The 112,907-nt window shown below is 71.5% G+C and carries 108 protein-coding genes and 5 pseudogenes (2 of these 113 cut by a window edge); 58 read left to right on the forward strand and 55 right to left on the reverse strand.

Going from position 1 to position 112,907, the window contains the following annotated elements:
* The 3 genes in view from OG711_RS37275 to OG711_RS37285 are tightly spaced (each overlapping or abutting the next) and all read left to right on the forward strand, a layout consistent with a single transcriptional unit that may run on beyond the window.
* A protein-coding gene (locus OG711_RS37275; protein WP_329563300.1) for a non-ribosomal peptide synthetase crosses the window boundary here: on the forward strand, positions 1-7,884 show its 3' portion. Its footprint begins 2,169 nt before the window's first position; 7,884 of the gene's 10,053 nt are visible here — the last part of the coding sequence; its start codon lies off the left edge, out of view; its stop codon occupies positions 7,882-7,884.
* The gene (locus OG711_RS37280) at positions 7,881-9,281 is read left to right on the forward strand and encodes an MDR family MFS transporter (RefSeq protein WP_073788156.1); all 1,401 of its coding nucleotides are present in this window, start codon (positions 7,881-7,883) and stop codon (positions 9,279-9,281) included. Before OG711_RS37275 ends, OG711_RS37280 begins: the two co-directional genes overlap by 4 nt.
* Positions 9,281-10,381, forward strand: a complete 1,101-nt coding sequence (locus OG711_RS37285) for a 3-deoxy-7-phosphoheptulonate synthase (RefSeq protein WP_329563302.1) — start codon at positions 9,281-9,283, stop codon at positions 10,379-10,381. The genes OG711_RS37280 and OG711_RS37285 overlap by 1 nt, the downstream gene beginning before the upstream one ends.
* Before the next feature lie 274 nt (positions 10,382-10,655).
* Here OG711_RS37285 and OG711_RS37290 read toward each other — a convergent pair whose 3' ends face one another.
* A complete protein-coding gene (locus OG711_RS37290; RefSeq protein ID WP_399503325.1) occupies positions 10,656-11,531 on the reverse strand; it encodes an alpha/beta hydrolase in 876 nt (291 codons plus the stop codon).
* Positions 11,532-12,032: 501 nt separating this feature from the next.
* Between OG711_RS37290 and OG711_RS37295 the strand changes: the two genes are divergently transcribed.
* From OG711_RS37295 to OG711_RS37315, 5 genes are all read left to right on the forward strand, one after another.
* The gene (locus tag OG711_RS37295; RefSeq protein ID WP_329563304.1) at positions 12,033-14,297 is read left to right on the forward strand and encodes an MMPL family transporter; all 2,265 of its coding nucleotides are present in this window, start codon (positions 12,033-12,035) and stop codon (positions 14,295-14,297) included.
* Positions 14,298-14,302: 5 nt separating this feature from the next.
* A complete protein-coding gene (locus tag OG711_RS37300) occupies positions 14,303-15,508 on the forward strand; it encodes a sensor histidine kinase (RefSeq protein WP_073788152.1) in 1,206 nt (401 codons plus the stop codon).
* 1 nt (position 15,509) lies between these two features.
* Positions 15,510-16,172 carry a response regulator gene (locus tag OG711_RS37305; protein WP_073788151.1) on the forward strand — a complete coding sequence of 221 codons (663 nt, stop codon included), beginning with the start codon at positions 15,510-15,512 and terminating at the stop codon, positions 16,170-16,172.
* Positions 16,173-16,278: 106 nt separating this feature from the next.
* Positions 16,279-16,539: a hypothetical protein gene (locus OG711_RS37310; RefSeq protein ID WP_073788150.1), complete on the forward strand. Its 261-nt coding sequence runs from the start codon at positions 16,279-16,281 to the stop codon at positions 16,537-16,539.
* Between the two features lie 13 nt (positions 16,540-16,552).
* Entirely contained in the window at positions 16,553-17,140 is a 588-nt protein-coding gene (locus OG711_RS37315) for a hypothetical protein (protein WP_266511019.1), read from the forward strand.
* 291 nt (positions 17,141-17,431) lie between these two features.
* Here the strand turns inward: OG711_RS37315 and OG711_RS37320 are convergent, their stop codons facing one another.
* A complete protein-coding gene (locus tag OG711_RS37320; protein WP_266511016.1) occupies positions 17,432-18,199 on the reverse strand; it encodes a hypothetical protein in 768 nt (255 codons plus the stop codon).
* Positions 18,200-18,579: 380 nt separating this feature from the next.
* Between OG711_RS37320 and OG711_RS37325 the strand changes: the two genes are divergently transcribed.
* Both OG711_RS37325 and OG711_RS37330 read left to right on the forward strand, forming a co-directional pair.
* Positions 18,580-19,221, forward strand: coding sequence for a DUF1326 domain-containing protein (locus OG711_RS37325; RefSeq protein ID WP_266511013.1), 642 nt, complete (start codon positions 18,580-18,582; stop codon positions 19,219-19,221).
* Positions 19,222-19,447: 226 nt separating this feature from the next.
* Positions 19,448-19,996 carry a tellurite resistance TerB family protein gene (locus tag OG711_RS37330; protein ID WP_266511011.1) on the forward strand — a complete coding sequence of 183 codons (549 nt, stop codon included), beginning with the start codon at positions 19,448-19,450 and terminating at the stop codon, positions 19,994-19,996.
* Between the two features lie 358 nt (positions 19,997-20,354).
* Here the strand turns inward: OG711_RS37330 and OG711_RS37335 are convergent, their stop codons facing one another.
* A complete protein-coding gene (locus tag OG711_RS37335) occupies positions 20,355-21,938 on the reverse strand; it encodes an MFS transporter (RefSeq protein WP_329563310.1) in 1,584 nt (527 codons plus the stop codon).
* A gap of 97 nt (positions 21,939-22,035) precedes the next feature.
* Here OG711_RS37335 and OG711_RS37340 point away from each other — a divergent pair, with 97 nt between their 5' ends.
* Complete coding sequence (locus tag OG711_RS37340) at positions 22,036-25,002, forward strand: BTAD domain-containing putative transcriptional regulator (RefSeq protein WP_329563312.1); 2,967 nt, start codon at positions 22,036-22,038, stop codon at positions 25,000-25,002.
* Between the two features lie 339 nt (positions 25,003-25,341).
* Here OG711_RS37340 and OG711_RS37345 read toward each other — a convergent pair whose 3' ends face one another.
* Positions 25,342-25,524, reverse strand: a complete 183-nt coding sequence (locus OG711_RS37345; RefSeq protein WP_073788146.1) for a hypothetical protein — start codon at positions 25,522-25,524, stop codon at positions 25,342-25,344.
* Positions 25,521-26,186 carry a class I SAM-dependent methyltransferase gene (locus OG711_RS37350; protein WP_073788145.1) on the reverse strand — a complete coding sequence of 222 codons (666 nt, stop codon included), beginning with the start codon at positions 26,184-26,186 and terminating at the stop codon, positions 25,521-25,523. Before OG711_RS37350 ends, OG711_RS37345 begins: the two co-directional genes overlap by 4 nt.
* A gap of 85 nt (positions 26,187-26,271) precedes the next feature.
* On the opposite strand from OG711_RS37350, the gene OG711_RS37355 reads away from it, so the two are divergent.
* Positions 26,272-26,904 (forward strand): TetR/AcrR family transcriptional regulator, encoded by a 633-nt coding sequence (locus tag OG711_RS37355; RefSeq protein WP_178391021.1) that lies wholly within the window; start codon positions 26,272-26,274, stop codon positions 26,902-26,904.
* Between the two features lie 276 nt (positions 26,905-27,180).
* On the opposite strand, the gene OG711_RS37360 is transcribed toward OG711_RS37355, so the two are convergent.
* The 4 genes from OG711_RS37360 to OG711_RS37375 form a co-directional block, all read right to left on the reverse strand.
* Positions 27,181-27,969, reverse strand: coding sequence for a phosphotransferase (locus tag OG711_RS37360; protein ID WP_073788143.1), 789 nt, complete (start codon positions 27,967-27,969; stop codon positions 27,181-27,183).
* Between the two features lie 198 nt (positions 27,970-28,167).
* Positions 28,168-29,502: an NAD-dependent succinate-semialdehyde dehydrogenase gene (locus tag OG711_RS37365; protein WP_266517843.1), complete on the reverse strand. Its 1,335-nt coding sequence runs from the start codon at positions 29,500-29,502 to the stop codon at positions 28,168-28,170.
* Between the two features lie 99 nt (positions 29,503-29,601).
* Positions 29,602-30,702: an alcohol dehydrogenase catalytic domain-containing protein gene (locus OG711_RS37370; protein ID WP_073788142.1), complete on the reverse strand. Its 1,101-nt coding sequence runs from the start codon at positions 30,700-30,702 to the stop codon at positions 29,602-29,604.
* Positions 30,699-32,198, reverse strand: a complete 1,500-nt coding sequence (locus tag OG711_RS37375; RefSeq protein ID WP_329563320.1) for an APC family permease — start codon at positions 32,196-32,198, stop codon at positions 30,699-30,701. The genes OG711_RS37370 and OG711_RS37375 overlap by 4 nt, the downstream gene beginning before the upstream one ends.
* Positions 32,199-32,428: 230 nt before the next feature.
* On the opposite strand from OG711_RS37375, the gene OG711_RS37380 reads away from it, so the two are divergent.
* The 6 genes from OG711_RS37380 (at position 32,429) to OG711_RS37405 (ending at position 37,926) form a co-directional block, all read left to right on the forward strand.
* Positions 32,429-33,214, forward strand: coding sequence for a TetR/AcrR family transcriptional regulator (locus OG711_RS37380; protein ID WP_329563322.1), 786 nt, complete (start codon positions 32,429-32,431; stop codon positions 33,212-33,214).
* 236 nt (positions 33,215-33,450) lie between these two features.
* Positions 33,451-33,993, forward strand: coding sequence for a metal transporter (locus tag OG711_RS37385; RefSeq protein WP_329563324.1), 543 nt, complete (start codon positions 33,451-33,453; stop codon positions 33,991-33,993).
* 26 nt (positions 33,994-34,019) lie between these two features.
* The gene (locus tag OG711_RS37390; protein ID WP_329563326.1) at positions 34,020-35,225 is read left to right on the forward strand and encodes a sensor histidine kinase; all 1,206 of its coding nucleotides are present in this window, start codon (positions 34,020-34,022) and stop codon (positions 35,223-35,225) included.
* Positions 35,222-35,884 (forward strand): response regulator, encoded by a 663-nt coding sequence (locus tag OG711_RS37395; protein WP_073788139.1) that lies wholly within the window; start codon positions 35,222-35,224, stop codon positions 35,882-35,884. The genes OG711_RS37390 and OG711_RS37395 overlap by 4 nt, the downstream gene beginning before the upstream one ends.
* 99 nt (positions 35,885-35,983) lie before the next feature.
* Entirely contained in the window at positions 35,984-36,904 is a 921-nt protein-coding gene (locus OG711_RS37400; RefSeq protein WP_329563328.1) for an ABC transporter ATP-binding protein, read from the forward strand.
* On the forward strand, positions 36,901-37,926 hold the full coding sequence (locus tag OG711_RS37405; RefSeq protein ID WP_329563330.1) for an ABC transporter permease subunit: 1,026 nt from the start codon (positions 36,901-36,903) through the stop codon (positions 37,924-37,926). The genes OG711_RS37400 and OG711_RS37405 overlap by 4 nt, the downstream gene beginning before the upstream one ends.
* A gap of 64 nt (positions 37,927-37,990) precedes the next feature.
* Here OG711_RS37405 and OG711_RS37410 read toward each other — a convergent pair whose 3' ends face one another.
* The gene (locus OG711_RS37410; protein ID WP_329563332.1) at positions 37,991-38,644 is read right to left on the reverse strand and encodes a TetR/AcrR family transcriptional regulator; all 654 of its coding nucleotides are present in this window, start codon (positions 38,642-38,644) and stop codon (positions 37,991-37,993) included.
* Between the two features lie 114 nt (positions 38,645-38,758).
* On the opposite strand from OG711_RS37410, the gene OG711_RS37415 reads away from it, so the two are divergent.
* Both OG711_RS37415 and OG711_RS37420 read left to right on the forward strand, forming a co-directional pair.
* Positions 38,759-39,193 (forward strand): hypothetical protein, encoded by a 435-nt coding sequence (locus OG711_RS37415; protein ID WP_329563334.1) that lies wholly within the window; start codon positions 38,759-38,761, stop codon positions 39,191-39,193.
* A 131-nt stretch (positions 39,194-39,324) separates the two neighbouring features.
* On the forward strand, positions 39,325-39,966 hold the full coding sequence (locus OG711_RS37420; protein ID WP_266510967.1) for an SRPBCC family protein: 642 nt from the start codon (positions 39,325-39,327) through the stop codon (positions 39,964-39,966).
* 178 nt (positions 39,967-40,144) lie between these two features.
* Here the strand turns inward: OG711_RS37420 and OG711_RS37425 are convergent, their stop codons facing one another.
* On the reverse strand, positions 40,145-40,951 hold the full coding sequence (locus OG711_RS37425) for a VOC family protein (protein WP_329563336.1): 807 nt from the start codon (positions 40,949-40,951) through the stop codon (positions 40,145-40,147).
* Positions 40,952-41,044: 93 nt separating this feature from the next.
* Positions 41,045-41,455: a VOC family protein gene (locus tag OG711_RS37430; RefSeq protein ID WP_073788133.1), complete on the reverse strand. Its 411-nt coding sequence runs from the start codon at positions 41,453-41,455 to the stop codon at positions 41,045-41,047.
* Between the two features lie 365 nt (positions 41,456-41,820).
* Here OG711_RS37430 and OG711_RS37435 point away from each other — a divergent pair, with 365 nt between their 5' ends.
* Together OG711_RS37435 and OG711_RS37440 are read left to right on the forward strand one after the other, a co-directional pair.
* Positions 41,821-42,285 carry a DUF1801 domain-containing protein gene (locus OG711_RS37435; RefSeq protein ID WP_073788132.1) on the forward strand — a complete coding sequence of 155 codons (465 nt, stop codon included), beginning with the start codon at positions 41,821-41,823 and terminating at the stop codon, positions 42,283-42,285.
* 244 nt (positions 42,286-42,529) lie between these two features.
* Positions 42,530-42,724, forward strand: a complete 195-nt coding sequence (locus OG711_RS37440; RefSeq protein ID WP_266510959.1) for a hypothetical protein — start codon at positions 42,530-42,532, stop codon at positions 42,722-42,724.
* A gap of 127 nt (positions 42,725-42,851) precedes the next feature.
* Here the strand turns inward: OG711_RS37440 and OG711_RS37445 are convergent, their stop codons facing one another.
* Positions 42,852-44,072 carry an erythromycin esterase family protein gene (locus tag OG711_RS37445; RefSeq protein ID WP_329563344.1) on the reverse strand — a complete coding sequence of 407 codons (1,221 nt, stop codon included), beginning with the start codon at positions 44,070-44,072 and terminating at the stop codon, positions 42,852-42,854.
* A gap of 58 nt (positions 44,073-44,130) precedes the next feature.
* Between OG711_RS37445 and OG711_RS37450 the strand changes: the two genes are divergently transcribed.
* Positions 44,131-44,934 (forward strand): MerR family transcriptional regulator, encoded by an 804-nt coding sequence (locus OG711_RS37450; RefSeq protein WP_329563346.1) that lies wholly within the window; start codon positions 44,131-44,133, stop codon positions 44,932-44,934.
* A gap of 473 nt (positions 44,935-45,407) precedes the next feature.
* Positions 45,408-46,385, forward strand: a complete 978-nt coding sequence (locus OG711_RS37455) for a hypothetical protein (RefSeq protein ID WP_073788129.1) — start codon at positions 45,408-45,410, stop codon at positions 46,383-46,385.
* Positions 46,386-46,669: 284 nt separating this feature from the next.
* Here the strand turns inward: OG711_RS37455 and OG711_RS37460 are convergent, their stop codons facing one another.
* Entirely contained in the window at positions 46,670-47,044 is a 375-nt protein-coding gene (locus tag OG711_RS37460; protein WP_329563348.1) for a VOC family protein, read from the reverse strand.
* Between the two features lie 273 nt (positions 47,045-47,317).
* Here OG711_RS37460 and OG711_RS37465 point away from each other — a divergent pair, with 273 nt between their 5' ends.
* On the forward strand, positions 47,318-47,737 hold the full coding sequence (locus OG711_RS37465; protein WP_329563350.1) for a nuclear transport factor 2 family protein: 420 nt from the start codon (positions 47,318-47,320) through the stop codon (positions 47,735-47,737).
* A 142-nt stretch (positions 47,738-47,879) separates the two neighbouring features.
* Here OG711_RS37465 and OG711_RS37470 read toward each other — a convergent pair whose 3' ends face one another.
* Entirely contained in the window at positions 47,880-48,662 is a 783-nt protein-coding gene (locus OG711_RS37470; protein ID WP_329563352.1) for a sulfite exporter TauE/SafE family protein, read from the reverse strand.
* Positions 48,663-48,902: 240 nt separating this feature from the next.
* Complete coding sequence (locus OG711_RS37475) at positions 48,903-49,199, reverse strand: barstar family protein (protein WP_266510920.1); 297 nt, start codon at positions 49,197-49,199, stop codon at positions 48,903-48,905.
* Between the two features lie 245 nt (positions 49,200-49,444).
* Here OG711_RS37475 and OG711_RS37480 point away from each other — a divergent pair, with 245 nt between their 5' ends.
* From OG711_RS37480 to OG711_RS37490, 3 genes are all read left to right on the forward strand, one after another.
* Complete coding sequence (locus OG711_RS37480; protein ID WP_266510917.1) at positions 49,445-49,873, forward strand: ribonuclease domain-containing protein; 429 nt, start codon at positions 49,445-49,447, stop codon at positions 49,871-49,873.
* A 402-nt stretch (positions 49,874-50,275) separates the two neighbouring features.
* On the forward strand, positions 50,276-50,644 hold the full coding sequence (locus OG711_RS37485) for a hypothetical protein (RefSeq protein ID WP_329563356.1): 369 nt from the start codon (positions 50,276-50,278) through the stop codon (positions 50,642-50,644).
* Positions 50,645-50,823: 179 nt separating this feature from the next.
* Positions 50,824-51,306: a GNAT family N-acetyltransferase gene (locus OG711_RS37490; RefSeq protein WP_329563358.1), complete on the forward strand. Its 483-nt coding sequence runs from the start codon at positions 50,824-50,826 to the stop codon at positions 51,304-51,306.
* Between the two features lie 279 nt (positions 51,307-51,585).
* Here OG711_RS37490 and OG711_RS37495 read toward each other — a convergent pair whose 3' ends face one another.
* Positions 51,586-52,296, reverse strand: a complete 711-nt coding sequence (locus OG711_RS37495) for a tectonin domain-containing protein (RefSeq protein ID WP_329563360.1) — start codon at positions 52,294-52,296, stop codon at positions 51,586-51,588.
* A gap of 441 nt (positions 52,297-52,737) precedes the next feature.
* On the reverse strand, positions 52,738-54,171 hold the full coding sequence (locus OG711_RS37500) for an FAD/NAD(P)-binding protein (protein ID WP_329563362.1): 1,434 nt from the start codon (positions 54,169-54,171) through the stop codon (positions 52,738-52,740).
* A 196-nt stretch (positions 54,172-54,367) separates the two neighbouring features.
* Between OG711_RS37500 and OG711_RS37505 the strand changes: the two genes are divergently transcribed.
* The gene (locus tag OG711_RS37505) at positions 54,368-55,474 is read left to right on the forward strand and encodes a helix-turn-helix transcriptional regulator (protein WP_329563364.1); all 1,107 of its coding nucleotides are present in this window, start codon (positions 54,368-54,370) and stop codon (positions 55,472-55,474) included.
* A gap of 280 nt (positions 55,475-55,754) precedes the next feature.
* Positions 55,755-56,387 (forward strand): SMI1/KNR4 family protein, encoded by a 633-nt coding sequence (locus OG711_RS37510; protein ID WP_266510905.1) that lies wholly within the window; start codon positions 55,755-55,757, stop codon positions 56,385-56,387.
* A gap of 121 nt (positions 56,388-56,508) precedes the next feature.
* Here OG711_RS37510 and OG711_RS37515 read toward each other — a convergent pair.
* The 3 genes and pseudogenes from OG711_RS37515 to OG711_RS37525 form a co-directional block, all read right to left on the reverse strand.
* Positions 56,509-57,332 (reverse strand): annotated as a pseudogene (locus OG711_RS37515) (carboxylesterase family protein); the annotation flags it as partial.
* A gap of 111 nt (positions 57,333-57,443) precedes the next feature.
* Positions 57,444-58,538 (reverse strand): endonuclease/exonuclease/phosphatase family protein, encoded by a 1,095-nt coding sequence (locus OG711_RS37520; RefSeq protein WP_266510902.1) that lies wholly within the window; start codon positions 58,536-58,538, stop codon positions 57,444-57,446.
* A 493-nt stretch (positions 58,539-59,031) separates the two neighbouring features.
* Positions 59,032-59,181, reverse strand: coding sequence for a hypothetical protein (locus OG711_RS37525; protein ID WP_178391019.1), 150 nt, complete (start codon positions 59,179-59,181; stop codon positions 59,032-59,034).
* Positions 59,182-59,590: 409 nt separating this feature from the next.
* Between OG711_RS37525 and OG711_RS37530 the strand changes: the two genes are divergently transcribed.
* Positions 59,591-60,001: a hypothetical protein gene (locus OG711_RS37530; protein ID WP_073788111.1), complete on the forward strand. Its 411-nt coding sequence runs from the start codon at positions 59,591-59,593 to the stop codon at positions 59,999-60,001.
* Here OG711_RS37530 and OG711_RS37535 read toward each other — a convergent pair.
* The gene (locus OG711_RS37535) at positions 59,976-60,398 is read right to left on the reverse strand and encodes a hypothetical protein (RefSeq protein WP_329563369.1); all 423 of its coding nucleotides are present in this window, start codon (positions 60,396-60,398) and stop codon (positions 59,976-59,978) included. The genes OG711_RS37530 and OG711_RS37535 overlap by 26 nt on opposite strands.
* A gap of 270 nt (positions 60,399-60,668) precedes the next feature.
* Here OG711_RS37535 and OG711_RS37540 point away from each other — a divergent pair, with 270 nt between their 5' ends.
* The 4 genes from OG711_RS37540 (at position 60,669) to OG711_RS37555 (ending at position 63,164) form a co-directional block, all read left to right on the forward strand.
* Complete coding sequence (locus tag OG711_RS37540; protein WP_218623259.1) at positions 60,669-60,857, forward strand: hypothetical protein; 189 nt, start codon at positions 60,669-60,671, stop codon at positions 60,855-60,857.
* Positions 60,858-60,859: 2 nt separating this feature from the next.
* The gene (locus OG711_RS37545) at positions 60,860-61,150 is read left to right on the forward strand and encodes a hypothetical protein (RefSeq protein ID WP_329563371.1); all 291 of its coding nucleotides are present in this window, start codon (positions 60,860-60,862) and stop codon (positions 61,148-61,150) included.
* Between the two features lie 91 nt (positions 61,151-61,241).
* Positions 61,242-61,556 (forward strand): hypothetical protein, encoded by a 315-nt coding sequence (locus OG711_RS37550; RefSeq protein WP_329563373.1) that lies wholly within the window; start codon positions 61,242-61,244, stop codon positions 61,554-61,556.
* Between the two features lie 252 nt (positions 61,557-61,808).
* Entirely contained in the window at positions 61,809-63,164 is a 1,356-nt protein-coding gene (locus tag OG711_RS37555) for a glycosyltransferase family protein (protein ID WP_329563375.1), read from the forward strand.
* A gap of 467 nt (positions 63,165-63,631) precedes the next feature.
* On the opposite strand, the gene OG711_RS37560 is transcribed toward OG711_RS37555, so the two are convergent.
* The 3 genes from OG711_RS37560 to OG711_RS37570 all read right to left on the reverse strand — a co-directional run bounded on the left by OG711_RS37560 (position 63,632) and on the right by OG711_RS37570 (position 66,689).
* The gene (locus OG711_RS37560) at positions 63,632-64,495 is read right to left on the reverse strand and encodes a DUF3592 domain-containing protein (protein WP_329563377.1); all 864 of its coding nucleotides are present in this window, start codon (positions 64,493-64,495) and stop codon (positions 63,632-63,634) included.
* A 24-nt stretch (positions 64,496-64,519) separates the two neighbouring features.
* Entirely contained in the window at positions 64,520-65,623 is a 1,104-nt protein-coding gene (locus tag OG711_RS37565; protein ID WP_329563379.1) for a hypothetical protein, read from the reverse strand.
* Positions 65,624-66,104: 481 nt separating this feature from the next.
* The gene (locus tag OG711_RS37570; RefSeq protein WP_073788103.1) at positions 66,105-66,689 is read right to left on the reverse strand and encodes a TetR/AcrR family transcriptional regulator; all 585 of its coding nucleotides are present in this window, start codon (positions 66,687-66,689) and stop codon (positions 66,105-66,107) included.
* Positions 66,690-66,827: 138 nt separating this feature from the next.
* On the opposite strand from OG711_RS37570, the gene OG711_RS37575 reads away from it, so the two are divergent.
* Positions 66,828-67,694 (forward strand): class I SAM-dependent methyltransferase, encoded by an 867-nt coding sequence (locus OG711_RS37575; protein WP_329563381.1) that lies wholly within the window; start codon positions 66,828-66,830, stop codon positions 67,692-67,694.
* A 238-nt stretch (positions 67,695-67,932) separates the two neighbouring features.
* A complete protein-coding gene (locus OG711_RS37580) occupies positions 67,933-68,148 on the forward strand; it encodes a hypothetical protein (RefSeq protein WP_329563383.1) in 216 nt (71 codons plus the stop codon).
* A 412-nt stretch (positions 68,149-68,560) separates the two neighbouring features.
* Here the strand turns inward: OG711_RS37580 and OG711_RS37585 are convergent, their stop codons facing one another.
* Together OG711_RS37585 and OG711_RS39220 are read right to left on the reverse strand one after the other, a co-directional pair.
* Positions 68,561-69,352 (reverse strand): class I SAM-dependent methyltransferase, encoded by a 792-nt coding sequence (locus OG711_RS37585; protein WP_329563385.1) that lies wholly within the window; start codon positions 69,350-69,352, stop codon positions 68,561-68,563.
* 241 nt (positions 69,353-69,593) lie between these two features.
* Entirely contained in the window at positions 69,594-69,845 is a 252-nt protein-coding gene (locus OG711_RS39220; protein WP_405675102.1) for a recombinase family protein, read from the reverse strand.
* Here OG711_RS39220 and OG711_RS37590 point away from each other — a divergent pair.
* The gene (locus OG711_RS37590) at positions 69,736-69,984 is read left to right on the forward strand and encodes a hypothetical protein (RefSeq protein WP_329563387.1); all 249 of its coding nucleotides are present in this window, start codon (positions 69,736-69,738) and stop codon (positions 69,982-69,984) included. The genes OG711_RS39220 and OG711_RS37590 overlap by 110 nt on opposite strands.
* A 222-nt stretch (positions 69,985-70,206) precedes the next feature.
* Here the strand turns inward: OG711_RS37590 and OG711_RS37595 are convergent, their stop codons facing one another.
* Together OG711_RS37595 and OG711_RS37600 are read right to left on the reverse strand one after the other, a co-directional pair.
* On the reverse strand, positions 70,207-70,884 hold the full coding sequence (locus OG711_RS37595) for a PhzF family phenazine biosynthesis protein (protein ID WP_329563389.1): 678 nt from the start codon (positions 70,882-70,884) through the stop codon (positions 70,207-70,209).
* A 35-nt stretch (positions 70,885-70,919) separates the two neighbouring features.
* Positions 70,920-71,213, reverse strand: a complete 294-nt coding sequence (locus tag OG711_RS37600; protein WP_073788092.1) for a DUF1330 domain-containing protein — start codon at positions 71,211-71,213, stop codon at positions 70,920-70,922.
* 334 nt (positions 71,214-71,547) lie between these two features.
* On the opposite strand from OG711_RS37600, the gene OG711_RS37605 reads away from it, so the two are divergent.
* Positions 71,548-71,844, forward strand: a complete 297-nt coding sequence (locus OG711_RS37605; protein ID WP_329563391.1) for a winged helix-turn-helix transcriptional regulator — start codon at positions 71,548-71,550, stop codon at positions 71,842-71,844.
* On the opposite strand, the gene OG711_RS37610 is transcribed toward OG711_RS37605, so the two are convergent.
* Positions 71,823-72,056, reverse strand: coding sequence for a hypothetical protein (locus OG711_RS37610; RefSeq protein WP_329563393.1), 234 nt, complete (start codon positions 72,054-72,056; stop codon positions 71,823-71,825). The two genes, OG711_RS37605 and OG711_RS37610, sit on opposite strands and share 22 nt — an antisense overlap.
* A gap of 81 nt (positions 72,057-72,137) precedes the next feature.
* A complete protein-coding gene (locus OG711_RS37615; protein WP_329563396.1) occupies positions 72,138-72,803 on the reverse strand; it encodes a DNA-binding response regulator in 666 nt (221 codons plus the stop codon).
* Between the two features lie 67 nt (positions 72,804-72,870).
* On the opposite strand from OG711_RS37615, the gene OG711_RS37620 reads away from it, so the two are divergent.
* Positions 72,871-73,719, forward strand: coding sequence for an oxidoreductase (locus tag OG711_RS37620; protein ID WP_329563398.1), 849 nt, complete (start codon positions 72,871-72,873; stop codon positions 73,717-73,719).
* A gap of 780 nt (positions 73,720-74,499) precedes the next feature.
* Complete coding sequence (locus OG711_RS37625; protein ID WP_329563399.1) at positions 74,500-75,654, forward strand: oxygenase MpaB family protein; 1,155 nt, start codon at positions 74,500-74,502, stop codon at positions 75,652-75,654.
* 467 nt (positions 75,655-76,121) lie between these two features.
* Here OG711_RS37625 and OG711_RS37630 read toward each other — a convergent pair.
* Both OG711_RS37630 and OG711_RS37635 read right to left on the reverse strand, forming a co-directional pair.
* Positions 76,122-76,310, reverse strand: a pseudogene (locus OG711_RS37630) (serine hydrolase); the annotation flags it as partial.
* A 236-nt stretch (positions 76,311-76,546) separates the two neighbouring features.
* Positions 76,547-77,602 carry a protein kinase family protein gene (locus OG711_RS37635; protein WP_329563400.1) on the reverse strand — a complete coding sequence of 352 codons (1,056 nt, stop codon included), beginning with the start codon at positions 77,600-77,602 and terminating at the stop codon, positions 76,547-76,549.
* 1,238 nt (positions 77,603-78,840) lie between these two features.
* On the opposite strand from OG711_RS37635, the gene OG711_RS37640 reads away from it, so the two are divergent.
* Entirely contained in the window at positions 78,841-79,455 is a 615-nt protein-coding gene (locus tag OG711_RS37640) for a YdeI/OmpD-associated family protein (RefSeq protein WP_329563401.1), read from the forward strand.
* Between the two features lie 178 nt (positions 79,456-79,633).
* Here the strand turns inward: OG711_RS37640 and OG711_RS37645 are convergent, their stop codons facing one another.
* The 3 genes from OG711_RS37645 to OG711_RS37655 form a co-directional block, all read right to left on the reverse strand.
* Positions 79,634-79,900, reverse strand: coding sequence for a sigma factor (locus OG711_RS37645; RefSeq protein ID WP_329563403.1), 267 nt, complete (start codon positions 79,898-79,900; stop codon positions 79,634-79,636).
* Positions 79,901-81,043: 1,143 nt separating this feature from the next.
* A complete protein-coding gene (locus tag OG711_RS37650; protein WP_073788060.1) occupies positions 81,044-81,499 on the reverse strand; it encodes a hypothetical protein in 456 nt (151 codons plus the stop codon).
* A gap of 492 nt (positions 81,500-81,991) precedes the next feature.
* The gene (locus tag OG711_RS37655; protein ID WP_329563405.1) at positions 81,992-85,381 is read right to left on the reverse strand and encodes a BTAD domain-containing putative transcriptional regulator; all 3,390 of its coding nucleotides are present in this window, start codon (positions 85,379-85,381) and stop codon (positions 81,992-81,994) included.
* 75 nt (positions 85,382-85,456) lie between these two features.
* Between OG711_RS37655 and OG711_RS37660 the strand changes: the two genes are divergently transcribed.
* From OG711_RS37660 to OG711_RS37670, 3 genes are all read left to right on the forward strand, one after another.
* A complete protein-coding gene (locus OG711_RS37660) occupies positions 85,457-86,374 on the forward strand; it encodes an NAD(P)-dependent oxidoreductase (RefSeq protein WP_329563407.1) in 918 nt (305 codons plus the stop codon).
* Positions 86,375-87,096: 722 nt separating this feature from the next.
* The gene (locus OG711_RS37665; RefSeq protein ID WP_329563409.1) at positions 87,097-88,125 is read left to right on the forward strand and encodes a S66 family peptidase; all 1,029 of its coding nucleotides are present in this window, start codon (positions 87,097-87,099) and stop codon (positions 88,123-88,125) included.
* A 296-nt stretch (positions 88,126-88,421) separates the two neighbouring features.
* On the forward strand, positions 88,422-88,847 hold the full coding sequence (locus OG711_RS37670) for a hypothetical protein (RefSeq protein ID WP_073788036.1): 426 nt from the start codon (positions 88,422-88,424) through the stop codon (positions 88,845-88,847).
* 385 nt (positions 88,848-89,232) lie between these two features.
* Here OG711_RS37670 and OG711_RS37675 read toward each other — a convergent pair whose 3' ends face one another.
* On the reverse strand, positions 89,233-89,526 hold the full coding sequence (locus OG711_RS37675; RefSeq protein WP_329563411.1) for a hypothetical protein: 294 nt from the start codon (positions 89,524-89,526) through the stop codon (positions 89,233-89,235).
* 296 nt (positions 89,527-89,822) lie between these two features.
* On the opposite strand from OG711_RS37675, the gene OG711_RS37680 reads away from it, so the two are divergent.
* Both OG711_RS37680 and OG711_RS37685 read left to right on the forward strand, forming a co-directional pair.
* Positions 89,823-90,053, forward strand: a complete 231-nt coding sequence (locus OG711_RS37680; RefSeq protein ID WP_329563413.1) for an XRE family transcriptional regulator — start codon at positions 89,823-89,825, stop codon at positions 90,051-90,053.
* A 99-nt stretch (positions 90,054-90,152) separates the two neighbouring features.
* Positions 90,153-90,323, forward strand: coding sequence for an nSTAND1 domain-containing NTPase (locus OG711_RS37685; protein ID WP_329564246.1), 171 nt, complete (start codon positions 90,153-90,155; stop codon positions 90,321-90,323).
* Between the two features lie 25 nt (positions 90,324-90,348).
* Here the strand turns inward: OG711_RS37685 and OG711_RS37690 are convergent, their stop codons facing one another.
* The 6 genes and pseudogenes from OG711_RS37690 to OG711_RS37715 all read right to left on the reverse strand — a co-directional run.
* Complete coding sequence (locus tag OG711_RS37690; RefSeq protein ID WP_329563415.1) at positions 90,349-90,804, reverse strand: SRPBCC family protein; 456 nt, start codon at positions 90,802-90,804, stop codon at positions 90,349-90,351.
* A 661-nt stretch (positions 90,805-91,465) separates the two neighbouring features.
* Positions 91,466-92,024, reverse strand: a pseudogene (locus tag OG711_RS37695) (helix-turn-helix domain-containing protein); the annotation flags it as partial.
* Between the two features lie 102 nt (positions 92,025-92,126).
* Positions 92,127-92,657, reverse strand: a complete 531-nt coding sequence (locus tag OG711_RS37700; RefSeq protein WP_329563417.1) for a DUF6584 family protein — start codon at positions 92,655-92,657, stop codon at positions 92,127-92,129.
* 266 nt (positions 92,658-92,923) lie between these two features.
* On the reverse strand, positions 92,924-93,229 hold the full coding sequence (locus OG711_RS37705; protein ID WP_329563418.1) for a YcxB family protein: 306 nt from the start codon (positions 93,227-93,229) through the stop codon (positions 92,924-92,926).
* 699 nt (positions 93,230-93,928) lie between these two features.
* Complete coding sequence (locus OG711_RS37710) at positions 93,929-94,516, reverse strand: SMI1/KNR4 family protein (RefSeq protein WP_329563420.1); 588 nt, start codon at positions 94,514-94,516, stop codon at positions 93,929-93,931.
* A gap of 43 nt (positions 94,517-94,559) precedes the next feature.
* A pseudogene (locus OG711_RS37715) lies at positions 94,560-95,087 on the reverse strand (hypothetical protein); the annotation flags it as partial.
* A gap of 138 nt (positions 95,088-95,225) precedes the next feature.
* Between OG711_RS37715 and OG711_RS37720 the strand changes: the two are divergent.
* Genes OG711_RS37720 through OG711_RS37730 form a run of 3 tightly spaced genes read left to right on the forward strand, consistent with a single transcriptional unit; the run spans position 95,226 to position 96,946 of the window.
* Positions 95,226-96,224: an RNA polymerase subunit sigma-70 gene (locus OG711_RS37720; protein ID WP_329563422.1), complete on the forward strand. Its 999-nt coding sequence runs from the start codon at positions 95,226-95,228 to the stop codon at positions 96,222-96,224.
* Between the two features lie 4 nt (positions 96,225-96,228).
* Positions 96,229-96,480 (forward strand): hypothetical protein, encoded by a 252-nt coding sequence (locus tag OG711_RS37725; protein WP_329563424.1) that lies wholly within the window; start codon positions 96,229-96,231, stop codon positions 96,478-96,480.
* 13 nt (positions 96,481-96,493) lie between these two features.
* A complete protein-coding gene (locus OG711_RS37730) occupies positions 96,494-96,946 on the forward strand; it encodes a DUF6069 family protein (RefSeq protein WP_329563427.1) in 453 nt (150 codons plus the stop codon).
* 189 nt (positions 96,947-97,135) lie between these two features.
* Here the strand turns inward: OG711_RS37730 and OG711_RS37735 are convergent, their stop codons facing one another.
* The 5 genes from OG711_RS37735 to OG711_RS37755 form a co-directional block, all read right to left on the reverse strand.
* Complete coding sequence (locus tag OG711_RS37735; protein WP_329563429.1) at positions 97,136-97,261, reverse strand: hypothetical protein; 126 nt, start codon at positions 97,259-97,261, stop codon at positions 97,136-97,138.
* A 260-nt stretch (positions 97,262-97,521) separates the two neighbouring features.
* Positions 97,522-97,971, reverse strand: coding sequence for a response regulator (locus OG711_RS37740; protein ID WP_073788017.1), 450 nt, complete (start codon positions 97,969-97,971; stop codon positions 97,522-97,524).
* The gene (locus tag OG711_RS37745) at positions 97,968-99,533 is read right to left on the reverse strand and encodes a sensor histidine kinase (protein WP_405675106.1); all 1,566 of its coding nucleotides are present in this window, start codon (positions 99,531-99,533) and stop codon (positions 97,968-97,970) included. The genes OG711_RS37740 and OG711_RS37745 overlap by 4 nt, the downstream gene beginning before the upstream one ends.
* 68 nt (positions 99,534-99,601) lie before the next feature.
* Positions 99,602-100,882, reverse strand: coding sequence for a PP2C family protein-serine/threonine phosphatase (locus OG711_RS37750; protein ID WP_329563433.1), 1,281 nt, complete (start codon positions 100,880-100,882; stop codon positions 99,602-99,604).
* A 284-nt stretch (positions 100,883-101,166) separates the two neighbouring features.
* The gene (locus OG711_RS37755; protein WP_073788012.1) at positions 101,167-101,640 is read right to left on the reverse strand and encodes a MarR family winged helix-turn-helix transcriptional regulator; all 474 of its coding nucleotides are present in this window, start codon (positions 101,638-101,640) and stop codon (positions 101,167-101,169) included.
* Positions 101,641-101,759: 119 nt separating this feature from the next.
* Between OG711_RS37755 and OG711_RS37760 the strand changes: the two genes are divergently transcribed.
* The 4 genes from OG711_RS37760 to OG711_RS37775 all read left to right on the forward strand — a co-directional run bounded on the left by OG711_RS37760 (position 101,760) and on the right by OG711_RS37775 (position 104,855).
* Positions 101,760-102,959 carry a PP2C family protein-serine/threonine phosphatase gene (locus OG711_RS37760; protein WP_329563436.1) on the forward strand — a complete coding sequence of 400 codons (1,200 nt, stop codon included), beginning with the start codon at positions 101,760-101,762 and terminating at the stop codon, positions 102,957-102,959.
* Between the two features lie 268 nt (positions 102,960-103,227).
* A complete protein-coding gene (locus OG711_RS37765; RefSeq protein ID WP_073788008.1) occupies positions 103,228-104,010 on the forward strand; it encodes an oxidoreductase in 783 nt (260 codons plus the stop codon).
* A 225-nt stretch (positions 104,011-104,235) separates the two neighbouring features.
* Positions 104,236-104,598: a hypothetical protein gene (locus OG711_RS37770; protein ID WP_329563437.1), complete on the forward strand. Its 363-nt coding sequence runs from the start codon at positions 104,236-104,238 to the stop codon at positions 104,596-104,598.
* Between the two features lie 119 nt (positions 104,599-104,717).
* A complete protein-coding gene (locus OG711_RS37775) occupies positions 104,718-104,855 on the forward strand; it encodes a hypothetical protein (protein WP_329563439.1) in 138 nt (45 codons plus the stop codon).
* Positions 104,856-104,912: 57 nt separating this feature from the next.
* Here OG711_RS37775 and OG711_RS37780 read toward each other — a convergent pair whose 3' ends face one another.
* The 3 genes from OG711_RS37780 to OG711_RS37790 form a co-directional block, all read right to left on the reverse strand.
* Entirely contained in the window at positions 104,913-105,287 is a 375-nt protein-coding gene (locus tag OG711_RS37780) for a hypothetical protein (RefSeq protein WP_073788006.1), read from the reverse strand.
* Positions 105,288-105,565: 278 nt separating this feature from the next.
* Positions 105,566-106,042 (reverse strand): NUDIX hydrolase, encoded by a 477-nt coding sequence (locus OG711_RS37785; protein WP_329563441.1) that lies wholly within the window; start codon positions 106,040-106,042, stop codon positions 105,566-105,568.
* A 349-nt stretch (positions 106,043-106,391) separates the two neighbouring features.
* On the reverse strand, positions 106,392-107,006 hold the full coding sequence (locus OG711_RS37790) for a class I SAM-dependent methyltransferase (protein WP_329563443.1): 615 nt from the start codon (positions 107,004-107,006) through the stop codon (positions 106,392-106,394).
* A 173-nt stretch (positions 107,007-107,179) separates the two neighbouring features.
* Here OG711_RS37790 and OG711_RS37795 point away from each other — a divergent pair.
* Positions 107,180-107,757 (forward strand): annotated as a pseudogene (locus OG711_RS37795) (GNAT family N-acetyltransferase).
* Between the two features lie 114 nt (positions 107,758-107,871).
* Here OG711_RS37795 and OG711_RS37800 read toward each other — a convergent pair.
* Positions 107,872-108,186: a hypothetical protein gene (locus OG711_RS37800; RefSeq protein WP_329564249.1), complete on the reverse strand. Its 315-nt coding sequence runs from the start codon at positions 108,184-108,186 to the stop codon at positions 107,872-107,874.
* A gap of 343 nt (positions 108,187-108,529) precedes the next feature.
* Here OG711_RS37800 and OG711_RS37805 point away from each other — a divergent pair, with 343 nt between their 5' ends.
* Positions 108,530-108,991 (forward strand): DUF721 domain-containing protein, encoded by a 462-nt coding sequence (locus tag OG711_RS37805; RefSeq protein WP_329563445.1) that lies wholly within the window; start codon positions 108,530-108,532, stop codon positions 108,989-108,991.
* Positions 108,900-109,391, forward strand: a complete 492-nt coding sequence (locus OG711_RS37810; protein WP_329563447.1) for an SMI1/KNR4 family protein — start codon at positions 108,900-108,902, stop codon at positions 109,389-109,391. The genes OG711_RS37805 and OG711_RS37810 overlap by 92 nt, the downstream gene beginning before the upstream one ends.
* A gap of 436 nt (positions 109,392-109,827) precedes the next feature.
* On the opposite strand, the gene OG711_RS37815 is transcribed toward OG711_RS37810, so the two are convergent.
* The 3 genes from OG711_RS37815 to OG711_RS37825 form a co-directional block, all read right to left on the reverse strand.
* Positions 109,828-110,133 (reverse strand): hypothetical protein, encoded by a 306-nt coding sequence (locus OG711_RS37815; protein ID WP_329563449.1) that lies wholly within the window; start codon positions 110,131-110,133, stop codon positions 109,828-109,830.
* A 353-nt stretch (positions 110,134-110,486) separates the two neighbouring features.
* Positions 110,487-110,909: a hypothetical protein gene (locus tag OG711_RS37820; RefSeq protein ID WP_329563451.1), complete on the reverse strand. Its 423-nt coding sequence runs from the start codon at positions 110,907-110,909 to the stop codon at positions 110,487-110,489.
* A 186-nt stretch (positions 110,910-111,095) separates the two neighbouring features.
* Entirely contained in the window at positions 111,096-112,082 is a 987-nt protein-coding gene (locus OG711_RS37825) for an AraC-like ligand-binding domain-containing protein (protein WP_329563452.1), read from the reverse strand.
* Between the two features lie 244 nt (positions 112,083-112,326).
* Between OG711_RS37825 and OG711_RS37830 the strand changes: the two genes are divergently transcribed.
* A protein-coding gene (locus OG711_RS37830) for a P-loop NTPase family protein (protein ID WP_329563454.1) crosses the window boundary here: on the forward strand, positions 112,327-112,907 show its 5' portion. 79 nt of this gene lie beyond the right edge of the window; the window shows 581 of its 660 coding nt (coding positions 1-581); the start codon lies at positions 112,327-112,329; the stop codon falls past the right edge of the window.

A 112,907-nucleotide genomic window follows, 5' to 3' on the forward strand; every position in this document is an offset into this window, starting at 1 on the left:
ACCACCCCGTCGATGGCCGCGCCGCTCCTCGACGGCGGACTGCTCGACCTGCGCCCCACCCTGCTCGTCCTCGGGGGCGAGGCGGCGCCGCCCGCGCTGTGGCGGCGGGTCGCCGGATCGGGGATCGCCGCACGCAACATGTACGGCCCCACCGAGGCGTCCGTCACCAGCACCACCGCGCCGATCACCGGCGAGGAGCCGCTGATCGGCCACCCGCTCGCCGGCACCCGGGTCCGCGTACTCGACCACGCGTTGCAGCCGGTGCCGCACGGCACGGCGGGCGAGCTGTACCTGGCCGGGCCGCATCTGGCCCGCGGCTACCTCGGCAGGCCCGGCGCGAGCGCCGAACGGTTCGTCGCCGACCCGTTCGGCCCGCCCGGGACCCGGATGTACCGCACCGGGGACCTGGCCCGCTGGGTGCCCGGCCAGGGCCTTGAGTACCTGGGCCGCGGCGACGGACAGCTCAAGATCCGCGGCCACCGGGTGGAGACGGGCGAGGTCGAGGCCGCGCTGGGCGCCGTGCCCGGGGTCACCGCGGCGGCCGTCACCGTCCGCTCGTCCCGGCTGATCGGCTACGTCGTGTCCGCCTCCGTCACCGGGGACACGGTCCGCGCCCGGCTGGCCGAACGGCTGCCCGACCATATGGTGCCCGCCGCGGTGGTCGTCATGGACGCACTGCCGGTCACCCCCAACGGCAAGCTCGACCGGGCCGCCCTGCCCGCGCCCTCGTCGTCCGGCGGCGGCCGTGAGCCGGTCACCGAGCGGGAACGGCTGCTGTGCGCGGTGCTCGCCGAGGTGTTCGAGGTCGACCGCGTCGGCGTGGACGACGACTACTTCGCCCTCGGCGGGGACAGCATCACCGCGATCACCGTCAGCAGCAGACTGCGGGCGCGCGGCATCGAGCTGCGGCCCCGGGACCTGCTGGCCCGCCGCAGCTTCGCCTCCCTCGCCGCCTCCGCCGCACTCGTGCGGGACGCGCCCGAGCCGCTGGACGAGCCGACCGGGCCGGTGCCCGCGCCGCCCATCGCGCGCGGTCTGCTCGACCCCGCCCCGGACATCGACACCGTCGCCGGATACGCGCAGTGGACCGCCCTGCACATCGACGCGCTCACCCACGACGACCTCACCGCGGGCGTCCGGGCCGTGCTCGACCGGCACGACGCCCTGCGCCTGCGGATCACCGACGAGGGTGACGGCCACGGCCTGGACGTCCTGCCCCGGGGCGCCGTACCGGCCGTCGTCGGCGAGACCCACGGGGAGGACGTGACCGCCCTGGCCCGCCGCCTCGCGGGGGAACTCGACCCTCGCGCGGGCGACCTGCTGCGGGTGTCCCTGCTCCGCACCGGCGACGGCACACCCGACCGGCTCGTCGTCGTCGTGCACCACCTCGCCATGGACGGGGTGTCCTGGCGCGTCCTGCTGCCCGACCTGCGCACGGCGTGCACGGGCGGCGCCCTCGAACCCGCCGGGACCTCATGGCGGCGGCACGCGACGCTCCTCGCCGAACAGGGCGAGTCCGGTGCGCGCCGCGGCGAACTCGACCACTGGCGGACCGCGCTGGGCGCCGCCTCCCGGCTCGGCGCCCGCCCGCTGGACCAGAAGCGGGACACCGTCTCCACCGCCCACCGGTCGCTCACCCTCGCCTCGCCCGAGGTCACCGAGGCGCTGCTGACCACCCTGCCCGCCGCCTACCGCGCCGGTGCCGACGAGGTGCTGCTGGCCGCGCTCGTGCTCGCGCTGCGCGACCGGGGCGCCCACGACGACGCCGTGACCGTCACCATGGAGGGCCACGGCCGCGAACACCTCGACCTGGCCCGTACCGTCGGCTGGTTCACCAGCGAGTACCCGGTCCGCGTCCCCGCCTCCGGCGAGGTCGGGCAGGTGCTGCGCGCGGCCAAGGAGGCCAAGCGCGGCGTCCCCGACGGCGGCATCGGCTACGGCGTCCTGCGCACCCTCGACCCGGTGGCCGGCCCCGAACTGTCCGCCGTCCCCCCGCCCGACGTGCTGCTGAACTACCTCGGCCGGTTCGCCCCGCTGCCCGGCACCGGATGGCGACTGCCCCAGCAGGACGCCTTCTCCGTCATCGAGCCCGACGGCAAGGCCCTGGAACAGATACTCGCCCTCAACTGCTTCGTCCACGAGGAGGGCGGGCCCCGGCTCGCCGTCGAATGGACGGCCGCCACCGAGGTCCTCGGCCCCGAAGCCGTCGCCGCCCTTCAGAGCGCCTGGAACGCCGCGCTGGACGCCCTCGCCGCGCACGCCCTCGGCACCCCCGGCGGGCTCACCCCGTCGGACCTGCCGCTGGTCGACCTCGACCAGGCCGCCATCGACACCCTGGAGAGCCACGACGCCGTCGGCCGGATCGCCGACGTACTGCCCGCCACCCCGCTCCAGGTCGGCCTCACCTTCCACACCCTGGTCCGCGACGACCACGACACCGACGTCTACGTCGTCCAGGCCCTCACCACCCTCGTCGGCGCCCTCGACCCGGACCGGATGGCCGACGCCGCCCGCGAACTGCTGCGCCGCCACCCCGCGCTGCGGGTGTACCTCGCCCCCGCCGGGGACGGCGTGGTGCAGGTGATCCCCGCCGATGTCGCCCTGGAATGGCGCCGGGACGACGCGTTCCCCGAGGCCGCCCGCGCCGAGCTGGAGCGCCCGTTCGACCCGGCCAGGCCCCCGCTGATCCGCTTCCTGCTCTCCCGGGTCGGCCCCGCCGAGCACAAACTGGTGATCACCAACCACCACGCCCTGCTCGACGGCTGGTCCATGCCACTGGTCGGCCGCACCCTGCTGGGCATCTACGCCGAACTCGGCGGCGGCCCCGCCGTACCCGCCGCCCCGCCGCTGTCGGAGTACTTCCGCTGGCTGGCCGGCCGGGACCACGACGCGTCCCTCACCGCGTGGCGCGACGCCCTCGCCGGGGTCGACGACGCTACCCGGCTGGCCCCCGCGAGCACCGTCACCGGAGTCGAACGGCCCGGCCGGGTGACCGTCGCGCTCGGCCAGGAGTTCAGCGACCGGCTGCGCGCGTTCGCCCGCGAACAGGGCGTCACCCTGACCACCGTGCTCCAGACGGCCTGGGGCCTGCTCCTCGGCAGGCTCACCGGGCGCCGCGACGTCGTGTTCGGCTGCCCGGTCTCCGGACGGCCCGCCGAGGTCGACGGCGTCGAGTCGATGATCGGCCAGCTCGGCACCACCATCCCGGTACGCGTGCGGCACACCCAGGACCGCACGGCACGCGACCTGCTCGCGGACGTGCACGCCGAGAGCGTCGCACTGGCCGAACACCACCACGTCGGCCTCCCGGAGATCCAGCGGGCGGTGGGCATCGGCGAACTCTTCGACACGATGCTCGTGATGGAGAACTTCCCGCTCTCCAGCCGCAAGCGCACCCCCCTCGCGCCCGGACTCGACCTGGCCGGGGTGGACATCACCGACGCCACCCACTATCCGCTGACCGTGATCGTGATCCCCGACGACGAGATCACGATCGGCCTCGGCTACCAGCCGCGCGCCTTCGACGAGCCGACCGTGCGCGACTGGGGCCGCTGGCTGCGCAATCTGCTGCGCGAGATCGTCGACGACCCGGCGCGGCCCGCGATCCGGCTGCCCGCCCTCGACGCGGACGAGCGGGAACGGATGCTGCGCACCGGCACCCGGATCGTGCCCGCCAAGGCCCGCGGCCACTGGCTGGAGGAATTCGCCGCCTGGGTACGCCGCAAGCCCCACGCCGAGGCACTGGTCTGCCGCGACCGCAGCCTCGACTACGCCGGACTGGACCGCGCCGCCAACCGGCTCGCCCACGCGCTGATCGCCCACGGGGTACGTCCCCAGGACCCCGTCGCGGTCCTCCTCGGACGCGACATCGAGATGACGGTGGCCCTGTTCGCGGTGGCCAAGGCGGGCGCCGTGTACGTACCGCTGGACCCGAGCTATCCACGGGACCGGCTGGCCTACATGTTCGACGACATCGCCCCGGCCGCCGTCCTGACGACCGGCGCCGAACTGCCCGTCGACCGGGCCGTCCCGGTACTGCGGCTGGACGACCCGGCCACCCTCGCCTCCGCACCCGACACCGACCCGGCCGAGGCACGCGCCACCCTCACCGACGACGCGCTCGCCTATGTCATCTACACCTCCGGCACCACCGGGCGGCCCAAGGGCGTCGGTGTGACCCATCGCGGGGTACCCGACCTGATCGCGCTCCAGGAAGAGGTCGTCGGGATCACCGAGCACGACCGGTATCTGCACTTCGCGTCGACCAGCTTCGACGTCGCGTTCTGGCAGACCATGGTGCCGCTGCTGTCCGGCGGGACCTCCGTCATCGCACCCGAGGAGGTCCGCGTCCCCGGTGACGAACTGCTCGACTACATCACCGAGCACCGGGTGACCGGGGTGAACCTGCTGCCGTCGTTCCTCGCCGCGATGCCCGACGACCGCACGGTCGACCCCGACGTGTTCTTCATGGTCGGCGCCGAACGCCTCGACCCCGAGCTGGCCCGGCGCTGGGGCGAGGGCCGCAAGGCGCTGTTCAACGCCTACGGGCCCACCGAGGTCACCATCAACTCCGTCACCTGGCGCTACGACCCGGCCGACCCCGGACCCCTGCCGATCGGCCTGCCCGACCCCAACGTCCGCGCCTATGTCCTCGACGGCGGACTCCAGCCGGTCGGCACCTCGGTGACCGGCGAGCTGTATCTCGGCGGTCCCAGCCTGGCGCGCGGCTACCTCAACCGCCCCGGTCTGACCGCCGCCGCGTTCGTCGCCGACCCGTACGGCCCCCCGGGGACCCGGATGTACCGCACCGGCGACCTGGTGCGGTGGCGGGCCGACGGACAGCTCGTCTTCCTCGGGCGCGCCGACCACCAGGTCAAGATCCGCGGCTTCCGCGTCGAACTGGGCGAGATCGAGTCCACCCTCACCCGCCACCCCGGCGTACGCGCCTGCGCCGTCGTCGTCCGCGACGGCAGGCTCGTCGGCTACGTCATCCCGACCGACGACACCGACCTCGACCCCGCGGCGGTACGCGCGCACCTCGCCGCCGAACTGCCCGACCACATGGTGCCCACCGCACTCGTCCCCATCGACCGGCTCCCGCTGAGCCCGAGCGGCAAACTCGACGCCGCCGCGCTCCCGGCCCCCGAGGCCGCGGCCACCGCGCGTCGCGAACCCGCCACCGAGGCCGAAGCCGTACTGCTCGGAGTGTTCCGGGACATCCTCGGCACCGACGACATCGGCCCCGACGACGACTTCTTCACCATCGGCGGCGACAGCATCGTGTCCCTGCAAGTGGTGTCGCGGGCCCGCCGCCAAGGACTCGGCCTGACCGCCCGCGACGTGTTCGAGGGCGAGACCGTCGCCGGGATCGCGGCGCTCGCCCGCGCCCTCGACCACGACGAGGCCCCCGCCGTCGGCGACGCGCCGCTGACCCCGCTCATGCGGGACCTGCTGCGCCGCGCCGGGACCGCCGCCGACGGGTTCTGCCAGTGGGTCGAGCTCAGCGTCCCCGCGGGCGGCGACGAGACGGCCTGGCGGACCGTGCTCGACGCACTCCTCACCCGGCACGACGTACTGCGCGCCCACCTGGCCGACGACATGCTCCGCATCCCGCCCGCGGGCGCCGTCACCGGCGCCGACGTGCTCACCCGCGTCCCCGCCAACGGCGACCTGCGGACCCTCGCCGACGCCCGCACCGCCGAGGCCCGCGACACGATGGACCCCCGCACCGGTCCGCTGCTGCGCGCCCTGTGGCTGGACGCCGGACCCGCCCGGCCGGGCAGGCTCGTCCTGATCGCCCATCACCTGGTCGTCGACGGGGTGTCCTGGCGCGTCCTGCTGGACGACCTCCAGCACGCCCACTCCGGCGGGACACTGACCCGGCACGGCCAGTCCTTCCTCGGCTGGGCGCGCTCGCTGCGCGACGCCGACCGCCGCGCCGAACTGCCGCACTGGGAGCGGATGACCGCCACCCCGGCGCTCACCCGCCCGCTCGACCCCGCCCGGGACACCGTCGCCACGGCCACGCACCACGAGATACGGCTCGACACCGGCACCACCCGCGCCCTGATCACCACCCTGCCCGCCGCCCACCGCACCACCCCCGACGCCGTGCTGCTCACCGCGCTCGCCCACGCCGTACGGGCCTGGCGCGGCCGATCCGAACTGCTCGTCGCGCTGGAGAGCCACGGCCGCCCCACCCAGGTCGACCTGTCCCAGACCGTCGGCTGGTTCACCGCGATCCACCCCGTACGGCTCGACGCCGACGACGACATACGGGCCGTCAAGGAACGGCTGCGCGCCCAGGGCGACGGCCTCGGCCACGGCATCCTCACCGCCGCCGGCCTGCTGGACCCCGTACGCCCGGAGGTCGCCTGGAACTACCTCGGCCAGTTCCCCGGCGCCCCCACCGACGAGACACCCTGGCAGGCACCCCCGGACGCCGACCCGCTCGGCTCCGGCGGCTCCGACACCCTGCCCCTGCCCTACGCCCTGATGGTCAACGCCCTCGTGCGCGACGACGCGCTCGGCGTCCGGATCACCTGGCCCTCCGCACTGTTCACCACCGCCGAGATCGAGGAACTGGCCGCACATCTGCGGACCGCGCTGCTGCACACCGCCGCCGCACCGGAGATCCTGGCACTCGACCGCGACCGGGCCGCCGAGGTGCAGCCGCTCACCCCGCTCCAGGAGGTGATGCTGCGGCACTCCCGCACCGAACGCCCCGACCCGTACACCGTGCAGTCGGCCTTCACCCTCGCCGGGACCCTCGACCCCGACGCCCTGCGGGCCGCGGGCGCCGACCTGCTGACCCGCCACCCCAACCTGGGCGCCGTGTTCCCCGCCGGTCTCGCGGTGATCCCCGAAGCGCCCCGTCCGGAGTTCCGCGTCACCGACAGCCCGGCCGACGAGGTACTGGCGGCCGACCTGGCCGAGCCGTTCGACCTCGCCGCCGGACCACTGCTGCGCCTCACCGTGATCCGGCGCGGCCCCGACCTCGCCGACCTCGTCCTGACCAGCCATCATGTGCTCTCCGACGGCTGGTCCGCCCCCCGGATCCTCACCGAGCTGTTCGCCCTGTACACCGCCCGCGTCCGCGGCGAGGCCCCCGAACTGCCCGCCCCCGTGCCGTTCGCCGACTATCTGCGCTGGCGCGCCGACCACGAACCCGACCTCGACGCCTGGGCCACCGAACTGAAGGACCTGCCCGAAGGCGACCACCTGGGCTGTGCCGAACCCGGCCCGGCCTGGCAGGAACCCACGCTCATCACGTTCGACGCGGCACTCGTCGCCGACCTCGGACGGCATGCCGCCCGGCGCGGACTGACCCGCAACACCCTGCTGCAAGGCGCCTGGGCGGTGCTGCTCGCCCGGCGCTCCGGCCGCACGGACGTCTGCTTCGGCGCCATGGTCGCCTGCCGTCCCCCGGAGCTGGCGGGCGTCGAGGAGATCATCGGGCTGCTGGCCAACACCGTGCCCGTACGCGCCCGGCTCACCGGCACCCTCGGTGACACCCTCGCCGCCCTCCAGACCGGGCAGCGCGCACTGGTCGAGCACCACCACGTCGCCCTGCCCGACCTGGAACACCTCACCGGACGGCACCGGCTCTTCGACAGCCTCGTGGTCTTCGAGAACTATCCCGTCGACCCCGACCGGCTGCGCGAACCCGCCCCCGGGCTCACGGTCGTCGGGACCCGGTTCCGCGAGTCCACCCACCACCCGGTGACCCTCACGGTCATGCCCGACGGCGACGGCTGGACCGGAGTGCTCGCCCACCGCGCCGGGGTGGACACCGACGGCCTCGCCGAGGCACTGCTGGACCTGCTGCGCTCCCTGGGCGACCACCTCGACGACGACGTCACAGAACTGCTGGAGCACCGATGAGCAAGGACGCGGCCCCCCCGGCCGAGCGGGTCGACGGACAACTGCTGCGGATCGCCTTCATCCTGGTCCTCGGCACGTTCATGGCCACCATCGACGCCACGATCGTCAGCGTCGGCATCGACACCCTGACGGCGGAGTTCGGCGCCTCCGTCGCCGAGATCCAGTGGGTCACCACCGCCTATCTGCTGGCCGTCGTCGCCGCCGTGCCCGCGTCCGGCTGGCTGGCCGACCGCTTCGGCGGCCGGCGGACCTGGCTCGTCGCCGTGGGGGTGTTCCTGCTCGGCTCGGCGCTGTGCGCGCTGGCCTGGTCCGCGACCAGCCTCATCGTCTTCCGGATCGTCCAGGGCCTCGGCGGCGGACTGCTGCCCGCGACCGGGCAGGCACTGCTCGCCCGGGTCGCCGGACCCTCCCGCACCGGACGGGTGATCAGCGTCGTCGCCGTCGTCCCCCTGCTGTCACCGGTACTCGGCCCGCTGGTCGGCGGCTCCATCCTCGGGGTGGCGTCCTGGCCCTGGCTCTTCCTCGTCAATCTGCCGATCGGCGCCGTCGCGATCCTGCTCGCCCGCCGCCATGTGCCCGCGGTACCGCCGTCCACCCGACGGACCGCGTTCGACCTCCGGGGCGCCCTGCTGCTCTCACCCGGACTGGCCGTGCTGGTGTACGGACTGACCGAGATCGCCCACGGCCGCACGCTGCCGGCCACGATCGGGGTCTGCGCGGGCCTGGCGATGCTGGCCGCGTTCACCGTGCACGGACTGCGGACCCGCGGCACCCCGCTGGTCGACCCCCGGCTGTTCTCCCGGCCGCCCTTCGGCGCCGCCGCCTTCGCCCTGGTGGTCCTGGGCGCCTCGGTGTTCGGCACGATGTTCCTGCTGCCGCTGTACCTCCAGACCGCGCGCGGTCTGTCCCCGTGGGAGGCCGGACTGCTGCTCGCCCCGCAGGGCCTCGGCGCGGTGGCCGGATCGGTACTGGTCAACCGCGCCATCGACAAGGTCGCGCCCCGGACCCTGGTGGTCACCGGCATCGGGCTGATCCTCGTGGGCACGGTCCCGTTCACCCAGCTCGGCCATGAGCCCCCGGACCTGCTGATCGCCTCGGCGCTCGTGGTCCGCGGCGTAGGCATGGCCATGATCACCGCGCCCGTCATGAACATCGTCTACAGCCGTATCGAGCCCGCACACCTCCCACGCGCCTCGGGAGCGCTCAACCTGCTCAACATCGTGGGCGGTTCGGTCGGCACGGCGGCCCTCGCCGTGGTGCTCCAGGACCGGCTGGCCGCCCGCGGCACGGACATCTCCTGGGCATTCGCCGACACCTTCTGGTGGGTGCTCGGATTCTGCCTGCTCGCCGCCGCCGGGGCCACGAGGCTGCCCCGCACCCACGTGAGGAAGTCATGATGAGTGCCAGTGCCCTGTCCGCACAGGCCGAACCCACCGCGCTCCGGCCGGTGCCCGCACCCGCCGGCCCCGGCCCGGCCCACCCGCTGCCCGCACCGGCCGAACTCGCCGCGGCCCACCCGCTGTCCCCGGCGACCGCCGACGCCGTCGCCCGGCACCGCGACACCGTCGCCGATGTCCTCGCCCGCCGCGACCCCCGCCTGCTCGTCGTCGTCGGCCCCTGCTCCGTCCACGACACCGGGGCAGCGCTGGAGTACGCGGCCCTGCTCGCAGACGCCGCCCAGCGCCTCGGCGACGACCTGGTCGTCGTCCTGCGCGCCTATCTGGAGAAGCCCCGCACCGTCACCGGCTGGACCGGCCTCCTCGCCGCCCCCACCCTCGACGGCAAGGGCGATCTGGCCGCCGGACTGCGCCTCGGCCGGTCCTTCCTCACCGAGGCCGCCGCCACGGGCCTGCCGCTGGCCTACGAGTTCGTGGACCCCGTACTCGCCCCCTACGTGGCCGACACGGTGTCCTGGGCCGCCATCGGCGCCCGCACCGTCGCCAGCCAGCCGCACCGCCATCTGGCGTCCTGGCTCCCCATGCCGGTCGGCATGAAGAACTGCGTGTCCGGCGGACTGGACACCGCGGTCGCCGCGGTCCAGGCCGCCGCCCACCCCCACATGTTCCCCGCCGTGGCCCCCGACGGCCGTCTCACGACGCTGCGGAGCACCGGCAACCCCGACACCCATCTCGTCCTGCGGGGCGGCCCGACCCCCAACTACGACCGGGCGGGCGTCGCCCGGGCCCGCGCGGCCCTCGCCGCGGCCGGTCTCCCGCAGCGCGTCGTCGTCGACGCCTCCCACGGCAACAGCGGCAAGGACCACAACCGCCAGCCCGCCGTCGTCGACGATCTGGCCCGGCAGATCACCGAGGGCGAATCCGCCCTGGCCGGTGTCATGATCGAGTCCTATCTGTCCGACGGCAGACAGGACCCCTCGACGGCACACCTCCGCCCCGACCTCAGCGTCACCGATTCCTGCCTCGGCTGGTCCCGCACCGCCCCGCTGCTCGACACCCTCGCCCTCGCCTCCCGCCGCCGGAGCCGCCCCGGAGGATGAGAGCCGGTCCGGCGGGACAACCCCGTCGGCCGTCCGGGTCCGCCACGGGCGCGGGACCCCTGCTCGTCCCGCGCCCGCGACGGCGTACCGCGCCCGCGACGCCGTACGGGCCCCGGCCGCCAGGGGTCGTCGTTCCCCGGCGGCCACGGCCGACAAGTGGTCCCGTGCCACGGCCGATACCGCACCGGCCGTGGCACGGGACCACTTGTCGGCCGTGGCGCGGTACTGCCGGTCAGCCGTCGGCGCGGTACCGCCCGCCGGCTGCGGCGTAGGCCTACTTGCCGACCGTGGCGTGGGCCGCGTCGCGGATCTTGTCGGCCACCAGATCGGGGTGCGACATCATCGCGACATGCGAGGAGTCGACCTCGACCGTGTGCGACTTCGCGCGCTTCGCCTCGAAGCGCTCCAGGTCCGGGGCGATGGCCTTGTCGTTCTTCGCCACGATGAACCAGGACGGGATCGTCCGCCACGCCGCCTTGGTCGCGTTCTGCGCGAACCCGGCCTGCGCGACCGGGCGCTGCTCGACCGCCATCACCCGTGTCTGCGCCTCGGGCAGATCGGCGGCGAACACGGAGTGGAACTTCTCGTTCTGGATGTACAGATCGGTGCCGCTGTTCGTGCCGTCCGTGTACGGGACCGGCCGCAGCGCGGTACCGAGGTCACTGCCCGTGAACTTCGTGGACAGCGTGGCGGGGTTCTCGCCCACGTCCGGCATGAACGCCGACACGTACACGAGGGCCTTCACATTCGCGTTCCCGGCCGCCGCCTGACTGATGACCGCGCCGCCGTAGGAATGCCCGGCGAGCACGATCGGGCCCTTGATGCTCTTGAGGACCGACGCGACATACGCCGAGTCGCTGAGGACACCGCGCAGCGGGTTCGGCGGGGCGACGACCGGATACCCGCGGTGCTGGAGCCGCTCGACGACCGCGTTCCAGCCGGACGCGTCCGCGAACGCGCCGTGGACCAGCACCACGGTCGGCTTCGTCCCCCGGCCCGTCGGTTCGGGGTTCCGCCCGCCGGACGGGTCACCTCCGGCCATGGCGGGCGCGGTGGCGCACACCGCCGCCGCCAGGGACAGGGACACGGCACCCGCTCGCACTATGCGGCGGCGTACCGGACGGGACGGGGAAGGGGGTGACACGGCCATGGGGAGAGCTCGCTTCCGCTGGAGGAGGACCAGGTGGTCGCTCACAGCGTCGGTCCGGCCGCGTACGGTGCGCCCGCCGGACGGGGCGGGCGGGTGAACGCCCGCGCGCGGGCGGGTGAAGCCGAGCCGCCGAAGCGACCGCGCCGCCCGCCGCCGACCGGGCGCGCGAGCACTCCGGACGGCACCACCCACTTGCCGGAGCCCACGCCGACCTGGGAGGTACGCACCGACCTGGGACGACGCGGGCCCCGGCCTTCCGGCACGACTGCCACCCTCCCGCGCGGACCGCCACACGCCGGAGTGTCCGCCACCGACCCTGACGGGACCCGGGCCTCCCCGCGTACACGCAGCGCCGAGCAGGACGCCCGCCGGGCCACCTCGGCCGGGTACCGCTGCCAGCGCCGTCGTCGTGGGTGGGTGACGGGTCCATCGACCGGTGGACGCCAGGTCCAACCGATCGGGGCTCATGCCGGGCAGGGCACCTCCACCAGCATGATCGGCATGAAGAACTTCTCTGTGAGAACGGCGCGTTGGAGCGCCCGACACCCCTGGCGCGCGATCGTCGGATGGTTCCTCTTCGTCGCCCTGTGCCTCGGGGCGGGGCTCGCCGTCGGCGGGAACCCGGCCACGTCCGAGGACTACCGCGTCGGCGAGGCCGGTCGCGCCGAGGCCATGGCGGCCGAAGGGGGCCTCCAGCAACGGCCGCTGGAACGGGTACTGATCACCGCGCCCCCCGGTTCCGGACCGCTGGACGAAGCCGCCGCCGACGCGGCCGCCCGGGACATCGCCGAGCGTATGAAGCGGCTGCCCGAGGTCCGCTCCGTGAGCGCACCCGTCCGCTCCCCGGACGGCACGGCGCTGCGGATCGATGTGACGATGCGGGGGCCCGAGCTCGACGGCCGGAAGCACGTCGACCCGCTGCTGGCCCGCACGGCCGAGGTCGGCGAGGCCCATCCCCGGGTCCGGGTGGAGGAGGTCGGCAGCCCCTCGATCAGCAAGGGCCTCGACAAGCTGCGCGCCGACGACCTCGCCCGCACCGAGATGATCGCGCTGCCCGTCACCCTGCTGACCCTGCTGTTCGTGTTCCGCTCGTTCGCGATGGCCTTCGTCCCGCTGGTGCTGGCGCTCACGTCCATCGTCTCGGCGGTCGGGCTGTCGATGCTGGCGTCGCACGTCTTCCCGGACGCCGGGGTCGGTACCAATGTGATCCTGCTGATCGGCCTGGCCGTGGGCGTCGACTACACCCTCTTCTACCTCAAGCGGGAACGCGAGGAGCGGGCGCGGGCCGGTGGCCGCCTGAGTCCGCACGCGGCGGTCGAGGTGGCCGCGGCCACCTCGGGACGGGCCGTCGTGGTCTCGGGGCTGGCCGTCGCCGCCTCCAGCGCCACCCTGTACCTGGTCGACGACGTCATCTTCTCCTCCATCGCCACCGGCACCATCGTGGTCACGCTGGTCGCCGTCGTCAGCTCACTGACCGTGCTTCCCGCGCTGCTGGTCAAACTCGGCGAACGCGCCGAGCGCCGGGCCGAGCGCCGCGAACGACGCCGCGCGGAGCGGCCGTCCGTGTCCCGCCCGCACGCCCGGAACCGCTGGAAGGCGCTGAACCCCCGCACGGCACGCGAGGCGCCGGACACCCGGAGGTCCACCGGTGGCCCCACCGGGGTCCTGCTGCGCGCGGTGGACCGCCGACCCGCCGCGACCCTCGCCGTCGGCGTCGTCGCGCTCCTTGCCCTCTCCGCACCGCTGCTGGGACTCAACCTCACCGACATGGGCCGTGAGACCCACTCCCGCACCGTCCCCGCGATGCAGACGTACGACCGGCTCACCGCCGCCTACCCGGAGCTCAAGGCCACGCACCGGATCGTCGTACGCGCCGAGCCCGCGCGGGCCGACGAGGTGGCGGCCGGACTGCGTGAACTCGCCGCCCGCGCACAGTCCGACCCCGACCCCACCGGCCCCGGCACACCCGTGACCTCCCCGGACCGCAGGACCACCCTGCTGGAACTGCCCCTCGCGCACCATGTGAGCGACCCCGGGGCCCACCGCTCGCTGGACCGGGTCCGCACGGTCCATCTGCCGCGGACACTGGAGCGGTTGAGCGGTGCCGAGGGCGCGGTGACGGGGGACGTGGCGCGGTACACCGACTACCCCACCCACCAGAAGAACAAGCTTCCGCTCATCATCGCCACCCTGCTGCTGGTCACCTTCGCCATGACGGTGTGGGCGTTCCGGTCCGTGGTCCTCGGTCTGATCGGCGTGGTGCTCAACCTGCTCTCCGCCGCCGCCGCGCTCGGGGTGCTCGTCCTCACCTTCCAGAACACCTGGGCCGAGGGGCTGCTCGACTTCACCTCCACCGGCTCCATCGGCTCCCGGGTCCCGCTGTTCCTCTTCGTGATCCTCTTCGGCCTGTCGATGGACTACCAGGTGTTCGTGATCAGCCGGATCAGGGAGACCGCCCAGCGCGGTGTGCCCACCCGCCAGGCCGTTCTCGACGGCATCGGCAGCTCCGCCGGGGTGGTCACGAGCGCCGCCTTCGTCATGGTGACGGTGTTCGCGAGCTTCGCCGCCCTGCATCTGATCGAGATGAAGCAGATCGGCTTCAGCCTGACCGTCGCGGTGCTCCTCGACGCCTTCGTCATCCGCGTCGTGATCCTGCCCGCCCTGATGCTGCTGCTCGGCGACAGGGTCTGGTGGCCCGTACGCCCCGTCCCGCACCAGGCTGCCGCCCCTGACCTGCGGAGCCCCCGCCCGGAAACCGTAGGCTGAGCGGCATGGACGAAGGACCGCGGACCGGCGCCGTGTCGGGAACACCCGTGCTCCACCGCTGGAACGCGGTCCTGTGGGTCCTCCTCGGACTGCTGCCGCCGGCCATCGCGACCGCTGACGACCCCACGGCGACGAGGACGGGCGTACTCGTCCTGCTGGGCGCGTTCAGCCTCAGCTACGCGCTCGCCGCCCTCTTCCCCGACCAGCCCTACCTCGGTCCGCACGGCCACCTGTACGTCCTCGCCCTGGGCATGGGCGGGGTGTCGTACCTGATGGGCGGCGGGGCCGCGCTGTACGTGTTCTCCCAGCCGCACTTCTGGATCTACGCCGCGGGTCCCGCCGCCGCGATCGGCTTCAGCGCCCTGGCCGCGATCGTCGTCGTCGCGGGGGACCTGCTGCGGGCCGGACCGGACGGCTGGTGGACCGAGCTGACCACGGGCAACGTCGTCGCGGTACCGCTCGCCTACGCGGGAAGCGTGCTGCTCGGTCTCGCCGTCCGGCGGATGACGGCGGAGAGCGAGGCCCGCGCCCGCCGGCTGGCCGACGAACTCGCCGGCGCGCGGCGGCGGCTGGCCGACATCGAGGCCGAGTCGCTGCGACGGCAGGGCGCCACCGAGGAACGCGAGCGTCTCGCCCGGGAGATCCACGACACCCTGGCCCAGGGCTTCGCCTCCATCATCGTCCTGGCCGAGGCCGCCCGGACCGCCCTGGCCGCCGATCCCGGACGGACCGCCCAGCAACTGCGGTCGATAGAGAACACGGCACGCGAGAACTTCGCCGAGGCCAGGGCCCTCGTGGGCGCGGGCCCGCACAGCGGCCTCACCCCCGGCCCGGTGTCCCTCACCCTGCGCCGGACGCTCGACCGGTTCGCCGAGGACACCGGTATCACCCTGAACGCGGAACTCGGCGAGGTCAGCTGCGACCAGCCGACCCGGATCGCCCTGCTGCGCTGTCTCCAGGAGTCGCTCGCCAATGTCCGCAAGCACGCGGGCGCCTCCACGGTGGCGGTGGTCCTCGCCCAGCACCCGTACGGCATCGAGCTCGAAGTCACCGATGACGGCGGCGGGTTCGTCGTGGAGGAGTCCCGGGGGTTCGGCCTCGACGGTATGCGCAAGCGGCTGGCCGAACTCGGCGGCGAGCTCACCGTCACCAGTTCGGTCGGCGACGGGACACTCGTCCTCGCCGTACTCCCCTCGAAAGGGCAGATGTGACATGCCGACGGACAGTCCGGCGGAGCGGGTTCTGCGCATCATCCTCGCCGACGACCACACGGTGATGCGCGCGGGCGTCGCCGCGCTGCTCGCCGCCGATCCCGGTATCGAGATCATCGGGGAGGCGGACAACGGCCGCCAGGCCGTCGAGCTCGCCGAACAGCTCGCCCCCGATGTGGCGCTGCTGGACCTCAGGATGCCCGTGATGGACGGGGTCGACGCCACCGCCCGCATCGTGGCGGGGCCCGCGCCGACCCGGGTACTGATCCTCACCACGTACGACACCGACGCCGAGATCGAGCGCGCCGTCGAGGCCGGGGCCATCGGCTATCTGCTCAAGGACACGACCCAGGAGCAGCTGACCGACGCGATCCGCGCCGCGGCCCGGGGCGAGACCGTGCTGGCCCCCCGGGTGGCCGAACGGCTGGTCGCCAGGATGCGGCAGCCGGCCCGGATCGCGCTGACGTCACGGGAGGCCGAGGTACTGGGCGGTGTCGCGGACGGGCTTTCCAACGCGGAGATCGGCAGACGGCTGGTCATCGCGGAGGCCACCGTCAAGACCCATCTCCTGCGGGTCTTCGCCAAGCTCGATGTCAACGACCGTACGCACGCGGTGGTGACCGCCCTGGAACGCGGCCTGCTCACCCGCCCGTCCGCCCCCTGACGCCTGCTCCGGTGGTCTCCCGTTCCCGCCCCGGCCCGTCCCGGTCCGCGAGGTCCGCCGCGCGCCTGTCCCACCGACGGCGGCGCAGGCGCTTGGATACCTGAACATGACTACTACCGATCCGCAGCGCTTCACCGTCCTGTTGGTCCCCGAGCACGTCGAAGGCAAGGGCGGCGCCACCGTGGAGGACTCGGCCGTGCGATCGGCGGTCGTCGAGGCGACCGGCGAGACGGGCGCCTCGGGCTACCCCCGCTATGCCGGGAACGGGATCGAGGCCGACATCGACCCGCGGACCCGTACCGTCGAGGCGCTGCTCGTCGACGGCAAGGAGCTGGTCTACGGCCTGACCGCCAAGGTCGGCTCCTGAGGAGCGGCGCCCGGTGAGTTCTCCTCCCGGAGCGGCACCGGCCGGGGGTGAGCCCCGTGGCGGTCATCAGTGGCTGACCTCTTGGGGCACCTTCATCTCCGCGATCGCGGCGGCTCTCGGGCTGGCGGTCAGCGGAGTCGCCTCCTGCGCGGCCTGGCGGGCCCTTCACGACGGGCGCGAGAACGAAGTTCGTGCGCAGGCCTCGCTCGTGACCACATGGAGCGAGAGCCACCGGGACGGCGACCACGTGGTGCATGTGGTGAACAGGTCGTTCGACGCGGTCTTCCTCTGGGCACTGCCCTTCCGCACGCCCGGTGGCGAGCGGAAGATCATCACCTCGTCGCTCCCGCCCTGCACGGAGCTGGTGTTCGGCCCCCACAAGATCCCTCATCTCCGGGCCGCGACCAGCGGGACCACGAACGGCTTCATGTTCTACGACAGTTCCGGGACGCCCTGGGAAAGATCCCCGCTGGGACTGTTCGAGGCGAAGGCGGGGACCGTGGACGAGATCCTGAGCCGTCCCGGGACACGGACGACCCTTGCCGAGATCAAGAAGGCGGGCGGCAGTGTGAAGGCGGCACGAGAGTGCCGGAACGCGTAGCCGGGCGTATCTGCTTCGGCTCGCCCCCTTGCGAGGTGCTTCCGCCTTGTACGGCGTGCTTCCGCCTCGTGCGGCGGGGGCGGTGCCTCGTGCGGCGGGGGGTCCCTGGTCATGGGGCCTGCCGGTACGACCCAGGGCTCCGGTGGCACGTTCCGTCACGCGGGCAACGCCGACGGGCCGCACGGGAATCCCCGTGCGGCCCGTCGGCGGATGTCCCCGCGGGTTCACCGGTGTGCGCGGTGGGCGCGCTCCCCGCGTCAACGCGAGGTCTCCCACCGGAACTCGAACCGGTCAGCAGGCGGCGCCGCCCGCGCCCCCCGCGCCACCGGTGCCGGAGACGGAGCCGGGCTGGCCGGGCTGACCGGGGTTGAGGCCGTAGCAGCCCGAGCCGCCGGCGCCTCCGGCGCCGCCACGGGCCCCCGCGCCACCGGCACCGCCCACGCCTCCAGCTCCACCGGCCCCGGCGGCGCCGGTGCCACCCTTACCGCCCTGACCGCCGACTCCGCTGGTCTGGGAGGCATTGCCACGGGCGCCTCCTCCGCCGCCGGCTCCACCCGTGGCACCGGTTCCTCCGTTGCCACCAGCCCCTCCGTCGGCCCCGGCGGCGCCGTTGCCGGTCGCGCCACCGGCACCCCCGGCGCCGCCCGCGCCCCCCGCCCCACCGATTCCGGCGCCGGAGCCGACACCGCCGTTACCGCCGCGCCCGGCGGCGCCACCGGCACCGGCACTCAGCCCCGCGCCGCCCGCCCCGCCGACGCCACCGGCACCCCCGGCATCCCCAAGAGTCCCGTTCCCGCCGTTCCCGCCGCCCGTTCCGGCGTATCCGCTCGGGTGCACCAGGGTGCCCGCACCTCCCGCGACGCCTGCGGAACCCGCGGTGCCGACGGTGCGCTGCCCGGCGCCGTTCTCGTTGCCGCCGCCGGTGCCAGGGGCACCTCCCGGGTGCGTGCTGCTGCCCGCGGTGTACTGAGCGGCTTCGGCGGCGGTGCCGAAGCCGAGAAGGGCGGCGGCGAAGAGGGCGTTGGCGCCGAGCAGGGTGGTGACACGTCGTCTGTTCACGTGGAGTCTCCTCGTGGCCCGGAGGCGGCTGTCGGAGTCGGGGGTTCCGGCACGGCGTGGGGATCGGGCCTGGTCCCGTTTCCGTGTGAGCCGGAGCAGCCCACAGGTCATAAGATCACGAAATGTCAGATATGTGATGCTTGTGGGTCTGCCGGGAACGTCGCGACCGGGGTGTCCGCGAGCCCGGGGGCCGAAGGCGGTACCCCGGCCCGCCGGAGAATGCGGGAGCGGCTCGCGCACCCAGGGAGCCGGCAGCGCCGGGGCCCGACGGGCGCGATGCCCAACTAGATACCCCCCGAGGGTATTTGACGGGTCGACGGGCCGCGGTCTAACCTTTCGCCAGTAGATACCCCTCCGGGGTATCAGGAAGGGGAACGGTGATGACCGGGACGAACTGGCACCTCAAGGGCGAGTGGTTCGATGTATGCAGCTGCTCGATGCCCTGTCCGTGCACCTTCGCGCAGGCTCCGACGGACGGCGCCTGCCTGTTCACACTCGTCTGGCAGATCCACGAAGGGCACTTCGGGGATCTGCGCCTGGACGGCCTGGGTGTCGTGGCCCTCGGTGAGTTCGCCGGGAACATGTGGGTGGACGACCCCGACGCCACGATGGCGGCGATGTTCTACATAGACGCGAAGGGGACAGCCGCGCAGCGGGACGCCCTGGAGCAGATCTTCCGCGGCAACGCCGGGGGATGGCCGGGCAAGTTCGGATCCCTGATCAGTGAGGTACGCGGCGTGGAGTACGCCCCGATCCGGTTCGACGCCGCGGCGGACCTCGCGCACTGGGGCGCCACCGTCTCCGACAAGGTGGACGTGGGAGCCAAGGCGCTGACCGGCCCCACCGCGGACCCCACGCGCCGGGTACAGCTGATCAACGCCCCGGGGTCGGAGGTCGGGCCCGGCCAGGTCGCGACATGGGGCGTGGTGAGCGCGGACCACGCCGAGGGCTTCGACTTCTCCCGTGAGTACCGGGGCGGGTCCAGCAAGCACTTCCCGTTCGACTGGCGACCGGACGCGTAACGGCCGACGTGCCGGGGTCGGGCCACTCTCGCCTCGCAGGGTGGCCGCCGCCCACCTTCTCGCCCGGCCTACGGGTGGCTGTCGTCGGTCCCGCACTGACCGGAGAACATGACCGAAGTGGTCGTACCGACCCGCCGGACATGGAACTTCGCCGGGCGGGAACGCGTTGTCACAACGACGCGCGGAACACACGCGGACGAGCAAACGGGTAGCCGAGGTGGCACGGATGGCGATGTGGGACCGGATCAAGGACCAGGCCAAGGGTCTTCAGCAGTCACAGGGGGCACGTAGCTCCGGCGGCCACGGACGGCCGGCGTCGGGGTCGGGCGGAGGCTCGAAGGCTCAGCTCGTGGGCCTGCTCAAGACCCAGCTCACCTCCCTCAAGACCGAGCTCAAGAGCGGCTCCTACCGGGACGCCAGCATGGCCATGTGCGCCTTGGTCGCGGCGGCCGACGGGTCGGTCGACCCGGCCGAGCGGCAGCATGTCGAGTCGCTGATCCTCCAGAACGACGTCTTGCAGAACTTCCCGCCGGAGCAACTGCGGCAGCGGTTCAACAAGCACGTCGACCAGCTGATGTTCAACTTCCAGCAGGGCCGGACCGAGGCCATGCAGGAGATCGCCAAGGCGGCGAAGAAGCCGGTGGAGGCCAAGGCGGTCATCCAGACCGGCTTCGTCGTCGCCGGGGCCGACGGCTACATCGCCCCGGCCGAGGAGCAGATCCTGCGCGAGGCGTGCGTGGCGCTCGGTGTGTCCCCGCACGAGTTCGGACTCTGACCGGATCCCGGGCCCGGTGACCCCGGGCCGCCGTGAGCCACGCGAGGCCCGGCGGCCCGGTCGCCTCACCGGGTGAGCGGCCGTTCCCCGCCGACGAGGAGAACGCCGTCGCGGACGCCCGCCCCAACGGCTTCGTCGCCGCTGGGGCCGGGCCGCGTGAGGCCGGGCCGCGGCACGGTGGTCCGCCAAGGCTGTCCCAGGACATGGCAGGGGCGGGAAGCTGCGGCTCGCGTCATGCAGCGGCATCCGCCGGACGTCGATCGGCGCCGCACGTGATCGGTCCCGGACATGATCGGTTCCGCTGGAAGATCGGCCCAGGTCGAAGGTCGCGGTGTCCCGCGGCGGTCGGAGCACGCGTTCAGACCTCCGACCGGGCAGCCCCCTCCATAGCGTCAGCCCCGTCCAGGACGGCTTCGTCGGCCTGCGGCTCGTCGCCGCCGATGACCCCGATATGCCGCAGCGCCACGGCGGACAGCAGCGAGAGCACCAGGCCGCCGACCGCGGCGACCAGCATCGCCATGTGCAGCCCGGACGTGGCCGCTTCCCTGGCCTGGTCGAGCCAGCCGTCGGGCATCCGGTCGGCGACCGAGGACGCCCCGGCGAGACTGTCGCCCGCCGCTTCGGCCACCTCGGGCGGCGTACCGGCGGGGATGTCGTCGTCGGCGCGGTCGCGGTAGACGGCGGTGGCCAGACTGCCGAGGATCGCCACGCCCAGGGCGAGGCCCAGTTCCTGCACGGTCTCCGACATCGCCGACGCCGAACCGGCCTTCTCCGGCGGTGCCGCTCCGACTACCAGGTCCGTGCCCAGGGCCGCGATCGCCCCGAGACCGAGGTAGACCAGCCCGAAGCCGATCACCATCAGGGCGACACCACCCGCGGCGTCCACCTGGGTGAGCAGCACATACCCGAACGTGGAGAGCGCCAGGGTGACGGCCACCACGATCCCCGGCGGCACCCGGCGCGCGACCAGCGGCGCCCCGATCGCCGCCACGAACATCATCAGCGCGGGCGGCCCCATCCACAGACCCGCCTCGACGGGCGGCAGTCCCTCCACGAGTTGGAGCTGCTGGGTGATCAGGAGCATCGAACCGCCGACACCGACGAGTCCGACGAGCAGGACGCTCAACGCGGCGCTGAACGTACGGTCGGTGAACAGCCGCACATCCAGCAACGGGCTCGCCAGCTTGCCCTGCCGCCGTACGAACAGCACCGCGAACACCAGGCCGATCACCGCGGCGCCGATCGTGGCGGTCCCGAGCCCGTCCTTGGCGACCCGCTTCACCGCGTAGACCACCGGCAGGATCGCGATCAGCGACAGGACGACGCTCAGCAGGTCGAACCGGCCGCCGCGCGGCGCGCGGTACTCGGGGATCAGCAGCGGTGCGGCCACCAGAGTCACGATCGCGACCGGGACCGCGACCAGGAACGCCGAACCCCACCAGAAATGGGCCAGCACCGCACCACCCACCACCGGCCCCAGTGCCATGCCGAGCGCGAAGCTCGTCGCCCAGACACCGATCGCCACCGACCGCTGGCGCGGATCGGCGAACATATTGCTGATCAGGGCCAAGGTGGACGGCATCAGCGTGGCACCGGCGATACCCAGTGCCGCGCGCGAGGCGATGAGCAGTTCGGTGCTGTCGGAGAAGGCTGCCACCGCCGAGACGGCCCCGAAGGCGGCGACCCCGATCATCAGCAGCTTCCGGCGGCCCACCCGGTCACCCAGCGTGCCCATGGTGATCAGGAAACCGGCGATCAGGAAGCCGTAGGCGTCCATGATCCACAGCGCCTCGGTGCCGCTCGGACGCAGATCCTCCGCCAGGGAGGGAAGGGCGAGGTACAGCACGGTGACGTCCAGGCCGAGCAGCACGGTCGGCAGCGAGAGGACGGCCAACCCTCCCCATTCCCGGGGACCGGCCCTGTTCACGGTCGATGAGCTCATTGCACTCCCATGCGTGTCGAGTTCGAGAACATGCGAGGTCACTGTGGCGACGGGCGCGCACGAAATCCTGACGGTCCGGCGGCGATACACTGCGTCCATGCGCTACGGGGTACTCGGCCCGCTGGCCGTCTGGGACGCCGAGGGACTGCCGGTCAAGGTCCCCGAGGCGAAAGTGCGCGCCCTGCTGGCGAATCTGCTGATCCACGGCGGCGGCCCGGTACCCGCGGACCGTCTCATCGAGGACCTGTGGGCGGGCAGCCCGCCCGGCGGATCGGTCAACACCCTTCAGACCAAGGTCTCCCAACTGCGCCGTGTGCTGGGCCGTGAGCAGGTCGTCCGCGAACCCGCGGGCTACCGGCTGCTGCTGGCGGACGACGTGGTCGACGCGCTGCGCTTCCAGGAACTGGCCGAACGCGCCCGCGCCCACGAGGAACCGGCGGTGCGCGGAGACCTGTTCGCCGACGCGCTCGCGTTGTGGCGGGGCCCCGCGTACGCCGATGTCGCCGAGCCCCTGTCCGCCCGCGGTGAGATCGACAGACTGGAAGAGCTGCGCCTTACCGTCCTGGAGGACCAGGCCGAGGTACGGCTGACCCTGGGCGAACACCTGGCGCTGGCCCCCGAGCTGGGCGAACTGGTGGCGCGGCATCCGCTGCGCGAACGACTGCGCATGGCCCAGATGCGCGCGCTGTACCGGGCCGGGCGGCAGGGCGACGCGCTGTGGAGCTTCCAGGAGCTGCGCCGTCGGCTGGCCGAGGAGCTCGGGGTGTCGCCCGGGCCCGCGGTCACCGCGCTGCACGAGGCGGTCCTGCGCCAGGAGCCGCATCTGGCCCCGCCGACCGTCGAATCACTGTCCTGCCGTACCAACCTCCCCGCGCCGCTGACCTCGTTGATCGGCCGACGGAAGGCGGTCGGCCAGGTGCGAGCGTGGCTGAGCCCGGACTCCCGTACCCGGCTGGTCACCCTCACCGGTCTCGGCGGGGTCGGCAAGACCCGACTGGCGACAGCCGCGGCACGCGACATGACCGACCGGTTCCCCGACGGGGTGTGGCTGGTCGAACTGGCCGCTCTGGACGCCACGTCGACCCCGGACGACATCGCCGAACGCGTCATCACGACGCTGGGACTGTGCGACACCGCGGCGTCGGAACCGGACCTCGACGACCTGGTGGGCTGGCTGTGCCGGGCGGTCGCCGAGAAGCGCCTGCTGATCCTGCTGGACAACTGCGAGCATCTGATCGAACCGGTCGCCGCGCTCGCCGGAGCCGTGCTGACGGCGGTGCCGGAGGGGCATCTGCTGGTCACCAGCCAGGAAGCCCTCGGTATCCCCGGCGAGAGGGTGCACACGGTGCCACCGCTGGCGCTGCCGGAGCACACCGGTCCGGGAGCGGTCGCCCGGGCGGGCGCCGTCGAGCTGTTCGTGGAGCGGGCGGCGGCAGCGGTGCCCGGCTTCGTCCTCGACGCGGACAACGCGGCGGCGGTCTCCGCGATCTGCCGTCGGCTGGACGGCATTCCGCTCGCCCTGGAACTCGTGGCCCCCCGGCTGCGCACGCTCAGCCCGGACGAGCTCGCCACCCGTCTGGACAGCAGGTTCACCCGGCCCGAGGTCCACGCCCGCGGGCTGCCGGCGAGGCAGCGGACGCTTCGGGCCATGCTCGACTGGAGCTGGCAACTGCTGACCGAGGACGAGCGGACCGTGCTGCGTCGGCTCTCCGTGCACGCCGACGGCTGCACACTGCCGACCGCCGAGGCCGTGTGCGCCGACCGGGACCTGCCCACCGACCGGGTGCCCGAACTGCTGTCCCGGCTGGTCGACCGTTCGCTGGTGGTCCGGGAGGCGGGCCGGTTCCGGCTGCTCGAATCGGTTGCCGCCTACTGCGCGGAACGGCTCGCGGACGCGGACGAGACGGCGACCCTGCGCACGCGGTTCGTGCGGTGCCACACCGAACTGGCCGAACAGCAGAGCGCCCTGCTGCGCGGCCCCGACCAGCGGCGCGGCTTGGAGCGCCTCGACGCGGAGACCGTCAATCTGCGCCGCGCCCTCGACCTCGCGGTCGCGGGCGACGACGCCGGACACGCGCTGCGGCTGGTGAACGCCCTGACGTGGTACTGGTTCCTGCGCGGTCGCCTGATCGAGGCCCGCAGATCGCTGCGGGCCGCGCTGGCCGTCCGGGGCGGGACCGTCCCGGACGCACGACTGGCGGCGCGGGCCTGGCTGACCGGAATGGAACTGCGCACCTCACCCACCGACGCGGCACCGGAACCGGTCGGTGGGGACCCGGCGGCCGGTCTCGGCGATCCGGTGCTCCGGGCCCGGTTGCGGTGGTTCGTCGGCACCGGTCTGACCGGCCACGGCCACCACCGCGAGGGACGGCGACTGGTGGAGGCGAGCCTGGCCGGCGCGCGGTCCGCCCGGGACCACTGGGCGGAGGCCGCGGCCCTGGTCGAGCTCGCCGGTCATGACCCGGCCCAGGGCGCATCCCACGCGGAACTGGGCGCCGCCCTGTTCCATGAGGTCGGTGACCGCTGGGGGCAGCTCCGGGCCACCCGGGCACTGGCCCTCGTGGCCGAACGCGACGGCGACCACACGCGGACCGAACGGCTGCACCAGGAAGGTCTGCTGGCCGCCGAGGAACTCGGGCTGTGGACGGAGGTCGTCGAGGCACTCACCTGCCTCGGCCGGACCGCCCTCGCCACCGGCCGGTCCCGGCGGGCGACGGAACTCTACGAGCGCGCGCTGTCCGTCTCGGCCGAACGGGCCCACCGCCGGGGCGAGATCCGCGCCGAGACCGGACTGGGGCTCGCCGCGCGCCTCCGCGGTGACGAGGAGACCGCCCGACGCCATCTGAACCGCGCCCTGGCCAAGACCCGTTCAACGGCCATGGCCGCCGACGCCCTGGACACGGCCGCCGACATCCTTTGCACAGCCGCCGACACCGCCGACACCGCCGACACCGCCGACACCGCCGACACCCCGGACACGCCGCCGGAGCCGGAGCCCGCGCGGCCACGGCGGACCGGGAACCGGGACGCCCCGCCGCCCGGGGCCGTACGATCCGCTCCATGACATCCCGCCGCCGCCCCCTCGGGAACGGCCCCCAGGAGCCCCCGCCCCACCCTCCTGCCGACGACGAGCCGGCCCACAGCCGGGTCAGCGCGACCGAGGCCGACCTCGAGGGAGGCCCGCTCTACCGACAGGACAACGCGGACGAGTTGGAAGGCCTCAGAGCACGAGGTCTGTTCACCGCACAGCCCCGCACCGGTACCAGGCCGGGACGCCGGGGCCGCTCGGACTGACCGGACCCACCGGGCGGCGCCCGCGCTCCGCGCCCGGCGCCTTCCCCGGAAGGGAGGCTGCCGGGAGTGCCCGTGCGGCCCACGCGGGCGGGAGGGACCGGACGGGGGTTCACCGGAGGCGGCGGCGCAGCCACCAGTACCCGAGTGCCGCGGCGACGCCATGCGCCGCGAGCACGGTGGCGGCCAGGACGAGCCCCGCCGGACTTCCCCGCCAGAAGTGCCAGGCGACGCCGATGAGGATCAGCGCGAGGGCCGCATGACGTACGGCCCCCCGGGACGGGCCGCGGCTCACAGGCCCGCCGCCCCCGTCGGCCTGGCCGCCCGCACCCAGTGCAGGAAGGGGCGCAGGTCCCCCGACGCGGACACGTCGAATCCCGCGCCGCGGACCAGGGGCGTCAGGAGGTCGACGCGGTTGTCCCGCATGACGGGGCCGACCGTCACGCCGACCAGTCGCCGGGCCGCCCGGCCCCGGGGCGGCCGGTAGTCGGCGAGCAACAGTCTCCCGCCGGGCCGCAGCACGCGGAACATCTCCGCGAGTGCCCGCTCGCGGCGGTCCTCGGGGATGTGGTGGAACGCCAGGCTGGAGATCACCAGGTCGAATGTGCCGTCCTCGCAGGGAAGTTCCTCGGCCACCCCCTGGGCAAAGGTGCAGTGGTCCCGCCGGGCGTGACGCCGGGCGTAGTCGATCATCGCCGGTGCCGGATCGATACCGGTCACCGTCCCGCCCGGGGTCACCGATCGGGCCAGCAGACCGGCGAGATAGCCGGTGCCGCATCCGATGTCGAGCGCCCGCTCACCGGGCCGGGCCCCGCTCAGTTCCACCAGCCGTCCGTACAGCCGCTGTCGTCGGCCGGCGAACACCACTGCGGAGAGGGCCTCGTATGCGCGGGCCCGTCCGATCGCGTTCGGTGCCGCAGGGTCGTGATGACCGTGCAGGAGATGTCGCAGATCCATCCCCACTCCTTACTTAGTGGCGACTAAGAACAGTCGTATCTTAGTCACGACTAAGTTGTGGGCGGGCTGCTATATCCTGAACGGCGTGAACTCCTCCCAGCCGCCCGCTCGATCGGCAAAGCCGCGCGGAAGGCGTCTGACCGCTCCCGAACGGCGCGAATCGATCCTGCGCGCCGCGACGGAGGTCTTCAGCGAGACGGGCTACCTACGGGGTAGGACATCCTTGATCGCGGCCCGCGCCGGGGTGAGCGAACCCGTGATCTTCAACAACTTCGGGACCAAGCCGGCCCTGTACGCGGCCGTGCTGGAACGCGCCGTGATGTCCGTCTGCCGCACCCTGCGCGAAGCGGCCCTCGGCGGCGAGAGCGTGCCTCAGGTGCTCGGGCGGTTCCTGGAACCGGCCCACGTCGAACGCTTCCACCGCCCCGGGGCCATCGGCTTCCTGTTCGCCGACGCCTCGACCCTGACATCCGACCCCGGCGTCGGCGAGGCGGCCGGTGAGTACTTGCGCGCCTTCGCCGCGGAACTGGCCGACCTGCTGCGCCAAGGCCAGGCGGCAGGCGGCATCCGCGCCGGGATCAACGCCGACGCCGCCGCTTGGTGGCTGCTGTCGATGGTGGCCACGCGTGCCTTCCGCGCCACCGCCATGCCCGGAGCCGACAGCCTGGAAGCCGATCTGACCGCGATGACCCTGGCCACCCTCACCACCGGCATCTGACTGCCTGGGCGCTCTTCGCCCGCCCGACCGGTGCTGGACGCACCCTCCCCGTGCCACGCACGTCTCGGATCCCCCGCCGAGAGGCCCCGTCGTACTGGGAGCCGACACGGCTCCGATGGCTCCATGACACGGTTCACGCCTTGCCAATTCTTCCCGGTATCCCTTGAAGGGCGCGGAAAACATGCACGGGCGCGCCTGTAGCGCCCCGTACCCGAGGCATACCTGTGACCCGGGGACCGGCGAAGCGAGGACCGACCTGCGTCCGTGGAGCAGCGCCTACGACTGCCTGTCCCGGGCTTCGGAGGCACGCGCGGCGAAGTTGTCCTCGATCCACCGGGCGTCCGTCAAATACCGGCGGTCGTGTCCCTCCGCCACATGCGCGCTGAACGCCGGGTGACCCGCCGCGGCGAGCCCCCGCATCCACACCACGAGCGTCCTCAACCGCTCGGCCGCCGTGACCGGCAACCGGGCCCGCTCCTCCGGGGACAGACCGTAGGAGTCGGCGAACAGGGCGAGTCGGCGCCGTGCCTCCGGAATCGGGACGGTGTGCTCCACCTCGTCCGGGGCGTACAGCGGGACGAAGCGGTAGGCGGTGTAGGCGGCGTCCCACAGCCGGGGGCCCGGATGGGCCGTGTCGAAGTCGATGAACGCGAAGGGGAGCCGGTCCCGGAAGACGGTGTTGTACGTCGCCGCGTCGCCGTGGCAGATCACCTCCGCCGGTTCACGCGGGGGCAGTTGCCAGACATCGTCCCGTGTCCGGGCGAATCCGACGGTGGCGTCATGGAGATCACGCAGCAGGCGCCCGGCGGCCACCAGCGAAGCGTCGCTCCGCACTTCGGGTGCGGCGAAGTCGTGCCCCACCTCGCCGGGCAGGTACTCGACGAGTTCCTCGGCACCGTCGCCGCTGAGCCCGTACGGGCGCGGCGCGCCGGTGAACCCCGCTTCGCGCAGATGCCCGAGCAGCCGCTGGACGGTGACGCTCCAGGCTCCGGCGGGGCGCCGGACCAGACCGCCTTCCCGGACGACCCGGTTCACGCCGCCGACGAACACCTCGCGATCATCCACGAAGCCAGGCTAGCCGGACCGGCCACCCTCGGCAGCCGAGTTTCCGCGGGGCGGGTGACGCGGTCGGGGCCGCCTCACGCGCCCGCACCAGCCGCACCGGCGGTCACAGGCGCACCGGCCGCACCCGCACCCCGTACCGGCGGGGACCCGGCTCCCGCCGAGTCCCCGCCGAGTCCCTGTGGAGCGCCGTCGGCTCCGCTAGACGATCGTCCGGATGAGCTTCTTGTTCACGAACTCCTCGATGCCCGGCCGGCCGAGCTCGCGGCCGAACCCGGAGCGCTTGACGCCGCCGAAGGGCAGTTCGGCGCCCTCCGCCCCGACACCGTTGACGAAGACCATGCCGGCCTCGATCCGGTCGGCGACCCGCTCGGCCTGCGACGGGTCGTTGGTGAAGAGGTACGAGCCGAGACCGTAGGGCGTGTCGTTGGCGATCCGTACGGCGTCCTCCTCGTCGGAGGCGGTGAAGACCATCGCCACCGGGCCGAACAGCTCCTCCCGGGCCGCCGCGTGCTCGGTGGTGAGGCCGGTCAGGACACCGGCCGGGAAGTAGGCCCCGCGTCGCTCGCCGGTGCTGTGCAGGGTCGCCCCCTGGGCCACGGCCGCGTCGACCTGACGGCCCAGGTTCTCGGCCGCGGCGGCCGACGACAGCGGCGCGCCGGTCTCGCCGGCGAGCAGCTTGGCGGTGAACCGCTCGACGAACGCGTCGTGGAGGTGGTCGAGGACGACGAACCGCTTGGCGGCGTTGCACGCCTGGCCCGTGTTGTCGAGGCGGGCGGCGACGGCGGATTCGACCACCGCGTCGAGGTCGTCGGTGGACAGGACGATGAAGGGGTCGGAACCGCCGAGTTCGAGGACCACCTTCTTGAGGTGCCGTCCGGCGATCTCCGCGACGGCCGAACCGGCCCGCTCGGACCCGGTCAGCGAGACGCCCTGGATCCGGGGGTCGGCGATGACGTCGGCGATCTGCTCGTTGGTGGCGTACACGTTGACGTAGGCGCCGGCCGGGAAACCCGCCTCGGCGAACAGCTTCTCCAGCAGCGCCGCGGTGGCCGGGCACTGCGGCGCGTGCTTGAGCACGATGGTGTTGCCGATGGCGAGGTTGGGGGCGGCGAAGCGGGCGACCTGGTAGGCCGGGAAGTTCCACGGCATGATCCCGAGGAGCGCTCCCACCGGGCTGCGCCGGATGACAGCGGTCCCGGGGCCCGAGACGACGCCGATCGGCTCGTCGGCCAGGTACTCCTCGGCGTGGTCGGCGTAGTAGCCGTAGATGTCGGCGCAGAAGTCGACCTCGCCCTCGGCCTCGGCGAGCGGCTTGCCCATCTCCTGGACGATGCTCGCGGCCAGCTCGGCCCGGCGCTCGGTGTGCAGCTCACCGAGGCGCCGCAGCAGTGCGGCCCGCTCGGCCACGGACCCGGTGCGTCCCCAGGCGGTGGCCGCGTGGGCGGCGTCGACGGCCGCCGACACCTCGGCGTCCGTGGCGGTCGGGTAGGTAGCGGTGATCTCACCGGTGGTCGGGTCGGTGACGGCGTACATCATGCCTCCTGGGAGCTGGTCGGGGGACAGCCGCGGCCGCTGTCCCCCTCAAGTGTGCGACGGCCGGAGCCGGTGCCGCGGTCCGGCCGGAAAGCTGCCTCAGGGTTCGAGAATCGTTCGGACCCCGGTGTTCGAACGGAGATCGTCAAGGGCGTCCGCGGCCTCGCTCAGGGGCCGGGTGCGCCCGATCAGGTCGTCCAACGGCAGCCTTCCGGACAGATAGAGACGGGCCAGCTTCGGGATGTCGATCTCCCCGATGCTGGAGCCATAGTTGCAGCCCAGGATACGTTTGCCCTGGTCCGCGAGGTCGAAGGGGTCGAATGTGGCGGTCGCGCCGGTCGCCGCCATCCCCACCAGCACCGCGGCCCCGCCCGAGGTGAGCATGGCCGGGAGGGTGCTGATGACCTTGGGGCTGCCGATCGCCTCGAAGGCGTGGTCGACCCCGCCGAGCTCGTCCTGGCACCAGGCGGCGACATCGGCCGTGTTGCCGTCGAGGGTGTGGGTGGCGCCGAACCGCCGGGCCGCGGCGAGACGTTCGGGGGAGAGGTCGACGGCGATCACGGGGTCGGCGCCGACCAGCCGCAGGCCCATCACGACGGAGAGTCCGACGCCGCCCGTCCCGATCACCACCGCGGACTCGCCGGGGCGGACCCCAGCGGTGTTCACGACGGCGCCGATACCGGTCGTCACGGAGCAGCCGAGCAGGGCGCCGATGCTGAAGGGGAGCTCGTCCGGGACCTTCACCGCGGCGACCTCCGGCACGACCAGCCGCTCCGTGAAGGCGCCGAGTCCCAGGTAGGGCCAGACCGGCTCGCCCTGGTCGTCCGCGAACGCGGTGGTGCCGTCGGGGAGCATGTTGGCGACGGCCTTGGTGCCGGTGCACAGCCACGCCTCACCGGCCACACAGCGGCGGCAGCGGCGGCACGGCGCGAACCAGGACAGGACGACATGGTCACCGGCCCGCACCGAGGTGACGCCGTCCCCGACCGAGGTCACCACCCCGGCCGCCTCGTGTCCGAGGACGAGCGGGCGGTCGGTGGGCCAGTCGCCCGTCACGACATGCAGGTCCGAGTGGCAGACGCCCGCCGCGCGGACCTCGATCTCGACCTCGCCCGGTCCGGCGGGCCGGACCGACACGTCACGGGACCCGAGCCCCGAGACGGGGTCGAGGACAAGGGCGGGGGAAAGCTTCGGCGTCATCGGGATGCCTTCTTCTCTTCGGTGGCCGGGCCTTCGGTGGCCGGTGTGGCGGGGAGCTTGGTGTGGGGCTTGGCGATCACGACGTAGAGCAGGCCGACGACGAAGAGGACGGAGAAGACCAGGATCACGGCCCAGACCTGGACCCAGCTGCCGTCGGCAGGGGCGAGCTCGACACGGGGCCAGGCGATGTTGACGGCCTCGAAGAGCAGCCACACGACGGCGATCACATTGACCACCAGCCCCGCCCGCCCGAGCCTCAGCCGTCCCGCGGCGGGGTTCCACCGGCCGGTCAGCCGGGCGACGAGCGCCACGACCGCGACCGTGAGGAAGATGAAGTAGAAGCCGCCGGAGCCGAAGGCGATCAGGGTCGCGGCGGCATTGCCGTTCAGCCCGAGCAGCAGTCCGAGGCTGGCCAGCACGGCCGTCACGATGAGCGAGACGTACGGGATCTGGCGCGGCCCGACGGTGGCGAGGGTCGGGGAGAACGGCAGCTGGCGGTCGCGGGCGAACGCGAAGACGGCGCGGCCGATATAGGTCTGGATCGAGATGGCGCAGGCGATGAACGCGATCAGGACGACCAGGATGAACGGCTTCTCGCTCCATCCGCCCAGGCCCTCCGTCACGGCGGTGAAGACCGGGTCCGCGAGCGCGCCGGACACGGCGTCCTCGGGCTTGCGCAGGGCGAGCGTCACGGCGAGCCCGGTCAGCAGGACCGTGAGGGCGACGAAGAGATAGGCCCGCAGGAGCGCCCGGGGGACGCTGCGCCTCGGCTGCTCGGTCTCCTCGGCCACCTGTGTGGTCGCGTCGAAGCCCAGGAACGCCCAGCCGGCGACCGCCAGCGCGGTCAGGAAGCCCGCCAGCGCCGATCCGCCGGAGACCGACTCCGCGCCGAGGGTCTCGAAGAGGATCCCGAACCCGTTGTTGTGCACGAAGAGCAGCAGGAACACACTCACCGCGATCGAGGCGACACCCTCGGCGATGATTCCGGCGTTGAGGAAGTGCTTCACCGGGTTGACGCCGAGGAGGTTGATCCCGAGGGCCACCGCGATGAAGACCACACCGAGGAGCACATGGGAGGTGGTCGACAGCGTGCCGTCACCGAACAGCATGTGCAGCCAGGTCGCCCCCAGATAGGCCACGGTGGTCAGGGACGCCACGGCGGAGGCGAGATAGATCCAGCCCACCATCCAGCCGAGGCGTGGCCCGCCGAGCCGCCGCACCCATTGGTACACGCCGCCCGTGACCGGGAACTGGGACGACAGCTCGGCGTAGACCACGGCGACCGTCAGCTGCCCGAGAAAGGCGACGACGACCGCCCAGATCCAGGCGGGGCCCGCGAAGACGAAGCCCAGCTGGACGACGGCGTAGACCCCGACGACGGGTGAGATCGTCGCGAATCCGATGGCGAACACGGCCCAGGTCGACAGGGTCCGTCTCAGCTCCTGCTGGTAGCCGTACTCGGCGAGTTCGCCGGCGTCGGTGCGAGTGTCGTCCACATTGATCTCCTGTACAGGTGCTGCGCGCTGGTCCGCGTGCACGGGCCGTGCCCGTCGGCGCGGGGGTCGCAACCGGCACGGTGCGCTCCGGGTGCCGGTCCGACGGGGCGGTGAGGTGTTCCACCGACCCCAGGGCGGGATACCGCCCGAGCTGCGGATCTCTGCGAACCGCTCGTTATTGGTCGCCTGGCCAATTGCCGATTGGTCACTCACTCAATAACATTCGCCCCATGACGTCAAGGGATACCGGCACACGAACCCGCAAGGCGCCGGCCGAGCGCCGCCACGAGATCATCCGCGCCGCCGCGCGGGTCGGGCTCGCCGAAGGACTGGAGTGCGTCACCCTGCGGCGGATCGCCGACGAGCTCGGCGTCCAGCCCGGACTCGTCGGCCACTACTTCCCCGCCGCCGACACCCTGGTGGCCGACGCCTTCACCAGCGCCACCATGGCCGAACTCGACGGACTCCTCCCCGCGGCCCCGGCGGACCCCGCCGACCTGGAGAGCCCCAAGGACCCCGCGACCCCGGCGCACCCCGGCCACCCGGAGAGCCCCGCGGCCCCCAAGGACCCCGCGGCCCCGGCGGACCCGGACCGCCCCGGGCACAAGGACCCCCTGAGCACCCTGCGCCGCTTCTTCACCCTCATCGCGAGCACCGAGTTCGACAACGTCAGCAAGCTCTGGCTGAACGCACGGCACCTGTCGCGCTACCGCCCCGTGCTCCGGGACCACGTCATCGACCAGGAACTGCTCTGGTGCCGCCGCATCGAGCAGCTGATCGCCACGGGCGCGAGCGCGGGCGTCTTCCGCTGCGCTAACCCCTGGGCGGCGGCGGTGCGCATCCTCGTCGCGATCGACGGAAGCAGCGCCTACATCAACACCAGTGCCGACACCCGTACCGCACCCATCGCCGATCTGGCCCGCACCGTCGCGGAGACGGAACTCGCGCTGCCGCCCGGCAGCCTGGCCGCCGAAGGGACCACCATGCTCCCGGACACCTCAACAGGCGCCCGCTGAACGGCGCTTGAGACCCTGCGCCGCAGAGCACGACCGAACAGCACGGGGCGACCGTGGTGATGGCCACCCACGACGCGGACGTGGTGGCCCGCGACCGGGTCGTCCGGCCGCGCGACGGCCGGGTCGTACGAGACGGCCCGGCCTGCCGCAACCCTCCCCGAGCACGGTTCCGTCCACGCCCGTCCCGTACTTTCGGCCGGTACGCGAGGCGCCGGAGGTTTTCTAGCCTGAGCGGTATGGATACAGGGGAGCGGCGGACGCGACCGGCCGGCAGGACGTTCGACACGGGGCTCGGTGCCGTGTTCGTCCTGGGGATCGTCTTCACGGCATACATGTTCATCACCAGCTGGGGCGGTGTCTCCTGGATGTTCGGCTCGGCCGTCTCGGTCGCCGTGAGCGGACTCGCGCTGCTGCGCGCACGGTGGAAGCCGCTGCCCGTGTGCGCGGGCCTCGTCGTGACATCCACCGCCGTCGTGGTGTCGTTGACCGCCGGGGACGACCTCCCGCAGGAGCCCGCGCCCGTCACGGCGCTGGCCCTGGCGGTACTCGTCGGCTCCGCGCTCAGGACCCTGCCGAGGGGACCGGCCGCCGGGATCGCCGTCGCTGGCGCTGTGCTGACCGGGATCATCTGGTCCGAAGGCCTGAGCGGCGTGCCGGTCCTCGCGACGACCGGGATGGCCGCCGCCCTCGTGACGGGGCCGGTGCTGCGCGGCCTCGACCGCGACCGGCGCACCGATCGTGCGCCGCGGGGCGCCCGTGCCGACGAATCGCGGCCGTAGTGCGACCGGAGCACCAGGAGGAACCGGTGAACACCGCCCGTACCCCGCCACCGCCGAACGGGTCGGCTCCCGGGCGGGGAGCGTCCGCCCTGACCGAGGTGATCGTCCCGGCCCGATGGGCCAGGGCCGTCCCCGCCCTGGGGCTCGGCGTCACGTTCCTCGCGGCGATCGCCGTCCAGGCCCTCGCCGTCGCACAGACCTGGGGAGTCGCGCCGTCGATACCCGGAGCCCTCGCCGCCACGCTGGTCTCCGCGCTCGCTCTGAACCGCCGTCGGAACCGGACCTGGACCGCGGTCGCGGGCCTCGCCGTCACCGCGTCGGCGGTCCTCGTCCCGCTGCTGCCCGGCACCCGGCTGCCCGCCGGACTCGGCCCCTCCCTGGCGCCGGCCCTGGCCGTGCTCACCGCCTCCGCGGTCAGAACGCTGCCGGTGGCGCGGGCCGGGGCCGTCGCGGGCGGCGGTTTGGTACTGATCGCCGCCCAGTCGGCCGCCCGACCCGCGTCGGCGGTGGTGGCCATCGCCGCGGCGGCCTGGCTGGCCGCCCTCGGGGCCGGGCTGTCGCTGCGTATGCTCGACGACCGGGCCAGGGCCACCGCCGAACAGGTCCGCAGGTCCGAACGGCTTGAGCTGGCACGCGAGTTGCACGACATCGTGGCCCACCACATCACCGGGATGCTGATCCAGTCCCAGGCCGCCCGGATCGTCGCGCGACGCGACCCGGAGAACGTGTCGCGGTCGCTGGCCGGGATCGAGGCGGCCGGCTCCGAGGCCATGGCCGCGATGCGACGCGTGGTCGGACTGCTGCGCGACACCGACGACGCGGCGCCCGCCTCACCCGGACCCGAGGAACTGAGCGCGCTCGTCGAGCGCTTCAGCCGCCAGGGCCCGGACGTACGCCTGAACATGCCCGACCACGACACGGGCTGGCCGCCGGAGGTGACCAGCACCGTGCACCGCGTCGTCCAGGAGTCCCTGACGAACATCCTGCGGCACGCGCGGCACGCCCGCTCCGTCGAGGTCACCGTCGGCCGCGCCCCGGACCGCGTCACCGTCGAGGTCACGGACGACGCCCCGCCGAACCCCGCCCGGCCCCAGCACCGCGGCGGGTACGGTCTGATCGGCATGCGCGAACGCGTCGAGACGCTCGGCGGCTCGCTGTCCGCCGGCCCCCGGCCCGGCGCCGGCTGGTCCGTACGGGCAGCCCTGCCCGTCCCCATCAGGGAGCCCGGATGACCATCACGGTCCTGCTCGCCGACGACCAGGCGATGATCCGCCACGGCCTGCGGCTGATCCTGGAGGACCAGCCCGACATCACCGTCATCGGGGAAGCCGCGGACGGCGTCGAGGCGATCGCGACGGCCCGGCGGCTGCGGCCCGACGTATGCCTGGTGGACATCAGGATGCCCGGACTCGACGGCATCGCGGTCACCCGCGCACTGGCCGGCCCTTCCGTGACCGACCCGATGCGGGTCGTCGTCGTCACCACGTTCGACCTCGACGAGTACGTGTACGGGGCGCTGCGCGGCGGCGCGGCGGGATTCGTCCTCAAGGACGCGGGTCCGGCCCTGCTCATCGAGGCCGTCCGCGCCGCCCACAACGGTGAGGCGCTCGTCTCCCCGTCGGTCACCCTCCGGCTGCTGAACCACCTGAACGCGACCGGGGCCGCGCCCCGCGGGCGCGCCGCGCAGACACCGCAGCTGTCCGGACGCGCGCTCGAAGTCGTACGGGCCATCGCGCGCGGCCGCACCAACCAGGAGATCGCCGCCGAGCTGTTCATCACCCTCAGCACGGTCAAGAGTCATCTGTCGGGCATCCAGACCAAGCTCGGGGTCCGCAACCGCACCGAGATCGCCGTCTGGGCCTGGGAGAACCGCGTCGTCGACCGGACCTGAAGGCCGCCCCCGCGCACCGGCCGGAAGTACGGCCGCCGGTAACGGGAACCGTGCTTTCGACCGATGCCGGGAAAGACCCGGGAATTCCAGGATATGGGCATGCCATACATGGAATCCCCGCCGGCGTTCCACGCCGAGGGTTTGACGAAGAAGTACGGCCGCCGCCGCGGGCCGGCCCTGCGCGATGTGGACCTCACCATCCCCTCCGGCCGGGTCATCGGGCTCGTCGGCCCCAACGGAGCGGGCAAGTCGACCCTGTTGCACCTGGCCTGCGGGCTGATCGAGCCGACATCCGGCTCGCTGACGGTACTGGGATCACGCCCCGCGGCGAACGCCTCGCATCTGGCCCGGGTGGGATTCGTCGCGCAGAACACCCCGGTGTACGGCTCGTTCACCGTCGCCGAACACCTCAGATTCGGCGCCAGGATGAACCCGGCGTGGGACCAGGCCCTGGCCGAGCGGCGCATCGGCCAGGTGGGGCTGAACCCCGCACAGAAGGCGGGACAGCTCTCCGGCGGCCAGCGGGCACAACTGGCGCTGACCATCGCCGCCGCCAAACGCCCCGAACTGCTGATCCTCGACGAACCGGCCGCGGCACTCGACCCCTTGGCCCGCCGGGGGTTCCTGGAGAACCTGATGGAATTCGTACGCGAGCTCGGCGCCAGCGCCGTGCTCTCCTCGCATCTGCTCGGTGACATCGAGCAGGTCTGCGACCACCTCGTCGTCCTGTGCGACTCGCGGGTGCAGCTCGCAGGCGACACCCGGGACCTGCTGGCCACGCACGCCCGGCTCGTCGCACCACGCGGCGAGCTGGACCCGCTGCCCACCTGGGTCGACGTCATCTCGAGGGACCACCACGGCGAGCACAGCAGCGCCGTCGTCCACATCGGCGACACCTCCCGGGCCCTGCCCCATCAGGTCCGGCCCGTCACCCTTGAGGAACTCGTCCTCGCCCATATGACCCGGGCCGCCGCCCGACCCGCCCCGACCGGGGCCGAAACCTGGGGGACACCGCGATGATGTGGCTGACCTGGCGACAGTTCCGCGGCCAGGCGCTGGCCGCCGCCTGCGCGATGGTGGTCGTCGCCGCGTACCTGGCGTACCTCGGCGGGGACATCCGCGACGCGCACGACGCCCACCAGGCCATCTGCCGCGACCGGGCCGACTGCGCCCGGGCGACGAGCCAGTTCCGCGGCGCCTACCAGAACACCCTCCTGTTCCTGGCCGCCGGACTCGCCCTGATCCCCGCCGTCATCGGCACCTTCTGGGGAGCTCCCCTGCTGGCCCGGGAGCTGGAGAACGGCACCCACCGACTGGCGTGGAACCAGAGCGTCACCCGCCCGCGCTGGCTCATCGGCAAGGTCCTGTTCGTCGGCTCGGCCGCCGTGCTCGTCACCGGCACGGCCTCGGCCCTGCTCACCTGGGCGGCCCACCCCTTCGACGAAGTGGTCAAGGAGGAGTTCAGCACCTTCGTGTTCGGCACCCGGGGCATCGTCCCGATCGGCTACGCCGCGCTGGCCCTCGCCCTCGGCACCGTCGCCGGACTCCTGCTGCGCCGGACCCTGCCCGCGATGGCCGTGACGCTCGTCGTCTTCCTCGCCTTCCAGTTCTTCTTCCCCAACGTGGTGCGCCCCGCCCTGATACCGCCGGAGAGGGCCACGCTGGCGATGACGGCCACGGCCATCAACGGCGCGCAGAACCTGGGCGGCATCGGCGGCGGCTCCGTCATCGGCGGGGTCAGGATCCCGGACGCGCCCGACGCGTGGATCGCCGGGACGAGTCCGCTGCGCACCCCGGACGGCCGGACCCTCGGCGGGCCCGAGTTCAACGCCTGCCTCGACAGCCCGCCCAGGACCGGCGCGGGCGGCACGTTCGGCGACACCGCGGTGTGCCTCGCCGGGCACGACCTCCATATCGACGTCCGCTACCACCCCAGCAGCCGCTACTGGGCGTTCCAATGGCTGGAGACCGCGATCTACCTGGCACTCAGCGGTGTCCTCACCGCGTTCGCCGTTCGGCGGATCCGGCGCCGGGTGAGCTGACGCCCGTCGACGCGCGGGAACCGGGTCCCCGTCAGGCGGCGGGCGGAGGTGGGGTGCTCGCGCGTCAGGCCGGGGGAGTCAGCAGGTCCTCCAACTCGGCTTCGAAGAGCAGGGAGGGGTCGAAGTCCATCCCGCCGAAGTGACCCGCCAGCTCCAGTGACAGCAGGCCGTGCAGCCGGGTCCAGACGACCAGGGCCCGGTGAAGGGCGGCAGGCGGGGCGGGATGGTCGCCTGCCCAGCCCCGGTGCCCCGCCAGATGGGTGCCGAACGGCGTCGCGGGGCTGTCCGGGACGAGCTCCGCGCACGCGTCGAGCAGCGCGGTCATGATCTCGGCGGAGATCGCGGTGATGTCCTCGGGCGCGTGGTAGCCGGGGACAGGCGTTCCGTAGATCAGCAAGTACCGCTGGGGGTCCTCCAGCGCCCAGCCGCGCAGGGCGTGCGCCAGCGGGGCCGGCCCCGTGCCGGTGGACGACGCCGAACGCAGCGTCCCGGCGAGACTTCGGTACGCCTCGCGGATGAGTTCGGTGATCAGGTCGTCGCGGCTGGCGAAGTAGCGGTAGAGCGCGGGTCCGCTCATCCCCATCCGCTTGGCGATCGCGTTGAGGGAGAGCGCGGACGCTCCCGCCGTGGCGATCTGCTCCCACGCGTGTTCCTTGATCTCCGCCCGCACCTGGGCGCGATAGCGCTCCCGCGGTGTCGTGGCGTCGGTCTCCGGCATGGCCCGCCCTCTTCCTCACCCGTAACGCTACAGCTCCATAAGTTAGTTAGAAGCTATCACGACAGCTGTTGACCTCTCACGGTGCGGGGCGTTATAACTTCTCACCAAGGCGAGATGCTCTATCTCGCCGCGGTGTGCGGTACGGCCACGCCACCGACCGCTCCACCGGACGAGAGGAACTCCGTGGCCACCACGGTCGAGTCACCCCACCCCCGTACGGGCCGCAGCGTCCCGCTGCCGGTGACCGTCGCCTCCTGGGCCGTCCTCGTCATGATCGTCGGCCAGTTCTCCCTGGTCGCGGCCGTCCCGGTCGTGATCACGATGTTCGGCGCGCTCCGGCACGTCCCCGACCTGACGGTGCGCTGGGCGGCCACCCTGCTCGCCGGTACCTACGCCGTCCCGCTCGTCGTATGGCTGACCCGGCCCGACGGGGCGCGGAGCCTCTCCCAGGACATGCACCCGCTGTCCTTCGGGCTGATCGTCGCCGCGTCCGCCGCAGTGATCGTCGCGCTCCACCGGACCCGGCGCCGCCACCCTTCCGCACGGTGACGAGCGCCCCGCGCAGCCGCCCGACCCCCGCCCATCGGCCCCGCATCCACCGCCCGGCGCATCCGCGCACCCGACACATGACCCGGGCTCAACAAACCACGCACCGCACACCGACCGACAAGGGAAACACCATGCCCGTCATCCGCAGCACCAGCACCAGCACCCGCGCCGCCCTGCTCGCCGCCCCGCTCGTCGCCGCTCTCCTCGGCACCGCCGCCGTACCGGCCGCGGCCGCCCCCTCCCCGCCCGGCGAGTCGCTCACCTGCCGCGGGGAAGGTGTCGACCCCGACGCACTCGTCCGCCACCGGACCGAGACCGTGATCCAGGCGCCGCTGCGCACCATCTGGAAGCTCCAGACCGATGTGGAGCGCTGGCCGTCCTGGAAGGCCGCCGTCACCACCGCGGACCGCCTCGACCACGGTCCCTTCCGGCCCGGTTCCGCGTTCCGCTGGACGATGCCGGTGCCGCCCAACCCCGTGACGTCCGCCCCCAGCCTGGACATCACCTCGACCGTGGAACAGCTGAAGCGGAACTCCTGCATCCGCTGGACCGGCCCCGCGACCGGTGAGGGACTGCGCATCGACGGCGTCCATGTGTGGACCTTCACCAAGGTCAAGGGCGGTGTCCGGGTGAGCACCGAGGAGACCCACACCGGCCCCCAGGTCGAGGCGAACGTCGGAATCGCGACCGGGATCCTTCGCCAGGGCCTCGAAGCATGGCTGCGCGACCTGAAGACCGCCGCCGAGGCCCGCGCCCACGACCGGCCGTGCTGAACCGCACCCCGGACCCACCCCCGCACGGCGTCCCCTTCGGCCCGCTTCCCCGGCGACCGACGGGCCTCGCCTGAGAACGGCGCAACGCCCCGTCACCCACACAAAGGGCGACGGGGCGTTGCCGTGTCCGCTCAGGGTCCATCCGGTCCCGGCCCGCGAGCGGCCGCTCGCGTCGCGGTCACGCGCGTGCGGTGACCCTCCAGTGGTAGCCGTCCAGGTCGGTGAAGTGCCCGGCGTAGTCGCCCTGTCCGGTCTCGGCGGCAGCGCCGGTGACCCGGCCGCCGGCCGGGCCCACGGCCGCGAGAAGGGTGTCCACGTCGTCCCGGGAAGCGGCGGTGTGGGTGAGGACGAGCGCGGAGAAGCCGTCGCCGTTCTCGTCGACGCCCGCGTCCTTGGCGAGGGCCTTGCGCGGCAGCAGACCCAGCCGGCACACCCCGTCGGCGATGGTGAAGTCGATGAACTTGTCGCCGTAGTCGCGGTCCACGCTCATGCCCAGCGCCTCGTAGAACACCTTGGACGTCTTCGGCTTGGCGACGCCGAGATAGACGGCGGTCTCGGTCGGCCTCGGCGGGTCGGGGACGGCGTCCGTGTCCTTCTTGGAAGCGGCGGCCAGCTTCCAGACGGCCCCGTCCGGCGACCGGTAGACGGCGGCGAACTCGCCGAACATCTCCTTCTTGGCAGGCTTGACGACCGTCGCACCCTGGGCGGCGGCGGTGTCGAGGAGGGCCCTGACCTCGGCAGGCTGACTCACGATGGAGGACAGCACATAGCCGCGGAAGCCCGAGGTCGCCGGATTCGCACCGGACTCGGCGGCGAGTGCCTCGATCTGCTGGAGGCCGAGCCGTCCGGTGCCGTTGAGGTCGAGACCGGCCGTGCGGCCGTCGTCAGCGGCCGTGGCCGTGGACGAGAACGCGGACGAGTAGAAGGCGCTCGCGCCTTCCACCTGCGGTACGCCGATAGTGATGAGGTCGACGGAGAGCGCCATCGGATGGCTCCTTCATACGGTGAGGGGTGGGTCGGGCCGGTAGCCGGAGTGTTGCGGCCGTGCTCACTCGGGTGAGCTGATCGGTACGGGCACTCAGCTGAGCTGGTTGATACGGACGAGGTTGCCGGCGGGGTCACGGAAAGCGCAGTCACGCACCCCGTAGTCCTGGTCGATGGGCTCCTGGACGACATCCGCGCCCGCCGCCTGGAGACGGTCGAAGAGGCCGTCGAGGTCGTCGGTGGCCAGCGTGACGGCGGTGTACACGCCCTTGGTGATGAGTTCCAGGACGGTGCGGCGCTCCTCGTCGGTGACACCCGGGTCGGTGGCGGGCGGGTGCAGCACGAGGGAGGTGCCGGGTTGGCCCACCGGCCCGACGGTGATCCAGCGCAGCTCCTCGTAGCCGACATCGTTGCGGACCTCGAAGCCCAGGATGTCGCGGTAGAAACCCAGAGCGGCCTCGGGATCGGTGTGCGGCAGGAAGGCATGGTGAATGGTGATGCTCATATCCCTCACGCTAGGCAGAGCCACCGGGCGCGGGCTTCTTGATTCCTGACCGGTCTGCTCACCGGCTCGCCCTGACAGGGCGGCATCCCGCCCCGGCCCGGCGGCGGCCACGACGGTGGACACCGGGTCCTGGCCCACCCGGACCGGACGACGGCCAGGAGCGCGCCCGTGGAAGAAGGCTCGCCCACGGGCAGAGGTGTGCCCAGGGCGGATGCAGACCCAGGAGCACAGGTGTACCCGGGAGCATGAAGCGGGCATCGATCAGGAATCGAGAAGCGCCAGGTCTCCCGGCCCGACTAGCGTCAGGAACACTTCACACCGATCACTACCGATTCACACCGATCACGACCAGGAGAGTGACAGCGATGAGCGAGAGCACCGGCACCGACGGCAAGAAGAGCACGAACGGCTTCTCCGAGCAAGAGCGTGCCGCCATGAAGGAGCGTGCCGCCGAGCTGAAGAAGGAGGCGAGCCGTGGCCGTGGCAACAAGGCCGCCGCCGAGGAGCTCGACGTGCTGGCGAAGATCGCGGAGATGGAGGCATCGGACCGCGCGGTGGCCGAGCGCATCCACGCCATCGTCACCGCCAACGCCCCCGACCTGTCGCCGAAGCTCTGGTACGGACAGCCCGCCTACGCCCGCAAGGGCAAGGTCGTCTGCTTCTTCCGAAGCGGGCAGGTCGACAAGGAGCGCTACTCGACCTTCGGTTTCACCACGGCGGGCAACCTCGACGACGAGAGCGGCCTGTGGCCCACGTCCTACGCCGTGACCGAGCTGAGCGACAAGGCCGAGAAGGCGCTCGTCGCCCTCGTCAAGAAGGCCGTCGGCTGACACCACGCCGAGGCGCGGCCCGGCCCGGCTCCCCGAGCACGGGCCGGGACACATCGGGGTCATCGAGGTACGCCCCCATCAGGCACACCCCACCGTGAGGCACACCCACGGCGACGCACACCTGCCGTGACGCGTCTCCAAGGTCCCGTGGAACTCCAACCACGACCCGACAGCGCTCCGATGACCGGCCAGCAGGTCTGGGAGGATCAGCGGGACCGAACGGATGAACGCGGGAAGTGGGGACATGATCGCTCTGGTGTTGCTCGTCGTACTGGCGCTCGTTGTCGGCGGGTGCGTATGCGTGGTCTGGGCGGAACGTGGTGGACCCCGTTGGGTCCGTGCCGTCGCGACCATGACCCGCACCGCGAGCGGGATGGCGCGGCGTGCGGAGCGGAACCGACGCCGCGGTCTGACCGGGGACAGCGGCGACGGCGGCTAGAGATGTGACCGGAAAGGGTTCACCGGCCCGCGACGCCCGGCACCGTGCCTCGATCGACGCCCGGCACCGCGTCTGGACGCACGTCCCACGAGCGCACCGGTGCCGAGAACGCCTTCGGAGGAGCGCCCTATGAGCGCCCCGCGGCCGGGCTCGGCGGGACATCCTTGACGAACACGATGCCGTCACTGTCCGCCAGATGGGCCGGGTCCGAGGGGGAGTACCCGAACCAGGGGGACACACGGGGCGCGGGCAGCGCGCCGCCGAGGGCGGCGGCCAGTCGCGGCGCGTCGACGACGCAGCGGTCCTCCGCAAGCGCGTACAGAAGTCCTTCGACGGTGTCCGGCGGCGGTGTGTCCACTCCCTGGTGCCGGATCGTGCCGAGGGCCGTGGCGACGAAGGCGTATTCGTCGCCGAGCTGGGCGCTCACCAGCGCACCCGCGCTCCACCACTCCACCGGCCTCCCGCCCATTCGCATCGTGCTCTTCTCCCGCTGGAGATGGGAGTTGTGGGCGTGGACGAGTGCCGGGCCCCGAGCGGCGAGAGCGAGGAGATTGTGGGCCATCATCTGATCCCGCACGCTCACGAGCCGGGTCATCCGGGCCGGTGAGGTGTCGGCCATCCAGTGGTGGTAGCGAAGCAGTCCGGTCGCGGTGCGCCCGTGCAGCCGCGCCCGGTCCCAGCCGTCCCGCGAGGCCGTCGCGAGCAGGTGCGGCGTCTGCGCGTCGAGCAGCGCCACCAGATCGTCGGCGAGCAGCCGCAGCCGACCGGCCTCGGCCGACTGCCCGACGGACCGGGCCGGGTCCCTCATCGCGGCGGGATCGGTCCACCGGCCGTCGGCGCCGAGCAGCCGGTCGAGCGTTTCCCCGGTGCAGGGGAGCAGGCTCGCGTCGATCCGGGTCGAGAGATAGTCGTGGAGTGCGGTGAGTGCGTGCCGGGGGCTCGCGGCGCCGGTGATCTCCAGCGGGCCGTCGAAACCGGCGAAGCGGACCCGCTCGGACGCGGGCCGACCGTCGTTGTGGGCGCGTATCCAGCGGACGAGCTCCCGGTTGGCCGCGAAGGCGCCCCAGCCATGGCTGAATCCGCGCTCCATCACCTCGTCCAGGGTGCCCGTGCCTGAGGTGACGTAGTCGTCCACGACCAGGCCCGTCACGCAGTCGCTCTCGATCGCGACCGTCCGGTAGCCCTCCTGCTCGACGAGTTCCCGGAAGAGTTCGTTGCGCAGTTCGAGCAGGGTGTCCTCGCCGTGGGTCGGTTCGCCCAGCGCGAGCAGCCGAGGCCGGGCCGGGAGCAGCCGCATGACGGCGGCAGCATCGACGGCACAGGCGGTGTCCTTGATGTCGGTAGCCATACCTTGAACGGTATCGTTGAACTTTCGATTGAAACTTTTCCGCGATAACCTCCGCCCGATGGAGCGGAACCTTCAAAGTGCCAAGCGGCTCAGGCCTGTTGACCTGGCGCGCGGACACGGTCTGTCCACGCAGGCGATCAGGAACTACGAGGCGGCCGGCATCCTTCCGCCCGCCGGTCGCACACCCCACGGCTACCGCACCTACACCCCGTTGCACGTGGCGGCCCTGCGCGCGTTTCTCGCCTTGCTGCCCGGCCACGGCCACCCGACGGCGACATCGATCATGCGGGCCGTGAACCAGGGCATGACCGATCAGGCGTTCCACCTCATCGACGGGAGCCACGCCCAACTCCTCGACGACCGGCGGACCCTCCAGGCCGTGGAAAACGCCCTCCATGACCTTGGCGTCACCGCGACGCCCGCGCTGCCCCCAGGGCCCGTCGCCACCCCGGCGCCCGACCCCACCCCGGCGGCCCACCCCACGCCGACGCCCGGATCCGCCGTGGTGTCCGGGCCGGGCGCTACGTTCATCGGGCCGCTGGCGGGAAAGCTCGGCATTCGGCCCGCGACACTGCGCAAATGGGAGCGCGCCGGCCTGGTGCGCCCGCGCCGCGACCCGCGGACCGGGTACCGCGTCTACGACGAGACCGATGTACGCGACGCCCGGCTGACCCACCAGCTCAGAAGGGGCGGCTACCTGCTGGAGCAGATCGCCCCGCTGATCGCCCAAGTACGGGCGGCCGGTGGGGTGGAGCTGCTGGAGGCCGCACTGTGCGACTGGCGCGACCGGCTGGCGGCCCGTGGGCGCGCGATGCTGACCGGGGCCGCGGAGCTGGAGGCGTACCTGCGTGAGCGCGGGTGAGACTTCGGTGGTCGCGCCGGGCCCGTACCACCACGCAGGGTCCCTGCCGACCGGGGGGCAGGGCAGGAACCTCGGACCGCGGCTCCGGAACCGCGGCACACGGCACTCCGGAACGGTTCGCGCAGCCAACAGGTGGTCGGAGCGTCGCGCGCCTCCTCACGGAAATCGTCGTTGACGAAGGCCGCGACCTGGCGAGCGTATCGAGCGGCCCGGGAAGGCCGGCGGAAGGCCGTACCCGGCAGCCGGATCGGCCTCGGCGGCGGACGCGCGCAGGAGAGCGCGCCCGGGAGCCGGATCGCGCTGCCGCACGCCTTCGCCATGGCGTTTGTCCGCCGTGCCACAAGTGGGACCGATCGGGCACCAGTTGGGGTGTTCGGCGCTTTGGTGAACCTCAACCGCCCTTCTGAGCTGGGCTGTTGAGAGAGATGACGGCTGGTGTCGAAGCGCATTGGATCTTGCGTTAGCGTCCCCCCATGATGAGTCGAAACTGGGCCGCCGCGGCTGTCGCCCTCTCCTGTCTCGCCGTCTCCGCCGCCCCTGTCGCGCACGCTGCCGACCCCTCCGCCGCCGGGGAATGGCAGCCGGTCGGCACCGGGATCACCGGTGGCGCCAGCGGACTCGCGGTGATCGAGAACGGCGCGAACGAGGGCGAGCCGATCGACCTCGTGATGGTGCGGGACAACAAGAAGCCCGGTGAGAACCGGATCGCCACCGTGCAGTACCGGCATTCGAGCCCTCCCCTGGTGAGGGAGCTCCCCTGGCGGGGCATGGAGGAACCGAAGGACCTGGAGGCCGTCGACGCGGTACCCGGCCAGCCAGGGGACTTCGTCGCCCTGTCCAGCGACGGCACGGCCTACCACTTCACCCTCGACCCGGACGCGGCCATGGTGTGGGGAAGCTCCCCGGTCCCCGGCCGCGCCTCCGGGGACAACTACGAGAGCTTCGCACTCACCCGTCAGCACGGCCGGACCATCGCCGTCTGGGCGACCCGAGGATCGAGCGACGCGCAGCCCGCGCAGGTGCGCGCCGCCGAGTACGACCCGAACAGCGGGGCGTTCGGCCCCGCGTCGGGCCCGGCCCGGTTCAGCGTGCCCGACCCGCTGCCCGTGGACGGACAGGAAGTACGGCACGCCAGCGACATCAAGATCCACGCGGACGGCACGCTGCTCCTCACCGCGGCATCCGACCCGAACATCAACTCCGGCCCGTTCGCCTCGGCCGTCTACCGCGCCGGAAAGGTGACGTCCGACACCGCGGGGCGGATCGCACTGGAGCTGCGTCCCAAGAACCGGCTCACCCCGCTCGCGTCCTTCAACAAGGAAGTGGACAACCGCAAGATCGAGGCGGTCGCCTGCCCCGCCAACAGCGGCTCCGGGATCGTGGGCACGGACGACGAGGACCAGGGCGGCTCGCTGCTGCTCCTCGACATCTGCCCGAAGCCGCGGAACTGACCGTACGGATTTCAGGCGCTCCTCCCGCCAACCCGCGGCCGACCCTTCCCCCTCGGCGCCGAAGCAGCGGGCAGAGCGAATCTTGGCCCGGCCCCGCGCGCACGCGGAGGGGCCGGGCCGACGTACTCGCAGCGGCAGCTGACGGCCCGCAGGCCACCAGCTTCCGACGACGACTCGTCGATGAACCAGGCCCGAATCATGCGCGAGTCAAGGCACTGCCCTCGACAGGTACGCCTCCGGACCCGCTCGAACGGCCGAGCGCTTCGGCATCAGGACAGGCGTGGTCAGACAGGCTGGAGGCGGGTGCGTAGAAGGCAGAACTCGTTGCCTTCCGGGTCGGCCAGGACGTGCCAGCTCTCGTTGCCGGTCTGGCCGACATCGGCGGGCACGGCGCCGAGGGCGAGCAGCCGCTCCAGCTCGGCGTCCTGGTCGCGGTCGGTGGCGCTGACGTCGATGTGCAGGGGGAGCTGCCCGCTCCGCGGGGCGCTGCTGGGACTGAGGACGAGAGTGGGCTGCGGGCCGCCGCCGGGCGGCCCGATCTCGATGCTTCCGTCGTCCTCCCGGCCGACTTCGACGTAGCCGAGGACCTCGCTCCAGAATGCGGCGAGCCGGTCGGGGTCGGCAGCGTCGAGGACCAGTTCACTGATGCGGCATGCCATGCCCGGAGTCTACGTGGACGTACGGAGGAGGACGGGCCCGGCTGGGCCGCAGGCGCCGCGAGGGGGAAGGCGGTGGGGACCGGCGGCGGCGCCGCTGTTCGTCAGGGAGGCCGCCACCCGCGCGTCGACCGTCCCGCCTTCGAGGCGCCGGCCTCCGGTGCTGCTACCGAGGACGCGCGGAGCGTGGGGTACTCCCGGGCAGCACATGAGGGCCGTCGAACGGGCAGTCGTCGGAGGGGAATTATCCGGCCGGCCAACGGACTTGTACCGACCATGACGACGACCGTGACCGCCCGTGAGGCGGCAACCGCCCTGTTCGATCAGCTGTTCTCCGGTGCCGCGCCCAACGAGCTGGCAGAACGCTTCGACGAGAGCGTGGACTGGTTCATCCCTGGTCATACCTCTGTGGTGCCGTGGATCGGCCGCAAGGTCGGCCGTGCCGGCGTCGCCGAGTTCTACGCCCAGCTCGGGCAGGGGGCCAAGGTCGAAGAATTCAAGGTCGACACCGTCATCGGGGACGGTGACCGCTGCGTTGTCCTCGGCAGCCTGCGGACCACGATCCTCGCGACGGGCCGCGACATCGAGACCGACTTCGCGTTCGACATCGAGGTCCGTGACGGGCTCATCACGCGCTACCGCATGTTCGAAGACAGCTGGGCGGTCGCCGTGGCGTTCGAACCGAAGGCGAGCTGACCCGGGCGCCGCCCGGAGACCGGGGACCGTGGCGGCGGCTTGAGCATCCGGCCGCCGCTACCCGGCCCCAGGGACATCCGACGCCCACCCGTCGATCCCTGGGACATCCGACCTGCGGCGCGTCCGGTGCTACGGGGTCCGCTCACGCCCACTGGTCGAACGCCAGCTTCGCGACCAGCGAGAAGACCACCACCAGCAGCACTCCCCGGACGAACCCGCTGCCCTTGCGCAGCGCCATCCGCGCCCCGGCCATCGCCCCGGCCAGATTGAACACCGCCAGTATCGCCGCGAGTTGCCAGAACACCGTCCCCTGGAACGCGAAGACGGCGAGCGCGCCCGCGTTGGTGCAGACATTGACGATCTTCGCGGTCGCCGAGGCGGTCACCAGACCCAGCTGGAGTACGGCGGTCAGCCCCAGCACCAGGAACGTGCCGGTGCCGGGGCCGAACAAACCGTCGTAGAAGCCGATGCCGCCGCCGACCAGGACGATCGCCGTGACCGTACGGGCCCGGGTGACCGGCTTCGAGCCACCACCGGTGGCCGTGCCGAAGCCGGGACGCAGAAGGACGAAGGCGGCCACCCCCAGCAGCGCCAGCATGATGACCGGCCGCAGCACCTCACTGCTGATCCCTGCCGCGAGGGACGCACCGCCCATCGATCCCGCGAGCGCGGCGAGCCCGATCCGCACCGCCGTCCGCACGTTCACCGGTGTGTTGCGTACATAGGTGACGGCCGCCCCGGTGGTTCCGACGATGGCGACCGCCTTGTTGGTGCCGAGGACATGTGCGGCCGGGGCCTGCGGCAGTCCGAGCAGCAGGGCGGGGAGCAGCAGCAGTCCGCCGCCTCCCACCACCGCGTCGATCCAGCCGGCCGCCGCGGCGGCCAGAGCGAGGAGAACGAGCGTGGTCAGGGATATGTCAGGCATGATCGACGACCCTAGTACCACCGTCGCGGCTCGGGCCGACCGCGTAGTACGGCCGGATGCTCGATGCCCTGCTTCGGGATCGGTACGGCGGCGCCGAGGGCGGACGCTCGGGTGTCCGGCGCCGGCGCCGCCGGCCGGCCGGGCCGGTGTCGCCGACCGGCTCACTCGTGCGGTCGGGTCCGAGGACCACGAATTTGCCTGTGACCGGTGGTGAACCGGGCGCGTCTCCCGTGGCGGGGGTCAGGCCGGCGGGTGGACGACGAGGCGGTTGCGCTGTCCGTCGAAGACATCGGCCAGGGAGAGGGCGTCGGGGTGCTGCCCGGTGAAGAGCCCCCGCTGCTCGACGTGGACGGTCAGTAGGTCGTGACGGTCGATGACATCCGAGATGCCCCGGGTGTCGATGGTGTCGGCCCACGCATCGAGGTTCCGGCCGAACCAGACGGGCAGGCCGCACGGCCCGGCGACCGCGTCCCAGAAATCCTCAAGCGTCTCGATCGGCTGTCCGCGGAGGTCGATCACCAGCTCGCTGTCCGTCACCGCAGCAGACTAGCCAACCCGCCGCCCGGGCCGTTCGGGGGGAGACGGCGTAGATGCGCCGGGGGCTGCCGCCCGGAGCAGACCCGGTCACGGGCGCCTCACCGAAGCCGGCCCGGTCTGCCCGGTCCCGGATGTCCCGGGGCTTTGAATCCGGTGAAGATCCACCCGGTGCCTGCCGTGTCGCCGGTGTCCGGAGTGCAGTTGGACAGGACATGATTTCTTTCCGGGCGTTTCGCCATACCGTCGTGGCCGCACTGCTCGTGGCCGCCCTCGATGTTCCCGCTGCCTCGTCGGCCGCACCCGTACAAGCCGCTGCTCACTCGTCGGTGCGCCCGGCCGACATCCTCGATCCCCCGCTGCCGGTCGAAGCCTTCCCCCGACAGGTCAAGGAGGCGTGCGGGATCTGGAAGGAACTGGAGTGGCCGCAGGCGGCCCGGGGCACCGACTACCCGGTCGTGAACACCCGCCTCGTCATCCGCGGCAGCAACGTCTACCGCAACCGCTCCGGCGACCTGCCTCTCAGCGGGAGCTACCGCGAGTACGACGTCAACCCCCGCCCCCCGGGCCAGCGCCGCGACGCCGAACGCGTCGTCCGCGACCCCGGCACCCGCACCGTCTGGTACACGGCCGACCACTACACCAACTTCCGTGAGATCACCTCCGGTTGCGGGTGAGACCCGGACCACCGGAGTCCGGCGAGCCGTCCGGCGCGCCGGACTCCACGGTACGTGGGCGCCGGGGCCCGCCCTCCTGGCGGTCGACCGATCGCCGCCCACGAGAGGACGTGCGGTGCGAGTGCACGTCCGGGGCCGGTGACCGGAACCGCATCGCCCGTCCCGTGTCCGCCCGTGTGTCCCGTGCCGAACGAGTGCGTCGTTTCCGGCCGTTCCGGCGATACCGAACAGGACGATCCGACTGGACGCCACGATCCGCCCGGTGGGTTCCGCAGGCACACTGGGCGAGACGTTTCCGTACGGCGTGACGTGCACCGTGCCCACGCGGGAGCCGGGCCTGCCGATCACGGTCTGGTCGGCGGTGTCCTCCAAGGTCTCCCAAGAGCTTCCAGGACGGACGGTATGAGGAACTTCGTCGAGGGCGTCCCCTGGGGCGTGGTCCGTATCGAGTCCGTCGGCTCCAGCGGGAACATCCCGCAGATCGACCCACTGCGGTCACCGGTGGTCGCGGACGACCAATGTGTGGCCGCAGCGGTCGTCCACCCCGACATCTCACCGGTGACGATCTCGGTGCTCGGAGAAGGCGACGCGAACCGGGGAATCCCCGTCTTCGACGGATACATGGACACACCGCACCATGCAGTGGTGATCGCCGACCTCGTGGGCGACGACTTCATCCACACGATCCCCGTGCCAGGGGGACGCACCCGCGTCCGGATCTTCATGGACGATCCCCGCGAGGCCCAGCACATCGAGATCCGCTTCGCCTGAGAGCCCCACCGGCCAGAAGCGCACGCTCAAGGGGACCCACCCACCTCCTGACCACAGGCGGCGAAGGGTCCTTCGTCCCTCCTCCTGGCAAGCCCTCTCCTCGCAGTGGCACGGCAGGTCCCGGGGAAGCGGTGACGCGGACTTGGACAGCTGAGCGGCCTTCCGGGACACTGCTCGGCATGGTGCGGTTGAGGGTTCTCACGGAGGATGACTGGCCGCTGTGGCGGGATGCCCGGCTGGCAGCTCTGACGGAGGCGCCGCACGCGTTCAAGTCCCGGCTATCGGACTGGCGCAACGGCGGCGAAGAGTTGTGGCGGGCGCGCTTCGCGTTGCGCGCATCCTGCAACATCGTCGCGTTGCTGGACGGCCGACCCGTAGGGATGGCTACCGGTCTACCGGAGGACGGCGGTGGCTGCGAGCTGAGGTCCGTTTGGGTCAGCCCCGGAGCGCGGGGACGTGGTGTCGGAGACGGCCTGATCGAGGCGGTCGAGACGTGGGCCCGGCGGTCGGGCGCCGTGACGCTGAAGCTCGCGGTGCTCCCCGGCAACGAGGCCGCGCTCGCCCTGTATCAACGCAACGGCTTCGCCGTCACGACAGAGTCCGGTGACGTGCTACCCGACGGGGTGACCAGGGAACGCGTGATGCGGAAGGAGCTCCGCTGAAGGAATGGCACACGGTGCCACCCAGGTCATGACGCCACACGGCCAGCGTGTCCGGCCGACGACCCACCGCAGATCGGGGGCTGTGGGAAATGTCCGCACCCCGGTGAACGCGCAGTCCGGCTCGCCACGGAGCAGATCGGGCGGGCGGCTGGTAGGAGATTTCGCGGGCCATCCGCGCGGGGAGCTGAAACGTCTCCCCGCGGTTGCGGCTTGCACGACTACGTGCCGCGCGGGCCCTGGCCTGACCGGCCAGGGCCCGCGCGGACAGCGGGCCGGGGGTCAGCTGGGCTGGTCGCCGGTGTAGCGGTAGATGTCGCCGCCGGTGTTGATGTGCCACGCGGTGCCGTCGGCGCCGGCGGCGATGTCGATGGCGGTGCCGGGGATCTTGACCCACGGGTTGCCGCCGCTGGCGTCGTTGTTGGTGTACCGGTAGATGCTGCCGCCGGGGTCGACGCCCCACACGTTGGTCCGGGAACCCACCGCGATCCGCTTGAGACTGCCGTTGACGTTCTTCCACGGATTCGCGCTGTCCTGGTCCCCGGTGTACCGGAAGACCTGGTTCCCGACGTTCACGCCCCACACCGTGCCGTCGGCGCCCGCGCCGATGTCGCTCAGTGCTCCCGGGATCTTGATCCACGGGTTGGCGTCGTGGTTGGTGTACCGGTAGATGCTGCCGGCGGAGTCCACGCCCCACACGTTCGTCCGGGAGCCCGCGTCGATGCGGACCAGACTCCCGCTGATGCCCACCCAGTTCGTCGTGGACTGGTCTCCGGTGTACCGGTAGATCTGGTTGCCCGCGTTGACACCCCACGTGGTGCCGTCCGACGCGGCACCGATATCGCTCAACGCCCCGGGGATGTTGATCCAGGGGCTGCCGTCGTAGTTGGTGTACCGGTAGATCGCGCTCGCCGCGTTCACACCCCACACCGTCGTCCTGGATCCCGCCGAGATGGCCGTGAGACTGCCCGCGACCTTCACCCAATCCGCCATGCCGAGAACTCCCCTTCCTCGCACCGGTAGTGGAAGCCATCCAACGCGACGAGACGAGCCCATAGGCGGGTGAATTCCTCTCCCGCTGACAAACAAGCCAGTGAAGTCAGTGTTTGAATCCCTGCGGACTGCCAGGGTGAGGGCAACAGCGGCCCAGCGGGCAGCACTTCGGCTCAAAGAGCTGTCCCACCCGCGGGGGATCGACACGGGCATCAGCCCATGCGTCCACGCCTGGCCGGCCCGCCCGCCGCCCGGCCGGAGGGCCAGGGTGCTCGCGGTGGTCGGCGCGGCACGGCTCGCCGCCGACCTCCACGGATACGGCGGCTACACCGCCAAGTCCGCCCGTGCTGACCGCCGTGCTCGACCACGCGGTGACGGCCGCGGGCGGCTGACGACCGGCGCCGGGCCTCCTCCGGCCGGGCCTCCCCGCCCCGGCCCCGGTCAGGGAGGTCCATCGCCGGCCGCGACGATCGTCTGCGCGGCGCGTGCCGCTCGGGCCGCGATGCCCGCAATGCTTGACGTGATGAACGGACCGCCCCCGGCCAGGTCTCCCACCACGTGCAGGCGCGGGTCACCCGGAACCAGCCCACCGGCCGGATGCAGTTCGGCGGAACCGTCGGCCAACAGGGCCGTGACCAAATGCCCGGCCCCCCGAGGTATCGCCCGCGGCGCCGGGTTCACGGCGTTGATGACGGCGTCGAAGGTGCGTGCGCCGTCGTCGCTGTGCACCCGGAACGCCCCGCCCGACACCTCGATCTTGCGGACGCCTCCGGCGACGGCGAGTTGCCCGGAGTCCAACAGCCGCATCATGGTGACGGCGTTCACCGGGACCATCGGTGAGGCCACGCTCGTCGCCGTGCGGAAGTGGCGCCGCAGCCGGTCACGGTCGGGCTCGGGCAGCAGCCGCCACACGTACGGGCCAACGCTGTGCGCGGTCTCCTGAAGGACTCGGCGGCCGATCCTGGAGTCGTCGACAGCGTCCAGTTGCGCCCGCAGGCGCTGGACCGGATCCTCGGTTGTGGTCGCCAGCAGTTCGGCCACGAACGCTTCGAAGTCCTCTCCCGTCTCGGCCAGTTCGGCTCGCAGCAGCCCGATGAGGTCGTCGAGGGTCACGGCACCGTGCTGCCGGTGCAGCACCCCCACCCGCTCGGCGGTCATATGCTGCGGCCGGTGCTCGACCGGGCGCTGCCAGACGTGGGGCAGTACACCGCTGCGGGACAGCAGCGTGATCGGCCCGGTGTGCCCGTACGCGGCGAGCGACACGACGACGTCGACCGCGGTCAGACCGCTCCCGATGACCGCGATGTCGCTGCCGGCCGCGATCCGGTCGAGTGTGCGTGCCAGCGGGTACGGATCGTGCACGAAACCGGAGGCGCCGCCGAGACCGTAGTGGTCCTGCGGCGTCCCCCCGCCCACGCACAAGGCCACATGGTCGGCCTCGTGCCCATGTCCGTCATCGGTGCGGAGCGACCAGCCGGCCCCGGACCGGGCCGCCTCGATGACGCGGGCGGTGACGACCCGCACCCGCCAGCCGAGTTCGCGCAGGGTGGCCAGCGCCGTCTCCGCGGTGTGTGCCAGGTACTCGCCGTAGAGCGCGCGCGGAACCAGCGGCCGGTCCAGCCGTTCGTCGAGGTGAGCCCGGCCGCGCGTGCCCAGCCAGGCCGCGTAGTGCCCGAAGTCCTGGTGGCGGATCGACATGATGGCCGGTGGTGCGTTGACCAGCACCGTGTCCAGGTCAGGGCCGTACGGGCGGCCTCGCCACAGATGCGGGGACGGCTCGAACACCGTGATGGCCCCAGGGCTGTCGGCGGTGGCCGCCAGGCTGTCCAGCAGACCGACCGCGGCGGCACCCGCTCCGACGATTGCGATGTCCATGCTCTTCGTTCGTCCCTTCACGTTCCGTGCCGCCGCCGGATGGAGCCGCGGCCTGATCGAGACTCGCCGCCCTCAGGGCGGAGCCCCATCCCCCGCGAGGGGTGACCAGCCGGGAACAACCCCCTCGAACAGGGGGTTGGCGCGGGACAGGAAGGCGGGCAGGCTGGCCCGCATCCACACCACGGGAGGGATCTCCATGTCCGACGCGCGCCGCCACATCGACGCGCTGTCAGGTCACGCCAAGGTGCTGTCGAGTGCCGATCGGGTCACTGACACACGTGAACTCTTCAGCCGGACGTCCGCCAAGCTGCGACGGCTTATTCCGTTCGACTCAGCCGTATGGGCGGCCACCGACCCGGAGACAGGTCTCATCACCGCGCCGATGCTGGTGGAGAACCTCGGCTCCGGCGAGGGCTGCGCCCAGTACTGGGAAAGCGAACTCCTGGAGGAGAACGTCCTCCCGTTCCGGGACCTCGCCCGCGCCGCCGTCCCGGCGGCCGGTCTGCGCGCGGCCACCGGCGACCTGCCCGCGCGCAGCGCGCGCTTCCGCCGGTTGCTCGGAAGCCAGGGCGTGGACGACGAGCTACGGGCCGTGCTGCGGGTCGGCGACCGGCCATGGGGCGTGGTGAGCCTGTTCCGTATGCGCGGTGGCGCCCCGTTCGGCCCGGCCGAGATCACGCTGCTGGCCGGTCTGTCCGGTCCGCTGGCGTCGCGGGTGCGCCGGTTCGCCCGCCCGTCCGCGTCCGGCCACGGAAGCGACGCACCAGCGCCCGGACTGGTGCTCCTCGACCCTTCCGGCGAGCCGACGTCGATCAACGACGAGGCGCGGCAGCACCTCGCTCAACTCCCTGAAGGTCCTTCCATCCCCTCGCGGTTGGGCCTGAGGCTGCCGATCTGGGTGGTCGCCACGGCGTTGCAGGCCCGGGCGATCGCCCTGGGCCGCGACCGGGCAGGCGGCGCGAGGACACGCATCCGAACCGTTGACGGCCGTTGGTTGACCTGCCACGCCTCCTGTCTCAGCGGTCCCGCTGGGCAACCCGGTCCCGTGGCACTCGTCATCGAGCCGGCGGCCGCCACCGACCGTGCGGTCCTCATCGCCGAGGCGTACGGCCTGACGCCGCGGGAGCTGGAGATCACCCAGCTCATCACGCGCGGGCTGCCCACCACCGAGATCGCCGCCACACTGTTCATCTCCCCGCACACCGTGCGCGACCATCTCAAGGCCGTCTTCGTCAAGGCAGAGGTCTCCAGCCGAGGTGGACTCGTCGCACGACTCTTCGGCGAGCACTACCGGCCCGTGTGAGCACCCCCCCCGCACAGGCGTCGAAGCGGCGGCGGCCGGTCTCGATGTGACCGAGGTACTGAGTGACACATCTGCGCGGCCGTCGTCGGCCGCCTCACCTCCGGCGGCGACAACATCGGCACCGGTCACCGGTCACCGGCATCGACGCCTACCGCCTGGCCACCACTCGACCACGCGACCACTCGCGTCCGAGCCGGAGGGCGGGCCGCCGACCGGCCTCGCTTCACCGGTCGGCAGGGCCTCGATCCGCCGTGTCGGACGGGTGGGGCAGGATGTCTCCATGGCACAGCAGACCTTGCCCCCGTCGGAGTCCTGGCGCCTGATCGACGCCTGGCTGGCCACGCACGCGGCCGCCGATTCCGCACTCCTCAATGCGGCGGCGACACCGGACGAGATCCGACACGCGGAACAGATCCTCGGCGCCCGGCTGCCCGATGACCTCGCCGCATCCCTGCGATGCCACAACGGCGTGAGCGCCTGGACGACCTTCCTGCCGGAGCAGTCCCCGCTCACGGTGAGCGGCATCGTGGACCGCTGGCAGACCTGCGTGGACATCGCGGCGGACAACGACGGCCTGACTCCTCGCCCCTGGGAAGAGGAGCCTTGGTGGCACCGCCTCTGGGTCCCCTGGGCCGAGAGCGCCGACGGCGTGGCGCAGGTCATCGACCGACGTCCTGGCCCTGACACGGGGCGTCTCGGCTGGGCGGGCCACGGCGGTGGCGGTGACTTCACCGATTCCTGGCCCGATCTGGCGAGCCTTCTCCACGCGGTCGCGCAAGCACTCCATGAAGGCGGGGGCGTCCGCGGACTGCACCCCTACCTCACCACGCAAGGTGGGGTGTGGTGGGACGAAGAGGGCTGCGGCGAGGTGAACGGTCGCCCGCTGAAGTCCGCACCGATCGGGCTGCCCTGACCCCCGGCCGACGCAGACCGCCGCCGAGCCGACGCGAACCACCCGGCCGCTCCTGGTTCCCACCAGCACTTTCGAGGTCTCCGACCCCGGTCGTTCTCACCTCGCGTCGACAAATGCCCGGTCAGCCGGGTTCCTCTTCGCCCAGGATCTCCACCGTGGGTCGCCGCGGGTCGAAAGGAGCCCAGCCCGGGTTGCCGGTGCGGGCGAACGCGACCCAGGCGCCGTGCACTCGGGCCGCCGGCCTGGCGGGGGCGGGGGCGGGGCCGAGCAGGTCGGCGTCCCCGTGCAGCCGGGGTTCATCGGCGATGTCGAACACGAAGGGCAGTTCGACGGTGTGGGCGGCGCCGAGCCGCCCGTCCAGGGCCGTCGAGCGGTACCCGAACGAGTAGAGGCGCGTGCGGCCGCCCGAGATCCGTGCGTGGGCCCGCGCCATGCGCGTCGTACCGGCTTCGAACAGGACCTGCCCGAGCACGGCGGAGCGCAGCGAGCCCGGTGTCGCGTCCGGCCGTGCCGCGCGGAGTGCGGCGAGGACCGTCCGCGGGTCCGCGCACGCCCGGGTGGCGAAAGCGACCAGGTCGGCCTGCGTGGTGGACTCCAGCTCGCCCCGCGGTGCGAGATAGAGGTGCCCGGATCGCCGCCGAAGGCCGCGATGGTGTCGCGTACCCAAGCGAGCGCGGCGAGCAGGTCGAGCGGCCCGCGGTTCGGTGGAGCACCCGCCAGGTCGAGGAACCCGGGGATGCCGAGCCGGTAGTTCACCGTCACCAGGACGACGCCGTCGCGGGCGAACGCGCTGCCGTCGTAGAGCGCCGCGCGGTTCGAGCCTGTGACGAAGCCACCGCCGTGCACGAAGACCATGACGGGTCGTCTGCCGGCGGCTGCGGGCGTATGGACATCGACGGTCAGGTATTCCGCGCCAGGCACCCAGCCCGGCCCGAAGTAGGGGGATCGCGACGCTGCTCTCTTCCTCCCGCTCTGTCAGGACCTGAAACAACATCTCAGCCTTTCACCGGTCGGCGGCCGCCGAGGGGAGAACAGCCGACCGGGGCACGAACCTGCTCAGCGTGTGGCTATCCGGAAGGTGCTGAGTACGGCCTTGTGGTCGGTCGGCCAGGTCCAGGTGGGCTCCCAGAACCTGTCCCTGCCCGACTCCGGCACCCGTTCGTTGCGGACGATGGTGCTGGACGGCCCGACGATCACGCTGTCGAGCAGCCGGATCCGCCGGTCCGGGTGGTAGAAGACGAAGTCGATCCGGTCCCGCTCGTCGGCCTTCGGCGCCCAGGTGAGCTGGCCGACGTCGGCGCCCGGGTTGTCGCTCGGCCAGGTGAAGCCCGGCCTGCGGACGGGATCCGGGTGGATCACGCGATAGCTGTCGCGGAATCCGGCGTCCTCGATCGCCTGCGTTGTCGACCACTTGACGACGGCGCCGTTGTGGTCGAACAAGTTCCGGGTCCGGTGGTTCCAGTCCCGGTGGGAGGGCTCGTTGAAGTCACCGGCCAGCAGCGTGAGCCGCCCCTTGGCCCGCTCCTTCGCGGCGTCCGCGAGTACCGTCCTCGTCACCTCCGTACGTCCCGAGGCCGCGTTGAGCTGTGTGATCAGGCCGGTATCGGTGACCGGACCGGTCGGGATCTCGTCCCAGCCGTACTCGGAGGTCTCCAGGGGCGTGGGCGTGCCACCGCCGTACCCGCGCGGCAGGTAGTTGACGTAATAGCGGTACTCCAGGTGCCCGGAGTAGGCCGCGACCTCGGTGCCGTGGACCGAGACGACCGCCTTCGACCAGTACGGGAACGACGCGTGCTCGATGATCGGGTAGCGCGAGATCACCGCGGGATCGGCTGGGTTCTCGTTGTCGAAGTAGGTCAGCCCGCGCTCGGCGAGATCGGCCAGGAGATGGGCCACCCGCTCCGGGTTCGACTCGCTGAGCATCACCACGTCCGGCTTGACCGCGGCGATGGTGTCGGCGATCCCCGCCCGGCCGCCGGGCACCCGGCTACCGCCGAGCCAGATGTTGAACTGCATGACCTTGAGCGTTCGGTGCGACGGCCTGCGGTGCTTCCGCGCATCCTGCGGGGCGGCCTCGGCCGTGCCCATTGCCAGCACTCCCGCTCCGACGGTCGCGCCGACCATCCCGAGCAGTTCGCGACGCTTGACCATCAATGACCTCCAGTAACTGCCATGCACCCATGACCCGGTCACGATTCGACCTGGGCCGGGACAAGCGTCGAGGCCTCGCGTGTATGACACATGAACCCAGCCGCAACGTCAGATATTGAATGATCAACAGCTGTGCGGGCGTGTTCTGCCGACCCGTGCCGACGCCCGACGCGGCCCGGCCCAGTTGACGAAGCGGCAGGGGAGCGTGGCACGGCGACCGCGTGGTGCCGGTGCGCGCGGCGGGTGCGCCTCGCCTCCGGACACACCCGCGCCTCGTCCCCTTGAGGTCCGGCCCGAACATGTGGTCTTCCACATCGCGGCCAGGCTGGCAAAGGCGCCGATGTCGCCGTGCGCACCCCGGTCGCCGCTCGTGACCACCGGGTGCGTGCACCAGGACAGCCTGGCGACCCCAGGTCGGGCGGGGGCGACGCCTCAGTCGTCGAGTGATGTTCCGGGCACCGCAGGACCAGCACGACCACTCACCGGGCAGTGCTCACCGGAACGAGAATCCGCACCCGCTGCTCACTCCCGTGTCCGCCTTCGCCACGGCGATCCCGAGGTGCGCCGTATCCGCGACGATCACGGTGACGCTGCTCGCGGGTGCCTCGGTCCGCCCGCCCGGCGGGATGTCCGTGTGGGTCATACGGGGGCGGTGGGCGGACGGGGGCCCGGGGGAGGGGCCCCACTTCTGCGCCGCGGGGGTGGCGAGGAGTGACGTGGGCCGTCGCCGGTTTGTCGGGTGACCCCGATGGAATCTTGGCGTCGGCGCCCTGCCGCTACCCGTACGGGGAGGTCCGAGTAGGCCGGTGAGAGGGCGGCCGAACGGCTGGCCCTGTCCGCAGGTTCTCCTCTGACCAGGCCTTTCGGCCCGCACGGGACACGGTCGTGTGGTGGGCCGGGGTATCAGGGCGGCCGGTCGTCAAAGGGACACGGGGTGATTTCGGTGCTTGTCTTCCGGTGTGAGCCGCTTCGGTTCCCGCTCATGTGGAATCGCGGTCCGGCTGTCGTGCCGGATCCTCCGGGCTCACCCTTCTCCCGACAGGGGTTCTCTCATGAAGCTGCACCGCATCGCCGTCACGTCCCTCACCGCGGGTGCCCTTCTGGCCGGCGGCAGTGCCATCGCGTGGGCCGGTGCCGACGCGCCCGCCGCATCGGCCGGTCGTACAGCGGCCGATCCCGTCGCCTGCGCGGCTTCGACCACAGCTGCCGCCACCTCGGCGGCCAACGCCGCTGCCGCCGCCGACGCGGCCAAGGCCGACGCGGCGACAGCCGCCGCTGCCGCCAAGGCCGTCGCCGCCGCGATCGCCGCGGCGGAGCCGTACGCGGTCCTCGCCGAGACCGCCGCCACCGCGACCGAGGCGACCGCCGCCGCGGTCACCTCCGCCGACGCGAGTGCCGCCGCCACCACGACCGCTGCCGCCGCCACCCAGGCGGCCGTCACCGCCTGCGCGGTTGCCCCCTGACCCACCGCTCCCGTACGGTCCCGGCGGCCGGGGTCGTCGTACGGGCCACGGCGATGGCCGCACACTTGTCGACTCCCCAGCCCGGGCTGCCGTCGCCTGGGGCGAGACGGCTCCCGTCGCCGCGGTGAACGCGGCGAACACGGCAGGTGGGAGCGGGGGCGCGGTGAACGCCCTTGATCCGTGAGCTGTGCCTCGCTCGGCCGGTTCCAGGGATCGGGACCCGGGTCCGGAGCAGGACGTCTCCGGTGTCCTGGACGGACAGGAAGGCGACCGCGGTGTCCTCTCCCACTGGCAGTGGGGTGAGCGGGTGGGTGGCGACCGCCTCGCCCAGGGCTCGCCACAGCACATACGCCGTGGTGTCCGACTCGATCAGCATCTCCACCTCGGGGTTCAGCACGGGCGCACTCTCCAAAAGTCGCAGGGGGTTTCTCCGGGAGCATCCGTGACCCGGTGGCACCGCACAGGCCCCGGCGATGTCTTGCGGCTCCACCGGCACGAGCGGCGCGGTGGCGGTGCTCTCGGGGACGACGGCTCCTCAGGTACGGGCCGCCCCGCTAACCGCGGCGGCCTCCAGGACACCCTCGAACTGCGGACCTGTGGACAGAGTCCGGCGCGGAGCCACTGAGGTCGGACCGATGAGGGAACGGGATCGGTCTAGGCTGCGGTGGTGAACTACAGCGAGGTCGAGGCAAGCATTCTCCGGCTGGTCACCGAAGCCACCGAGGACAGTGCCCGCGCCTTCGCGGAGCAGACCGTCACCCGCCTGGTCCGGCCGGAACTGCTGCGCGCCGCCGCCGAGGACGAACTCACCGAGGATGCCCGAACGGCCTCACCACCGGGTGCGCGAACGTCCTGATGATGGGCCCCGCCGAACTGCACGACCTGCTCGCGGCGATCGACGGCGGAATCCTGGTCGACGACGGTCTGGACACCGGAGTCCTCACCGCCGTCACCGCCGTCACCGCATTGGAGCACTGGAAGAACTACCTGGAGCAGAACCGGCGCAGCGAGCTCTACGAACTCGCCGTCCGTTCCATCGAGGACATCGACCATGAAGTGTCCGCCACCCTCGACGACTTTCTCGCCACACCGGAGATGGCGGCCGAGTACGCACGCATCCGCCGACTGCTGACCCCCGGACCGGAGTAGGCGGCACCCGCCCGCTGCGTACAGCAGGGCAGGGCCGATGGCAACGGCCCGGGTCACGTCGGCTTCGCGCAGCGTCCCGTGCGAATGGCACATGGCATCATCGGTGGCCAGTGAAAGTCGGTCGAGGCGCGATTTCGGTGGTCGGCGTTCGCGAGGCGGCGCGCGACTGTTCGGCCGTATCCCGTGGGAGGACCTGCGCGACGGCACCGAAGTCCGTGCTGAACCTGCCGCCTACGACGGGCCCGACGACTACCGGGCCGGGTTGCGCCAGGCGGCGCTGGACTACCGGCTGGACCGGCAGGACGGTCAACCGGTGCGGCTGGAAATCGTCTGCGAAGCAGCCGGGACGTTCCGCAGCCGGTCGCCGGCGCAGCGACCCGGGCCCACCCGGGCCGGAAGGGGCTGACCAGCACCGTTGCGTCCTCCGGGGACGGGGACGGGGACGGGGACCGGGTCACCGCTCGGCCAGGTCTCCGGCCGCTGCCAGGCACCCCTTCGGGCTCGCGCGAAGCGGCACCGCGATGGCGCGGCGGCGCGACGGACTACCGTATGCTTGTCACTCCATTGACTGCGAACCGTCGTCCTCATCGGCGCGCACCGCCGCCGGCTGTGGCCCGGCGACCGACCCACCGGAGGGCGCTCGGAAACGGGAGCGAGAATGACATCTGGAGCCGTCGAGGACACCCACGCACCGGCGGAGGCCCTGCGGGCGGAGATCGCGCGCCTCGACCGCCGCGTGGCCGAGCTCGAGGCGGACCGCCGCAGGCACGCGCACGGCTCCGGCTCCCTCACTCTCGATGAATTCCTCGAACCGGTCCGTCTCTCGCGCCGGGCCTTGGACCTGCGGCGGGCGAGCGGGGAGCCGCAGGACAAGGTGATCAAGGTTGTCCGGCCGTCCGCGGTGACGCTGCCCCTCTCCTCCTCCTTCCGCCGGGAGCCGCCGCGCAAGCCGGAGGACCAGCAGCCCGAATACCTTGAGCAGTTCGACGCCCGCACCCTCTTCTACGACGTCTTCCAGCACGGCGACGACGTGTGGCTGAGCGGCCCGCCGGTGAGCAACCTCAAGGCGCCGCTCAGCAACGGGGCCTGGCGCGTCGACGGCGTCGACGTCACGGGCGACCTCGGTCTCCGTGACTGGGGCCGCACACAGCGCTCGGTGATCGCGGGGGCCGGTGCGGGCCGCGAGCTGTCCTTCAGCCTGGGGAACGACAGGTTCAGCGCGGACATCGCGCCGAACGAGTCGGACCTCTTCGCCGGGCAGCGCACGATCATCACGAAGTCCAAGGACAACGACCTCGTCTGGATCCAGGACTTCCTGCGCTACTACCACCTCGTGCACGGGGTGACCGGAATCGTCTTCTACGACAACAATTCCACGCGCTACACCCCGCAGGACGTCGCCGACGCCATCGCGGAGGTGGACGGGATCACCACGGCCGTCGTCGTGGACTGGCCCTTCCCCTTCGGCCCGCAGGGCGGCCCCAACAAGATCTGGGACTCGGACTACTGCCAGTACGGGCTCCTGGAGCACGGCCGCTTCCGCTATCTGTCCCAGGCGGCCGGTGTGATCAGCGCGGACATCGACGAGCTGATGCTCGCCGATGACGGCCGGTCCGTCTTCGATCACGCCGCCGAGTCGGAGACCGGCGTCGCGATGTTCTCCGGCTACTGGATGGCCAAGGCGACGCGCACCCCGATGGCGTCCGACCGCCAGCGCCGCTTCACCGACTACCACCACCGTTCCAAGGGCACGACGACGGTGAAGTGGGCGGCCCTGCCGGGCGTCGTGGACGAGATGACCACGCAGTGGCGCGTGCACAGCGTCGCAGGCTCGGGAACCGTGAAGACCGACAAGGTCCACCACCGGCACTTCGCGGGTGTCAACAGCGGCTGGCGTTACGACCGTTCCGAGGGCGTCGCCCAGCCGGACGCCCACATCTACGACCCACGCATGAGCCGCGTCCTCGACATCGTCTTCGGCTCCAGCCCCGAAGAAGTCCGGGGCACCTGGTAGCCGCCCGCCTCGCCCGCCTGCGCGCCCGGAGCGGCGCGCAGGCGGGCGCGCACAGCGCGGCGCCGCACCAGAAGGTGGCGCTGAAGCCGGTCCGGGCGGCGACGAGGCCGGTGAGGGTGCCGACGAGAAGCTGGGCGACGCGGAAGGTCGCCGAGAGGAGGACGGCGGCGGCCCCCACGAGCGGCTTCTCGCCCAGCCGCCCGGTGAGCCGCCCCGTCCCGATCAGCAGCGGACAAAGCATGTTGCGTCCCTGAGCTGCTGAAAGCCCACGCGCGCGAGGAGGTACGGGCGAGCGTGCGTGTTGCACGGTCCTGCCCTGGCAGCGCGATACCCCGGGCCTGCTCCAAGGGGGGTGGTTGTTCCTATGGCGGGATCGGGGCTCCGGCGTCAGTGTTACGGGGCTGCTTGCCCGGTGTCACTCGCTGGAAGCGGATATGAATGCCGCTGAAGCAGGACTGAAAGGCCTCTCAGAGCATCGCCATTCCCGCCACGGCTGTCGCTGCGAGTACGACGACAAACAGAACGTGGAGTGTCACGCCCTGTTCCGCCGAGCGGTGTTCGGCGGCGCGGTCCAGTGTGAAACCGGCCGGGTCGGCGGACGGGTAGTGGACTGTGACGTCACGGCCGTACGCGCGGGCGGGGTTCGGGATGTTCGACGCGCAGTGGGCTGTGACGGCCGTGCCCTCACGGGTGGTGAACGACAGGACCGGGGTGATGGTGATCGAGGTGTCACCGTCGTCCTGGTTGGCTTTGACGTCCTTCAGAACCGCGACGACCCGTCCCCGCACGGTGTCCATCGAGGCCAGTCTCTCGATGCGGCGGTTCTTGGCGCGTACCGCCCCGGGCAGATGAACGGCGGCGACGACAGCCAACGGCCCGCCGGAGCCGATCAGCGCCCACGGCCACCCCCAGCAGACCGCGGCGAGGACCACCAGCCCCACGTAGACCAGGAAGACCGCGAAAATCGGCCAGCCGAGCCCACGACCGGGCTCCTCCGGAGTGCTGGAGAACCGGTAGGCGTGCGGTCTGCCTCGTGGGTGGCTGACCCCGATCTCCCGGCCCTCCCACGCAGAGGTGATCGTCTCGCCCCGCTCACCGTCGTTCGTCACCGTGACCTTCTGACCGGAGGCCGGGTCGCGGTAGGAGACGACCACCCATATCCCGCCCGACCGGGACCCGCCGTGCCGGGGCTCCCGTACCTGTTCGATCCGCCCGGTGAGCAGGACCGTCCGCTGCGCCTTGGTCACCCCGGCCAGCGACATGCCGTACCCGGTCAGCGCCACCACACCCCACACCGCGCACCACAGCACCAGGAACTCGTCCCACCTCATGCGCCGCTCCTCCTGCCGATCCCGTCAACTGCCGCTTTTCCGCAACACTTTGCCCCGGCCGTCCGCTCTCAGTGTTCCCGTGCTCCCGCCGTCGGTGACCACAACCATGAGCGTGAGCGAGCCGGTGACGCCGTCGGCGGTGAGCTGCCAGCTCCGCGGGGACTCGGCGCCGACGGTGGTCCCGGCCTCCTCGACCAGACCGGGAACGCGATCGTAGGGCAGGGACCTCGGGTCGAACCCGGCACGCTTCCCGCCGGTGAGGGAGAAGACGACCGTCAGCAGGCGGTCCCGCACGACGACGGAAAGCACCTCACGCCTGCCTGCGACCTGCGTCAACGACTCGACCGCAGCGCGTAGTTCACCCTCATCGAGCATCGACTTCCCAGGCCCGAGGGCGACCGTGCCTGTCGCCGAGGTCACGGTGACGGTGGACGATGTCACGGTGGTGGTGGACGACGAGGAGGAGACGGACGGTTCGGGGGCTCCGCTGTCGCCCCCCTGGGAGCCGAACAGGTCGGCACGGAACAGCAGAAGTACGGCGGCCGCGCCGAGCAGCAGCCCGAAGAGATTGAGGAGCCCGCTGGAACAGCCTTCCGGGGTCTCGCTCTTCATGGCCGGACCGGGCACCGAGTCGACCTGGGCCACGGCCGCCCGCTCCTCCCACTCCGGCGTCGGGCGCTTCACGATCCTTGTCTTCCACGGCCGGTCCGGCGGATACTCCACCACCACGACCGCACGCGGCCGGTAATCGGCCAGCTCGACGACGTTGACATCCTGCCGTATCTCGACACGGAAAGCGGGCGCGTCCTCCGGAACGACGGACAGATCGAACCGCACCGGCACGTCGCTGGTCTCACCCCCGACGGCCTCCCGACTCTCGATCACCGCGAGCGCCGTGCGCGGCGCGACGGCCGCCTCCCGGACACGGCGCGGCAGTGTGGCGAGGAAGAAGACAAGCCCGTAGACCGCGGGCAGGACCAGCCCGGTGAGGACCAGAGGCGCTCTCCCGACGACGCAGCCACCGATGAAGGCGGTCAGCGACGCCCCGATCACCCCGCCCGTCAGGAACCCCAGAGCGAGGTCGGCAGGCGTGTTGTGCGTGGGGGGCGCGCCCGCGGTGCTTGTCATGCCGCCGATTGTGCACGTCATGGGCAGAGGCCGACAGACCTGCGGATCGCGAGCGATACATCGCAACCGGCGCTGCGGATATCCACGCCCCGCCCCGATGGGGCTTCCAGACGCCTGGCCAGTTCGAGCGCGTTACGGTGGCCACGGCGTCTCGGCTCAGGCCCACCAGGATCGTCCCCGGATCAGGACGCCTTTCGTGGTGCTCCGCGAGATCGGGAGCGCGGCTGGGGCGGTGACTGACGCGGTTCGCCACGGAAGCAGCGGCGAGCGAGCGGAGCCGGAGTACGGGCTCAAGGGGCAGGAACTGAATGAGCGGCTGGAGAAGTGCGCCCGGTTCACCGCTGGACGGTGAAGGGCACCGACGGCCGGTGTGGGGTGAGCCGCTCCAGCCCATCCCTTCTCCGCGGCGCCCCGACATCTCGTGGACAGGACAGGAGCGCAGCTGTCTCGCAGCCCGCGTTCGCCACGTCCCCGTTTCTGACTAGCCGTCCAGCAACGCGGCCACAAGGCGCGCCATCGGGGGGCGCGGGTCAGGCGTGTCGGGTCGACTGGTCATCAGGAGGTGGTGGGCGGTTCCGACGATGGCGAGGGCCGGCGTGTCGGGGGCGATGCTCTTCGCCACCCGGCCGAGTTCCTGCTCGGCCTTCAGATAGTCGGTGATGGCTTCCTGGATCGCGGTGAATCCGGGTGCCCCGCCTTCCAGGGCATCGCGGATACGCAGTGCGGCGGCGGGGCGGGTCATGGCCAGACCCGCGATGGCGGGGCCGCCGGAGTCGAGCAGCGCGAAGGCGACGGCCGTGAGGTTTGTCTGCACCGTACCCTGCCCGGCGAGCCCTGAAAGGGCCTGGGCCTTCGCCGCTGTCCGCGCGAACCGGTCGAGGCAGAGCTCGGCGACGAACTCGTCGAGACCCGCGAAGTGTGTATGCAGCAGCCCTTTGGCGCAGCCCGCTTGGGCCGTGACGGATCTGCTGGTGAGTGCGCCGGGGCCGTCTCTCCTCACGACGTGCTCGGCGGCGGCGAACAGGAGCTCGCGCACGTCCGGCGTCGCTACTCCGCGCGGTGACATGGACTCCTCCTTCGTTCCGATTCCGCCGTTCCCCAAGGCGCGACCGTGTGGATTGTAGCGAGGATTGCCAGTTTGGGCACGTGCCCATAGTGTTTGGGCGCACGCCCATACTGCGGCCGTCCGCCAAAGGAGACACCTGTGCCCAACATCGTCAACACCGAGCAGGCACACGCATGGAACGGCGCCGAAGGAGCCCACTGGGTCCGCAACCAGGATCGCTGGAACGCCGTGACCGACGGCTTCAACGAGCCACTCCTCAACGCCGCCGGCATCACCGGACACCACCGGACCCTCGACCTCGGCTGCGGCTCGGGACAGACCACACGCCTCGCGGCGCTCCGGGCACCCCAAGGTCACGCGCTGGGCCTCGACCTGTCCGGCCCCCTGCTGGCCGAGGCCCGAACCCGCGCCGAGAGGGAAGGCATCGGCAATGTCTCCTTCACACAAGGCGACACACAGGTGCACCCTTTCGAAACGGGCACCTTCGACGCGGCGATCAGCCGCTACGGGGTGATGTTCTTCGCCGACCCCGTAGCCGCCTTCAGCAACGTCGGCCGGGCACTGCGCCCCGGTGGACGCCTGGCGTTCGTCTGCCCGGCCGATGCGGCGCTCAACGACTGGGTGACGGCGATGACATCACTGCGCGACCTTCTTCCGGTCGGTGACTTCGCGCAGCCGGGGGCGCCCGGCATGTACTCCCTGGCCCCGCCGGACCGCATCCGCGATGTCCTCACCGCGGCCGGATTCACGGGCATCACCCTCAACAAGACTCAGGTGTACGGGGTGTGGGGACACGGAGCCGCAGACGCGGCGGAGTTCATCCTCGGAACGGGTCCCGGTCGCCACCTGACCGGGCAGGCCCCCGCGGCCGTACGGACCCGCGCCCTCCACACGCTCACGGACCACTTGCGCGCCCACGAGACAGCGGACGGCACCGTCCGGCTGCGCAGCACGTCATGGCTGGTCACCGCGGATCGCCCGACCCGCCCGGCAGACAAGCCCTGACTCAGGACCATCAGCGCCCTGGACGTAGCACAGAGGCCGCCGCAGAACCGCTTCCACGACGGCGGTCCGGCAGACAAGCGGCTTGACCGTCGGCCCTGCGACGCCCCGGAGACAAGTCCGCACCACCGGGGGCGTGAACGGGGGATTCAATCAGGTATCCCGGGGCACTCTGCCCTCCATGACCACGGGCGGTGATTCCCCCGCTGCCTGTAGCCACGAGGAAGGAGGGCCCCCAGCGATGGCCGACCTGGATGACCCGTTGGGCCGGGACAGCGCGGTGAGCGACGCCGCCACACGAGCCGGACTCCTGCTTGCCCTGGGCTGCGCGGGCCTTCTCACCGTTGTCGGCTTGATCACAGCCTTTCTGGGGTACTCAGCCGGCCTCTGGATCGCGCTCGCGGGTGTGGTCTGCTCCATAGGAACGGCGTTGGCCATCCGCAACCGGCGGAGTTAGGGCTGCGGATTGCCCGGGTGCCCCTGTCTCCATGGGCCCCGTCGGCGGGGGAGTGGACTGGGCATGGTGTGGGGTCTGTAAACACGAATGGTCGGGCTCCCCCGCAACCAGCGGGGGAGCCCGACCATCCCTGGTGCTCGGCATGGTCTGGAGACGCCGGGCCGTCAGGGCACCGAGCACCCGCCGGTACTGGGAGCAGTGCTGGGCTCAGCGGCAGGGACCCGGATCATGCGTGCCCTCCTCTGCGGCGGCCTCCAGGAACTGGAGGGCGTCAGCCTCGTACGGGTCGGCGTGGCTCTGATGGTCGCTGGCCCAGCGAGCGGGGCTCAGCGAGGTTGGTGGGGCCGGGCCGGCACTGCGCTCCACTCGGCCCTTCGGAAACACGGCCGTTTCGGTCGGCCCCGCGGCTGGGTCAGCCCGGTTTGACCCCCAGCGTCGCAAAGTAGCTGGACATGTATGAAGCGGATGCGTTGGATTGGTGCGGCGCTTCCGCGAAGCCGGTGAGGACGAACCCCGCTGCGAGTTGCCCGCCGATCTGGTCGGTGAGGGTGTGGCTGTACTCAAGGGCGGCATCCGCGCCGAACTTCGTGGCGCGTTCCTCGGCGGAGTACTGCGTGACATCGCTGTAGGGCAGCTTGTGCACGACGATCAGTTCGCCTCGCTCGTCAAGCGCCTCGTGGTCGAACAAGTACCCATCGGGGTTGAGGAAGCCCGCGAGCAGGGTTCCGCCCGGTCGCAGGACGCGGAAGCACTCACGCCACACCGGTGCCAGGTCGGGTACGAACAGGTTGGACACCGGATGGAACACGACGTCGAACGTAGCGTCGCCGAAGGCGCTGAGGTCGCGCATGTCGCCCAGAACGGTGCGCAGTTCGAGTCCGTCGCGCGCCGCCACCATCTGGTCCTGGCCGAGCTGGCCGGGTGAGTTGTCGAACACGGTGACCCTCGCCCCCGCGGCGGCGAGGATCGGGCCCTGCTGGCCACCGCCGGAGGCCAGGCAGAGCACGTCCTTGCCGGTCAGGTCCGTCGGCAGCCAGGAGCGGTCGACCGGCTCATGCCCGACGAGAACGATCGACCAGTCGCCCGCGCGGGCGCGCTCGACTTCCTCAGCACTCACCGGCGTCGACCACTCGTTGCCCTCTCGGACGTACTTGTCCCAGGCTGCCCGGTTGTGGGCAGCGGGGTCGACAGCACTGTCCTGCACGTTGAACTCCCTGCTATGGCCGAGCGGACACCTGCGGTGCCGACAGTTCGGTGCCGCCAGCCAACACGATCGCAGGGTGCGGGCTCAACGGAATTTGCGGGCATCGAGGTGTTCACGGCGAGCGACACTGGCACGCCGGTTCGTCGCAGCGCCAACGTGTCGCCTCGAAGGCTTCCAGCGACATCGAAAGGTACGCACTCATCCACGATCAGGACGACCCGCCCCCAGTTGCACCAGGAAGTCAACGACAACCGCTGACCCCACAGGTGTTGTCGGTGAGCAGGGCAGCGGGGTCGTGCAGATAGTGGGAGGCATCGCCGGGTGGAACGCGGCCTCGCGGATGTCGTACGCGAGCTTCAGCGTCTTCTCCGACTTTGACGCGGGTGGAGATCTTCTCGGAGAAGACGCGCTTGCAGTTCGCGCGGTCGAGGGCGTCGAGCTGGGACTGCTGTTTCTGCTGGGCGGTGGAGCAACGGGCGTACCCGATCCGGATCGCGGCCGCGGTCGGCGCCGGCTTCTATGCGCGGGCCTGGAACCCAGGCCTGGCCGGGACTGCGGTCGTCGGGCACGGCGACGTCGAAGAGCTCGGCCAGGTCTGGCGACATCTGGGGCAGGCAGGGGCCCGGGGTTGATGGCCGATCACGTCCTACTGGTGCGACTCGTACCTACTCCTCCTCTCCTTGTCGTTCTTGTTCGGGCCGCCGCCCTGCCGGCGAGCCCGTCATCGTCTCGACCGGCCCTGGCTCGGTTGTGCCGGTCGGGGCTGCGGCCGCCACCGGGCGCCAACGCGTGACCGCGGCGGACAGCCCCAGCCCCATGCGCGGATCGCAGAAGAGGACGGTCCGGTCGTCGCCTCACTGTCCGTCGCGGACCACCGCTAACCCGCCGACGCGGGTCGTGATGCCCGCCGGCCCGCGTCGGGCCGGAGCGAGCACGCTGGCCGGTCGACCGAGGGTGTCGCCCTGCTCCACCTCGATCGTGACCGGAGCCTGTACGGCCGGCACGCCGCTGTCAGCCTGCCGAGGTGCGGGCGGACTCGGAGCAGCGCCGACCGGTCTTGGACCGGTACCAGCATGCGTGGAGTGCCGGGCGCGGCGATCCGTGGCGGTCGGATGCAGGTCGTCCGCGGTGAGCCCGAGCGCGGCGACGATGGCGGCGCGCTCGTCCGGTGCCGGGTGACGCAGCGCGACGAGGACTTGGTCGAACCACACCTCGATGCCGGCGGGGCGGCGGATCGCGACGGTGTCGAACGTGCGCCCGCCGGTGTGCTGGCGGCCGTTCAGCTCGCTCAGCGCGGTGCGGGTCAACCAGACTGCCTGCGCGGCAACGGTGCCGTGGCCGCAGCCGGACAGTTCGGCGATGGCCGTGAAGAACCGGACCGGCAGGCCACCGTCCGGTGTCCGCCCCAGGCCGAGGAACGTCGCGTGCGAGGTGCTGGCCGCAGAAGCGACCGCACGCCGGTCCGCGTTCGTCGCCGCCGGGTCGTCGTCGGTGCCGGCCGTGGGGCTACCGCCCCGCCCGTCGCGCCGCACGCACGCATCACCATGACATCCGGCCAGGACATCGCTCAGTCGATGCCTTCGACGATGCGGAAGTCGCGCTCGACGCCGTCGGAGAGGGCGACCAGCGCCTCCTGGTAGGCCGCACTCTCGCGCACCGCGACGGCCTGCTCGAAGCTGTCGAACTCGACCACGACCGTGCGCTCGGCGATTCCGGCGTCATACGCCTCGACCCGACCGCCCACGACGATGGTCCGGCCGCCCCCGGGCTCGACGGCCAGGGGAGCCAGCTCGTTGTAAGCAGCCAACTTCTCAGGGTCTGAAATGGTGCGGTAGACGCTGACCCAGTAGCCCTTGGGCATGGAACCTCCAGTGTCGGGATGAGTGCGTTTGACTCACGGGTTGGCCTCGGACGAGCGTCGGCGGGCGAGAGTGCGTCTTGTCGGCGTCGTGATCACCATGGCGCTGATGTCGACCGGCACCGCCGTGTCATGCGCGCGAGCAGCGCGCCTGCCTGGTCGGTGAACCGCGGTTCCGGCAGGGCTGTCCGCGATGTCGGCTCTCCCGTCGAGCTTGTTTCGAAATCAGAAACGCCTAGGTGGATGCTAGTGTTTCGAATAACGAAACGCAAGGAGGGTTATGCCGACACCGCGCCCAGGAACACCGGTTCGTGGATCGACTACCGGCCGTCCCCTCATGGCCGCGATGGACCTGTTCGGCCGTCGGTGGGCGCTGCGTATTCTCTGGGAACTGCGTGCGGGTCCGCTCGGCGCCCGCGCACTGCTGGCACGGTGCGAAGGGCTGTCATCCAGCGTCCTCTACCAGCGACTCCGCGAACTCGCGTCGAGCGGGATCGTCGCGCCCTCGGCCGATGGCTACGAACTCACTCGGCTGGGGACAGCGCTCCGTGATGCCCTTGGTCCGCTCGACGAATGGGCGAACGCCTGGGCGCAGGAGCAAGAACACCACGATCAGGAGCCCACGGAGACGTGAAGGTCACGCCCGACCAGGTGGAGCGGTGATGTGAGTCTCCGGTCCTCGTCGGCGCCGAGCCAGGTCCGGCCCGCCGCGTCAGGGAACCCCGGCCAGACGGCTACCGCGAAGGCGTACTTCCTGCGCGTGCCCGCGCTCGCGTTGCGCATCCGCGCCGAGGCGAAGAACCCGTCGACCTCATGCCGCGACCACCCGTCGGCCCGCAACAGCACCAGCTGCTCCGGCTGCGTGCCGTGCGCGTGCGCCCACTGCTCAGGCGGGCAGACCGCCCAAGGGTCGCGATCACCATGGTTCTAGCGGGGTAGCCCCAGCTCGCCTGCACGCAGCCCGGCCTGGAACCGGGAGTCGGCCTCAAGTTCGACCATCAGCTCGGCCACACGCCGCCGGTAGGTGCGCAGGGAGACGCCGAGCCGTTTGGCTGCCGATTCGTCGGTGAGGCCCGAAGCGAGGGCTTTGAGGATCATGCGGCCGTCGGCATCGAGGTGCGGGACGTCGCTGCGCAGATAGCTTTCGAGATCGACGGCGGCGTCCCAGATCGCCCGGAACAGCGAGTGAACACCGTCGACCAGGATCTGTGACGTCGTCACGGTGTACTCGCGGCCGGTGGGGGTCTCCCGGCCGGCAAGGATCATCACCCGCCGGTCGATGAGGATGGTCTCGTGCGGCAGCGGCGAACGGCTGATCCGAACGAGAGCGCCTCTACTCCGCACCAGCCGCAGATGCGCGCGGGCCTCCTCGTCGGCGAGTGCCACCGGGCTGAGCAGCTTCCGAGGGGTGAAGCCGACGGGATCCGCCGCGCGCATTCGAGTCCGGACCGCGGCCCTGGCCCCCAGCCGCGACCAGGTCTGGAGATCCCGGGCGGCGCACAGGAACTCGGTCCGCGCGGACTCGAAGAGATGACCTGCGCGCGCGATCAACTCCGCGTCTCCTCGCACTGAGAACACCTCTTCGTTCCGCATCCCGCCAGTCTGGCAGCAAGCTGCCACGAGCTCGCCGGGAGTCGCGCCGGCGGACACCATCAGCGTCATGACGATCAAGACTTTCTCCCTCGGCGGAGAGCTGACGATCAACCGGCTCGGCTTCGGCGCGATGCGCCTGGCGATGGGCACCTTCGCCGGTCCGGCGCGAGATCCCGAGAAGGGCATCGCGGTGCTCCGCCGGGCGGTGGAGCTGGGCGTGAACCACATCGACACGGCCGGTTTCTACGGCAGGGACGCGGTGTGGGCCAACGAGCTGATCCGTACGGCATTGACCCCCTACCGTGATGATCTGGTGATCGCGACGAAGGTGGGGCCGTTGCCCGGGCCGAACGGTGTGCCGAGCGGGCAGGCGACGGCTGACCAGCTACGCGGCCTGGTCGAGGCGGATCTGCGCTGTCTGGGTATCAACCGGCTCGACCTGGTCTATCTGCGGGTCGGCGGGACGACCGGTCCGGGTGGGGAGTCGATCGCCGAACGGTTCGCGGTCCTGGCCGAGCTCCGCGCGGAGGGGCTGATCCGACACCTGGGCGTCAGCAACGTCGACGACGCCCAGCTCGCCGAGGCCCGGGCGATCGCGCCCGTCGCGGCGGTGCAGAACAGGCACACCGGTGATATGGGGCTGCTGGCGGAAAGCGAGGAGGCGGGCATCGCTTTCGTGCCGTACTTCCCGCTCGGCGGCGGAGTCGGCAGCGGCCCACTCGACGCCGAACGGCTCGGCAAGGTCGCAGCACGTCTGGGCGCGACCACAGCGCAGGTCGCGATCGCGTCGCTGCTGGCAACCTCGCCGACGGCGCTGGCGATTCCGGGTACGGGTTCTCTCGAACACCTGGAGGAGAACCTCGCGGCGAACGATCTCAGGCTCAGTGACGAGGACCTGTCCGACCTGCGAGGCTGACTGGTCGGCTCCGGAAGTCAGCTTGCCTGCCATGCCCGTTGCCGCCGCCCGCCTGATATCCCTGACTGCCACCGAGCGGCACTGGCTGAAGAAGGCAGCCTGCGGCCACAAGACCGAGTACCGGCTTCGAGTGCGCGCAGATCGTGCTGCACACAGCCCGCGGGCTTCGCAGGCTGCCGGGTGCCGGGTGCCGGGTGCCGAGGAATGTGGTGGGCTCGCAGCGCAGCCGGCTGCGGTCGGTGCAGCCGAGCCGGCGGCCGTGGAGGCAGGCCGCAGCGTGACCGGCGCCGGGGTGGATCAGGGCGACGGCGATCGTCCCGGTGTCGTGGTCGTCGCCGGGGCGCGGGTGTACGCGTTCGACGAACGGGCCGACGCACACGGTGGCGTCGAGGGCGTGGGCGGACGTCCAGGGCCGCGGGTCGCGTACGGCGGTGAGCATCGCACGGAACTCGTCGGCGGCCTGGTCCACGGCGGTGAGGGCGCCGGGAGCAGAGCAGCGGCGGGTGGCGCATGCCCTGATTCACGCGGGGGCGTACGCCCCCTTACTCCTCCTGGGTGACCCTCTCGGGACGCCGATTGCGGCAAGATCGAAATCAGTGATCTTGCCGCACAAGCTTCCTCCGTTCATGCCGTCGGGTTGCGCGAGGGCCCAGCCCTCGGGAGCGGGCACTCAGGGTCCTCTTGCGCGGTGCGGAGGGCGTCCCCTGTGCCGGGAGCGCGTCAATGCGCAGGTCACACCTACCGCGTGGTCAATTACGTGAACGCATGAGGAGTATTGATATGGCGTTGACATCGGCAACGGTCGCGACCGAGTTGGAGGCCGCGAGCAAGGTCGGGGATCCCCCCGCCGACGCGCTTGTTTCCGATCTGCTCAAGAACGGCGAGGTCGACGGGGTCAACGCCCTGTTCCGGACGATCGGAACGCTCAAGCCCGACACGGATCTGTCACGGCTTCCCGACCGGCTGGCGCAGTTCCTGCGGGAGGCCGCCGCCCCGCCGCCGGACTGGAGCGAGGCAGACGTCAAGGCCGCCGAAGGCTTCTTCGGACACCACCACGGCACCGCCTCGATGCTCCAGGGCACCGTCGGACTCATCGGCACCTACCTCTCACCCACCGGGGCGTTCACCCTGCGCTCCACCGGCCGCCTGGGAGGTGTCGAGGGACCAGGACGACGGTTGTCGCAGTCCTCCCGGCTGTTCCTCGACATGGGCGACAAGAACGCCATGCGCGACGGGACCCTGGCCGCCGCCGTGACGAAGGTGCGCCTCGTGCACGCCTCGGTCAGGCAGCTGCACAAGCAGAGCGGCCAGTGGGACTACGACAAGTGGGGCGAGCCGGTCTCCCAGAAATACACCACCGGCGCCGCCTGCATTTTCAGCACCCAGATCCTGCAAGGCATGAGGAACCTCGGTATCGATGTCTCCGCCGATGACGCCCGCGGCTTCATGTGCGCCTGGCACTACGTCAACCACTACCTCGGCACGCCGGAGAAATGGCAGCTGCCCAAGGACGCCGACGAGACCGAGCGGCTGTGGAACCAGGAACGGGACAAGGAATGGCAGAAGACCGACGACGGTGTCTTCATGACCGCCCAGGCAATCAAGTTCTACCGCGACCTTCTGAAGCCCGGGGCCAGTGACGCGTACATCGCGCTGACCCGCGTAGCGCTCACCGACAAGTACGCGGACATGGCCGGCGTGCCCAAGAGCCCCCTCGATCTCGTGGGCAAGCCGCTCGCCGCCGGCCACGGCCTCGTCAGCGGAACGGCCGGCGGCCTCTTCGGCGGAGCTACCCAGCGGACCGTCGGCGTCAACCCCTACAAGGATCTCCTGGGCGTCGCCTCGAAGGCGTTCAACGACATCGAAAAATACGCACTCACCCACGACCAGGACGACCAGCCCCAGATGCACCAGGAACTCGACGACAACCGCTGACCCCCAAGGTCCCACCGTCCTGACTGAACCGCCAAGCGCATGGGAGAGCACCGCGCGCTTGGCGGCTGCGGCCCCTTGCACAGGCCAAGGACGGAGGCAACCGGCCCCTCAGCCCCGATTCAGTTCATAATGGCTGACCTTGACGGAGAAGTCGTCGCACGCGGTGCGCACCCCGGTTGGACGAGCCCTCGGTGCGGGTCTTCCACGAGCTGTACGCCACCCGCGACGCGTTCCAGGCCCACGAGGAGCAGGCCAACACCCAGCGCTTTCTCGCGGCCCGGCATGCACAGTTCCGGTGTCGGCAGTGGGATAGACGCGTGTCCACGGTGGTCGTCAGCTGCGCCAGTTGCGCGGGCCTCGGCAGTCGGCCACTCATGAGCCCCTGCCAGAAGCGGGTCAGGTCGCGGTGGTGGTGATCAGTTCACCGGCTGGACCGGCCCAGCTGTAGTTGAGCCTGGTGGTGTCGATCAGCGGCCCGCCCTCGGTGAACTGCTCGTAGCCTCTGGCGTGCGGATGCGGCAGGTACGCCCACTGCTGGGGCGGAAGGTGTGGGAAAGGTGCAGCGGCCGCAGGATGCGGTCGGTCACCTCCGTGGACCAGTCACGACCGGTCACCTTCTTGATGATCATGCCGAGCAGGATGCAGTTGGTGTTGGAGTACGACCACTCCGATCACCGGGCTTGTGCCGCATCGCCATCGCCACCAGCCGCTCCGGCGGTATGTCGTCGTTCCAGTGGCGGCGGTACCCCTCGGCGGAGCTGAGGACCGGCAGGTCGATGGTGTAGTCGTACGGGCCGCTGGTCTGCTGGAGCAGCCACCGCAGAGTGATCCCGGTGTCACGGTCGCCTGCCCGACGGCCGGATCACCACCTGCCTATGACCGGCTGCTGCTGTCACGTGCTGCGCTTCATCCGAGAGATCGCCACCAGCGGATGGCGAGTTGCCCGGCTCTCCTGCTGGAACTCGCGGTAGAAGTCGCCCATCGCCGCGGCGACCGGTGCGTCACGGACGAGAAGCGCGGCGACCGACGCGGGAACCCCTTCCGGAGGCACCCCTTCGGCGCACGCGTTCACAAACACCTTGCGTTCCTCCGGGGTGCAACCGTGGAGAGCGACGGCAAGCCAGTTCACCAGGTGGGTGGCGGCGTAGCACCGGTCGTAGGTGCGGTGCTCGTCGAAGAAGTCGGCCTCGTCCCGTGCGAGGTCGAAGCGTGTGGAGATCGCGAGGCCGTAGTCCGTGAAGAAGAGCCGTCGGCCGTCGGTGAGGATGTTCTCGAAGTGGGCGTCGAAGTGCAGAAACCTGCGGGCGTTCATGAACGAGAGGCCGGCTGCCAGCTCGTCGTCGACCATGGCGCAGGCCCGCTCGGCCGCCTCGTCGCCGGCCCCTATCCGGACGCCCAGCCAGTCGTGCAGGTTGTGCGGGATGTACTCCAGGAACAGCACAAGGCTTGCCGTGGACTGCCGGAGAGCTTCGATCCGGCGGCGTACCGCTGGTCCGCCTCCCCAGTAGGCGACAGCCCGCTCCACGTCGGCCAGTTCCTCGGGCAGCGGCCGGCCGGAGTCCGGGATCACCCGCCAGTGGTACATCAGAGGGAAGCCGTCATGGTCTCCCGCGATCACCCAGTTCGTCGTCATGGTGTGTGCGGCCAGCTCCCGCCAGGCCCCGAACCCCGGGCCGCCGATCGTACCGATGCCGTAGTGGCAGAAGGCCGGCAGCCCGAACAGATTCGCGGTGGAGTGAACATGCCCCGGCCGCCGCTCCAGATCGGTCAGCCGCACCTGCTTGACGAAGACCCGGGATCCCTCGACCTCCAGCAGGACCGTCTCCCCGCCGATGCCCGACCCCAGCGGCGCGCCTGCGTCCACGAACTCGCGCAGACCGCTGTCACTGCGCGCCGCCAGCGAGGTGGAAACCGCGCTGTGGGCGGCCAGACGAGCACCGCGCGACATATCAGGGCCCTTCACTCGCGTCTCCCCTCGTGCCCCGCCCCTTCTTCACGGCTTCAGCAGACACCGGGACGCGGCCAAACGCCACCCTCACCACTCTCACCATCCTCGTCACCCGGGACACGACCCACGATGGCACCTTCCTTCGTCCTGAACCTCTGCTCCCGGCCATCGTTGTTCTCACGCCCTGTGAAGCCCGACGCGTACCTGTCCCTCGCCAGCCTGTCCAGAACGAACCTACGTGACGCGGACCTACGTGGCGCGGGGTCTGCATGGCACCTCTGGCTTGACGAAAGCAGGTTGCTTCGGCCTGTGTTGACGGTAGGACGCAACTACTGGGGTGGGTTTCGTAGCTTCGTCGCAGCTGGCACGCACCGGCAGGACTGTGCCGGGCTGCCCGGCCGGAGGCCATTCACGTCCGGGCAGTTGGTGGTGGACGACCTCGGCCCGGGTACCGCGGCCGGTCAGGATCTGCACGAGTGCGTCGGCGACGACGACCGCGCGAACGTCGGCCGTCCTCGCCGCCGGCCAGCACCCTCGACCGCAGGTTGCGCGCGGCATCGGCGTCCAGCAGTGCCCGGGCCTGGTCACAGGCGCGCCCCAGGACCGTGAAGGCCCGAGGAGAAGCGAGGACGTGCTGCACGGGGGCCACGTCCGTGCCGTCACGGCCTCGCGGCCCGGCCCGTCGGCGCGGTCGTCGAGGACGGTGCCGCGACCACGATCGCCAGCAGGGGACGGACTTGGCAGGGCCTCGGCCGGGGTACTGCCGCAGGTGAGGGTTGGCCCTCTACGGCCGCGACCGCTTCCCCGTCGTTCAGCTGCCGGTTGGAGGCGCCCGCGTGGCCGTTCCCGACCCCGCGTCCGCCAGTTCGGCGATGATCTCGGCATGACACGTCTCCGGTAGGCGCCAGCAGCCGAGCCGCCGCCCGCGTAGCCCGGGGGAGAAGGGCGAGCAACTCCGGGTGGGACAGCCGATGGGTGCGGTACTCGTCCGTGATCTGCTCGCGGGTGCCGGCGGGACTTGGGCGGTAGGGGCCGGTCGGCGGGGAGCCGTCGAGGTGCCGACCGCCCCGATGCATGGGACGGCCCACGTGAACCACCTCTGCGTAGTACTACGACGGGACCCACCAGACGATCGCCGGACCGGTCTCCGACCACGCAGCCCCTCGGTGATCGCCCACCAGCCGACCTCCCAGGTCACCAGCGCCCGACCTCGATCGCGCACGACGCCGTAACCTGCGGTGGTGACCGGAACCGAGCTGGATGAGTTGATCGTTGCTGACGGCGCGGCGCTGCGCGCGTGGCTGCTGGACAACCACACCGTCTCTCCTGGTGTGTGGCTCGCCCTGACCAGGAAAGGTGGTTCCGTCACCACGCTGACCTGGCAGCAGGCGGTCGACGAGGCACTGTGCTTCGGCTGGATCGACGGTCAGGCCCGCAAGCGCGACGAGGGGAGTTCCTGGAGGCGGTTCACCCCGCGTCGGCCCCGCAGTGTCTGGTCCCGGCGCAACGTCGCCAACGTGGCCCGCCTGGAGGCCGCCGGCCTGATGCTGCCCGCCGGCCGCGCCGCGGTGGACGCCGCGAAGGCCGACGGGCGGTGGGCGGCCGCCTACGCGCCGTCATCGGAAGCGGAGGTGCCGGCCGACCTGCGAGCCGCGATCGCCGCCGACCCAGCAGCGCAGGCGATGTTCGAGGTACTCACCAAAGCCAACCTCTTCGCCCTCATCAGCCGGGTCAATGCCGTCAAACGGGCCGAGACGCGCACCCGGAAGATCGCCGAGTGCGTGGCGATGCTGGCCCGGCACGAGACGTTCCACCCGCAGCGAGCCAAGCCGACGGACCCACCGCCGTCGTGACCGGGGGTCTGGGGAACCGTCAATCTGCTGAAGAGACAGGTGTACGGCCGAGCCGACTTCGACCTGCTCCGACGCCGCATCCTTCTGTTGCCATGATCAAACAGCTGCTACTCCCGAAATGGAGACAGCGCCCAGAACTTGAGCCAGTACCCGAGTCTTGGCAGCCCTGGGGTACTTGTCAGGGCCCGGCCAGGAAGTCCGGACGGGCTCGGGTGACGATCCGGTACAGCCAGGGACGCAGCCGCTCCGGGTCGTCCAGGGACTCCCGTTCATGCCAGGCCCGGATCATCGTCTCCTGGACGAGGTCCTTGGCGTCCGCGTAGCAGCGGACCGTCCGGTAGCAGTGGACGCGCAGTTCACCGCGGTGCCGCTCCGCGCGGGAGGACAGGTCCCGCGCCGTCGCCGTCTCGTGTGCCGCCCTGGCCGCCGTCGTCCCGTGCGTCATCGGCCGAGGCTACCTGTCCGGAAAGTGATGGCCTGGCAGTGGCGGGAAGACGCCGTCATATGGGGGCCGATCCGGGCGTCCGGGTGGCCGAAAACGTACGGCCTGTGTCTGGGGCGGGTCCCGGGGGAGGGTCCCGGAGGGCCCGGGGCGGGTCCCGGGGGCCGGGCGGAGGTGGTGCGCGCCCGGCGGGCCGTGCGGCGATCGCACCGGGCCCGGACCCTGAGTCTGTGACCTGGGCGTGTGGACGCGGCCGGGGTTCGGAAGAGGGGCGCGGGGGCGCGGCGCGCGAGCGGAGGGGGGCGGCGGTGCAATTGGTGCTCGGGAGCATCGTGATCGGACTGGTGACCAGTCTCCTCGGGGTGCCCTCGTCCGGGCGTGGGAACGCGCCAAGCGGGCCCGTGCCGTGAACCGGCGGGGCGCGTTCTTCGGGGTCCGGCCGGGCGGGGAGTGCCTGGGCGAGCTATGAAGGACCCGGCGCCTCCGCCTACCGGGACGTCCGCGCGGCCTTGGAACTCGCGCTGCTCACCGGTGAGCTGGGCTGCCGGGTCGAGAGGGAACCGGGCGGGTTCCGGGGCGGCGACGGCGACCGCACCGAGTTCTGCGGGGGCGCCTCGCCTCCGGCCTCCGACCTCCACACCCGTGGCCATCTGGCCGCCCATCTGCCCGGGACGGCCTTCCACCCCTACGATCCGGAGCAGCCGGAATCGGTGGCCGTCACGATCGGCGGGACGACGTACCCGTTCCGCAAGGGGGACGTCGAGTACGCCCTGGTCGACAGGTTCACCCCGGAGGAGTCCGGCGCGCTCATGTTCGTGGTGGCTGGGCGGTCCTCCCTGACCAACCTGGCGGCGACGCGCTTCCTGCGCCGCGAGTACGGCCGGATGGCGCGGGAGCCGGCATCGGTGGAACGGTTCTGTCTGCTGGTCCGGGTCTCAGGGATCGCGGCCTACGCCCACCATCGCGCGGGACTTCACGGCCGACGCGTTCGGGACGGACGGCGACCGGCGCGGGCGGTGAGCACGAAGGCGGGGCCTCCGGTCCCGCCCGGGGCGAACCAGCCCCGGGCGGCCGACCGTGAGGCCCCGTCCGTCGTCCGTCTCCGCCCGGAACTCGCCGACCCGGAGACGGAACCGTTCTACCGCCCTACGCGATGCCGTTACAGAACGCGGTGCTCCCGCCGGGCGTTCCGACGGAGACGTAGACCTTACGGCCCTCGGGGATCTCGAAGTCGACCACCTTGGAGTTCCCGGAGCCCATGTCCAACTCCCAGGTCCGCTCGATGGCGGTGCCGCTCGCGTTCGCCCACTGCAACTTGTAGCCCATCATGGCGCCCGACCAGTTGTTGATCGACAGCTTCTCGGTGGCCGCCTTGAAGGTCGCCTTCGCGGCCTTGCCCGGGTCGTTGGTCCGGTAGATGAGGGCGGTCAGGTCGTGGGCGCCCGGGTCGCCGTCCGCCGGGAACTTGTCACAGTCGACGGTCCAGTAGGCGGGTACCGGGGCCGCCTGCGCGTTCCCCGGCACCGCCAGGGCTACGGCGGCGAGGGTCGCGGCGGCCAGTCCGGCGGCGCGGGCGAAGTTCTTCGTCCTGGAGATCTGCATGGTGTTCCAGCCTCTCTCATGTGCGAATCGTTGGGAGTCGTCGCAGATCGCTGCAACGACCACACACAATTCCCCAGTGATGAACACGGATCAATGAGCCCTGTGTGACTGGCTGGAATGGATGGGCGGGTACGGAGCAGTGGGGCTGCGGAGAACGGAGATCTCTGGTAAAGGGCCTGTGGTGCGGGCTCTCCGGTGCGAGGTTCTCCGGTGTGGGGCGCGGGGCGGTCAGCCTGTTCCCGTCCCGGCTCCGGCCCCGGTGATGGCCACTGTCACCGTCCATGTGCCCGCCGTCGGGGGTCGGCGGGTGGGCGGCCGACGTTCGGCGTACGCGACAGCGGCGGCCGGGAACGGGTCCGCGAGAAGGAGCCGGGACACGGCCGAACGCGTCACCGGACCCGGCAGGAGGCATGGGCCCGATCGTCGACCCCGGGGTGTGCAGAGGTGGGCCTTGAGCAGCGACGACGTCGCTGTCCGGGAGCCGGACGCCGGTCAGTCAACTCCGCACGGTTCATCGCGGCAGTCCGGTCCAGTCGTCCGCGTCGCCGCGGTCTCCGTGCCGAGCGACCGCCCCCGCGCCAGCTGTGCGGTGTACCCGCGGCTCCCGAGCGCAGCCCGTACGGTGGTGGTGATCCGCTCGACGTCGCCGCGCTCCCCCGGCGGCAGCGGCGCCCCCACCGACTCCCGTGCGGCCTCGGCCGCGCCCAGCAGCCGGGCCGCCTCGTCGTACCGTCCGGTCAACGCGCGCGCGCCCGCTGCCCCCTCCAGCGCGAGCGCCACCGCGCGGATGTCACCGGTGCCGCGCGCCGCTGCCAGGCCCTCCTCGTGCAGCGCGGTCGCGGCGGCGGCGTCGCCGCGCAGCTCGGCGACGAAGCCCAGTTCGGCGAGGATCAGCGCGATGCCCGGGGCGCCCTCCCACTGGCGGCACCAGGCCAGCCAGGTGCGCAGATGCGCCTCGGCCACCGCCAGTCTGCCCTGCCGTCGGGCGACCAGGGCGAGGCCGACCTCGGCGACCTCCCGGGCCCGCTGGTCGGCGTGGTGGACGGCCAGCCTGCGGGCGCGCTCGTGGTACTCCTCGGCCGCGGCGAGGTCGCCGCGCAGCAGCGCCGTGCGGCCGGTGCGGGAGAGCAGCGCGGTGGTCTCCGAGTTCAGGCCCAGCTCCTCGGCGAGGCGCAGGCCGTCCCGGTCCAGGCCTTCGGCCGCCGCGTAGTCCCCGGCGATCTCGACCAGTCCGCGCCGCACGCGCATCGCGCGGAGCATCCCCCAGCCGTCGCCGACCTGTTCGAACAGGGCCAGACTCCGTCCGCTGTCCCGCAGCGCGGTGTCGGTGCCGGACGCGTGCAGCTGCGACGCCCGTACGCTCAGCGCGGCAGCCGTGCCCCATGGGTCGCCAAGGGCGGTGAACCCGGCGTAGGCGCGGTCGATCAGGTCCCGGCTGACGGCCGGATCGCCGAAGCCGGTGTGCGCGAAGCCGAGGAACCATTGGGCCATGGCACGCGCGGCCGGGTCTTCGACGGCTGCCGGGAAGTCCGGGATCCGCTCCAGCGGGGTGCGGTCGGCACCGTCCAGGATGAGCAGCGCGATGCCCGCGCGCCAGGCACGGGCCCGCGCGCGCAGGTCCCGGACGGGCGCCGTCTCCGGGAGCGGGTTCAGTTTCGGGGACGGGATCGGTCCCGGGTGCGGAATCGGCTCCGGGACGGGGCCGGGCGTGTGCAGGGTCAGCGCCAGGTCCAGAGCGGCGCGCGCCTCACCGAGCCGGCCGCGCAGGTACCAGTACCAGGACAGCGCGTTCACCAGCCGCAGCGCGAGTTCCGCCGCGTCTTCGCCGGTGCCGCGCGCCAGACCGTCCAGGGCCGTCCGCAGGTTGGCGGTCTCGGCGTCCAGACGGCGCAGCCAGTCGCGTTGCGCGTGGCCGCGCAGTCGGGGCTCCGCCCGCTCGGCCCACTCGACGTAGTAGCGGTGGTGCCGCGCCCGTACCCGTTCGGTCCCGCCCGGCTCCGCGTCCTCGCACTCCGCCAGCCGTTCGCGTGCGTAGGCGTGTACGGACTCCAGCAGCCGGTACCGTGCCGGAGGCCCGGCCACCGCCACGACCAGCGAGCGGTCCACCAGCTGCCCCAGCAGTCCGAGGACCTCCGACCGCCGCACCCCGTCTCCCGCGCACACCGCCTCGGCCGCCTCCAGCGTGCAGCCGTCCGCGTACACGGACAGCCTGCGCAGCACGGTCCGTTCGGCCCCGGTCAGCAGTTCCCAGCTCCAGTCGATCACTCCGCGCAGCGTCTGCTGCCGCGCCGGGGCGGCGCGCCGTCCACCGGCCAGCACCGCGAAGCGGTCGTCCAGCCGCTCGGCCAGTTCGGCCGCGCCGAACATCCGCATCCGTGTGGCCGCCAGCTCCAGCGCGAGCGGCAGCCCGTCCAGCCGGCGGCAGACGGCGGCCACCGCGGCGGCGTTGTCCTCGCCGACGGTGAACCCGGGCACCGCGGCGGCGGCCCTTTCGGCGAACAGCCGTACGGCACCCGACTCCCGCAGCGCACCGTGCGACGCGCCCGGTGGCGGGGTCTCCAACGGCGGCACCGGGAACACCAGTTCGCCGGGAACCTCCAGCGGGGCGCGACTGGTGGCCAGCACACGCAGTCCGGGCGCCGTCCGCAGCAGTGCCCCGGTCAGCTCGGCGACCGGGCCGATCACATGCTCGCAGTTGTCCAGGACCAGCAGCATCCGGCGGGTGCGCAGCGCGTCGGCCAGCTGCTCGGCGGTGGTGGTGCGGCCCTCGTCCCGCAGGCCGAGAACGGTCGCCAGCGTCCTCGCGATCCGGGGCACGTCCGCCGTCCGCTCCAGAGCGGCGAGTTCGGCCAGCCGCACGCCGTCCTCGTACAGGCCGTGCGGATCGTACGGTTCGGCCGACTCGGCGGCGGCGGCCAGCGCGAGCCGGGTCTTGCCGACACCGCCCGGGCCGGTGAGGGTGACCAGCCTGCCCCGCCCGAGCCGCTCCCGTACCCCGGCGAGGGCGGCTTCGCGGCCGATCAGGCCGGAGAGCGGGGCGGGCAGGTTCGTGGGCGGGGCGGGCAGGTTCGTGGCCGGGGGCGGCGCGGCGACGGGCGGGCGGGCGGCGTACGGGGCGGGGCCTGGGGTGAGAGCGGGCTCCTGGCGGAGCATCGCCTCGTGCAGTGCGGCCAGTTCCGGTCCCGGATCGACGCCCAGCTCATCGGCCAGCAACCGGCTCAGCTCCTGGTAGGAGGCCAGCGCCTCGCCCTGCCGCCCGGCGCCGTACAGCGCCCGCAGGTGCGCCGCCCGCAGCCGTTCGCGCAGCGGGTGCGCGGTGACCGGCGCGCTCAGCTCACCCGCCAGCGCGATGTGTTCGCCCAGCGTGAGCCGCGCCTCCGCCCGGTCCTCCAGGGCGGTCAGCCGCTCCTCCTCCAGCCGGGCGGACTCCGGCCGGACGAACGCCTCGTCGGCGAAGTCGGCGTAAGCGGGGCCGCGCCACAGGGCCAGCGCGTCGGCCAGCAGCGCGGCGCGCTCAGCCGGGGCGGCGGTCGTACGGGCCCGTGCGGTCAGCGTCCGGAACCGCTCGGCGTCCACGCTCGCGTAACCGTCGCCGGTCCGCAGCAGGTATCCGGCGGGGCTCCATTCCACCAGCCCCCGCGCACCCGGTTCGGCCCGCTCCAGCGCCGCCCGCAGCCGCGACACCTTGGCCCGCAGCGCCGCTGCCGGGTGGACGGGCTGCCGCGTACCCCAGAGGCCCTCGATCAGACGGTCGGCCGTCACCGGACGCCCGGCGTGCACGAGCAGCGCGGCGAGCACGGCGCGGACCTTGGTCTCGCGGACCGCGGCCGGCTTCCCGTCCGCCGCCCGGACCGCCAGCGGGCCCAGCACCCCGAATCGCATGCGCCTACGATATGCGCCGGCCGACCGGCACCGGAGCGGCACCCGAGCGGCACACCCGCAAGCCACAGTCGTCCCATGACCACGAACGACAACACCAACCCCGGCCCCGTTCAGACCCGCACTCCCGTGGCGGTACTCGGCCTCGGCCTGATGGGCCGGGCCCTGGCCGCCGCCCTGCTCGGCGCCGGCCACCCCACCACCGTCTGGAACCGCTCACCAGGGAAGGCGGACGCCCTGGCTGCCCAGGGCGCCGTACGCGCGCGGACCGCCGCCGACGCCGTCCGGTCCGCCCCCGTGGTGATCGTCTGCGTGTCGACGTACGACGTGGCCCACCAGGTGCTCGACCCGCTGGCCGCCGACGTGGACGGCCGCACCGTGCTCAACCTCACCAGCGGCACCCCCGAGGAGGCCCGCCGGGCCGCGTCCTGGGCCGCAGCGCACGGCGCCGACTACCTCGACGGGGCGATCATGGGCGTGCCGCAGATGATCGGCCTGCCCGGGACCCTGCTCCTGCACGGCGGCCCGCGAAAGACGTTCGATGCCCAGGAACCCCTGCTCCGCGTCCTCGGCGGCGCCAACACCTACCTCGGGGACGACCCGGGACTGCCGTTGCTCTACGACATGGCGCTGCTCACGCTGCTGTACGCGACCGGGCAGGGGCTCACCCACGCACAGGCCATGGTCGGCACGGCGGGCGTCTCCGCGACCGAGTTCCAGCCGCACGCGGCCAGCGTGTTCCACACGGTGCTCGCCGGGCTCTTCGACGCCGAGAGCGCCCGCGTCGTCGACGAGGCGGACTACGCCACCGAGGTCTCCAACATCTCCACCAACCAGCTGGCCGTCGGCCACATCATCCGCACCAGCCGCGAACTCGGCCTCCCCACCGACTGGCTCGCGCCCGTCCAAACAGGGCTCGACCGGGCGGTCCGGGAGGGACACGCGGCCGACAACCCGGCCCGCCTGATCGAGTACGTCCGCCCGGACTCCCCATAGTTCACAGCCGTTGTGGGGGGTCCTTCTCTGTAGCGTCCCACGGGTCCTGTCCACGGCCTGCGAGGCGGCGCGCACCCCACCGGAGCTGTCCGAGCCCACCTGTTGGCACCGTGATCCCGGTGCCGGCACCGGTGCCGGCCTGCGGGCCGGATGCCGCAGGCCCTTCACGGTCACGGGTGCTGCCCGAGGGGCGGGCGGCTCAGCGGCCGGACGGTTCGGGGGAGCGCAGGCGCCGCCGTTCGGGGTCATCCGTGCCGATCGCGTACCAGGGTTCGCCTTGCTGGAGGCGGGGCAGGGTGTTGACCCAGACCGCGATGGTGATGCCGCGGACGTCGGCGGCCGGCGGCGGCTGTCGAGGAGGTGCCGTGCGGTCCGAACCCGGCCCGGACGGCCCTCGCCCCGGTCACGGCCCTCGGACGCCGGGGCAGCTCGTTGCCGTCGGCCAGGGCCTTCCGCCCGGCCACCGTCAGGTGCCGGACCGGGTGTCGGCCGTCCTTGCCGTTCGTCTCCGCCAGCCCTCGCTGCGCCGGTTCTGTCATCGCCCGCCGCACGTACGACCGGCCGTCCGACCCGCCCGCGGTGACCATCCGGGCCATCTGCCTGGTGAAGGGGTGTCGCAGGGTGTGGAGGCCGGTTCCGAACAATGACCCGTCAGATCTGCTCTTCGGGGCATGCCGAAAGTCGGTATCGCGCCGCTGTGGTGTCGTGTCAGACTCCCGCGCATGTCAGTTCGATATCCGCGCCCCCTGCGCCCTGGTGACCGCATCGGCATCACTTCTCCTTCGAGCGGGGTCCCGAAAGAGCTGCACAGTCGCCTTGACGTGGCGATTCACGATGTAGAGGCCCGGGGATACGAGGTAGTTGTCGGCCGTTGTATGGACGGTGCCGGCCATGTCAGTGCCCCTGCGGCCGATCGCGCGGGAGAGCTGATGTCGATGCTGACGGATCCCGGCATCAGAGCCGTGGTGCCGCCGTGGGGTGGGGAGACGGCGATCGACCTGCTGCCGCTGCTGGACTGGGACCGGCTGCGTGATGCCGAGCCGACCTGGCTTGTCGGGTTCTCCGACATGTCGACCATCATCACGCCGCTGACCCTCCTCACCGGGATGGCGACCGTGCACGGCAACAACCTCATGGACACGCCTTACCGCGTACCGGAAGGACTGTTGTCATGGCTCGATATCGCCGCTGCCCCGCGGGGGCATCGGTACGCGCAGACCCCGCCGAACCGCTACCGGGCCACGGGCTGGGACGACTACCGGGCCCACCCGGAGGTGCGCGAGTACACGCTCGACACGCCCGGCAGGTGGACCCGGCTGGACGGCGAGGGAGATCTGGAGGTCGAGGGGCGTCTGATCGGGGGCTGTATCGAGATGCTGTGCAACCTCACGGGAACGCCCTACCTCGATGTCTCGGCCTTCGCACAGGCGGAGTCCCCGGAAGGTCTCCTCGTGTATGTCGAAGCAGGAGGCGACGACGCCTTCGCCATCTGCAGGAACTTGCATGGGATGAGACTGGCCGGCTTCTTCGACACTGCGAACGCGATCCTTGTGGCACGGACGTCGGCACCCGGCGCCGACTCGCTCACCCAGCACCAAGCCGTGCTCGACGCACTCGGCCCCTTGAACGTTCCGATCATCGCTGATGTCGAGTGCGGCCACGTCCCGCCGTACCTACCCATCGTCAACGGAGCACGCGGCCGGGTGGTACACACCTCAACTCGCAGCGAATTGATCCAGATACTGGACTGATGCCTCATGTCAGAGGCCGTATATGACTTCGATGTCTACCGCATGGGTTGCCTCAGCGCCTCTGGCTGTTCATTTCCATGGCGGGGAGCCGGGGTGGTCGCGGGTGGCCGGTTGAGCCCCGTTCTTGCTCTCCTGCTCGCCAAGGCGCTCCGTGGTAGTGGGGCCTGGCGGCGGGGCATGCGTCATTCGTCCGGCTGATCCTTCGCGGCGAAGCGTATGGCGCCACCTCAGCGATGGGCAGTACGCGAGCACACACGCGCCGGCTGTCTTCCCGGCGCGGCACCACTGGAGGAGACATGGCCAAGAACTGGAAGACCTTCGTTCGCCTCGGCGCGGTCGCCGCCGTACTCTGCGCAAGCCTGACGGCTTCACCGCCCGCCGGGGCCGAGGCTGCCCCTGCGACGGCGGCATACCGGTTCCGCCTCCTGATGGAGAGCGGGGGCTTCCCCAACGTCCGGTTGTGGCTCAACGAGGACACGCGGAAGATCCACGCGGACATCACCGGCAACCCGCACAACTACTTCCGGCTCATCCACCTCCGGGAGGGCTACTGCCCGAACCGGCCCAGCCGAGGGTCGCTGGAGAACAGTTGGGTCCACCCCGACCAGGGCACCGTGACCCTGTCGGTGACGCCTACGTCCAAGTGCGAGTACACGGCATGGGCCGAGCCGCACGGCTCGGCCCTCCCCCCTAAGCTCTCCGGCTGGTGGGTCGCCGACTGACCTGAGCAGCCCGCCGGGCCGCTCAGGACGGTGCCCATGGCGGCCCGGTCCAGGGCCGGCCAACCCGCTCGCCTCACCCGAGGACATCGAGGACCTGGTCGGCCGGACGCTCCACCGGCTACGCCATCCCGCCCCCGCCAGTGCCCGCTGCGCGACCCGTAGGCGGAAGACCTCGGCGGACCGGGCAGGGTGGACCGCACCGGGAGGGGAGAGGAGGCTGGACACCGGGGCTTGGGCGCCTGTGCGGGCTCGTCGTACCCGGCGATCTGCTCGTACGCGAGTTCATGGCCGCCGCGTCCATCGGCGGGGCGGCGTCGGACATGTGGTCAGGTCCAGCCGTTCCCCGCCAGCCGGGACGTGCGCGCGCTTTCCGGCGTAGGGGACTTCATGACGTAGGGAGCCCCTGGTGGGCGCTGGAGGGGGCGGGGGAGCGGCGGTTGTCGCGGGTGGCTTCCGCGATGACGTGTCGTACGGTGTTCAGTCTTTCGCGGTGCTTGTCGACTGCTTGCTTCTGGTAGGCGGTTTCGACAGCGAACCAGATTCCGACCAGGTTGGTTCGCTTCTTGCAGGTGATGTCGCGTGCCGCGGTGCGGATCGCCTCGTGCTTCGGGGCGTCGCGCAGCCGCGGGTCGACCGGTGGGGCGAGCGGGTTGCGGTAGTCGTACCCGGCGTCCGCCATGCACCGCGCCCACCGGGCGAACGCTTTGCGGGTGCGGGAATCCTTCTGGGATGCGTTGAAGGACCCGTTGGACAGCCGCTGGGGCAGGTCGAGGTCAGGACCGCCGGAGCGGGAGAGTCCGAGGCCGATGTCCGCCTGTTGTGCGCAGCCGCCCTCGGGGACGGCACGGCCGTCGACGCGCGTATGCCCGGTACCGAAGAGGACGGCTTCCTGCTGATGGGTGAACCGAGGCCGCTCGGGTGGGGGCTGCCGTGCGATGAGGGGACCGAGAGCGGCGGCAGGGGCGGGCGAGGCAGGTGAGCGGACACGGAGAGGAACGCCGGGAGCGGCGGCTCGACCCGGGGGCGAGGGCCGGACCTGTGCAGCGGTTCGCCGCGGATCTCCGCGCCCTGCGGGAATCGGTGGGGTGCCCGACGTACCAGGCGATGGGGCAGAATCTCCCGTTCTCGGCGACCGCCCTGTCACAGGCGGCGCCCGGCGGGCAGCACTCTGCGCTCGCGGTGACCCTCGCCTACGTCGGCTTCTGAGGCGGCGACCCGGAGGAGTGGGAGCGGCGCTGGCGCGAGACGGGCGCTCAGGCCGCCGTCCTCGGCGCCGACACGGGCGTCCGACCGCCCTACTGGGGTCTGACCCGGTACGAACCGGATGACGCCGCCCTGTTCTTCGGGCGCGACCGGCTGGTGGACCGGCTGACCGCGCTGACCCGACGGCACCGCTTCACCGCCGTCCTCGGCCCTTCCGGCAGCGGCAAGTCCTCCCTGCTCCGGGCCGCCTTCCACTATTCCGCTGGTCCCTGATCGCGCCAGGTGGACCTGCCGGGCCTCATGTCCGCTCGGCCGACCGGGGGGACGTGCTCTCGACGACGTCGGCGAGGCGGCTGAGCATCTTCCTGTTGCGCAGCTGGAGCAGGGAGTCGAGCGCGGTGTTGTGGAGGCGGCCGCCCGGCCCGCGCAGCGGATGTTCGTCCACGATGACCAGGCTCTTCTCGCCCCATGGGCGTACTTCGATGGCGATACGCGCGGTACCCAGTCGGCCGCTTTCGGCCTCCAGTTCGATCCGGCGCGGCGGCTCCACATCGCGGACCACCGTCCTCCCGGTCCCCGACCACGGGCCCAGGCGAATGGTGTACTCCAGGGTGGCGCCGGTCCGCGGCCAGTCGCCGTCCGTCTGCCGGGAGGAATCCGGGCCGACCACCCACTCGCCGTAGCGGGACCCGTCGGCGAGCACTGCCCACACCTCAGCGGGCGGCCTGCGAATCAGCTGGTGACGCACTGCCATGAAATTCTCCAACAACTCCGGGGAACATGTTTTGCACCCCCGTGTGCCCACCGTAGAACGATCCACCCGCCCTGGCCCGGTGCCGCGCGACTGACACAGGGCATCACGCAAGCCCATGAGTACGCACTGCGATCGTTGAACCCGTACATCGCGAGCGTGCCCGCGAGCTCCGCCGCGGGCGTCCCGGGCCGGAAGTTCTCTCCCGCACGTTCACTCGTACATGCGGTGACGCTTTCACGACAGGCCCCACTCTTCCGCTCCGGCCGCCGGCACCCCGGCCGGAGCTGCCAGCAGCCGGGCCGGGTGGGCCCTGCGGCTGAGCACCGCGCGTTCGAGCTGCCCGACGTCCAGATCCGCCCGACGGTGAGCCGGGGTACCCGGCCTGCTGCGCGCCGGCCGGTCCCGGGCCGCGGCGAGGGACGCCTTCCGGGAAGCACGCCGGCGCGCTGAACCGTCCCGATGTCCTGCATGGGACCCAGGACGGCGTACCCGCCCGCACCCGCGTTGCCGCTTTTTCCCGACGCGGCATCGTCCCCTGGGACAGTCGCCCGATCCGGTGGTCATCGCAATGGCCGGGGGAGGGCGCGTGCGTGCTCGGCCGTCGCGTGCGCGACCGCCGAGCCGCATCCGGTCGGCCAGGTGTGCAGTCTGTTCTTCCCGCGAGGGCCGTCCCGCGTCTGCTGCGGCGGTGCGCGGTGCCCCGGTAGCCACCGCCGATCACGGTGGTGCGGCCGACGGCGGCCTTGGCTCTGGACAGCGCCCACGCCCTGCAATCGTTGCGGTTGCCGGGCAACGGCCGGCCGACCACGACGACGCGCCGGGTGTCGGTGGTGGTTGGTGGGGCAGTGGTAGTTCTTCGACCGCTCGGCCACCGTGTGGTAGCGGGTGGGGACCAGGGTGCCGTCCACGATGAGCACGGTGTCCACGCGAAGCGCCTGCGGACCTTGGATGCGAGCAGCGGGCCAGGGTGCTTGATGATGCGGTCAGCTGCGGACTTCGAGACGCCGAACCGCGGGGCGAACTGCCGCAGCGTCAAGTCGGTGCGCCAGTAAGCCGTGACCAGCAGCACCCGGTCTTCCAGGACAGGCTCCACGGCCGACCTCTGCGGACCGCGTCATTCCTTCGTGCCGCAGCCGTTGCCAGTGTGCCGAACAGCGAGGCTCAACCCGGTGAACGGGGGCTCTCCAGGACGGCTGCGACGCCGTGGTCACAGCAGACACCGCGAGATCAATTTCACTCGTCGCCAGTGTCCCGTTCACGGCAGCTCTCGACGGTCCCACCGAACCATGAGCGGCCGCTCCTCACCGGCTCCTGGTGCCTGGTCAGTCGAAGAGGGCAACGACTCCATTCACCCAGATCGCGAGGAACGCAAGGGCCCCCACCAGGCAGCCGACGCCCGCCAGCACACCGCCGACCGTCCACGGCTCGGACGGCGCGTCCCCGTACTTCTCCTCCAGGCCGTCCCGGTAGGAGGCGGGGTCGTCCCAGTCGACGGAGTGCCCCAGCTCCTCGGCGCAGGTGGTCCGCACTGCGACCAGTTGCCCCTCCGCGAAGGAGGTGGCAGCCACAGCCTCGGGGCCGTGCCAGGCGAGGGCCTTCATCCGCCACCCGGAAGACCCGTACCGCGCCTCGAAGGCGGCGGTCTCGTCGGCGTCGCGGTCCTCTTCGAGGTACATCCAGCGTCCGGCCTCGGCGGCATCACCGTAGAGCCGGTATACCTCGGCCAGACGCCGACGGAGTGTCAGGTCATGCGGGAAGGATGAGACAAGGCCGCGCAAACGCTGGCGCGCGACGGGAACCCGGCCGGCGGCCAGGTCCGCATCGACTCGGGCAAGAGTCTCTATCAGGGGCATGAACACATGATCGGGTACCGCACTGACCCACGTCGACCTGGTTTGTCGCTCAGAACTCGCCCGCTCTCAGCAGTATCGACCGGACCCCACTGAGACGTGACACCATCAGTTACGGGAAAACCTTTGGACACATCTCTCACGAACGTCCAGTCAAGAGGATGCGAAATCCGGTACCCCTGAATTCAGCACCTGCTGTAAACCGCGATTGAGCCACAGCGGGATGGTTGTCACAGGGGCGCCCTTGTTGTCGCAATGGCGGAAATCTGTCACATGCGAGGGATGCGCAGGTCCAGGATCGCCCGTAGCCGCTCTAGGTCCCCGGTCTCACGTATTGCCCGCTTGGCCAGGACGTCGAGCATCATGATGTTGGGGTCACGGCTGAGCAGGACGAAGTGACCTTCCGTTTCTCGGTATCCCCGGAATATGGACCACTTCTGGATCAGCGTGCTGTGGTCAGTACGGCATGTGATCCCGTCGGGAGACACGGTGGTTCGGTACTCACCCTGCCATCCGACGATCCGCTGCACGTGGGCGGCTTGCACCCACGTGCGCGACCACACCAACAGGACCACGATCCGGAGGCGACGCATACGTCGCCCGCCAGGGCGGAGGGCAAGCAGGACTTCGGAAACGGGTTCGGCCGAACCGTTTCCGGGACTTCCGTTCGATGAGCGGCAATGCGTCTATGAAGTGGTTCGGCCGAACCACTTCATAGACGCCCGTTCGGGCCCGGGTTCCGTGTAGCTACGGCGAACGGACACGTAGCGCTGTCCTCCGGCGCCAGACGCGCGATGCCCTCTCGCGTTGAGGTTTCTGCGGCTAACCGGGCTGCGCCGCCGGGGGGTGTCTCCCCTGGGGAGTGAGAAGGGCGGAAGCGTGCCTGAGCGCACGTGGACCACTTCTCGTCGAAGGGGAATGCCAAGGCGGTCGGTACGCGCATGCGGGCCGCTGTGGAACCCAGCGGTTCGAGCCGTCGCTGCGCGGTGGCGCTTCGGGCGCGCGTACAGACCCCCGGGAGACAACTTGCCTCTCGGGGCCTTCTGTCTCTCCGCGCGCCCCGCTCCTGTCTGGGGCTGGACAGTAGCGTCCGTTTTGCGAATTCGTATCGCCCGAACCGAAGTTAGCGGGGCTGTACGTCACGTACGTGCCCAATGGCTTCGTACGCGGAGCAGCACTTCGACAGTGGTTCGGGAGGCGCCGAAGTGCCAGGCCGGGCGGGATGCTCACGAGTTCCGGTTCTGGCTCACATTCCGTGTAGCTGTCACGGAGAGTCAGATCTTCGGGGCCATGTGATGCCGGTCGGGATGGACACGAAGCTGGGGTGAGGTGAGTTCCAGGGCCCGGTTGTCGCGTCCGGCGCTCATCTGGTTGAGCCAGCGTTCGTACCAGTCGAGGAAGTCGGTGGCGGAGGAGACGTTGGGGCCCCAGAACCCATCGCCGTTGCCGATGAGGACGCGGCCGGTGAGGGGACCAGTCACCGCGATGACGCATACGTCGGTGCAGCCCATCTCGATGACGTGGAGGAAGAGGTCGCGTTCGTGAGTCCCGGATCCTGTGCCGCTGAAGCCACGAGGTGCGCCTGGCTCCCCGCGCGGATTCATGAACAGCAGGGAACACTGCTCCAGCGGGATGAGGCCGTAGAACGGTGCCGCGCCTGAGCTGCCGATGTGTGTGAGGAACTGCCGATAGGCGTCGGGCAGGACAATGCCGTGCTCGGCCTCAAACGCTGCGAGGCGTGCTTCCGCCAGCTTCGGACCGAGGCGAAACTCGTGTTGCTCTTCCCCGAAGGAGTGGCTGCGCAGGGGTTGGAACGGGATCGCGGCGAGCTTGCGACGCAGGCGGGGTATGCGGGGATCCATGGTGCAACTTCTCTCGTCGCCGTCACCCTATGGGTGCCTGTGGTCAGCTGGCCAGAAGAACTCTCTTCCGTAGGACAGCGAAGCCGGCGCGGCCGAACATCTGGCGCTTGAGCATCTTGATTCGGTCGACGTGTCCTTCGACGACGCCGGAGTTCCAGGGCAGGGTGAGTCCGGCGATGACGGCGTCGCGGTCACGTTCGATGCCCGCGGCGAGGGTGTGGAGGCTGGGGGATGCCTCGCCGGTGGCGAGCACTCTGCCGACGCCATGACGTGTGGCTGGGTAGCGGTTCTTCGAACCGGGTGACCGACCCGGACCGGGGCGGGATGGTTTCGGTGCACCGGCTGGGGAACCGGTCCTCGCGCGCAGGTTTCTGAACTCTCTGCGGACGCGGGCTGGTGTGCGTTTGTTCGGCTCGGCTGGTTTCTCCTATGGCCTGCGGAGGTCCGTGGCCAGTGGGCGGGCCAGCCGGAGTTGGGCATCGGCGGGGATCACCAGCCAGGTCCTCCGGTCGGCCGCTTCCGAGTTTCGAAGTCGGGGCCTGGTCCAGCCGAGCGTCTGCTTGAACAGGCGAATAGCGGGCAGATGCCGTCGGCCCGGATGGCGGGGCATGCCGGCTGCCCAGCCATCCCGGCCGACCCTGGTGATGAGTTTTCGCGACCGTACCCGTCACATGTACGACCGGACAGGGTGAGACGGAAGGATGACGTGATGAGTGCGGACACCGTGCTGGAGGAGCTGGGTATGAGCGGGCTGGGCGAGGCCGACGAGTCGGGGTTCTCGGGGCTGGCCGAGCGGCACCGGCGGGAGCTGCACGTGCACTGCTACCGGATGCTCGGGTCGTTCGAGGACGCCGAGGACACCGTGCAGGAGACGTTCCTCCGTGCCTGGCGGCGGCGGGAGACCTTCCAGGGGCGGTCGACGCTGCGGGCCTGGCTGTACCGGATCGCCACCAACGCCTGCCTGGACCTGCTCGCCAAGCGCCGCCCCGAGCCCGCGACCGGCGGCGAGGCGCGGTGGTTGCAGCCCTACCCGGACCGGCTGCTCGACGAACTGCCCGCGGGTGACGCGGACGAGCCGGAAACCGTCGCCGTCGCGCGGGAGACGATCGAGCTGGCGTACCTGGTCGCGGTCCAGCACCTCGCGCCGCGCCCGCGGGCCGTGCTGATCCTGCGGGACGTGCTCGGCTGGCCGGCGAAGGACGTCGCGGAACTCCTCGGCGACTCCGTCAACTCAGTGAACAGCGCCTTGCAGCGCGCCCGGGCCGGGATGCGGGAGCACCTGCCCGCGGAGCGGCAGGACTGGACCGGCGGAGAGGAGGACGCCACCATGCGTGAGCTGGTGCGCCGCTACACCGAGGCCAGCGTGGCCACGGACGTCGAGGCGCTCGCCTCGATGCTGCGGGACGACGTCCGCTTCTCGATGCCGCCCACGCCGGGCCTGTACGTCGGCCGCGACGCAGTGGTGGACTTCTTGACCGAGAGCGGCTTCGAGGGCATGACCGGCCTGCGCGCCGTTCCCACCTCGGTGAACCGGCAGCCCGCCCTGGCCTTCTACCTCTGGCAGCAGTCCGAGGGCGCGTACCTGCCGCTGACGATCGATGTCCTGCGCGTCACCGGCGGGACGATCACCGAGATCACCACGTTCCACGACGACCAGTTCCCGCGGCTCGGACTGCCGGAGCGCCTGTCGGCCGACGGCACCGAGTAACCCGGTGCACACGCTCGCGCTGCGCGCCGGCGCACGCATCGCCGTGATCGCGGACGAATGGCACAACGCGTTCTGCGTCGTCACCCGTGGCCGGGTACGGCTGGAGCTACGTGACGGCGAGCCGGGGCCGGTCCTCGGACATGACGCCGCGTTCTGGCTCCGCGGCACCGGCGTCCGCGCCCTGCACAACCCCTACCGTCGCACGGCCAGGGTGCGCGTCATCACTCCGCCCGGAAGCCAGGCCCTTGACGAATGACGAGAGGAACGACATGAACAGCATGAAGGAAACCGCCGTCGTTACCCACCAGGGCGCCAACCGCGCCAGTCACCCCCACCGACTCCGCCGCCTTGTCGGCACCGGCCTCATCGCCACGCTCGCGGCGGCGGCGGCCACCACTCTCGCCGCCGCGCTCGCCCGGGCCGCCGGAGCCGACTTCGAGGTCCAGGGTGGCGAGACCGTCCCGCTGTCCGGCATCGCCGTCGTGACCGGCTTCTTCTCGGCCGTGGGCATCGTCATTGCCGCCGCCCTGCTGCGCCTGAGCGCTCGCCCCGCCGAGCGATTCGTGTGGACGGCCATGTCGCTGACCGCCATCTCGCTGATCCCGCCGCTTCTCTCCGGGGCGACCACGGCCACCATCACCGCCCTCCTCGGGCTGCACCTCGTCCCCGCAGCCGTGATGATCCCGACCCTGACGCGGAGTCTGGGCACGCGAGCGGGTTGACGATCTCCAACGGATATCTCCCTCGTCGGTGCCCTCGGCCCGGTCTTCCTCCGTCCAGGCCAGGTTCCCGACCGCCGGCGGGCGGGCGCGGCCGGCGAGGGTGGCCGACGGTGCTGAGCCGGAGCGCGGTGGCGTACTTCATCATCTGGTCGTACTGCTGCTCGATCAGCTCCCAGCGGATCGGCCGCGTCAGCGAGGCACCGAGCGCCGGCCGGGCGGGGAGCCGTCCGGGCCGTACAGGCGGATGCTGCCGATGTTCTTCAGCCGCGGCGGCGGGCGGAAGTCCAGCAGCTCGGTGAAGGCGAACCCGACCACGCTCCCGCCCTGCGTGTCGCGCCGTGCGTGTCGACGTACTCTCACCAACCGTGACCGCCGTGGCCATGGCTGTGGCCACAGCGCTCTTCGCGCCGGCTGGTTCGGCAACCGCCAGCACCCCGACCGAAGGCCCGGCCCCCGGGACCGGGGTCCTCACGCCGGAGGAAGAGGTTCGGCTCCAAGAATGCCTCGATCGGAGCCGGCCCTCTATCGCTGCCTACGGCGGGACGTGTCCCCGCGGCATGCCGTCGCGCGGCACGTCAGGTGGGACGGGGAAGCCGGACCACGGTCACGAAGAACTCGTCGATCTGCCGGATCGCGCGGATGAACTGGTCGAAGTCGACCGGTTTGGTCACGTAGGCGTTGGCGTGGAGCCGGTAGCTGCGGAGGATGTCCTCCTCGGCGGCTGATGTGGTGAGCACGACCACCGGGATATGACTCAGCCGGGCGTCGGATTTGATCTGTTTGAGGACTTCGCGGCCGTCGTACTTCGGAAGGTTCAGATCCAGCAGGATGAGATCCGGGAGGGGCGCGTCCGCGTGCTCCCCGCGCCGATGGAGGAAGTCCAGTGCCTCCAGGCCGTCCCTCACGACGTACAGGGTGTTACCGATCTTGTTGTCCTCGAACGCTTCCCGGGTCATCAGCTCGTCACCGGCGTCGTCCTCGACGAGGAGGACGACGACCGGCTCGGGCTGGGGGACGGTGCTCATGGGACGCTTCCTTCTGTGGTGGCCGGCACGGCGGGGTCGGACTCGGTGGACGCGTTCCCGGCGTCGCGCACGGGGAGGGTGAAGGCGAGGCGGGTGCCGTCGGTGTGCGAGGTGTCGATCCAGATCCGGCCGCCGCTGTGCTCGACGATCTTCTTGCACAGGGACAGGCCGATGCCTGTCCCGTCGTACGAGTCCCGGCTGTGCAGGCGCTGGAAGATGACGAAGACCTTCTCGGCGAACTCGGGCGGGACGCCGATGCCGTTGTCCGTGACGGTGAACGTCCAGTGCGGGGGCTCGACGGAGGTGTCGCGGTCGACGGTGATCGCGACACGCGGAGGCCGGTCGGGGTGCCGGAACTTCACCGCGTTCCCGATGAGGTTCTGCCAGAGCATGGCGAGCAGTGTGGGGTCTCCCACGACTTCGGGCAGCCGCTCGGGACGGTCGATCCCGGCGTCACCGGCCTCGATCGCGGTGGCGAGGTTGTCCAGGGCGCGATCGAGGACCCCGTCCAAGGGGACGGTCCGGCGCTCGTCCTGGAGCCGCCCGACGCGGGAGAAGGTGAGGAGGTCGTTGATCAGGATCTGCATGCGCTTGGCGCCGTCGACGGCGAAGGCGATGTACTGGGTGCCCCGCTCGTCGAACCGCTCCCCGTACCGTTTCTCCAGCAGCTGGCAGAACGAGGCGACCTTGCGCAGCGGCTCCTGGAGGTCGTGCGAGGCCACGTAGGCGAACTGCTCCAGTTCGGCGTTGGAGCGGCGCAGTTCGACCGCCTGGGCGTCCAGGTCCTGGGTGCGCCGTCTCAGCTCCGCCGCGTTGTGCCGGGAGGCGGCGAGTTCGCTGACGGTCCGCCGGCGCATGGCCTCGACGGCCTGGGCCAGCGACCGCAGATCGGCCGGGCCGGTCTGCGGTATCGCGTGATCGAACTCGCCCTGGGCGACGCGGCGGGATGCCAGACGTACGGCGGTCAGCGGGCGTACCACGGCAACGCGCAGCAGAACGGCGAGGCACACCCCGGTGAGCAGGAAGGCGATCAGTACGGCCGCGAACACCCGGTCGCGTTCCGAGCGCGCCTGGCCGAAAGCGGTTCGTGCCTCGGCCTGCTGCCGGGTCAGATGGTCCTGGAGGACGTCGAGCCGTTCGCGTATCCGGTCGAAGTGCCGCTTGCCGCGTTCCACCGCCTCGGAGTCGGTGCGCCCGCCTGTCGAGACGGCGGCGGTGGCGAACTTGGCGCGCCAGTCGTCCGCCGCTTGTTCTGTCGCCCGTAGATCAGCGAGCGTCTCGGGAACGTGGTGCATCAGCCGGTCCAGGGCGGCGGTCGATTTCTTCTCGGCGGCGAGGCCCCGGTGGTAGGGCTCCAGCAGGTTCCGGTCGTCGTTGAGGAGGTAGCCGCGAACGCCCGTCTCCTGGTCGAGCAGGGCAGTGCGCAGCTGGAACGCTTCCGTGCGGGCCGGGTCGATGTGGTCGACCAGGTGGTTGCCCGCGTCGGTGCTGCGGGAGAGCAGCGCGGCTCCCACTCCGGCGGCGACCAGGGTCATGGCGCCCAGGACGGCCAGGGCGAGCATGAACCACGCCTGGACGGTGAGGCCGCGGGGGGCGGGGGCCAGGGGTGCGGGGGGCTCTTCCGGGGCGGTCACGTGGGGCGCTTCCATTCGAGGTGGAGCACGGCGACGTCGTCGGCGAGTCCGCCGTCCGCCGCGGCGAGTTCCTGGGCGGAGTGGATCAGTGTGTCGACGAAGGCGTGCGCGGGCAGGTCCGCGTGGAGTCGTGCGAGGGCGAGAAGTCCGTCCTCCCCGAGGCGTTCGGTGCCCACCCCGGTGCGCCCTTCGACGAGGCCGTCGGTGAAGAGCATCACCGCGCCGTTCTCCGGGATCGGAACCCTGGTGACGGGCCAGTGGGCGGGGTGGTCGGGCAGCAGGCCGAGCGCCGGGCCCCCGGGCACTTCCTCCAGGCGGACGCCGGTACCGGGGGAGCGCAGCAGCAGGCCCAGATGGCCCGCCCGCTGCACGTCCATGTGCGGGTCGCCCGCGGTGCGGCTCAGGGTGGTGAGTGTGGCGAAGATCTCCGGCCCGGAGCGCTCGGCGAGCAGGATGCGCTCCAGCAGTCCGAGCAGTCGCTGGCCCCGGGCCCCGGCGAGGACGAAGGAACGCCAGGCCACGCGGAGACAGACGCCGAGGGCCGCCTCGTCGGGTCCGTGCCCGGACACATCGCCCACCACCGCGTGGGTCGTCCCGTCGGGGGTCTGGACGATGTCGTAGAAGTCTCCGCCCAGCAGGGTCTGCGCCCGGCCCGGCTGGTACCGGGCGCAGATGGCCACGGAGTCGTCGACCAGCAAGGGGGTGGGCAGCAGACCGCGTTCCAGCCGTGCGTTCTCCTGGGCGCGCAACCGTCCGGCCTGGAGCGCGGCGGCGGCGAGTTCGGTCTGCTTGCGCTGGACCGCGTAGCGGATGGCGCGGACGAAGAGGTCCGCCTCCAGCCGCCCCTTGATCAGATAGTCCTGGGCTCCCGCGGCGACGGCGGCGAGCCCCGCCTGTTCCTCGGCCAGCCCGGTCAGCACGACCACGGCCGATTCGGGGGTGCGGTCGAGGACCGTCCTGAGCGCTTCCAGGCCCTGGGCGTCCGGCAGATGCAGATCCAGCAGGACACACTGCGGTACGTGGATCGCCAGCTCCCGCACGGTCTCCGCCAGCGAGGTGGCCCGCCTGAGTTTCAGCGGGACACCGCTGTCGAGAACCAGTTCCTCGACCAGGAGCGCGTCGCCGTCGTCGTCCTCGATGAGCAGGACACTGGGAGCTTCGCTGTTCCACGGGGCGCCCGGGGGGCCTGTGCGCGGGCGCGGACCCGGCAGGGGATCCGCGGGGCCGGTGGTTCTGCCCCTGCTCACCTCATGCCGGATGTCGGGGCCGGTTCCCATGGCTCAGCTTCTCCTCTCGCCAGGGGCGCGGTGTCCCGTGGTGGGCCGCCGGGATGCGTCCGGGTCGAGAGTAGAGCGATCATTTGTCGCATGGCAATATTTCAATGCCGGACCACCAGTCGGCCCGGAGGCCCCGAGTGCGATGGCGGCCCGCCCCGCGTACGGTCGGGCTGCCATAGTTGCCCTATGACAACATTCCCGCTGGGGGAACGATCTGTTCTCCCGGCGTCAGTGGACCTTCGACCGGAGCGTGACCGATGGACGGGACCCGCTTCCGGGTGACGCTACGCACTGTTCGCGACGGAAGCGGCACCGTCGCTCGCGGACGCTCCTCGGCGGCCTTCGATCTGGGCCGCCGCCGCGCGGAACGCCGCGAGCCCTTCGGCGAGCGCGTCCAGGGCGGCGGGCCCCATCACGGCCAGCACGGCGGCCACCTCACGTTTGCGGTTCGCGCGGCTCTCCCGCAGCAGGACGCGGCCCCGTGGGCTGAGACTGAGCTCGACCTCGCGCCGGCTCGTCCGGCTGGGACGTCGTTCCACCAGTCCCATCGCCTCCATCCGGTCGCACAGCCGGCTCACCGACGGGGGGCTCGACCCGATCGCTTCACCGAGCGCCCGGAGATTCGTCCCCTCGTCCTGTTCGATGACGAGGAGGGCACGCAGCTGCGACGGAGAGACGGTGACGGCGTGCGTGGCCTCCTGGCCCCGTCCCCACAAGACCTCAAGAAGCTCCGAGGCGTCGCAGACTGCCTCGGACAACTGCTCGTCCGTAGGGGACCGGCCGGAAAAACGGGACACCCGCCCACTTTGTCACCCGGGCACCGTGTCTGTCAGCCCGGGACCCCGCCCACCTCAGATCGAAGGACGCTGGAAAGACCGTGACCCACAGCCCCGAGACGGCGGAAGCACTGCGTGCGGCGGCCCCGTACGACTTGCTGGAGACGGTGCGTGACCTGCTTGCGGCGTCGCACGGAGCCGTCCTGGTGGACCTTTTCCTCGCGGACTACGGACTCACCGCCCTGAACCCCCTGGAAGCCGCCGACCGGGAGACAGTGCCGGCCGGTGATCCACCGCACCCGGTGCCGATCCACCACGGCCCCCACGGGCGGTCCTTCGGCAGCCAGGAGCCGTACGCGCACACGGACCGCCCCGGAGGCCCTGTCGACCACTACCTCCCGGTGACCGTACGCGGGGAGCGGCTCGGCGTGCTGACCGTACGGCTGCCCGCCGACCGGTCCACCCGCGAAGCCGCCGAAGCGCTGATGCGGACGGCCGACATCCTGGGTCACGCGATCCTCGTCGCGGAACGGGACACCGACCTGTACCGGCGGGCGCGCCGCACCAGCAGACTCACCCTGGCGGCGGAGATGCAGTGGCACCTGCTGCCCGCCCGCGCCTGCTCGGGCGAGGAGTACGCCATCGGCGCGCAGTTGGAGCCCGCCTACGCCATCCACGGCGACAACTACGACTGGGCCGCGGACCGCGATGAGCTGACCCTGTCCGTCACCAACGGCATGGGCGACGGGATCCAGGCGTCCCTGCTCACCCACCTGGCGGTGAACGCGCTCCGCAACGCCCGCCGGGCCGGTATCCCCCTCGCGGACCAGGCCGCCCTCGCGGACCAGGCCCTCTACGAACAGCACCGGGGCGCCGCCCACGTCTCCACCCTGCTCATGCGCTTCGAGCTCTCCACCGGACGTACGCAGATCGTGGACGCGGGCTCCCCCCAGCTCTGGCGGCGTCGGCAACGGTCCGTGGAGCGCATCGAGGTGGACGCCCAACTGCCGCTGGGCATGTTCGAGGAGACGCACTATGTCGCCCAGGAACTCCAGGTCCTGCCCGGCGACCGGCTGCTGGTGGTGAGCGACGGCGTGTTCGACGCCACCTCACCCCGGGGGGACCTCTACGGGGAGCGGGCCCTCGCCCGCGCGATCCACGCCACCAGCCTGCTCCCGGCGGCGAACGTGCCCCGTGCCGTACTCCGCGCGCTGGCCGAATTCCGGGAGGCGGACACGATCGACGACGCCCTGGTGCTCTGCCTCGACTGGTTCGGCCGCCCGAACGCCCCCGGGAGATGAGGCCGGGCAAGCCGGTCCGCAGGACTGAAATCGCCGGGCTCCACCGCGAGCGCGGCACGCGTAAGCGGCGGAGCCCGGCGGGGCGGCAGCGCACGGCGGGGCGCCTCACGAGCCCGCGACCGCTGGTGTGCGCCCCCGATGCGCCATGGACCGTACGCGTGGCCGACGGGACGATGGGCAGTACGTCGGGGTGACGCCTACCGGGGCACCGCCCTGGCCCGAAGTTCCCTCCCTCATCACCTACGTGCCGTTCGAGAACCGGAGTGCCGTGGACCTCAACCTCACTTCGAAGACGGCGGTCGTCACCGGCGCCGGACGGGGCATCGGACTCGCCACCGTCCGGGCCCTGACCGCCGAGGGCGTCCGTGTCGTCGGTGCCGCCCGCACCCTCACCCCCGAACTGAAGGACACCGGCGCGCACACCGTGTCGGCCGACCTGAGCACCGCCGAAGGCGTCGCCGCCCTGATGAGCGAGGCCCTCGACACACTCGGCGGCATCGACCTGCTGGTGAACAACGTCGGCGCCGGGGACGACATGGACCCCTGCGGATTCCTCGACACCGACGACGCGCACTGGTCCCGGGTCTTCGACCTCAACCTGCTCAGCGCCGTGCGCGCCACCCGCGCCGCCCTGCCCAGCCTGATCGAACGCCGTGGATCGATCGTCAACGTCTCATCCATCAGCGCCCGGCAGCCCACCAGCGGCCCGGTCGCCTACAGCGCGGCCAAGGCGGCCCTCACCGCGCTGGGCAAGACCCTGGCGGAGGAGTTCGGGCCACTGGGCGTACGGGTGAACACCGTGTCCCCCGGCGCGGTCCGCACCCCCGTCTGGGTGGACCCCGACGGCTACGGCGGCAAGGTCGCGGCCAGAGCCGGGATGGACCACGCCACCTTCCTGGAGCAGATGCCACCGGCCTTCGGCATCGTCTCGGGCCGCATCACCGAGCCGGAAGAAGTCGCGGCCCTGATCGCCTTCCTCCTCTCGGACGTCGCCGGCAACATCACCGGCGCCGACCACATCATCGACGGCGGCACGGTCAAGACGGCCTGACCGAAAAGGATCTCCTCGGTCGCGGCGCGGCGGCGGCGTTCCCGGCCGGCAGTCCGAAGCTGATGCAACGGAGTCGACCACTCCGGCGCGTGCGAGCCACACCTAATGATCGGCATGAATGCCCCCACATCGGCCGGTAGCCCCTCACCTCCCGACGAAGAGCCGGGCCGACAGCCGGGACGGGGCGGGAGGACGGGGGGCCTTCGCCGTGGGACGACGGCCTGGTTGACGGCGCACTGGTGGACCGGTGTCGGGGGCGTGGTCGGCGTGCTCGGTCTGTTCGTGGGCGTACTGGCATGGCTGGCGCCGGCCGGGGACGACGAAGTTCCGGCGGTCGGCAAGGCCGACCACCAGGGGCAGGAGAGGTGGAGCTCGGTGAAATCGCTCGGCAACGCGCCCCTGGACCTCGATCCGGTACCGCCGACCGCCGACCGCCGACCGCCGACCGCCGACCGCCGACCGCCGACCGCCGACCGCCGACCGCCGACCGCCGACCGCCGACCGCCGACCGCCGACCGCCGACCGCCGACCGCCGACCGCCGACCGGGCGTCGGGGTGACATCTGGGTCGACACCACCGAGGCGCTGACGGCCGACTCCGCCCTCGTTTCGCCGAGCGAGCTCAGTGGTGTGCGGAAACGGCGCCTGACCGATGCCCCGTCCCTCCATTCCTGCCGCAGCGAGCTGCGGCGCCCGAGCGAGGACGAGGTGAGCGTGAATTACGGGCACTTCTTCTGCGTCCGCACCAGTGAGGACCGCGTCGCCGTCATCGCTGTCGACTCCGTCTACCAGGACGACTCCGGAGCTGCGGGAGCCCGGTTGGCCATCACCGTGTACGAGAAGTGAGTGACCAAGCGGCGCACCGGCACGGCTCTGCGGCGCGACGGCCGCGGACCGCTCGGACTACTCGGTGCGGAGATCGACGTGATCCCGAGGTCCGAGGGCGTGAGCGCAGTCGGGGCACCGTTTCGTCGCGCGCAGGGTGGTGTTGCCGTCCGTCGCCCGCGCGGGCGACTGTTCACCGAGCCGGGCCCAGAGCCCCCGCTCCGGGGAGGGGATCCAGCCCCAGCCTGCGTCCCGCGGCGACTCCACGTGGTGGACGCAGGCCCCTGGGACATGGGCGTAGCCCGTCGGAGAGACGAGGAGCACCTCGGCTGCGGTCTCCCGCCGGATCCGTGGGCCCGCGCTCGCGCCGTCCACGGCCCGGGGAGCCGTGCCGTCCGGCGGGCAGTCGCATCCCTGGCCGACGAACAGGTCACATCGTTCGCATCGCTTCATGGCCCCATCATGGCGCCCGGACGACGGCGGACAGACCACCTTGGCTGTGCCGTCGCGCACTGGAGGGGGCTGCCGGGGAGCCGCTGGCACAGGACGTGGGGTCTTATGGCTCGATGCCAGCGGTCTTCCACACCGTGGCCTGCTGCTTGTTACGCGGCGCCGACGTCGAAGCCCGGGACATCCAGGACGAGGGCCGCGGTGAGGTCCCGGCCGGGATGCCGAGGGTCAGGACCACCGGCACCCTTTCGAGCCGCGATGAAGGCCGCGGACGCAAGTACCTAGCGCGTGAGCGCTGCGAGGCAGGCATCCAGGGGCTGAACCTGTCCGGGGAGCAGTTCGCCGAGGTCCCACCAGTGCATGGCAGTCGTCTCCTCGTTGGCCCGGAACCCGCGGACCACGGTGCAGTTGCCGGTGAACACGGCCAGGTACTCGGCTCGCTGGTCGGGGGCCAGGACGAACTTGGCGTACCCGGTGAAGCGCAGCGGTTCGTCAGGCGCCTGCCCGCTCTCCTCCAGCAACTCACGCGTGGCCGCCTGACGAGGCGACTCACCCCGCTCGATGCACCCACCGGGAAGTTCCCAGCGCTGACGGAACTGACCGAAGACCATGAGGACCCGGCCGTCGTGCCACAGAGCGACCAGCGCCGCCGGGGTCGGCGCATCCCCCGGTGGCGTTCCCTCGTCCTCCCGGAGAAAGGAGACCAGGGTGTTTCCGCGGTCATCGGTCGCGAGCGGTTGGTCGTCGGAGCCGGCCATGTCCCTATGCTTCCCGGGTTCCTCATACGGGAAGCCCGTCACGTACCTGCTCAGGTCGGCCTCGCTACGCGAGGCAGCCCCCGAGCGTCAGCGGTGCCGGCCGGGGCGGCGGAGGGCGGGGTCTCCTTCGGCCGGGTCGTGGTGAACGGCGGGAAGCCGATCGCGGTCGGGGTCAGGGAGGAGGCCGGGGTACGTACGGCCGTGCGGATGGTGGCTCCGACCCCGGCGAGCGGCTGGGCGAGGTGGCGGCCGCGTATCAGGATCTCGCCGCCGCCTTCTGGACGGCGGCCCGACTCCGCTACGGCCTGCTGGTCCGCATCGGCTGACGTGCCGCGGCCCCATGCTGAGGTCAGCGGACGGGTTTCTCCCAGGTCAGCGAGTACCGGCGGAGCACATGGCGGCGGTAGCGCACACCGGGCAGCAGCCGTCGCGCGACGGCCCGCACCTGTCCGTAGCTCATCCGCGGGACGGCGACCGGCATGCCTTCCGGCTCACTCGCGCGGCGCAGCTTCTTCGTGATCCGCACGACCGGGGCTGCCGCGATCATCGCTGCCCACTCGGTCACGTTCGCCTCGCGGGCCAGGCCCACGACCATCAGCGTGCCGCCCGGCCGCAGCAGTGCACGCATACGCACCAGGGCGGCCTCGAAGTCCATGTGATGGATCGTGGTCACCGAGCAGATGAAGTCGTAGCCCGCGGCAGGGAGGTCGGCGGTGAGGAAGTCGCCCTCGACGAGGGAGAGGTCCGGGCTGTCGACCGCGAGGTCGCGGGCTCGGGCGATCATCTCGGGCGACTTGTCGATGCCCGTGACGCGGTGCACCCGCGCGGCGAGCTTCCGGGCCAGCAGCCCGTCCCCGCAACCGACGTCCAACGCATCACCACACCCCTCGGGCACGGAACGGAGGATGTCCGGGTGCCGGGCGACGTTGGTGTTCCAGTAGGGCTTCGGATCGGCCGGGTGCACAGCTTCATCGTAGGAGCAGCGTCGGGGTCCCCCGGTGCCAACCGGCGAATTCATCGTGCTCCCGAAGAGCCAGTTCTCCCTCTCTGGGAGCCGTGGACGGAGAGTGGCCGCACGGCAGGGCCTGGGCTGGTCCGGCCTGACAGGATCGGCTCTTGATCAATGCCTCGGTGACCATGCGTGATCTCGTTGTCGGTGACTGCCATGCCCTGCATACCTTCGCCCGCCTGCCGGAGGCTTGCCGCTACCAGGCGTGGGGGCCGAACACCGTGGAGCAGACAAGGGACTTCGTCCAGGGCGCGGTGGATGCCCGATCGCGGTCCCCGCAGATGAGATTCACCTATGCGGCCTGCCTCGACGGTGAACTCGTGGGCATCGGGGAGCTGAAGGTCCGTAGCCTGGCCCACCGCCAGGGCGAGGTTTGCTGTCTCGTCCACCCTCAGGCATGGGGCCGAGGGTGGGCACTGCCATCGGCGGAGAACTGCTCCGCAGGGGATTCGGGCTGACAGGACTGCACCGGATCCATGCGACCTGCGATCCCCGCAATGTCGCGTCGGCCCGGGTGCTGAGCAAGCTCGGCATGACCCACGTGGGCCGGCTGCGGCACACCGCGCGGCTCCGGGATGGCTGGGGTGACTCGGACGTCTTCAGCATCCTCGATCAGGAATGCCGGGGGCCCGCCCTTGTACCGACCCCAGAAAGGCGCAGCCCGTGGCCCGGCTCCAGGTCGATGTGTCCCACCACCAGTACGTGATCACCGGCACCGACGCGGAGGAACCCGGCGACAGCCGTGAATTCACCCCGAAATGACGCGGCGCCTGAGCATGCGGTGCCGCATCACGGCCGGCTTGTCAGGTCAAGCACTCCTTCAGGTGGCCGGGTGCTGGGCAGGGCATCCCCCGTAGACGTACGGGTCGATTTCGTTGCCCTTCCTGTCGCTGAGGTCGAAGCAGTGGCCGTTGGCCCACACCGTGACCGAATCGCTCCGATGGCCGACCTCGAACGGCTCGTCCCCAAGCCGCGTCCCGGGCCAAGAACCATCTTCCGAAGAGGAATGAGTGACGACGACGCACTTCTCCTTCGGCAAGATCCTATGGACGTCACCCCAGGGCTCCAGCATCAGATCCAGCGGCACCTCACCGTCGTTGCTGACCACCAGCCGCGCCGTTCGCCCCGCGAACATTTCCAGCACCCCTCCTTGGACGTTCTGACGGCTACGCACGCAACTGCTTCCTCGGTGCGCACACGGTACGATCCTTATACGCAAGACACCCGAACCAAGCGTCTACGCCCGAAGTATGAGACATCTGCTGGGATGAAAGGCTCTTTGAGTCCGCAGGCCCTGGGGGACATGTGGGCAACGGCCTGGCGCGAGTTCATGGCGGGCGAAACCACGCTCATCGGGACCGCGTACGACACCTCGGCCCGGCCGCCGCTGAGCACATCTTCGGCGCTGACCTGGTACGGAGCGCCCGCAATCCGGCGGGCAGCAGCCCGCTGATGACCGTCGGACGCCGGTAGGAGTGATGACCGAGACCATGAACACCAGCGGCAGGCGGCTGGCCCCGGAACTGTCCGGCGTCGACCTGGTCCGGGTCGCGCCGCACCAGGCGCGCGAAGCGGCCAAGGCCCGCGACGAGTCGGGCACCTGCAAGGAGATGCGCTGCACCCGCGCTGCGATCTCGCGGGGCGACGGCCGGGAGCCGAGCGGATTCGCCGCTGTGCTCCAGGGCCTGGCGGCCGACCGGGCCTGGGACATCCCGGCCGCCGGCGGAAGCATCCTGGACCAGCGGCCGGACGTCGCGGCCGCGTTCTCACCGAAGCCGGCCCGGGCATTGGTTCGAATTGCTAGGAGGGAAAACGACGTTGGCTACGCTGACAGAGACAACGACCCTGTTGGGCGAACCTCGGTTCATCTGGTCGGACCCAGCGCCTTGGATCGAGCTGGAGCAGGAATTCGGTACCGAATTCCCTGCGGATTTCCGTGAAATCGCGGATGCCTACGGTTCGATCCTGATCAACAATCAGTTGGAGCTGCGGCATCCCGCCAGCCACCTTCTGCACGACCTGGGCCGGTTCATCAGGGAGAACCTCGAATTCTGGCGTGAGGAGGGCATGGCGAAATACCTGCCCAGCAGGGCGGGAGGGGGCCCCGGCGAACTTCTGCCGATCATGACGGCGACGACCGGGGAGATGGTCTTCCTCCGGGTTCCTGATAAGCCCTCGTCGCCCTGGCAGGTGGTGGTTCAGGAGATGGACAGCCCGGGCTGGGATCTGCACGAGATGACGTTCGGCGACTGGTTCCTGGCGTATCTCAGGGGCGAGGACGTGACGGTGTGCTCCAGTGACCTCGCACCGGACCGCCCGTTCTACGAGCCGCTTCCCTAGGACTCGTCCTCACGTCGGCCCCGCTACACGCGGATGCTCCGCCGATGGTGAGGCCGCCGATCGTGCTGGTGGCCTCGGCCGCGCTGCGTGGGGATGCTCCGCCCTCGGGTCCGGATCGCTTCGCGTACTCGTCCCTACGGAGACGGCGTCACAGCCCTGCGGTGCCGGGACGGGAGTGGCCGTTCAGAGGGGTACTGCGAGCTGCGGGCCTTGTCCTGCGGGGAAGTTGGGCGTACGGGGGTAGCGTCGAAGGCGCGGGTGGCCGGGTGGTAAACCCGGGCTGGGCGGGCGCTTCCGAGCGTTTCTCCAGCGAGCGGCTGGTCGGGCGGGGCGACGAACCGCCGAGGCCGCCCCCGCGCCGACCCTCGCGGGGAGACTCGTCCCCCCGGGGAGGGCCGCCCTCGTGTCGGCCCCGCCTTGGCTCTGCCAGGGATGGCTATGCGGCCCGGTCGTAGTGGGTAGATTCTTCGGGGGAGGAGGGATCATCCTGCCCGTCCTCCCCGCTGGCGGCCCGCCGCAGGAGCCTTTTCTGGGCAGCTCGGAGGAGGGCCCAGGTGATGAACAGGACCGCAGTCGCCGCCCAGGTGACGACCCACCAGTCGGTGGCCGACCGGAGCATGGCCTCGGCGGCGGTCAGGGCCATGGCGGCCGCGTGGGCCCAGCACAGCAGAACGCCCGCCCAGCGGGTCGCGCGGTCGATTCCGTGGATGCCGTGCTCAACTCGTCGGCCGTCCTGTTCCATGATCCCCCCTGTTTGGCACGTTCTTCTTTGCCCGACCTTGACTTTTCATACGTTCGAGCGCGCGGAACGGCACCCTCCGGGATTGGTTTCCAGCCCCGCTTCAGTCTTCGGTGGAGCGGGGATTGATGTGTACGCCTGTCGGCCGGCCGCGGCTGGCATGTGCGGCGGTGCCGGGATGTCCGGGTAGCCGTCGGCCGGGCCATATGCCTGCTTGCCGGGGCGGGCGGCCTGCCGCCATGGCGGAGCCGTCGTGGACTTCTCGCCGGTGGCGGAGCGTGCGCCGTTGCCGCCGCTTCCGCGGGGAGCACCCGGACCGGGTGCGGGTCATGGGGCGTGGGCTGGTGCCCGGGTGGTCAGATGGACGGGGTGCCTGTGTATTCGAGCTTGTGGTCGCCCTGGCCGTCGTTCCGGTGGTTGTGGACGATCATGGCGTCACCCGTCAGCGGCGGGGCGGCCGACGACCACGGAATCCGGCAGATATGCCTGTCGACGCGGACGTTGTTGACCCGGGTCCTCAGGTTGCAGACGGTTCCCTTCTGGACGATGTCGTACCTCTCCAGCCGGAGGTGGAGCTCCAGCTTCTCGAAGTCGACCCGGCCGCCGTGCCGCCAATCGGTGGTGCTCTCGACCCGGAAAACACTTGTGGAGTCCCTCTGCACGCAGAAGGCGAGCGCGAGGTCGACGTCGTCCCCGGGCGACTTGAGCACCTTGAACTGACTCGTGGAGCACTTCTGCTGGACGACGGCTGCGCTCGCCGGGCTGCACAGGCCGATCACGGGGAACCATGGCGAGCGTCGATACGGCCGCGGCGGCGGGCATGCGTGACTCCACGTCTTCTCCCTGAATGCGGTGGACCGGGGCGGTCGCCCCTCTGACCTGGACGTACAGGCCACGGGAGCGAACCGCTCGCACGAACGTATCCAGGGGCGGGGACGGTGGCTGTGCATTGCCCGCACGATGCCTTAACCAGGTGTGCGGTCCGGGCCGCGGTCGGGCGTGTGGTGCTGGACCTGGTCGCGTGCTTCCTGGCGGTATTCGGTCGGGCTCGTTCCGTAGGCGTTGCGGAAGGCGCGGCTGAACGTCACCGCGCTGGTGAACCCCCAGCGGGCGGCGATGACGTGTACGGGGCGGGCCTCGCCCGGTCGGGCACCGGCGGTGCGGGCCAGTTCGGCGCGGCATTGTTCGAGGCGGCGGCGCCGTACGGACGCGCTGACGCTCTCGCCCCGTTCCTGGAAGAGCGCGTACAGGTGGCGGACCGAGAGGTGGTGGTGGGCGGCGATGGCCCCGGGGGTGAGGCCCGGGTCCCCGAGATTGCCGTCGATGAATGTGTCGATCCGTCGCAGCAGCAGGTGTTTGCGGGTCCTGCCCGGCAGTTCGTCGTGAGCGTCCAGATGGTGGGCGATCAGCCCGGACGCCAGATCCACGGCGACGGCGCCGAGACGGCCCAACTCGGCGGGACCGCAGTGGTCGGCCTGGGAGTCGAGCGTCGTGATGAACCGGGCCAGGAACGCCCCCACTCCCCGGTGGACGTCCAGCCGTCGTGCCAGCAGGCGGTCCACCTTGTCCGGCGGGAGGGGTATCACCGCCCTGGGCAGCCGCAGGATGTGCGCCTGCACACGCCGGCTCGACGTCTCCGCCTCGAAGGGGCGGGACGTGTCGAACAGGACCGCGTCCCCGGCCCTCAGCTCCACGTCACCACGGTTCTGGGACAGCCGTTTCACACCTCGCGAGATCAGGGCCAGCGCGTACTCGCCCGGATCGCTCCGTCTGATCAGCGCCGGGGTGCGCCAGGCCCGGTGAGCACCGTAGGAGAACCGGACAGCCCGCACCGCACCCAGGTCCAGGCTCCCGGCCCGCGCGTGGAAACCTGTCTCCTTCGCCATGACCAACCGGGTGGGGGCCACCTCACGCGAGATGAGATCGATGTACCACTCGGACCTGTCCCGCAACGCAAGAGCATCCGTCGACACCACGTCCCACACCCGGCCCCACCCCCGCACTCCCCGACGGCGGGCCCGCCACCAGCCGTCACCACACCCCGAACGCTAGGCCGCCGACGGACCGGAGCGCATCCGCCAAGAGACGGGCCGGCCCGCCGGGGGAGAACCCACAGACGCGCGAGCCCCGCCCGCTCGCCAACAACGTAGGAGTCCCCGGCGTGCGCCCGGTGCGCGGGTCTGTTCGGTGAGGGAGGTGACGACGGCCTCCCGGGCCCAGCTCATCGTGCTGCGCGGCAACAGCGCCACCAGCAAGACCTCGGTTGCCGCCGGAGCGCGCGAGCGCTACGGACGCGGCGTCGCCGTGGTCGGTCAGGACACCCTGCGCCGGGATATACTGCGCGAGCGCGACATCCCCGGCGGCGTGAACGTCGGCCTGGTCGGCCTCACCGCCCGGTACGCACTGGAGCACGGCTTCCACACGGTGCTGGAAGCCATCCTGTACGTCGGTCACTACGGTGACTTGCTCGCCGGGCTGCTCCCCGAGCACCCCAGTGCAGCCACTGCTCCTACTTCGGCGTCCCGTTCGAGCAGACCCTGGAACGGCACGCGACCAAAACCGATCGCCTCCGAAGTCGGCGAGGCGCAGCTGTCCGAGTGGTATCGACCGCTGGATCTGCTGCCCGGCGGAGTCGAGACCATCATCTCCGCGACCAGCGCCCTGGACGAGACGGCCGACCGGGTGCTGCGAGCGTCGGGCCTGACTGCTCACCCCTCCGCACCGAACGCGGTCGACGGCAGCGCTGGGACTGCGACCGCACCCCGCGCTGAGCCACG

The organism is Streptomyces uncialis, assembly GCF_036250755.1.
In the GTDB taxonomy this organism is placed as follows: Bacteria; Actinomycetota; Actinomycetes; order Streptomycetales; family Streptomycetaceae; genus Streptomyces; species Streptomyces uncialis.

What these genes read in the sequence shown, in the direction of transcription:
- OG711_RS37280 (WP_073788156.1), top strand. Translation starts at nt 7,881, where the DNA reads ATGAGCAAGGACGCGGCCCCCCCGGCCGAGCGGGTCGACGGACAACTG.
- OG711_RS37285 (WP_329563302.1), top strand. Translation starts at nt 9,281, where the DNA reads ATGAGTGCCAGTGCCCTGTCCGCACAGGCCGAACCCACCGCGCTCCGG.
- OG711_RS37290 (WP_399503325.1), bottom strand. Translation starts at nt 11,531, where the DNA reads ATGGCCGTGTCACCCCCTTCCCCGTCCCGTCCGGTACGCCGCCGCATA.
- OG711_RS37295 (WP_329563304.1), top strand. Translation starts at nt 12,033, where the DNA reads ATGAAGAACTTCTCTGTGAGAACGGCGCGTTGGAGCGCCCGACACCCC.
- OG711_RS37300 (WP_073788152.1), top strand. Translation starts at nt 14,303, where the DNA reads ATGGACGAAGGACCGCGGACCGGCGCCGTGTCGGGAACACCCGTGCTC.
- OG711_RS37305 (WP_073788151.1), top strand. Translation starts at nt 15,510, where the DNA reads ATGCCGACGGACAGTCCGGCGGAGCGGGTTCTGCGCATCATCCTCGCC.
- OG711_RS37310 (WP_073788150.1), top strand. Translation starts at nt 16,279, where the DNA reads ATGACTACTACCGATCCGCAGCGCTTCACCGTCCTGTTGGTCCCCGAG.
- OG711_RS37325 (WP_266511013.1), top strand. Translation starts at nt 18,580, where the DNA reads ATGACCGGGACGAACTGGCACCTCAAGGGCGAGTGGTTCGATGTATGC.
- OG711_RS37330 (WP_266511011.1), top strand. Translation starts at nt 19,448, where the DNA reads ATGGCGATGTGGGACCGGATCAAGGACCAGGCCAAGGGTCTTCAGCAG.
- OG711_RS37335 (WP_329563310.1), bottom strand. Translation starts at nt 21,938, where the DNA reads ATGAGCTCATCGACCGTGAACAGGGCCGGTCCCCGGGAATGGGGAGGG.
- OG711_RS37340 (WP_329563312.1), top strand. Translation starts at nt 22,036, where the DNA reads ATGCGCTACGGGGTACTCGGCCCGCTGGCCGTCTGGGACGCCGAGGGA.
- OG711_RS37350 (WP_073788145.1), bottom strand. Translation starts at nt 26,186, where the DNA reads ATGGATCTGCGACATCTCCTGCACGGTCATCACGACCCTGCGGCACCG.
- OG711_RS37365 (WP_266517843.1), bottom strand. Translation starts at nt 29,502, where the DNA reads ATGTACGCCGTCACCGACCCGACCACCGGTGAGATCACCGCTACCTAC.
- OG711_RS37370 (WP_073788142.1), bottom strand. Translation starts at nt 30,702, where the DNA reads ATGACGCCGAAGCTTTCCCCCGCCCTTGTCCTCGACCCCGTCTCGGGG.
- OG711_RS37380 (WP_329563322.1), top strand. Translation starts at nt 32,429, where the DNA reads ATGACGTCAAGGGATACCGGCACACGAACCCGCAAGGCGCCGGCCGAG.
- OG711_RS37385 (WP_329563324.1), top strand. Translation starts at nt 33,451, where the DNA reads ATGGATACAGGGGAGCGGCGGACGCGACCGGCCGGCAGGACGTTCGAC.
- OG711_RS37395 (WP_073788139.1), top strand. Translation starts at nt 35,222, where the DNA reads ATGACCATCACGGTCCTGCTCGCCGACGACCAGGCGATGATCCGCCAC.
- OG711_RS37400 (WP_329563328.1), top strand. Translation starts at nt 35,984, where the DNA reads ATGCCATACATGGAATCCCCGCCGGCGTTCCACGCCGAGGGTTTGACG.
- OG711_RS37405 (WP_329563330.1), top strand. Translation starts at nt 36,901, where the DNA reads ATGATGTGGCTGACCTGGCGACAGTTCCGCGGCCAGGCGCTGGCCGCC.
- OG711_RS37410 (WP_329563332.1), bottom strand. Translation starts at nt 38,644, where the DNA reads ATGCCGGAGACCGACGCCACGACACCGCGGGAGCGCTATCGCGCCCAG.
- OG711_RS37415 (WP_329563334.1), top strand. Translation starts at nt 38,759, where the DNA reads ATGCTCTATCTCGCCGCGGTGTGCGGTACGGCCACGCCACCGACCGCT.
- OG711_RS37420 (WP_266510967.1), top strand. Translation starts at nt 39,325, where the DNA reads ATGCCCGTCATCCGCAGCACCAGCACCAGCACCCGCGCCGCCCTGCTC.
- OG711_RS37425 (WP_329563336.1), bottom strand. Translation starts at nt 40,951, where the DNA reads ATGGCGCTCTCCGTCGACCTCATCACTATCGGCGTACCGCAGGTGGAA.
- OG711_RS37430 (WP_073788133.1), bottom strand. Translation starts at nt 41,455, where the DNA reads ATGAGCATCACCATTCACCATGCCTTCCTGCCGCACACCGATCCCGAG.
- OG711_RS37435 (WP_073788132.1), top strand. Translation starts at nt 41,821, where the DNA reads ATGAGCGAGAGCACCGGCACCGACGGCAAGAAGAGCACGAACGGCTTC.
- OG711_RS37440 (WP_266510959.1), top strand. Translation starts at nt 42,530, where the DNA reads ATGATCGCTCTGGTGTTGCTCGTCGTACTGGCGCTCGTTGTCGGCGGG.
- OG711_RS37445 (WP_329563344.1), bottom strand. Translation starts at nt 44,072, where the DNA reads ATGGCTACCGACATCAAGGACACCGCCTGTGCCGTCGATGCTGCCGCC.
- OG711_RS37450 (WP_329563346.1), top strand. Translation starts at nt 44,131, where the DNA reads ATGGAGCGGAACCTTCAAAGTGCCAAGCGGCTCAGGCCTGTTGACCTG.
- OG711_RS37455 (WP_073788129.1), top strand. Translation starts at nt 45,408, where the DNA reads ATGATGAGTCGAAACTGGGCCGCCGCGGCTGTCGCCCTCTCCTGTCTC.
- OG711_RS37460 (WP_329563348.1), bottom strand. Translation starts at nt 47,044, where the DNA reads ATGGCATGCCGCATCAGTGAACTGGTCCTCGACGCTGCCGACCCCGAC.
- OG711_RS37465 (WP_329563350.1), top strand. Translation starts at nt 47,318, where the DNA reads ATGACGACGACCGTGACCGCCCGTGAGGCGGCAACCGCCCTGTTCGAT.
- OG711_RS37470 (WP_329563352.1), bottom strand. Translation starts at nt 48,662, where the DNA reads ATGCCTGACATATCCCTGACCACGCTCGTTCTCCTCGCTCTGGCCGCC.
- OG711_RS37485 (WP_329563356.1), top strand. Translation starts at nt 50,276, where the DNA reads ATGAGGAACTTCGTCGAGGGCGTCCCCTGGGGCGTGGTCCGTATCGAG.
- OG711_RS37490 (WP_329563358.1), top strand. Translation starts at nt 50,824, where the DNA reads ATGGTGCGGTTGAGGGTTCTCACGGAGGATGACTGGCCGCTGTGGCGG.
- OG711_RS37495 (WP_329563360.1), bottom strand. Translation starts at nt 52,296, where the DNA reads ATGGCGGATTGGGTGAAGGTCGCGGGCAGTCTCACGGCCATCTCGGCG.
- OG711_RS37500 (WP_329563362.1), bottom strand. Translation starts at nt 54,171, where the DNA reads ATGGACATCGCAATCGTCGGAGCGGGTGCCGCCGCGGTCGGTCTGCTG.
- OG711_RS37505 (WP_329563364.1), top strand. Translation starts at nt 54,368, where the DNA reads ATGTCCGACGCGCGCCGCCACATCGACGCGCTGTCAGGTCACGCCAAG.
- OG711_RS37510 (WP_266510905.1), top strand. Translation starts at nt 55,755, where the DNA reads ATGGCACAGCAGACCTTGCCCCCGTCGGAGTCCTGGCGCCTGATCGAC.
- OG711_RS37520 (WP_266510902.1), bottom strand. Translation starts at nt 58,538, where the DNA reads ATGGTCAAGCGTCGCGAACTGCTCGGGATGGTCGGCGCGACCGTCGGA.
- OG711_RS37525 (WP_178391019.1), bottom strand. Translation starts at nt 59,181, where the DNA reads ATGACCCACACGGACATCCCGCCGGGCGGGCGGACCGAGGCACCCGCG.
- OG711_RS37530 (WP_073788111.1), top strand. Translation starts at nt 59,591, where the DNA reads ATGAAGCTGCACCGCATCGCCGTCACGTCCCTCACCGCGGGTGCCCTT.
- OG711_RS37545 (WP_329563371.1), top strand. Translation starts at nt 60,860, where the DNA reads ATGGGCCCCGCCGAACTGCACGACCTGCTCGCGGCGATCGACGGCGGA.
- OG711_RS37550 (WP_329563373.1), top strand. Translation starts at nt 61,242, where the DNA reads ATGGCATCATCGGTGGCCAGTGAAAGTCGGTCGAGGCGCGATTTCGGT.
- OG711_RS37555 (WP_329563375.1), top strand. Translation starts at nt 61,809, where the DNA reads ATGACATCTGGAGCCGTCGAGGACACCCACGCACCGGCGGAGGCCCTG.
- OG711_RS37560 (WP_329563377.1), bottom strand. Translation starts at nt 64,495, where the DNA reads ATGAGGTGGGACGAGTTCCTGGTGCTGTGGTGCGCGGTGTGGGGTGTG.
- OG711_RS37565 (WP_329563379.1), bottom strand. Translation starts at nt 65,623, where the DNA reads ATGACAAGCACCGCGGGCGCGCCCCCCACGCACAACACGCCTGCCGAC.
- OG711_RS37570 (WP_073788103.1), bottom strand. Translation starts at nt 66,689, where the DNA reads ATGTCACCGCGCGGAGTAGCGACGCCGGACGTGCGCGAGCTCCTGTTC.
- OG711_RS37580 (WP_329563383.1), top strand. Translation starts at nt 67,933, where the DNA reads ATGGCCGACCTGGATGACCCGTTGGGCCGGGACAGCGCGGTGAGCGAC.
- OG711_RS37600 (WP_073788092.1), bottom strand. Translation starts at nt 71,213, where the DNA reads ATGCCCAAGGGCTACTGGGTCAGCGTCTACCGCACCATTTCAGACCCT.
- OG711_RS37605 (WP_329563391.1), top strand. Translation starts at nt 71,548, where the DNA reads ATGGCCGCGATGGACCTGTTCGGCCGTCGGTGGGCGCTGCGTATTCTC.
- OG711_RS37615 (WP_329563396.1), bottom strand. Translation starts at nt 72,803, where the DNA reads ATGCGGAACGAAGAGGTGTTCTCAGTGCGAGGAGACGCGGAGTTGATC.
- OG711_RS37620 (WP_329563398.1), top strand. Translation starts at nt 72,871, where the DNA reads ATGACGATCAAGACTTTCTCCCTCGGCGGAGAGCTGACGATCAACCGG.
- OG711_RS37625 (WP_329563399.1), top strand. Translation starts at nt 74,500, where the DNA reads ATGGCGTTGACATCGGCAACGGTCGCGACCGAGTTGGAGGCCGCGAGC.
- OG711_RS37635 (WP_329563400.1), bottom strand. Translation starts at nt 77,602, where the DNA reads ATGTCGCGCGGTGCTCGTCTGGCCGCCCACAGCGCGGTTTCCACCTCG.
- OG711_RS37645 (WP_329563403.1), bottom strand. Translation starts at nt 79,900, where the DNA reads ATGACGCACGGGACGACGGCGGCCAGGGCGGCACACGAGACGGCGACG.
- OG711_RS37650 (WP_073788060.1), bottom strand. Translation starts at nt 81,499, where the DNA reads ATGCAGATCTCCAGGACGAAGAACTTCGCCCGCGCCGCCGGACTGGCC.
- OG711_RS37655 (WP_329563405.1), bottom strand. Translation starts at nt 85,381, where the DNA reads ATGCGATTCGGGGTGCTGGGCCCGCTGGCGGTCCGGGCGGCGGACGGG.
- OG711_RS37660 (WP_329563407.1), top strand. Translation starts at nt 85,457, where the DNA reads ATGACCACGAACGACAACACCAACCCCGGCCCCGTTCAGACCCGCACT.
- OG711_RS37665 (WP_329563409.1), top strand. Translation starts at nt 87,097, where the DNA reads ATGTCAGTTCGATATCCGCGCCCCCTGCGCCCTGGTGACCGCATCGGC.
- OG711_RS37670 (WP_073788036.1), top strand. Translation starts at nt 88,422, where the DNA reads ATGGCCAAGAACTGGAAGACCTTCGTTCGCCTCGGCGCGGTCGCCGCC.
- OG711_RS37675 (WP_329563411.1), bottom strand. Translation starts at nt 89,526, where the DNA reads ATGGCGGACGCCGGGTACGACTACCGCAACCCGCTCGCCCCACCGGTC.
- OG711_RS37690 (WP_329563415.1), bottom strand. Translation starts at nt 90,804, where the DNA reads ATGGCAGTGCGTCACCAGCTGATTCGCAGGCCGCCCGCTGAGGTGTGG.
- OG711_RS37700 (WP_329563417.1), bottom strand. Translation starts at nt 92,657, where the DNA reads ATGCCCCTGATAGAGACTCTTGCCCGAGTCGATGCGGACCTGGCCGCC.
- OG711_RS37710 (WP_329563420.1), bottom strand. Translation starts at nt 94,516, where the DNA reads ATGGATCCCCGCATACCCCGCCTGCGTCGCAAGCTCGCCGCGATCCCG.
- OG711_RS37720 (WP_329563422.1), top strand. Translation starts at nt 95,226, where the DNA reads ATGAGTGCGGACACCGTGCTGGAGGAGCTGGGTATGAGCGGGCTGGGC.
- OG711_RS37730 (WP_329563427.1), top strand. Translation starts at nt 96,494, where the DNA reads ATGAACAGCATGAAGGAAACCGCCGTCGTTACCCACCAGGGCGCCAAC.
- OG711_RS37740 (WP_073788017.1), bottom strand. Translation starts at nt 97,971, where the DNA reads ATGAGCACCGTCCCCCAGCCCGAGCCGGTCGTCGTCCTCCTCGTCGAG.
- OG711_RS37745 (WP_405675106.1), bottom strand. Translation starts at nt 99,533, where the DNA reads ATGCTCGCCCTGGCCGTCCTGGGCGCCATGACCCTGGTCGCCGCCGGA.
- OG711_RS37750 (WP_329563433.1), bottom strand. Translation starts at nt 100,882, where the DNA reads ATGGGAACCGGCCCCGACATCCGGCATGAGGTGAGCAGGGGCAGAACC.
- OG711_RS37780 (WP_073788006.1), bottom strand. Translation starts at nt 105,287, where the DNA reads ATGAAGCGATGCGAACGATGTGACCTGTTCGTCGGCCAGGGATGCGAC.
- OG711_RS37785 (WP_329563441.1), bottom strand. Translation starts at nt 106,042, where the DNA reads ATGGCCGGCTCCGACGACCAACCGCTCGCGACCGATGACCGCGGAAAC.
- OG711_RS37800 (WP_329564249.1), bottom strand. Translation starts at nt 108,186, where the DNA reads ATGTTCGCGGGGCGAACGGCGCGGCTGGTGGTCAGCAACGACGGTGAG.
- OG711_RS37805 (WP_329563445.1), top strand. Translation starts at nt 108,530, where the DNA reads ATGACCGAGACCATGAACACCAGCGGCAGGCGGCTGGCCCCGGAACTG.
- OG711_RS37815 (WP_329563449.1), bottom strand. Translation starts at nt 110,133, where the DNA reads ATGGAACAGGACGGCCGACGAGTTGAGCACGGCATCCACGGAATCGAC.